At 40.2% G+C, this 89,515-nt stretch carries 86 protein-coding genes, 4 pseudogenes and 2 riboswitches (1 of these 92 running past the window's edge); of the genes and pseudogenes, 21 read left to right on the top strand and 69 right to left on the bottom strand.

Going from position 1 to position 89,515, the window contains the following annotated elements; translation table 11 throughout:
• Window positions 1-266 (top strand): hypothetical protein (locus B0I26_RS02420; protein ID WP_111643878.1); only part of this gene is annotated, 266 nt, incomplete at its 5' end.
• A gap of 198 nt (window positions 267-464) precedes the next feature.
• Here the strand turns inward: B0I26_RS02420 and B0I26_RS02415 are convergent.
• The 3 genes from B0I26_RS02415 to hyi form a co-directional block, all read right to left on the bottom strand.
• Window positions 465-737, bottom strand: coding sequence for a DUF3986 family protein (locus B0I26_RS02415; RefSeq protein ID WP_111643877.1), 273 nt, complete (start codon window positions 735-737; stop codon window positions 465-467).
• A gap of 362 nt (window positions 738-1,099) precedes the next feature.
• Window positions 1,100-2,032 carry an NAD(P)-dependent oxidoreductase gene (locus B0I26_RS02410; protein WP_111643876.1) on the bottom strand — a complete coding sequence of 311 codons (933 nt, stop codon included), beginning with the start codon at window positions 2,030-2,032 and terminating at the stop codon, window positions 1,100-1,102.
• Window positions 2,033-2,038: 6 nt separating this feature from the next.
• Window positions 2,039-2,821: a hydroxypyruvate isomerase gene (hyi, locus tag B0I26_RS02405; protein WP_111643875.1), complete on the bottom strand. Its 783-nt coding sequence runs from the start codon at window positions 2,819-2,821 to the stop codon at window positions 2,039-2,041.
• A 361-nt stretch (window positions 2,822-3,182) separates the two neighbouring features.
• Here hyi and B0I26_RS02400 point away from each other — a divergent pair, with 361 nt between their 5' ends.
• On the top strand, window positions 3,183-3,446 hold the full coding sequence (locus B0I26_RS02400) for an AbrB family transcriptional regulator (RefSeq protein WP_245934691.1): 264 nt from the start codon (window positions 3,183-3,185) through the stop codon (window positions 3,444-3,446).
• A gap of 321 nt (window positions 3,447-3,767) precedes the next feature.
• Here B0I26_RS02400 and B0I26_RS02395 read toward each other — a convergent pair whose 3' ends face one another.
• From B0I26_RS02395 to folE, 10 genes are all read right to left on the bottom strand, one after another.
• Window positions 3,768-4,604, bottom strand: coding sequence for a PP2C family protein-serine/threonine phosphatase (locus B0I26_RS02395; RefSeq protein ID WP_111643873.1), 837 nt, complete (start codon window positions 4,602-4,604; stop codon window positions 3,768-3,770).
• Window positions 4,594-4,920, bottom strand: coding sequence for an STAS domain-containing protein (locus B0I26_RS02390; RefSeq protein WP_181502668.1), 327 nt, complete (start codon window positions 4,918-4,920; stop codon window positions 4,594-4,596). The genes B0I26_RS02395 and B0I26_RS02390 overlap by 11 nt, the downstream gene beginning before the upstream one ends.
• Before the next feature lie 418 nt (window positions 4,921-5,338).
• Window positions 5,339-6,301 carry an ATP-binding protein gene (locus B0I26_RS02385; RefSeq protein ID WP_111643871.1) on the bottom strand — a complete coding sequence of 321 codons (963 nt, stop codon included), beginning with the start codon at window positions 6,299-6,301 and terminating at the stop codon, window positions 5,339-5,341.
• Window positions 6,302-6,657: 356 nt separating this feature from the next.
• Complete coding sequence (locus tag B0I26_RS02380) at window positions 6,658-8,223, bottom strand: methyl-accepting chemotaxis protein (RefSeq protein WP_111643870.1); 1,566 nt, start codon at window positions 8,221-8,223, stop codon at window positions 6,658-6,660.
• A 2-nt stretch (window positions 8,224-8,225) separates the two neighbouring features.
• Entirely contained in the window at window positions 8,226-9,719 is a 1,494-nt protein-coding gene (locus tag B0I26_RS02375; protein WP_111643869.1) for a class I adenylate-forming enzyme family protein, read from the bottom strand.
• Entirely contained in the window at window positions 9,712-9,951 is a 240-nt protein-coding gene (locus tag B0I26_RS02370; protein WP_111643868.1) for an acyl carrier protein, read from the bottom strand. Before B0I26_RS02370 ends, B0I26_RS02375 begins: the two co-directional genes overlap by 8 nt.
• Window positions 9,932-10,999: an alpha/beta hydrolase gene (locus B0I26_RS02365; protein ID WP_111643867.1), complete on the bottom strand. Its 1,068-nt coding sequence runs from the start codon at window positions 10,997-10,999 to the stop codon at window positions 9,932-9,934. The genes B0I26_RS02370 and B0I26_RS02365 overlap by 20 nt, the downstream gene beginning before the upstream one ends.
• 109 nt (window positions 11,000-11,108) lie before the next feature.
• A complete protein-coding gene (locus B0I26_RS02360) occupies window positions 11,109-11,819 on the bottom strand; it encodes an SDR family oxidoreductase (protein WP_111643866.1) in 711 nt (236 codons plus the stop codon).
• Window positions 11,820-11,829: 10 nt separating this feature from the next.
• Window positions 11,830-12,642: a 6-carboxytetrahydropterin synthase gene (locus B0I26_RS02355; RefSeq protein WP_245934690.1), complete on the bottom strand. Its 813-nt coding sequence runs from the start codon at window positions 12,640-12,642 to the stop codon at window positions 11,830-11,832.
• A 15-nt stretch (window positions 12,643-12,657) separates the two neighbouring features.
• Complete coding sequence (gene folE / locus B0I26_RS02350) at window positions 12,658-13,230, bottom strand: GTP cyclohydrolase I FolE (RefSeq protein WP_111643864.1); 573 nt, start codon at window positions 13,228-13,230, stop codon at window positions 12,658-12,660.
• A gap of 232 nt (window positions 13,231-13,462) precedes the next feature.
• A riboswitch (cyclic di-GMP riboswitch) is annotated at window positions 13,463-13,549 on the bottom strand.
• Window positions 13,550-14,186: 637 nt separating this feature from the next.
• On the opposite strand from folE, the gene B0I26_RS02345 reads away from it, so the two are divergent.
• Window positions 14,187-16,730 carry an EAL domain-containing protein gene (locus B0I26_RS02345; protein ID WP_111643863.1) on the top strand — a complete coding sequence of 848 codons (2,544 nt, stop codon included), beginning with the start codon at window positions 14,187-14,189 and terminating at the stop codon, window positions 16,728-16,730.
• A 180-nt stretch (window positions 16,731-16,910) separates the two neighbouring features.
• Here B0I26_RS02345 and glpK read toward each other — a convergent pair whose 3' ends face one another.
• The 3 genes from glpK to B0I26_RS02330 all read right to left on the bottom strand — a co-directional run bounded on the left by glpK (window position 16,911) and on the right by B0I26_RS02330 (window position 19,616).
• Window positions 16,911-18,401 carry a glycerol kinase GlpK gene (gene glpK / locus B0I26_RS02340; protein WP_111643862.1) on the bottom strand — a complete coding sequence of 497 codons (1,491 nt, stop codon included), beginning with the start codon at window positions 18,399-18,401 and terminating at the stop codon, window positions 16,911-16,913.
• 355 nt (window positions 18,402-18,756) lie between these two features.
• Complete coding sequence (locus B0I26_RS02335; protein WP_111643861.1) at window positions 18,757-19,320, bottom strand: glycerol-3-phosphate responsive antiterminator; 564 nt, start codon at window positions 19,318-19,320, stop codon at window positions 18,757-18,759.
• A 74-nt stretch (window positions 19,321-19,394) separates the two neighbouring features.
• Window positions 19,395-19,616 (bottom strand): hypothetical protein, encoded by a 222-nt coding sequence (locus tag B0I26_RS02330; RefSeq protein ID WP_111643860.1) that lies wholly within the window; start codon window positions 19,614-19,616, stop codon window positions 19,395-19,397.
• A 120-nt stretch (window positions 19,617-19,736) separates the two neighbouring features.
• Here B0I26_RS02330 and B0I26_RS02325 point away from each other — a divergent pair, with 120 nt between their 5' ends.
• Entirely contained in the window at window positions 19,737-20,177 is a 441-nt protein-coding gene (locus B0I26_RS02325; protein ID WP_111643859.1) for an Hsp20/alpha crystallin family protein, read from the top strand.
• 454 nt (window positions 20,178-20,631) lie between these two features.
• Here the strand turns inward: B0I26_RS02325 and B0I26_RS02320 are convergent, their stop codons facing one another.
• Window positions 20,632-21,033 (bottom strand): sporulation protein, encoded by a 402-nt coding sequence (locus B0I26_RS02320; RefSeq protein WP_111643858.1) that lies wholly within the window; start codon window positions 21,031-21,033, stop codon window positions 20,632-20,634.
• Between the two features lie 254 nt (window positions 21,034-21,287).
• Window positions 21,288-21,384, bottom strand: a riboswitch (yybP-ykoY riboswitch).
• A gap of 103 nt (window positions 21,385-21,487) precedes the next feature.
• Complete coding sequence (locus B0I26_RS02315; protein WP_111643857.1) at window positions 21,488-21,739, bottom strand: hypothetical protein; 252 nt, start codon at window positions 21,737-21,739, stop codon at window positions 21,488-21,490.
• A 351-nt stretch (window positions 21,740-22,090) separates the two neighbouring features.
• Between B0I26_RS02315 and cspD the strand changes: the two genes are divergently transcribed.
• Both cspD and B0I26_RS02305 read left to right on the top strand, forming a co-directional pair.
• Entirely contained in the window at window positions 22,091-22,291 is a 201-nt protein-coding gene (gene cspD, locus B0I26_RS02310) for a cold-shock protein CspD (protein WP_003398931.1), read from the top strand.
• 122 nt (window positions 22,292-22,413) lie between these two features.
• Window positions 22,414-22,674 (top strand): DUF2564 family protein, encoded by a 261-nt coding sequence (locus tag B0I26_RS02305; protein WP_111643856.1) that lies wholly within the window; start codon window positions 22,414-22,416, stop codon window positions 22,672-22,674.
• 197 nt (window positions 22,675-22,871) lie between these two features.
• On the opposite strand, the gene B0I26_RS02300 is transcribed toward B0I26_RS02305, so the two are convergent.
• Together B0I26_RS02300 and B0I26_RS02295 are read right to left on the bottom strand one after the other, a co-directional pair.
• Window positions 22,872-23,084: a zinc-finger domain-containing protein gene (locus tag B0I26_RS02300; protein ID WP_111643855.1), complete on the bottom strand. Its 213-nt coding sequence runs from the start codon at window positions 23,082-23,084 to the stop codon at window positions 22,872-22,874.
• Between the two features lie 10 nt (window positions 23,085-23,094).
• Window positions 23,095-23,760 (bottom strand): ribonuclease H family protein, encoded by a 666-nt coding sequence (locus B0I26_RS02295; RefSeq protein ID WP_111643854.1) that lies wholly within the window; start codon window positions 23,758-23,760, stop codon window positions 23,095-23,097.
• A gap of 396 nt (window positions 23,761-24,156) precedes the next feature.
• Between B0I26_RS02295 and B0I26_RS02290 the strand changes: the two genes are divergently transcribed.
• Together B0I26_RS02290 and B0I26_RS02285 are read left to right on the top strand one after the other, a co-directional pair.
• Window positions 24,157-24,546 (top strand): reverse transcriptase-like protein, encoded by a 390-nt coding sequence (locus tag B0I26_RS02290; protein ID WP_111643853.1) that lies wholly within the window; start codon window positions 24,157-24,159, stop codon window positions 24,544-24,546.
• Window positions 24,547-24,561: 15 nt separating this feature from the next.
• Window positions 24,562-25,479 (top strand): DMT family transporter, encoded by a 918-nt coding sequence (locus tag B0I26_RS02285; protein ID WP_111643852.1) that lies wholly within the window; start codon window positions 24,562-24,564, stop codon window positions 25,477-25,479.
• 77 nt (window positions 25,480-25,556) lie between these two features.
• Here the strand turns inward: B0I26_RS02285 and B0I26_RS02280 are convergent, their stop codons facing one another.
• From B0I26_RS02280 to acnA, 3 genes are all read right to left on the bottom strand, one after another.
• Window positions 25,557-25,832, bottom strand: a complete 276-nt coding sequence (locus tag B0I26_RS02280) for a DUF6123 family protein (RefSeq protein WP_111643851.1) — start codon at window positions 25,830-25,832, stop codon at window positions 25,557-25,559.
• 276 nt (window positions 25,833-26,108) lie between these two features.
• Complete coding sequence (locus tag B0I26_RS02275) at window positions 26,109-26,309, bottom strand: hypothetical protein (RefSeq protein WP_111643850.1); 201 nt, start codon at window positions 26,307-26,309, stop codon at window positions 26,109-26,111.
• Window positions 26,310-27,019: 710 nt separating this feature from the next.
• Window positions 27,020-29,734 (bottom strand): aconitate hydratase AcnA, encoded by a 2,715-nt coding sequence (gene acnA / locus B0I26_RS02270; protein WP_111643849.1) that lies wholly within the window; start codon window positions 29,732-29,734, stop codon window positions 27,020-27,022.
• Window positions 29,735-29,957: 223 nt separating this feature from the next.
• Between acnA and sspO the strand changes: the two genes are divergently transcribed.
• On the top strand, window positions 29,958-30,107 hold the full coding sequence (gene sspO / locus B0I26_RS02265) for a small acid-soluble spore protein O (protein ID WP_111643848.1): 150 nt from the start codon (window positions 29,958-29,960) through the stop codon (window positions 30,105-30,107).
• A gap of 49 nt (window positions 30,108-30,156) precedes the next feature.
• On the opposite strand, the gene B0I26_RS02260 is transcribed toward sspO, so the two are convergent.
• Window positions 30,157-30,417: a hypothetical protein gene (locus B0I26_RS02260; RefSeq protein WP_111643847.1), complete on the bottom strand. Its 261-nt coding sequence runs from the start codon at window positions 30,415-30,417 to the stop codon at window positions 30,157-30,159.
• Between the two features lie 121 nt (window positions 30,418-30,538).
• Between B0I26_RS02260 and B0I26_RS02255 the strand changes: the two genes are divergently transcribed.
• A complete protein-coding gene (locus B0I26_RS02255; protein ID WP_111643846.1) occupies window positions 30,539-30,685 on the top strand; it encodes a small acid-soluble spore protein P in 147 nt (48 codons plus the stop codon).
• A gap of 89 nt (window positions 30,686-30,774) precedes the next feature.
• The gene (locus B0I26_RS02250; RefSeq protein WP_111643845.1) at window positions 30,775-31,158 is read left to right on the top strand and encodes an Hsp20/alpha crystallin family protein; all 384 of its coding nucleotides are present in this window, start codon (window positions 30,775-30,777) and stop codon (window positions 31,156-31,158) included.
• 382 nt (window positions 31,159-31,540) lie between these two features.
• Here the strand turns inward: B0I26_RS02250 and B0I26_RS02245 are convergent, their stop codons facing one another.
• On the bottom strand, window positions 31,541-32,179 hold the full coding sequence (locus B0I26_RS02245) for a cell wall hydrolase (protein WP_111643844.1): 639 nt from the start codon (window positions 32,177-32,179) through the stop codon (window positions 31,541-31,543).
• Between the two features lie 471 nt (window positions 32,180-32,650).
• Between B0I26_RS02245 and B0I26_RS02235 the strand changes: the two genes are divergently transcribed.
• Window positions 32,651-33,085 carry a DUF2621 domain-containing protein gene (locus B0I26_RS02235; RefSeq protein WP_111643842.1) on the top strand — a complete coding sequence of 145 codons (435 nt, stop codon included), beginning with the start codon at window positions 32,651-32,653 and terminating at the stop codon, window positions 33,083-33,085.
• A 63-nt stretch (window positions 33,086-33,148) separates the two neighbouring features.
• On the opposite strand, the gene B0I26_RS02230 is transcribed toward B0I26_RS02235, so the two are convergent.
• The 3 genes from B0I26_RS02230 to B0I26_RS02220 all read right to left on the bottom strand — a co-directional run bounded on the left by B0I26_RS02230 (window position 33,149) and on the right by B0I26_RS02220 (window position 34,857).
• Window positions 33,149-33,610, bottom strand: coding sequence for a CcdC family protein (locus tag B0I26_RS02230; protein WP_111643841.1), 462 nt, complete (start codon window positions 33,608-33,610; stop codon window positions 33,149-33,151).
• 44 nt (window positions 33,611-33,654) lie between these two features.
• The gene (locus tag B0I26_RS02225; RefSeq protein WP_111643840.1) at window positions 33,655-34,017 is read right to left on the bottom strand and encodes a response regulator; all 363 of its coding nucleotides are present in this window, start codon (window positions 34,015-34,017) and stop codon (window positions 33,655-33,657) included.
• 132 nt (window positions 34,018-34,149) lie between these two features.
• Complete coding sequence (locus tag B0I26_RS02220) at window positions 34,150-34,857, bottom strand: cytochrome c biogenesis protein CcdA (RefSeq protein ID WP_111643839.1); 708 nt, start codon at window positions 34,855-34,857, stop codon at window positions 34,150-34,152.
• Between the two features lie 244 nt (window positions 34,858-35,101).
• Here B0I26_RS02220 and B0I26_RS02215 point away from each other — a divergent pair, with 244 nt between their 5' ends.
• Complete coding sequence (locus B0I26_RS02215; protein WP_111643838.1) at window positions 35,102-35,281, top strand: aspartyl-phosphate phosphatase Spo0E family protein; 180 nt, start codon at window positions 35,102-35,104, stop codon at window positions 35,279-35,281.
• On the opposite strand, the gene B0I26_RS02210 is transcribed toward B0I26_RS02215, so the two are convergent.
• The 9 genes from B0I26_RS02210 to yneA all read right to left on the bottom strand — a co-directional run bounded on the left by B0I26_RS02210 (window position 35,278) and on the right by yneA (window position 44,337).
• Entirely contained in the window at window positions 35,278-37,107 is a 1,830-nt protein-coding gene (locus tag B0I26_RS02210; protein ID WP_111643837.1) for an ABC transporter ATP-binding protein, read from the bottom strand. The genes B0I26_RS02215 and B0I26_RS02210 overlap by 4 nt on opposite strands.
• Before the next feature lie 3 nt (window positions 37,108-37,110).
• Complete coding sequence (locus tag B0I26_RS02205) at window positions 37,111-38,859, bottom strand: ABC transporter transmembrane domain-containing protein (RefSeq protein WP_111643836.1); 1,749 nt, start codon at window positions 38,857-38,859, stop codon at window positions 37,111-37,113.
• Window positions 38,860-39,503: 644 nt separating this feature from the next.
• Window positions 39,504-39,692 (bottom strand): transcription initiation factor TFIIIB, encoded by a 189-nt coding sequence (locus B0I26_RS02195; RefSeq protein ID WP_181502667.1) that lies wholly within the window; start codon window positions 39,690-39,692, stop codon window positions 39,504-39,506.
• A 176-nt stretch (window positions 39,693-39,868) separates the two neighbouring features.
• Entirely contained in the window at window positions 39,869-40,081 is a 213-nt protein-coding gene (locus B0I26_RS02190; protein WP_111643833.1) for a YneF family protein, read from the bottom strand.
• An 84-nt stretch (window positions 40,082-40,165) separates the two neighbouring features.
• On the bottom strand, window positions 40,166-40,612 hold the full coding sequence (gene sirA, locus B0I26_RS02185; protein WP_111643832.1) for a sporulation inhibitor of replication protein SirA: 447 nt from the start codon (window positions 40,610-40,612) through the stop codon (window positions 40,166-40,168).
• A 245-nt stretch (window positions 40,613-40,857) separates the two neighbouring features.
• A complete protein-coding gene (tkt, locus tag B0I26_RS02180; RefSeq protein WP_111643831.1) occupies window positions 40,858-42,867 on the bottom strand; it encodes a transketolase in 2,010 nt (669 codons plus the stop codon).
• A gap of 201 nt (window positions 42,868-43,068) precedes the next feature.
• Window positions 43,069-43,299: a DUF896 domain-containing protein gene (locus tag B0I26_RS02175; RefSeq protein ID WP_111643830.1), complete on the bottom strand. Its 231-nt coding sequence runs from the start codon at window positions 43,297-43,299 to the stop codon at window positions 43,069-43,071.
• A 43-nt stretch (window positions 43,300-43,342) separates the two neighbouring features.
• Window positions 43,343-44,017 (bottom strand): YneB family resolvase-like protein, encoded by a 675-nt coding sequence (locus B0I26_RS02170; RefSeq protein ID WP_111643829.1) that lies wholly within the window; start codon window positions 44,015-44,017, stop codon window positions 43,343-43,345.
• Between the two features lie 14 nt (window positions 44,018-44,031).
• Window positions 44,032-44,337, bottom strand: a complete 306-nt coding sequence (gene yneA, locus B0I26_RS02165; protein WP_111643828.1) for a cell division suppressor protein YneA — start codon at window positions 44,335-44,337, stop codon at window positions 44,032-44,034.
• A 152-nt stretch (window positions 44,338-44,489) separates the two neighbouring features.
• Here yneA and lexA point away from each other — a divergent pair, with 152 nt between their 5' ends.
• Window positions 44,490-45,113, top strand: a complete 624-nt coding sequence (lexA, locus tag B0I26_RS02160) for a transcriptional repressor LexA (protein WP_111643827.1) — start codon at window positions 44,490-44,492, stop codon at window positions 45,111-45,113.
• 49 nt (window positions 45,114-45,162) lie between these two features.
• Here lexA and glnA read toward each other — a convergent pair whose 3' ends face one another.
• The 4 genes from glnA to hflX form a co-directional block, all read right to left on the bottom strand.
• Window positions 45,163-46,497 carry a type I glutamate--ammonia ligase gene (gene glnA, locus B0I26_RS02155; protein WP_111643826.1) on the bottom strand — a complete coding sequence of 445 codons (1,335 nt, stop codon included), beginning with the start codon at window positions 46,495-46,497 and terminating at the stop codon, window positions 45,163-45,165.
• 61 nt (window positions 46,498-46,558) lie between these two features.
• Window positions 46,559-46,960: a MerR family transcriptional regulator gene (locus B0I26_RS02150; RefSeq protein ID WP_111643825.1), complete on the bottom strand. Its 402-nt coding sequence runs from the start codon at window positions 46,958-46,960 to the stop codon at window positions 46,559-46,561.
• A 198-nt stretch (window positions 46,961-47,158) separates the two neighbouring features.
• Window positions 47,159-48,427 carry a methionine gamma-lyase family protein gene (locus B0I26_RS02145; protein ID WP_111643824.1) on the bottom strand — a complete coding sequence of 423 codons (1,269 nt, stop codon included), beginning with the start codon at window positions 48,425-48,427 and terminating at the stop codon, window positions 47,159-47,161.
• A 13-nt stretch (window positions 48,428-48,440) separates the two neighbouring features.
• Complete coding sequence (hflX, locus tag B0I26_RS02140) at window positions 48,441-49,706, bottom strand: GTPase HflX (RefSeq protein WP_181502666.1); 1,266 nt, start codon at window positions 49,704-49,706, stop codon at window positions 48,441-48,443.
• A 175-nt stretch (window positions 49,707-49,881) separates the two neighbouring features.
• On the opposite strand from hflX, the gene B0I26_RS02135 reads away from it, so the two are divergent.
• The gene (locus B0I26_RS02135; RefSeq protein ID WP_111643823.1) at window positions 49,882-50,496 is read left to right on the top strand and encodes a trimeric intracellular cation channel family protein; all 615 of its coding nucleotides are present in this window, start codon (window positions 49,882-49,884) and stop codon (window positions 50,494-50,496) included.
• Window positions 50,497-50,644: 148 nt separating this feature from the next.
• Here the strand turns inward: B0I26_RS02135 and B0I26_RS02130 are convergent.
• The 11 genes and pseudogenes from B0I26_RS02130 to B0I26_RS02080 form a co-directional block, all read right to left on the bottom strand.
• Window positions 50,645-51,295 (bottom strand): annotated as a pseudogene (locus B0I26_RS02130) (thiolase family protein).
• A gap of 73 nt (window positions 51,296-51,368) precedes the next feature.
• The gene (locus B0I26_RS02125; RefSeq protein ID WP_281268668.1) at window positions 51,369-52,217 is read right to left on the bottom strand and encodes a 3-hydroxyacyl-CoA dehydrogenase family protein; all 849 of its coding nucleotides are present in this window, start codon (window positions 52,215-52,217) and stop codon (window positions 51,369-51,371) included.
• Window positions 52,218-52,252: 35 nt separating this feature from the next.
• Window positions 52,253-53,850, bottom strand: a pseudogene (locus B0I26_RS02120) (long-chain fatty acid--CoA ligase).
• A gap of 19 nt (window positions 53,851-53,869) precedes the next feature.
• On the bottom strand, window positions 53,870-54,955 hold the full coding sequence (locus B0I26_RS02115) for a CaiB/BaiF CoA transferase family protein (protein ID WP_111643894.1): 1,086 nt from the start codon (window positions 54,953-54,955) through the stop codon (window positions 53,870-53,872).
• An 18-nt stretch (window positions 54,956-54,973) separates the two neighbouring features.
• Complete coding sequence (locus B0I26_RS02110) at window positions 54,974-56,119, bottom strand: acyl-CoA dehydrogenase family protein (RefSeq protein ID WP_111643822.1); 1,146 nt, start codon at window positions 56,117-56,119, stop codon at window positions 54,974-54,976.
• Window positions 56,116-56,962, bottom strand: a pseudogene (locus B0I26_RS02105) (AMP-binding protein). Before B0I26_RS02105 ends, B0I26_RS02110 begins: the two are co-directional and overlap by 4 nt.
• Window positions 56,963-57,240: 278 nt before the next feature.
• Window positions 57,241-58,170 carry a stage V sporulation protein K gene (gene spoVK / locus B0I26_RS02100; protein ID WP_111643821.1) on the bottom strand — a complete coding sequence of 310 codons (930 nt, stop codon included), beginning with the start codon at window positions 58,168-58,170 and terminating at the stop codon, window positions 57,241-57,243.
• A gap of 359 nt (window positions 58,171-58,529) precedes the next feature.
• On the bottom strand, window positions 58,530-58,754 hold the full coding sequence (gene hfq / locus B0I26_RS02095) for an RNA chaperone Hfq (RefSeq protein WP_111643820.1): 225 nt from the start codon (window positions 58,752-58,754) through the stop codon (window positions 58,530-58,532).
• A 32-nt stretch (window positions 58,755-58,786) separates the two neighbouring features.
• Window positions 58,787-59,734 carry a tRNA (adenosine(37)-N6)-dimethylallyltransferase MiaA gene (gene miaA, locus B0I26_RS02090; protein ID WP_111643819.1) on the bottom strand — a complete coding sequence of 316 codons (948 nt, stop codon included), beginning with the start codon at window positions 59,732-59,734 and terminating at the stop codon, window positions 58,787-58,789.
• A gap of 346 nt (window positions 59,735-60,080) precedes the next feature.
• A complete protein-coding gene (locus tag B0I26_RS02085) occupies window positions 60,081-61,772 on the bottom strand; it encodes a methyl-accepting chemotaxis protein (protein WP_111643818.1) in 1,692 nt (563 codons plus the stop codon).
• A gap of 199 nt (window positions 61,773-61,971) precedes the next feature.
• The gene (locus B0I26_RS02080) at window positions 61,972-62,856 is read right to left on the bottom strand and encodes a DMT family transporter (RefSeq protein WP_181502665.1); all 885 of its coding nucleotides are present in this window, start codon (window positions 62,854-62,856) and stop codon (window positions 61,972-61,974) included.
• Between the two features lie 124 nt (window positions 62,857-62,980).
• Here B0I26_RS02080 and pdxR point away from each other — a divergent pair, with 124 nt between their 5' ends.
• A complete protein-coding gene (pdxR, locus tag B0I26_RS02075; RefSeq protein WP_111643816.1) occupies window positions 62,981-64,462 on the top strand; it encodes a MocR-like pyridoxine biosynthesis transcription factor PdxR in 1,482 nt (493 codons plus the stop codon).
• 287 nt (window positions 64,463-64,749) lie between these two features.
• On the opposite strand, the gene B0I26_RS02070 is transcribed toward pdxR, so the two are convergent.
• The gene (locus tag B0I26_RS02070) at window positions 64,750-66,090 is read right to left on the bottom strand and encodes an MDR family MFS transporter (RefSeq protein WP_111643815.1); all 1,341 of its coding nucleotides are present in this window, start codon (window positions 66,088-66,090) and stop codon (window positions 64,750-64,752) included.
• Window positions 66,091-66,434: 344 nt separating this feature from the next.
• Here B0I26_RS02070 and B0I26_RS18500 point away from each other — a divergent pair, with 344 nt between their 5' ends.
• Together B0I26_RS18500 and B0I26_RS02060 are read left to right on the top strand one after the other, a co-directional pair.
• Window positions 66,435-66,770 (top strand): DUF3990 domain-containing protein, encoded by a 336-nt coding sequence (locus tag B0I26_RS18500; protein ID WP_245934689.1) that lies wholly within the window; start codon window positions 66,435-66,437, stop codon window positions 66,768-66,770.
• A gap of 761 nt (window positions 66,771-67,531) precedes the next feature.
• Window positions 67,532-68,236, top strand: a complete 705-nt coding sequence (locus B0I26_RS02060; protein ID WP_111643814.1) for a DUF421 domain-containing protein — start codon at window positions 67,532-67,534, stop codon at window positions 68,234-68,236.
• Between the two features lie 513 nt (window positions 68,237-68,749).
• Here B0I26_RS02060 and B0I26_RS02055 read toward each other — a convergent pair.
• Together B0I26_RS02055 and B0I26_RS02050 are read right to left on the bottom strand one after the other, a co-directional pair.
• The gene (locus B0I26_RS02055) at window positions 68,750-69,634 is read right to left on the bottom strand and encodes a YitT family protein (protein ID WP_111643813.1); all 885 of its coding nucleotides are present in this window, start codon (window positions 69,632-69,634) and stop codon (window positions 68,750-68,752) included.
• Between the two features lie 292 nt (window positions 69,635-69,926).
• A complete protein-coding gene (locus B0I26_RS02050; RefSeq protein ID WP_111643812.1) occupies window positions 69,927-70,997 on the bottom strand; it encodes an S-layer homology domain-containing protein in 1,071 nt (356 codons plus the stop codon).
• Between the two features lie 375 nt (window positions 70,998-71,372).
• Here B0I26_RS02050 and B0I26_RS02045 point away from each other — a divergent pair, with 375 nt between their 5' ends.
• Window positions 71,373-71,456 carry a YjcZ family sporulation protein gene (locus B0I26_RS02045; RefSeq protein WP_111643811.1) on the top strand — a complete coding sequence of 28 codons (84 nt, stop codon included), beginning with the start codon at window positions 71,373-71,375 and terminating at the stop codon, window positions 71,454-71,456.
• Between the two features lie 11 nt (window positions 71,457-71,467).
• On the opposite strand, the pseudogene B0I26_RS02040 reads toward B0I26_RS02045, so the two are convergent.
• Both B0I26_RS02040 and B0I26_RS02035 read right to left on the bottom strand, forming a co-directional pair.
• Window positions 71,468-71,818: pseudogene (locus B0I26_RS02040) on the bottom strand (glycoside hydrolase family 73 protein); the annotation flags it as partial.
• Window positions 71,819-71,912: 94 nt separating this feature from the next.
• Window positions 71,913-72,287: a YmaF family protein gene (locus tag B0I26_RS02035; RefSeq protein ID WP_111643809.1), complete on the bottom strand. Its 375-nt coding sequence runs from the start codon at window positions 72,285-72,287 to the stop codon at window positions 71,913-71,915.
• Window positions 72,288-72,879: 592 nt separating this feature from the next.
• Between B0I26_RS02035 and B0I26_RS02030 the strand changes: the two genes are divergently transcribed.
• Both B0I26_RS02030 and B0I26_RS02025 read left to right on the top strand, forming a co-directional pair.
• Window positions 72,880-73,059, top strand: coding sequence for a hypothetical protein (locus B0I26_RS02030; RefSeq protein ID WP_111643808.1), 180 nt, complete (start codon window positions 72,880-72,882; stop codon window positions 73,057-73,059).
• A gap of 301 nt (window positions 73,060-73,360) precedes the next feature.
• Window positions 73,361-73,696, top strand: coding sequence for a tyrosine-type recombinase/integrase (locus B0I26_RS02025; protein ID WP_111643807.1), 336 nt, complete (start codon window positions 73,361-73,363; stop codon window positions 73,694-73,696).
• Window positions 73,697-73,762: 66 nt separating this feature from the next.
• On the opposite strand, the gene mutL is transcribed toward B0I26_RS02025, so the two are convergent.
• The 12 genes from mutL to recA form a co-directional block, all read right to left on the bottom strand.
• Complete coding sequence (gene mutL / locus B0I26_RS02020) at window positions 73,763-75,631, bottom strand: DNA mismatch repair endonuclease MutL (RefSeq protein ID WP_111643806.1); 1,869 nt, start codon at window positions 75,629-75,631, stop codon at window positions 73,763-73,765.
• A gap of 19 nt (window positions 75,632-75,650) precedes the next feature.
• Window positions 75,651-78,242, bottom strand: coding sequence for a DNA mismatch repair protein MutS (gene mutS / locus B0I26_RS02015; protein WP_111643805.1), 2,592 nt, complete (start codon window positions 78,240-78,242; stop codon window positions 75,651-75,653).
• A gap of 222 nt (window positions 78,243-78,464) precedes the next feature.
• Window positions 78,465-79,019 carry an outer spore coat protein CotE gene (locus B0I26_RS02010; protein WP_111643804.1) on the bottom strand — a complete coding sequence of 185 codons (555 nt, stop codon included), beginning with the start codon at window positions 79,017-79,019 and terminating at the stop codon, window positions 78,465-78,467.
• A gap of 330 nt (window positions 79,020-79,349) precedes the next feature.
• Complete coding sequence (locus B0I26_RS02005; RefSeq protein ID WP_111643803.1) at window positions 79,350-79,781, bottom strand: RicAFT regulatory complex protein RicA family protein; 432 nt, start codon at window positions 79,779-79,781, stop codon at window positions 79,350-79,352.
• A gap of 1 nt (window position 79,782) precedes the next feature.
• Entirely contained in the window at window positions 79,783-81,372 is a 1,590-nt protein-coding gene (miaB, locus tag B0I26_RS02000) for a tRNA (N6-isopentenyl adenosine(37)-C2)-methylthiotransferase MiaB (protein WP_111643802.1), read from the bottom strand.
• A gap of 220 nt (window positions 81,373-81,592) precedes the next feature.
• Window positions 81,593-82,459, bottom strand: a complete 867-nt coding sequence (locus B0I26_RS01995) for a 2-oxoacid:ferredoxin oxidoreductase subunit beta (protein ID WP_111643801.1) — start codon at window positions 82,457-82,459, stop codon at window positions 81,593-81,595.
• A gap of 2 nt (window positions 82,460-82,461) precedes the next feature.
• The gene (locus tag B0I26_RS01990) at window positions 82,462-84,198 is read right to left on the bottom strand and encodes a 2-oxoacid:acceptor oxidoreductase subunit alpha (protein WP_111643800.1); all 1,737 of its coding nucleotides are present in this window, start codon (window positions 84,196-84,198) and stop codon (window positions 82,462-82,464) included.
• A 221-nt stretch (window positions 84,199-84,419) separates the two neighbouring features.
• Window positions 84,420-85,346: a dipeptidase gene (locus B0I26_RS01985; protein WP_111643799.1), complete on the bottom strand. Its 927-nt coding sequence runs from the start codon at window positions 85,344-85,346 to the stop codon at window positions 84,420-84,422.
• Window positions 85,347-85,506: 160 nt separating this feature from the next.
• Entirely contained in the window at window positions 85,507-85,767 is a 261-nt protein-coding gene (gene spoVS / locus B0I26_RS01980; RefSeq protein WP_003181955.1) for a stage V sporulation protein SpoVS, read from the bottom strand.
• Between the two features lie 120 nt (window positions 85,768-85,887).
• Window positions 85,888-86,682, bottom strand: coding sequence for a TIGR00282 family metallophosphoesterase (locus B0I26_RS01975; protein WP_111643798.1), 795 nt, complete (start codon window positions 86,680-86,682; stop codon window positions 85,888-85,890).
• A gap of 108 nt (window positions 86,683-86,790) precedes the next feature.
• Window positions 86,791-88,350, bottom strand: coding sequence for a ribonuclease Y (gene rny, locus B0I26_RS01970; protein ID WP_111643797.1), 1,560 nt, complete (start codon window positions 88,348-88,350; stop codon window positions 86,791-86,793).
• Window positions 88,351-88,867: 517 nt separating this feature from the next.
• On the bottom strand, window positions 88,868-89,515 hold the 3' portion of the coding sequence (recA, locus tag B0I26_RS01965; RefSeq protein ID WP_111643796.1) for a recombinase RecA. 399 nt of this gene lie beyond the right edge of the window; only the last 648 of its 1,047 coding nucleotides appear in the window; its start codon lies beyond the right edge, outside the window; the stop codon is at window positions 88,868-88,870.

The raw sequence follows: 89,515 nt of genomic DNA, 5'->3' as shown, positions 1-89,515 counted from the left end.
CAATAGACAAAAAAGTCGAAGCAATGAATGATGAATTTAAAAGCAAGTTTGCGGAAATGGATAAACGGATACAAGAGATGGACGACCGGTTGGAAAGCAGAATCGATCGGCTGGAAAATGAAATGAACGAACGATTTAACCGATTAGAAACAAAAATTGACAGCTTGCGCATTGAACTTATCGAAACACAAGAAACTGTCGATTTCCATTCATCTAAAATCGCCCAACATGACCGAAAAATCCGCAAACTCGCCCAGCAGCAATAACCTCTCCTGGCACAATTTCCGTATCCCTGCCGCGATGAACTTACCCCCATCACCGACAGATGGGGGTGTTTGTTTCCACAATCGGTCTAAACATACGTGCAGCATCATCCGCGTTTATTATAACCGTTGAGACGACAAACCTTTAAATCTGGATGCAGAAAAGAAACTTGCACATCTAGTTCCCCAAATACTTATTTCTTATATTATGTTATTTGTTTTTAACCACGCTTCAAACAACTTATTTCCGGCTTCATAAGATAAATCATCTGCATCAATAGTAAAAATCTTGTAACCATATTTTTCATGGTAATCATACTTATTTAATATTTTTTGAACTAATGTAGTATCTTGTTCATGATCTAAAAAAACGACCCATTTATTTTCATTCTGAATTTTATATGCGACTGCTTCTAAGTCAACATTGTTCTCATAATATCCTAAATGAAGATGCTGATTTGAATCGAATTTCACGTTTATCCACTTCCTACAATGATTATTTAATGCACCAACCAAATTTTCGATTATGCATCTCTACACTCCTTGATCATCAACCGATTGTATAATATGCTCCCCGCCAATTTGAATAACTTGCTGCTTTATATAGGAAAGTTTAACAGCTTATGGAACATAACAAAGAGAGAGCAGCGCGGCATTCCTAATCATATTCAAGGGAATAGCCGGAGAAAATTAATAAAGCAGAACTTCTTGATGATGACAAAAAAGAGAACCGCATCATGTTCGTTTTTTCAGATTGCTTCAACTCTTCTCCACTTTGTTTCTCCAAAAAACATAATGACGTCAGGCACGAATCATTTCTAATACAACCACGTCCGCTAGCTCCGTTTTTTCACGGTAACCCTGCACACTCTTTCAAGCGGCTGAATGACAGCAGACATGTCCAAATCGGCTAACCCTTGTTCCAGCGCAGAAGCAAACGCTTGTTCAGCCACTTGGCCCGTAAATTGTGTGATACCAGCCGTCTCTAACAGTTTGTTCGCCAGCCGGACATCTTTGTGCACGTATTTCACGGCTCCTCCTGGCGCAAACTGGCGGTTCAAGACAAATTGTTCCATATGTCGGCGCAGCATCCGGCTATCTCCGTAGCTCACTTTCAAAAGACGATAAAGCTGTTCTGCATCCAAGCCAAGCGCTGCACCTGTTACCATTGCTTCCGAGGCAGCAACAGAATGAACGGCAACAAGGTATTGATTCAATAGCTTCGCGATGCTCCCCGAACCGCTTGGACCCAAATATTCGACCGTTTCCCCAAGAACGCGGAGCAAAGGCAAAACGCGTTCCCATGCTGATCGTTTTCCTCCTACCATCACGGTTAACGTTCCCTGTTCTGCTCCTTCAGGTCCCCCGCTTACCGGAGCATCCAAATAGCTTATGCCCTTTTCTTCCGCTTTTGCTGACACCGCCTTGCTTGTGTCAGGTCCTACTGTCGTAAAATCGAGACAAATCGTACCCGGACCGGCATGGTTGACCACACCGTCTTCACGCAAATAAACATCCATCACATCTTCCGGCATCGATAAACAAGTGCAAATGACATCAGAACGGCTTGCCAGTTCGGCAATGGTTTCCTCCCTTACCGCTCCTAATTGCACGAGCGGCTCCGTTTTCTCAACAGAACGATTATATACCGCTACTTTGTAACCGGCATTAAGCAGCCGCCTTGCCATTCTTGCTCCCATCACACCGACACCAATAAATCCGATCTTCATTTGTTCACTCCCCCTTGACCTATTTGCTGCTTCCTTCATCACTCATCACTCAAGCACGTAAGAAGAGCGCCATGCAAAGCTGGCTTCACTCGTTGTCTTCGGTATGTACTCCAGCCCAATCGCACCTGTATAGCCGCATGACTGTAAAAAATGAAATATGCGTTCATAATGAATTTCTCCCGTCCCTGGTTCATGACGCCCCGGAACATCGGCAATTTGAACATGGCCGATCATCGGGAAATACGTTTGAAACGTTGTCATTAAGTTGCCTTGCATTCGCTGCATATGGTAAAAATCGTATTGCAGCTTCACGTTCGGCATCGCGATTTCCTTAATGATTTCGGCGGCCTCGCGGATGTCCGTCAAAAAATAACCCGGCATATCAAACGGATTAATCGGTTCAATCAGCAGCGTAAGATCGTGTTTCGCCAGCTCTTTCGCCGCATATTGGAGGTTGTCGATATACACTTCTTTTGCACGCTGCTTATCTAACTCCGGCGGAAGTACTCCGGCCATGCAATGGATATAGGAAACTTCCAGCGCCGTCGCATAACGGATTCCTTCATCTACTGACTCTTTGAACTGTCCGATTCTATCGGGAAAAATAGCCAAACCGCGGTCCCCTTTCTCCCAATTGCCCGCCGGTAAATTGATCAAAACGAGAGAAAGACGATATTTGTCAAGCTCTTCCCGGATTCGTTCGGCCGATTCCACGTACGGAAACTGACATTCAACAAGGGAAAAGCCAAACTCCTTTGCCTTTTGAAACCGTTGTAAAAACGGCACTTCCGTAAAAATAGTCGATACATTTACCGCAAACCGATACATCGATTCATCCCCCATTATGTTTCTCACAATATACTCTTTATTTTCTAGCAAAGGGCGAAAATTTCCTGCTTGCTTTAAGAGCTGTCTCAGATTGCGGCAGTAAGTACTTGAAAAGTTAAATAGCGGATCTTATCAAGTTCTTTGCTGTTTCCTTCTTTAATCTTTATAGTCCATTTCCGCTTTTACATCTGTTCATTTATGAAAACCACTTAAGCAAATCCCAAGCAAGCATTTTCCTTTTCATTTCCAGTTCCTTTTTCTAGAATATAAATGAGAGAGAACAGAGAGGATTACAGAGCATGAAAGTGTTAGAGACGTATTTGATTGCCGGATTAAGCGGGGATTGGGCTGGATTTATTTCTTGCTGGCATTAATTTTAATTACCGTTTCGTTCGGATGCGGTTACCTGTTTGCGAAAATGACTCATCTTTCATTGCCAACCGCGATTTTAAGCATGGCGCCGGGCGGGCTTGTCGAAATGGTATTGACAGCCGAATCTGTCGGCGGTGACCCGGCCATTGCCAGCTCCTTGCAATTTGTCCGATTGCTTTTTATTATTCTTGTCGTTCCTAACGTATTAAAATGGTTTTTTCACAAAGAGAAAAAGCATATACAAAACAGCTGAAAAGGCTGACCAGTTGTTAAACCGCACTTTTAGGTCAGCCTTCTTTAAGACTCCCGTTTTTATTGTATCAACTCCGAATAACCCACGATGTGATATGTGTCACATTTATGATATGAAAATGAATAATAGTGACACAAAAAAGTGCCCTTGTTATAGCTAGGACACTTCGTGAACTCCCCTTCCACATAGTGGGGGTTTTTAAGCGACTTGCATGTCTAGCCGAACGATAAACAACATACAAGAACCCCTTTAACTTAAAGCCGCTTTTCTCTTTCGTTTACTTTTCTATACAATTGAATTCCGCAAATAACTATTTGTGGACTAAGAGTAAATCATCGGGGCGTTGTAACCTCGTAAATTCATTTCTTTTTCCAGTATCTTCAGAATCACTAATGTAATATCATCTTTTTGTGGGACACCTTCTGTAAAATTTTGAATTGTTTTAATGATTTTTTCTTCGATTTTCTCAGCAGGCAAGTCACTTAATGGTTCAATTGCCCGGATTAAACGCTCCCGTTGAAATTGCTCACCGGAGGCGTTCTCTGCCTCGATGATGCCGTCTGTGTATAATAAAACAAAATCATTTATATCCAGCTGAATCATTTGTTCTTCATACGTCTGGTTTGGCAAGGCACCTAACATAATCCCTTTTGCTTTTGGCAGTTCTAAAATTTCTCCGTTCCGGCAAACAATCGGTAAATGATGTCCTGCATTGGCATATGTCAGTGTGCGTTCCTTTGGATCCCAATCGGCACATAAAACAGTAACGAATGACTTTAAAGCCCGCAAATCGCCAATCAATGCATTGTTCATTGCTGTGAGCGTTTTTCCCGGCCCGTCTGTTGCTTGGGAAGCGCTGCGAAAGGCTCCTCTCGTTAAAATCATCAGCATCGCAGCAGGAATTCCTTTTCCCATTACATCGCCAATGACGATACGGATTTTACCGTTTAACAACGGATAAAAATCATAGTAATCGCCGCCAATTAATCGTGCAGGAATCGAGGTTCCACACACTTCACCCCCATCAATAACCGGTTTTTTTCCATTTAGCAATGTCGTCTGAATATTTCGTGCTAATTTAATCTCCCTTTGCAATCCTTCTTCCAATTCTTCAACACTTTGATTATACATAAATGAAAATTCATTATTAAAATTCATCGGAAATCACCGTTCCTTGAAGAGCACGAAGAATCTCAAACAGACCAACTGTATCAAAAATCTCTGTAAAATGATTATAGTTAGCAAGTGCAAACTGATATTGATATGTTTGTGAGTGATAGATAAATTCCATAATCGCCCCAATTCCTGTTGAGTCGATGAACTCTACATTTTCTAAATCCATCACAAGCTCTTTCACATTCCCAACAGAGTTCAACTGGTCAATTAGAGATTTGGCTGTTGAAAGATCAAGAACGCCGGATAATTTTAATATCAGCTTCCGATCTTCGGCAATTTTTTTTATTTGTAAATGCATAATCATCCTCCGCATATTTAAGTCTGAAACTCTTGATTTCGTTGCCAGCTGTTTTACAGAACTTATATAAAAGGATTGTCAACCGCAGATCTCCAACGGAATTTTGGCTTGAATTTCTGTCCGACTGCTTATCATCCCTCTCATTTTTTAAACCACACTTTTGCTTAATGCTGAATCATTGGCTGATAAAGCTTTTATCAATAAAAATCAGGAAATTTTCTTGTTTCTGATCCATAAGTGTCTGACCTCACATGCATTTCATCATATATCGTTCATTGAGCCACTGTTATATTTTCCTCGATATCATGTTGTAGGGTCTGACACTTTGCTTTTGAGTCCGTGTCATCATTTAATTAAAAATCCTTTCCCTATATTTACTATAACATGATTTTTGCGCCGCTTTTATAGGATTTCCTACCTAATTCGCTTGTTTTAGGAATGATTCATTATGGTGTTGCTTTAAAACTAGTATTAAAGTCGTCCCGAATTTTGATGTCGACAAAATGATTTTTGAAGCGATTTTCAGCATGATCGTAAATCCTTGCCCTAATGACTTTTTTGTCGAGTAGCCTTCCACAAAAACAGCATTTGGTAAATCCTTTAAATTAATTCCCGGTCCTTTATCTTCGACAATCGCTATTACTTCTTTATTGTTATTGTCATACAATAAGATGAGCTTTCCTTTTTCTGCATGCTTAATTGAATTTGTGATCGCCTCTGAAATAACAAGAAGCCAGCTAGTAATAGTTGAAGCCGGGAAATTCATAGACTCTAAAATACTTTTTACTTTATTTCGACATTGAGGAATATGGACCCGCTCTTCTATGTCATACTCTAATAAGATGGAATTTTGTTTATATCGTTCCACTTCATTCGGCAATATTAATTTTACTTTCTGTTTACTTGCGGCATAAATCACATCACGGTAAATTTCCCACTCCCTCTTTTGCATTTCTTTTAAATGATCAAGCATTTCATCTGAAACTTGCGCATGTATTTCTGTTTGCTGGCTTTGAAACGTGGCAAATGCCTTTATTGCCGCATTGTGCAGATCTATATCCAAGTTCAATGTTTTCAAGTTCTCATTAATATTTTGATTATTCTCAAACCAAAGCAGAATTTTCTCGCTAATAAAATTCAAGAAATGTTTTATATCATGGCTGTTCTTTTCATCAAAGCTCTCTTTCGTTAACGAATAGTAAAAAACATGTGTCGCTTTCTCTTCATTAAAATGCAAATATATAGCCGTTTTCCAAGCTAAATATCCTCTGATAAACATTTTCTTTAATGTTTTATACGTACAATTGCCAGGGAAAGGCGAAAAAATAAACGGAGCCGTTTGTTTATGATTCGATATAAATTTTGTAAGAAAATTTTTCATATATGTTCCATCCTTACCTAGTTCTTCACCTTAAAACCATTGGTTACTAATAAAGAAACCGAATGAATACAACAATCGTTTTAAAAATTAATAACACATAACATAAGAGCTGTTTTTTACGAAAGCCGCATAGACATTTTATAAAAAACGTTTATGAATGGATTACGTCATTCATAGGGTATATTATTGTTATAAAATAATAGGTAAAAAGAACTATAAAAATGAAGTGGAGAGGCTGACCCGTAATGTCCGACCTCACGTACACCTCACAATATATAGTTCGTTTATCCAATTTGATGTTCTATATATTGTGTTGCGGGATCTGACACTTTGCTTTTGGGTCAGCCTCCATAAACCTAAAGTTTAAATCTTTCCAGCGACTTTAATAGAGTTTCCGAAATATCGGTTAGCTGTTCTGATTGACGATGTAAAGATTGCATTAAATCGGAAAGCGTAATCGTCATTTCCGTTGTTGAAGAAGTGCGGACGTGAGCAATTTTTCTAACCATCTCCAGCTTTTCAAACAGTTCCTCTTTATTACTTAACGAGCTGTTGGATATTTCTTTTTCCACAGCGTCAAGTATAGCTAAAGCCTCTTCTAATAGTTCTCTTGACTCGATTGTTTTTTCCGTTGACATACTATACATTTGCTCGACGGATTTGGAAGCCTCTTCTTCTAACATATACGCTAATCGCTGCGTTTTTACCGCGAGTTGATTTGCGTTGCCAATTGTTTTATGAAGTGTATCTACCATTCGGTTAGCGCTTTCTGACAATATTTGCAATTCTGTATTGTCATGAACATCACTTTTCGCTGTTAAATCGCCATCTTCCAATGAGTGAATTTGCTTTTTAATTTTTTGAATATTTTCGTAAATTTTATTAAAAAAGCCGGCTGTGAAGAAGAATAACGCCATTAACGACACTAATCCAGAAATAATTAAAATAATGGAATGACGGATCATCGGGCCGGTGATTGCATTATAATCTAAAGCTAAGTAAATAACTTGACCATTTTTCATTGGTGCAAAAACTTTTATATATTTTTTACCGTTAATTTTTTCTACTTTTCGAACCTTTTCTTGATTCTTTATAAATTTTTTAATTAAGCCAATATCGGCATCTGAACGATATTGAAATGTTCCATAAACCACTTTCTTTCTAGGCGGATAGAGCTGATTCTCCAGATTTGGATGAACAAATACTTCAGGATCTAAAATGGCAATTTCCTTTACGTCTTTATTTTCTTCCAACATTTTGTTGATCCAAGATTGCGGACCTACTTTTTCCGTAAACTTGTCAACTTCATTGGCTTCAACAAATGGATCAATAATAAAATCTGCTCCCGGCGGATGGTAATAAGCGTATTTAAAAAATCGTTTTTCTTCATTGTGTGCTCCTGACTGAACAATCGGTGTCGAATAAAAATTATTCTTTTCTACAGCAGACAGTTCTGTAGAAAATTGATCATGAAAAAGAAGTTGTAACCCCTTGTATAGTTCTTCAAATGATTTTGCACTCATTCCCAAATCTTTTTTATCTGTGGAGAGTACAGCAACAAAATCATCATCTTTTTTTGTAAAAATAGTGATTCCTGCTAACTCCAATTCCTCTTTTAATGATTCTAAAGTCTTAATATCGATATCATTAACAGAAGCAGTATTCAACAAATTACTGATATATTTTGATACGTGGTACATTTTTAAATCTATTTGTTTCTCGATTTCTTTTGAAGCTAATTCCGTTTCATTAATTCCTTGTTTAATGCCTTCCTCAATAATACTTGTTTTGTTTTCAATTTCATAATTTAATTGATTGCGAATAAAATATAATTGAATAACGCTTGAAAATACGGAAATCATTAAAATGATAAAGGCAATTTTGTTAAAAAAACTCCTTCTTAATGAATAACGTTTATTCATTTTTAAGACCATCCTTGTTTGTTCATTTCAAGTTGCTGCATGGCGATTTTTCGTAATGTAATTTTATCGACCTTTCCTTGTATAATAGGAAATTCTTCAATAAATAATATTTCATCTGGAACTTTAAAGCGCGCCAATTTATCTGTTAGATAATTATAAATATCTTGTTTATTTAAAGACGGGTCTCCCTGCACAAAAGCGATCACTTGCTCCCCGTAAACTTGATGCGGAATGCCAACAACAACTGCTTTCATTACTTGTGGATGGCTAGCAATCACTTTCTCGACTTCACCAGGAATAATTTGTTGTCCGCCTTTTTTAATCATATCTTTTTTCCGGCCGACAAGTTCCAGTTTTTTGTCTTCGTTGATTCTTCCTAAATCACCTGATAAAAACCAGCCTTCATTATATACCTCTTTCGTTAAATCAGGTCTTTTATAGTAACCTCCAAATTGAAAATCCGGCTTAAAAACGATTTCACCAATCCCTTCATCATTTGGATCTTTTAACTTATACTCAACTCCTGGTATTGTATTCCATTCAATTCCCTCACGGACATCAAGCGGAGAATATAATAATCCGCCTGCTTCTGACATTCCAAATATCGTAATTATTTTACAATTTAAATCTTGAGTCTCTTTGATAAAGTCGTCCGTGACTGGCTCACCTACTAACATCACTAAAGCCAGATGTTCAAAAATGGAGGCATCGGCATTTTTGGCAAATAGGTAAATGGCTCTAAATAATGAAGGACTGGTGAATATTTTATTAACTTTATGATTCTTCATCAGTCTTAAAACATCCGGGATACTATATGATTCTGTGGCAAGTACATGAATATTCTGATTCATTAACCCCACTATAGAACAAAAACCCGCAACACTCGTCATTGGAGGCATTATTAAAACATGGTCCTCTTTATGGAATTTCATACCTGTATCGATAGAGTTAAACGCTTTTTCAAGATGCTCCAAATGTACAACAATACCTTTCGGAACACCTGTACTTCCCGATGTACAAACAATCAGTGTCATTGGTTCTTCTTCCAATGGAATGGTTTCCCCCGTAAACGAATGTAAACTCCAGTTTGTGCAGTCTGATGATAAAAACAAGGAAACTTGTTTATTTTCCGCCCACTTCAGCAATATAGATTTAAACGAGAATTGATTCACTTCATCGACCGAAAAGATGATATGCGGCTGAATTAAATCTAATAAACTTGTTAAATCTTCAGAGCGCAGCATCGGGCTGATAGGAACAAAGATACCGCCGCGTTTGTTTACGGCAAAACTAATGGATAAGAAGGCAGAAAATTTAGGAACGATCATCGCAACGCGTTTGCCTTTTATATCTCCCAATTGCTTTAATAAAGCTTCATATTTATTGATTTCTGCCAACAAATCCTTATAAGAATAATCTCCCGATTGTGAAGAGACAATCACTTTATTTTCATCTTCCACCTGATCGAATACCCAGTTAAATAACGTTTTAGACATTTGCCTTAACCCCTTTCAATGCTCTGTAAAGGCTTCCTACTGTCTGAAGTACTTCAGCATCTTGTACAACAGCAAAGTCAAAAGGAATACGGTTGTTTAACTCAATGAGTAAATTCACCATATGAAGCGAATCAATATTTAAATCGTCACGAAAGGAAGCATCCTCATGAATCATTTCAAGCGGCACCTTTCCCACTTTTGCAATAAATTCCTTAAATTCCTCCAATGTCATCTTGATCCCCCTCTTTAAACCACTTGGAAGCGATCATACGGATTTCTCCCAACTTAAAGTTGCAGCAATGCCCTTCTTCTTCATATTCAATCCAGCGCTTTCCGTTTGGCAGCTGATTATATAAAAATCTCATGTTTTCATCTGATACTAAGACATCTTGTTTTCCATGAACAAGCATGACTGGAGCTGCTACGTTCACTTCTTTTATATTCGGAATAAAATTCGAACCAGCTGTAACGGCTTTAAAACGATTGACAAAATAAGGCGGAAGTGGTTTATTCTCATCAGCAAACGCCGGTGAAACTGAAACCGCTTTCTTAATTGAACTTTCCTGGCTTACATAAACGGTCCATGCCGCCCCTGAGCTCGTTCCGAATACAAAAACTGGAAGGTCAGCAAATTGGGTTTTCGCTAAGTTCATTAAAGCAGCAACATACATTTCCCAGTTCGCCCGGGAAGCAAACTGTCCTTCAAACAACAATGTCTCCCCTTGTCCTGGACCGTCAAAGTTCAAAACAACAAAGCCTTGCGAAACGAAATCATGCTCATACGAATATAATTCTTCTTTCGCTGAGTCGATCGGGTTCAACATGATTACAACTCCCAAAGGAGTGGCGATAGGAAAAAGAATTCTTCCCCGACAATACGAATCCCCAAGCAATAACTTTTCATATTGGATCCGATAGTCGGCTAAACGATCCGCTTTTTGCAGCAATTGGACACTTTTTTGCAAGTAATCTTTTTTGCGTGGATCGGCAACACTATAAATCCATTGTGCCAGCTGATAATATAATGCAGCCGTTTTATACGCCTCTATCGCTTTTGGAAACTGACCGTTCTTTTCCAATAAATCAGCTTCCCGCTGCTTATTTTCGGCTTGTTCAGTCCAACCGCTTGTCCATCCATCGATACTAACAAATCGGGAGCGTATTTGCTGAAGATCTTCTTTTCTGACGCCATGAGCAATCCAGCGATCCCAAAATCCATCAAATAACAAAGCTGTCATAAGAGCTTCTTTGATTGTCTTATTTTCAACAGTTGAATTCATGCTCACTTGCTCCCTTTCTTTTCTTTCAGCTGCATAAAATACAAGTCCTTGTTATTTTTATTTGTCCATTTCCTCATCATTCAAAGTAAAGGCTCTTTATAGATAACAATTAAAGAATCCCTAATGGCGGCATAATGGTGATTTCATCAATCGATGCTTCCTTCGGTTGTGCCGCTAAATAGACAATATGCTGTGCCAAAACCTCGACTGGAATCATTTTTGAGACATCCGGTGTTTGTTCCATTCCATCCCAAAACGTACTGCGAACGGCGCCTGGCAATAAGGCTGTTACTTGAATCCCTTCTGTTCTTAATTCAGCTTGCAATACTTTCGTTAGTCCAAGCACACCAAACTTTGAAGCAGAATAGCCCGCACATCCCGGAATCGCTTCCTTACCGGCAATGGAAACGATATTGATCATTTGCCCGCTTTGTTTCGTTAGCATTTTCTTTGCAAAATATTTGCAGCAATAAAACGTTCCTTTTAAATTCACATCAATCATTTCATTAAAATCTTTAGATTCAAGATCTAAAGCGTTCGAAAAGGTTCCAACTCCCGCGGCATTAATTAAAATATCGGGAACACCGGCAGCCTCTACCGTTTCCTCAACAAAACGAATCACATCCTCTTCATTGGCAACGTCGACGTTCATCGCATAAACACGTTCACCAATTAATGGCGGATGTTGCTTTATCGAACGACTACCAAGAATAATTGTTGCTCCTAACTCATGAAACAGCTTTGCACTTGCTAAACCAATTCCTCTGCTTCCGCCAGTAATGACAATTACTTTTTCTTTCAAAGTATCAAGACGAAACATAGGTCACCTCTTAACGATTTGGTCCGTAATATTCAAAATAATTTTTTTGTGTTTCCCATAGACCGATTTTATAAAGATTTGGAATCTTATCCTGCAACAACTTCCAAATGACGATAACTAAATTTTCCGATGTCGGATTTAAATGTTTAAATTCTTCCGTATCTAAATTTAAATGTTTATGATCAAATTTCTGGAGCACTTCTCGTTCTACATGTTGATCTAGTTCAGAAAGGTTGACAATCATCCCTGTTACAGGATCTGGTTCACCGAAAACGGTAACCTCTAAGTAGTAGTTATGACCGTGACCGTGCACATTGTTGCACTTGCCAAAAAGGCGAAGATTTTCTTCCTCACTGAGCTGTTCACTATGTAAGCGGTGTGCGGAGCTAAAATGATACTTTCTCGTTAATGTAACCATATTGTCCCTTCCTTTCTCGGCATAAAGGAAATCATTTTCATGCAATGTTAATTTATGAAGCCGACACCCTTGAAAACGCTCTTCGAGGCGATTCCACATATACGATACAATCCCCTCTGTCGTAGGCATGTACTTTTGGAAGTGTGGATGCTCCAGATTGAGGAACTTTCCATCAAACTCTTCCTGTATAAAGGATTTTACGACCTTATCGACATCGTTAATATTTACAACGATCCCTGAATCTTGCTGAAAAGCGCCAGTTACCATCACATCAAGCACATAATCATGACCGTGGCCATGTATAGAACTGCATGGACCAAATACTTTTTTGTTTTGTTCTTCACTCCAGCTTGACACTCGGTAGTAATGCGCGGCAGAAAAAAATATTTTTCTTAATAAATACATGATTCATACACCACCTTACAGCGCTCGGTAAATCGCTCGTTCAAACTCCTGTACTAACAAGTCCTTCTCTGCAAAAACACCTTTTTTCACAGAAGTAATCGTTTTCGCACCGGGCTTCTTAACCCCTCTTGCACACATACATAAATGGGTTCCCTCAATATTAACGATGACCCCTTTTGGATTTAAAACGTCCATGATGGCATCGGCAATTTCTTGCGTCATTCTTTCCTGTACTTGAGGTTTCTTGGAAACAAGCTCAACCAATCTCGCAAATTTACTTAATCCAACGACACGACCGCTCGGAATATAGCCAATATGGGCTTTTCCGTAAAACGGAATTAAGTGATGTTCACAAAATGTATAATAGGAAATATCTTTTACTGTTACGATTCCTTCATAAGCTTCTTCAAAGGTTGTCGTTAAGGCTGTTTTCGGATCCACTCCTATTCCAGCGAATACCTCTCTGTACATTTTTGCGACTCGTTTTGGTGTATCTTTTAACCCTTCTCTTTCAGGGTCTTCACCAATTTGTTCTAACAAAGTGCGAATCGTTTCTTCCATTGCATCTAATCGGATATCTTGTGCCATATCTTCCACCTCAACTAAAGATTAACAATCGCAGATTCATTCAAAATAAATAAAAAGCCCCCATTTTTGTAAAATGAGGACTTGAAAGAATAATAGCTCCACTTCATTCAGATTGATTTGTCGACATATGGCATATATAAAACGTCCCAACAGCTCTTTTGTCTAACTTAAACGCTTACTTATACCAAATTTTTCCCAACCTGAACTCTGAATTTATATAAGCTAATATTCTTTCGGCAACCCGGCTGCCATAGAGAAACTCTCCTTAGGCCCGTGGCTTTGCGTCCTCATCTTTCGAATGAGTTTGCCTTTATCGAGAATATTTAAAACAACTTTTATTTGTTTGTTTATTCAGATGTTATAGAAGTCGTCGAATTTTGTCAAATTAGATTGATGTTGCAATAAATACATTTCAAGTTATTTTGCTCACTTTTTGATAACAAAATAGGACATTTCGCAGTCAGTATCCATGTTTTTTCTCACCTAATCATTTATTTCTTTCTAATCTCTTTCTACAATTTGAAAATTGAAGTCGTTCCGATGATTCTTGTATTAATCAAATATAAAAGATAACACCTGTGGACAAAAATGCACTGCTTCGATTATTTAATAAATGAGTCCCCTCATTTCAATGAATGACTATGTTCATGCTCGCCACTGCAATAACAGCGAAGAATGATGGCACGAGCAAAAAGACCTTCTTCAGCAAAAATCATGTAATTAGCTAAAAGTCGACGAATAGGAAACAAATTTTACATTTTTCAAAAAAACTTTCTTAACATCATGCATCGTTGCGTACTAAATTTTTCAACATTTCGACAATTGTTTTCAAATTTTTTTAACAAAAATCAAAAATGATGGTAAAATAGTCATACCTACATTTGCATAATCTGCAAAATTTTAATCTGTTCGTCTACAGCTAAAACATAGTTTTGGCTAGAGTGGGGTTGTATGTAATGAAGCACTCAATCCATACGGACTACCATTTTTTCATGCCTGCGATGCAGTTTGTTTTAGATTGTGAAGGTATTATCATAGATGTGAATGACTTTACTTTAGATTGTCTCGGCTATGAACGTGAGGAATTAATCGGTTTTTCGATTCTTAAGATTGTGCATGAAGAAGATCAAGATGATGTGCATAAACAGTTGCAATATCTTTCACAAACCAAACCGAATGACGTGCATACACTAGAGCTTCGCAAAGTAGCGAAAAATGGACTTTCACTGTTTATGAAAGACTTTGTCCGCGTTATGCAAACAGGAGAAGGAAAAAGCGTCCTTCTTATTACTTGTTATAACATTACCAAGCATAAGAGGGCTGAGCAAATGTTAGCTGCGCAGAAGAAAATTCTTGAAAAAATCACTCAAGGCATCCCCGTAGCGATCATCTTGCATGAACTTGCACGCACCGTTGAAACGATTGATCCAGATGCCATTTGTTCGATTTTATTATTGGATGAAGATGGGAAACGCCTTTATCATAAAACGGCGCCAAGTTTGCCGAAAGAATATATCGATGCAATGAACGGTTTTTACATTGGGCCAAATGCCGGCTCATGCGGAACAGCCGCTTTTTACCAAGAGACGGTGATTGTTTCTAATATTGAAACCGATCCGCGCTGGCACGATTTTAAACATCTTGCGTTGCCGCACGGGTTGCGCGCCTGTTGGGCGGTACCGATTTTTTCGTCGACAAAACAAGTGCTCGGTACTTTGGCGATTTATCATCGCCAAGTACGCGAACCGACAGAAGAAGATTTGGAAGTCATTCGCACCTTCTCTCTTTTAGCAGGACTTGCGCTTGAACAAGCACAAATGAAAAATGAATTGCTTGAAAGTAAACAACGCTATCAATCATTGTTTGAACATAACCAAGATGCTGTTTTTTCATTGCGGTTAGACGGCTCTGTTTCTTCCGTCAACCAAGCAGCTGTCAACATTTCCGGGTACAGCCGAGACGAGTTATTAACCATGAATTTTCAGCCGTTAGTCGTTCCGGAAGATTTAGATAAATCGATCGAATTGTTTGAGAAGGCAGCAAAAGGTGATTCACAAAATTACGACATCCGCATTCGCACAAAAAATAACGATTTGTTATATTTGACTGTCACTTCTGTTCCAATTGTTGTGAATAATCAAATCACCGGCGTTTTCAGCATTGCCAAAAACATTACAGAGCGTGTCGAACATGGTGAACGTATCCGGGAAATGGCCTATTTTGATGCGTTAACCGGATTGCCAAACCGCCGAATGTTTCAAGAACATATTTTTAAAGCCATTTCAGAAGCGAAACGAACATCAAGCATGTTCGCTTTATTGTATATGGATTTAGATCGCTTCAAACATGTGAATGATTCGCTTGGACACACAGTCGGGGACATCGTACTTCAGCAAGTAGCGGCCATTTTACAAGAAGAAATGCAACACAAAGGAATCGTTTCAAGAATGGGGGGAGATGAGTTTGCGATTCTTTTGGCACCGATTCAGACAAAGGAGGAAGCCATCGATACTGCCAATCGGATTTTACGTGTATTTGAGGAACCGATTCAAATTAACGACATTGATTTATTAATTACTCCAAGCATTGGAATCGCTTTTTATCCAGATGACGGAGTCGATGCAGAAACATTGCTGAAGCACGCAGATGTAGCAATGTATGAAGCAAAACGAAACGGGAAAAACGGCTACTACGTCCATTCCAATGAAGTAGCCCGTCCAACCGTTGAACATATCGTTTTACTGAGCGATTTGCGCAAAGCGATTAAAAACGATGAACTTACGATTGTTTTTCAACCGATTATCAATGTATTAACAAAGAAGATTGTTGCGATGGAAGCGCTCGTCCGCTGGTATCATCCTGAACAAGGCATTATCCCGCCAAATCTGTTCATTCCGCTTGCTGAAGAAAGCGGTTTGATCGTTCCAATTGGCGAGTCCATTGTGCGAAAAGCACTAAAGCAGCAGCAAGCGTGGGTTGAGGAAGGATTGGAGCCGATTCGCATCGCTGTCAACGTCTCCGTCAAAGAGTTGCAAGATCAATATTTTACAAGAAGAATTGAGGCGGCATTACAAGACATAAAAGCAGCTCCAGAATGGTTGGAGCTTGAGATTACCGAAAATATGATGATTTATAACGAAGCAACTATTTTAAATAATTTGCGCCGCATCAAAGAACTAGGTGTTCGGCTGTCCATCGATGATTTTGGCACCGGATATTCGTCACTTGGCTATTTAAAACGGTTGGATGTCGATACATTAAAAATTGACCAATCGTTTATCCGCGATTGTCCGCATTCTCACGATGGCCGGGCCATTACCGAGACGATTATTGCGCTGGCGCATCATCTTCATATGAACGTCATCGCTGAAGGTGTTGAAAATCATGAACAGCTGCAATATTTAGCTGATAAAGGCTGCCATGAAGCGCAAGGCTACTTCATCAGCCCGCCGTTAGAAAGCAAGCAAGCAAAGCTTTTGTTACAAAAGGGGATCAACTAGAATCGTATTGTAAAAGAAGGCTGTCTCAAAAGAAAGACTAGCGCACGAATGATTCGCCTGTGTTAAGTTTGATTATCGAAACATTACCGCTGTTATAATTGTATTTCGAAGTTTTTATTTTCTGTAAAAAAATGTGCACTTGGTGATAGAAATGACTATCACCTAGTGCACAATATCGGTTTATTTAAACGCCATTGCCGCTTTTACAGCTTTTTTCCAACCTTCATATAGTTTCGTTTGCGTTTCTGTTTCCATTTTCGGTTCGAATGGACGATCTAAATTCCATTGTGCCGCAATTTCCTTTCTGTCTTTCCAATAGCCGACTGCTAAACCTGCTAAGTATGCGGCACCTAACGCCGTCGTTTCATTCACAACAGGGCGTTCAACAGGTACACCTAATATGTCACTTTGGAATTGCATAAGGAAATTATTTTTCACCGCACCACCATCGACGCGCAATGTTTTTAAAGCAATGCCTGAGTCAGCTTCCATTGCAGTTAAGACGTCTTTCGTTTGATAGGCTAGAGATTCTAATGTAGCCCGAATGAAATGCTCTTTTGTTGTTCCACGCGTTAAACCAAACACAGCGCCGCGGACATCGCTGTCCCAGTATGGAGTTCCTAAGCCGACAAAGGCCGGAACAACATAGACACCATCAGTGGATTGTACTTTTTCCGCATAGGCTTCGCTATCTTTCGCTTCCTTAATCATCCGCAATCCGTCACGAAGCCATTGAATCGCCGAGCCCGCCACGAAAATACTTCCTTCAAGAGCATATTCCACTTGTCCGTCAATTCCCCAGGCAATCGTTGTAAGCAGCCCATGTTGCGATTGTACCGCCTGTTTTCCTGTGTTCATTAACATAAAGCAGCCTGTGCCATATGTATTTTTCGCCATACCTTCATCAAAGCATGCTTGCCCGAACAAAGCTGCCTGCTGGTCACCGGCCGCTCCGGCAATTGGAATTTCTTGTCCAAAGAAATGGTATGGAACCGTTTTCGCGTATACTTCCGAAGATGGGCGAACTTCAGGAAGCATTGCTTTTGGCACGCCAAGAATATCAAGCAATTCATCATCCCATTTTAACTCATGAATATTAAACATTAATGTTCTTGATGCATTGGAGTAATCGGTCACATGAGCCCGTCCGCCTGATAGCTTCCAAATCAGCCAAGTGTCGATCGTCCCGAACAACAAATCTCCTTTTTCTGCTTTTTCACGGGCACCTTCGACATGATCTAAAATCCATTTCACTTTTGTTCCTGAGAAGTATGCATCGATCAGCAAACCGGTTTTTGCACGAAACAACTCATCGTAGCCTTGTTCCTTTAACTGTTCGCAAATGTCCGCTGTTTGCCGTGACTGCCAAACAATCGCGTTATAAACCGGCTGGCCGGTATGTTTATCCCAAACAACGGTCGTTTCGCGCTGGTTTGTGATACCGATTGCCGCGACTTGCTCAGGCTTAATCGCTGCTTCTGATAAAACCGTAGCAATGACCGCAAGAATAGAACCCCAAATTTCATTGGCATTATGCTCTACCCAGCCTGATTTTGGAAAATATTGTGTAAATTCTTTTTGGGCGATATGAACGATTTCCCCGTTTTTATTAAACAAAATCGCGCGTGAACTTGTCGTACCTTGATCTAACGCAAGGATGTACCGTTCCATCAATGATTCCTCCTTTAAGTTTATATTAGTAGCTAAAGTGCTACATTGCTACTCGTTTCATAATTTTACGCAAACGATTTTTTCGTTTACTCCCGCACAGACTCCGGCACCTAAAACAATTAACATAACCGTGCCGATAAGCTCCGCAATAAACGGTGTCATTTTTTCTTTCCCCTTTTGTTTTTCGGACGATGAAACAAAAAAGACTCACACATATCCCAATAAAAGGAAAATGCATGAGTCTCCCGTTCTCCGTTCCCAATCATATTAACTTGATTAAAAGAATAATAGAAAATGAAAGCGTTGTCAATATTTTTTTGAATTTTATATCATTTTTTCACCTCATCAAAAAGATTTATTGCTCTGGCTCAAAATATTTCCATAGTTCCACATTCGATGTTGTAATGGCTGCTGCTCCGGCTGCAATTGCCTCTTCCACTTCCTCCGGTGTTTCAATTAAACCGCCGGCAAAAATCGGTTTTCCTGTTTTCTTGTGCAGCTGATGAATGACTTTCGGCACAACGCCTGGGAGTACTTCAATATAATCGGGATTCGCTTTTTCCACTAATTTAATGCTTGTTTCCATCGCGCTTGAGTCAATGATAAACGTGCGCTGAATGGCCAAAGCTCCTTTTTGTTTTGCTTTTGTGATGACATTGGTCTTTGTTGAAACTAAACCGTACGGCTTTATCTCTTGGCATATATATTCTGCAGCATATTCATCGCTTTTCAAACCATGGATTAAATCAACATGAAGAAACATGTTCTTTTTATGTTGTTTGGCATACTGATAGACGCTTTTTAGCATGCCGATATGTATATCCAAAAAGACGCCATAACGATAATTCATGTTTAACAATTTATCAAAATCTTTCATCGAACGAACGGCGGGCAATATTTTTTGGCCATGAAAACTCATCGGTATCTCCTCTCATTTGGCAATATGTGCTATATTTTCTTATTTAACAAACATACAAAATCATTTTCTAGTTTTCAACCTTTTATTTTAATAAAATGAATGGCTTCCATCAAAAGCTTATGGAACTGTCTTGGAAACATATGCCCCTCTTGCTCATCCACATATAACTCATATTGGATGCGATGATGAGCAAACAAGCGGCACAGCTTTTCTATGTTATCATAAAACTTGTCTTTCCTTCCTGCAATAATGCAGCCAGGGACATTGCGAATTTTTCTTGTTGCAAAAAGTTGCATAAATTCGTCTACGTCCTTTATGGCCGGAACGACAGCAATAAATCCTGTTACGTTGATAAATGGAAAAAGAAAATGATATAATATTTTGTGGAATAAAGTTGTAAAAGGGGGATGAGGAAAATGGGATTAATTCCTTACGATCCTTTTCAACAATTACAAAACTTTCGAAGAGAATTAGATCGACTCTTTTTCGATTTTTCTTCCACACTCAAGGGAGTCGATACAGCTATCGCAATGCCGAGAATTGATATTCATGAAACAGATACAGAAGTGATTGCAACATGTGATCTTCCAGGGTTAGAAAAAAAAGAAGATGTAAACATCGAAATTGAAAACAATACCCTTTCTTTAAGCGGAACCATTCAACGAACAAGTGAAAAGAAAGAAGAACGTGTTCATTTGCAAGAACGAATGACAGGTCATTTCCGCAGAACAATTACACTTCCTTCTAAAGTGTCTACTGAGGGAGTGAAAGCGACTTATAAGAATGGCGTACTTGAAATTCGTATGCCAAAATTGAGCAATGAAACCAAAAAGAAAATTGACATCGATTTTATTTAAGATAAATATTAAAACGAGAGCTTCTTCGTATGATTTGAAGAAAGCTCTCGTTTATTTTTTAACATGTTCACTGAGAAGTCTCCCACCTCTAAGCGAAGTGTAGGTGCTCATTAAACAAAAGCTCAAACATCATTCAACCATTTTGCGAACACAATCTTCCTCTCATTGATTATAGTCGATGTGAGACAAAATCAATGGGAGGAATTTTTTCTTATGACAAACAAAATATCAAGAAGACAATAAGAATGGTTTGAATTACATAAATTTTTTCGGAAGCTGCAGCCGTCTGCCGATATGAAAAAGTTGTTTGTTCAAGCCAAATCAAGATAATCGAATCATTTATATAGCGATAAAATGCAAAAAGGGCTGATCCTATAAGTGTCAGACCCCACACATAACTCACAGAGCCATATTATGATAGTTGCGGGGTCTGACACTTGCTTTTGGATCAGCCTCATGATTCAGTTACGATTTGAATATAATCAAAGTCCAGCGTATCTACGCCGTCTTCAATATCAAGACGTGTCACGAAGCGGTAGGAAATTCCCGTTTGTGATGGAACGATGTTTTCCGGCAATTGATAGCGAAAAGGTAATACTTTTTTTTCGTTTTCTTGAATGATAAACTCACCGCTAACGGGAATGGTGGCTATTATATCCGTTTCTTCTTTGCCGTTGAAAATCGTTTTTCGAATCAAATCTACATCAAGCTTATTTATTTTTTGTTCCACGGTTCCGCCATGAATATGCACTTGCCCTTCGATGAAATCCCCCGCTTTATACACATGCTGGTTCAAAATTAAATCGACATGCGCCGAGCCGACTCCTAATTTTGACATCATTCTCCGCAAAAGCATATTCTCACTCCTCTCCTTGCCCTTTTATCCCGTTCGAATCGTCCGTAAGAGCGGATGCGGCTGACCCCACGATTTCACGATATATATTATTTCCTATCTATTGGGTTGTGGGGTCTGACTTTTGGGTCAGCCCCATAACGGACGCCGGAAGTGCGATAAGTTCAACGAACATCCATGGAAGCCCTTGCTGATAAAGTTTCACTTTACTTTATCGAACAAAAAAGACCTATGCCCTCATAGGCAAAGGTCTTGCTAGACATGTTTCATGCCAACAAAGCCGATGGCCGAAGCCATGAATTGACGACTTTGTTTCGGGACCATTTCCCGACGCTACTCCCCTTTGACATTAAAAAATATATTTACCTGCTTCATAATCTATTCAATTTAAGAAGATTTGTCAATAAACAAAAAACCTAGTGCAAAAAGTTTTTTCGCAAAAGCTCTTCTGTTGTCATCATTCATACACATTTTCACATTGAATTAAGTAATCAACACGAATAACAGGAATATCATGTTGTTCCACTTCGGCAACAATGACACCGAGTTTATCATTATAAATACAAAATGATTCTTTTCCTTTTTCAAAAACGGCCTCACCGTAAGAAAGCACCATTTGGTATATTTTTTTGTGATCCAAACCGCTCTTAGAAACTCTCTTCCCTAAAAGAATAATGACTTCTTTTCCCCCGATTTCTCCACGGTACATACAGTCTCCCCCTTTTTCTTCCTACTTATTTAATGTATGGTCATTTCTGTTTATGAATACGTACTTCTATCCTAAATTAAGAAATTAGACAATATACTAAGAGAATCCTGCCATGATCTTCATACGATTGTTACAGAGTGTCATGAATGTTTTTATTTTTTTGTAAAAACTTGCCGCTTTTACTTGACGTCAACGCTTCATTAGTGTATAGTAAAGACATCATTTAACAGAATATATCTTGCAACTCATCATGTTTGATTCACCTGAGATTGTTGTGAAATATATTCCGTTATTTGGTAAAAATTTCAAATTAGCAATAAGGTGCTAAAGGTATTAGGAGGATTCAGTATTATGCAAAACGGTAAAGTAAAATGGTTTAACAATGAAAAAGGTTACGGTTTCATTGAAGTGGAAGGCGGAGACGATGTATTCGTGCACTTCACAGCAATCCAAGGTGAAGGCTACAAAACATTAGAAGAAGGTCAAGCTGTTTCTTTTGAAATCGTTCAAGGAAATCGTGGACCTCAAGCTGCTAACGTTGTAAAATTATAATCAAACATTCATATATACTTGGTAGCTTTAAAAGAGGCTGGCATTTCGCTGGTCTCTTTTTGTATTTTTAGCATATTCCTGTATAGGCTGACAAACACTATTTGTCAGGAGGTGGAAATGTGATGGAACGTGACATTCATTCAGGCTATAACGATCTTATGCAAGTGGAAATGTCAGTAAAAACAGCGCAGAAAATGGTTGGCTCAGCCACAATGAGTTTGGACAAAGAAATGTTAGAAGGAGCGAAGCAAGCAGTTGCCGATGCTCATGTACGTCTTACTGAAGCACGGCATCAAGCAACCGGGGTTGATGAACCATTTTTACGCCGCTGCGAACAGGAGCTGCAGCAGGCAGAGCAGCAATTAAATGAAGCGCTTAAATAAACTCCCTTGCTGAAACAATGAGGCTGATCCTGAAAATGGTCAGAAATGTGCGTGAGAGCAGACATTGATGGACAAGCCCGCTGTTTATCCCGTTTTTAACGAGACTGTCTCATAAACCAAGGACCAGCCCCACATCACAATGTATAAATGAAACGGGCGCGAGGTCAGACCCTTATGAGACAGCCTCAAGTTTCACATTATGTCCGCGAAACTCCTGTCAGCTTCTCCCCATATTGCTTAATCATTTCCCCTACCGTACATTGATTGATACAAAATGACTGCGCATATGTTTTGCCAAATTCTTTTCGAAATGTCGCTTTCAAAAAACATCCTTCACAGTACAGATCATGGATTTCGTTTAATTTCGCTAATATTTCTTTTCGTTCATTTGCTTTATGTCTTTTATCCATCAACCGTGCTCTATCCTTTCTCATTCAGCTCAAGTGTACTTGTAATCAAAATTTTTTCTAATGCTTGAGTTGCCAGTTTATCCGCTTCACTGTTTTGTTTGCGCGAAATCAATTCAAAAATGGCATTGATGCCTAACTCGGCAAGTTTTGCTTCAATTCGGTCCAACCATGCGTTGAAATTGTCTTCAAAACAAGGCCATTCACCGGACAGCTGGTTAAGTACAACTTGGGAGTCACCGCGAAACGTGACAGGCAAATGATGTACGCCCAGCTCTTCTAATTTTTGAACAGTAAACCAAAACGCTGCAAATTCGGCTTCATTATTCGATTCGATTTCATCAAGCATCCGATTAGCACGCAACCGGTAGCGCTGATGATTTTGCTTATAGTAAATAACCGTGCCGACTCCGGCTTTTTGCGTCTGTTTATCAAAACCGCCGTCAAAATAAGCAACAATATCATGCGGCTCTGTTTCTAATTCTTTTAGCAGCTTTGTTAATTCTTTTTTCGTCCAGCTCGTCTTCTGTTCATCGATAAACAGCAATTCCTTCACGCGCCCGGTTTTTTCAAAATCTTCGGCAATCATCAATGCTTTTTCTGCCGGCAGCCAATCGGATGTCAGCACAATTTCTTGTTTTTTCAGGCTTACATATTTCCATTGAATAACAACATTCACAATCGGTTCATCCTTCCGCACTAGTCTCAAATTTTACTTGCCATGTTTGGAAAGCAATGAAGGCTTATCCTCATTGTTCCTTGTTTCTTATTCGTTATTCGTACAGTTTACAACGAACGCGGTATAATGGCATTCATTCCAGTTTATTTTTAATTATACTACACAAATTGAAAATAGATGTTTAACGATTCGCAACAACCCAAGCATAATGACAAGTCAGTGTGCTGCTGCGTCCATTTTTACATCATTTATAATTTGTAAACGTTTTTTGGAAAGATTTTTTAGTTTAAATACATATTTATTACCAAAAGCTTTCCAAAAAGAGAAATATCAATTTTTCTACAAATATGTTAAACTATCATTAACGGAAATATTATCTATTGGGGGAATCGCTTTTTGATTGAGGTATATATTGACGGTGCAAGCGCAGGAGACCCAGGTCCATCCGGTGCCGGTGTTTTTATAAAAGCAAACGGAACGGTAGAGCGTTATTCGATTCCGCTCGGCACGATGTCCAACCATGAAGCAGAACTATATTCCCTTATTAAAGGGTTAGAAATTTGCTTAAAAAAAGGGTATCGAACGGTTTCATTCCGCACGGACTCGCAATTGGTTGACCGCGCAGTAGAAAAAGAGTATATGAAAAATGAAAAATATGCCCCTCTCCTTGATGAAGCGTTAGCATTGGCAAAACAGCTTGATTTATTTTTTCTTAAGTGGATTCCAAGCAAACAAAACCATGTTGCGGATGAATTGGCGCGCAAAGCAATACAACTAAATCAATAGATAAGGGGATGAATGATGAAAAAACAATGGGCCGCGGATATGTGTCTTTTGTTTGTTACCTTTATATGGGGAGCAACATTCGTCCTTGTTCAAAACGCTATCTCGTTTCTTGAACCTCTTTCGTTTAACGGCGTGCGCTTTTTGCTCGCCGGTTTGTTTTTGCTGATATGGCTTTTCATTTTTCATCGCCCGCAATTAAAAATGTGGAACGGTTCATTGCTGCTTTCCGGTGCCTTTATGGGCTTTTGGCTTTTTAGCGGCTATGCCTTTCAAACGATTGGCTTATTGTACACCACTTCAGCAAAAGCAGGTTTTATCACCGGGCTGAGTGTTGTTTTAGTTCCTTTGTTTGCTTTTTTCCTATTAAAACAAAAGCCGAAAGCCAATGCGATACTCGGTGTGCTTATTGCCGCCACCGGGCTGTATTTATTGACAATGAACGGCGAGTTGTCGGTGAATAAAGGGGATGTACTTGTTTTTTTATGTGCGGTTTCGTTCGGCATGCACATTGTGATCACAGGAAAATATTCTTCTCAGTTTCCGACCTTATTATTAACGATCACGCAAATTTTTACCGTTGCTATATTATGCGTCACTTCTGCCTTTTTCTTTGAGGATTGGACACAAATGTTGAATGGAGCCGTATTACAAAAAACGGAAGTATGGTCGGCCTTATTGATTACTTCATTGCTCGCGACGGCGTTTGCCTTTTTAGTCCAAACCAATTTTCAAAAGTATACAACAGCAACGCGCGTTGCCCTTATTTTCGCGATGGAACCGGTATTTGCGGCGTTTACCGCTTATATATGGGCAGGTGAGCGCTTGACGATATCGGCTTTTGCCGGCTGCTTATTGATTTTGCTTGGCATGATTTTAGCGGAATTACCAATTTCTTTTTCGCTCCGAAAAAATTTTCTTTCAACCGGCAAATGACACAATAAAAGGCTGACCGATAAGCGTTGATCCCATATTGTGGGTCTCATACTTTGCTTTTCCGGTCAGCCTTTTTCTTATAATAATCCTTTTTCTTTCATAAATGCCATTGCTTGTTTCCGTGTTGTGATATTTTGCTGCTTCAGTTGCTCTAATAACGATATATAAAAACTGCCATCGAATTGCTTTTGCACCTTTAACGTCATTTCCAACGCCATGACAGCAAGACGATCTTCCGCCCCCGTATACTGTTTCCCGAATTGTATAAAGCCAAGAACATCCTCACGAAAATGAAATCCTTTACTTGCTAAAAAAGCGATGTATTCATCAAGAGTCTGTCGCTTTTGTTCCACTAGTCATTCCCCGCTCTTCCAGTGTCTTCTCTTCCTTTCTCATCTTAACGCATTTTCGCTGTTACCGCTATATACACTTAACATTTTCGGCCGAGAAAATAAGCGATAGCTCCAATAAATGTCCCTAACAGCGCGCCGCCAACGACTTCAATCGGCTGATGACCGAGCCGTTCACGAATTCGCTCTTTCTTTCGCTCATAGACATACTGTTTCGGATCAGTTTGGCCTCAAGCTTTCAATTTTAACCTCACTATTCCATTTAACGCACCCGTTAGTTCAATTATTTTTTAGTTCTTTTTTGTCAGGCAGTCTCTTATAAATATCAAATAAATCTATTATAGTTTTTTTAATAAATTCATCTCCACCATTTCCATTTATTGCAGTATCAAGCCTTGCATATATAATCATTAACAGGCTTTTCGCTTCCGACTCATCTAATTGAGTAATCTTCTCTTTTACTTTTTCAATTTCTAACAACAAAAACCCCTCCTATTCAACAGTATAGCACTTTCACTATTCTGCCCCGTTAGTTCAATAACTTCCTATACCCAAGATTTAATATAAATTCCATTATTATGTCTCTTCATCAAAAGATGTATTTGACTTTTTAACAGAAGTGCGCTAAATAATTACTTATACCCAAATGGTAATAAAAGTAAAATTAATAACAAGTCGTAACACATTTCACAAAATGGATTGTTTGTCAAGTACATTTTGTGGCGATAAATCCTTATTATCTTGTAATCCCTATAAAAAATGATTTTCAACACTCTTTTTAAATTAAAAACTAAAATCGCACACTAAATTGATGAGTGATAACAGAGATTGTCAATATGTGAATAAGGATGCTCATTCTTATGATGAACCTCTCCCACCTACACTTCGATTAGAGGCGGGAAACTTCTCGGTGAACATGTTAAAACGTGAGAAACCTTTGCTTTAATAATAAAAAATCGAGTGTAAAACCTATGCGATCTTACACTCGATTGCCTATATTATTTGTATTGTTTCTCGTCGGAAGAACATTTTCCTACGGCGCTAAACGCTCGGCTCCGCTTTTCGCTTTGTCTAGTTTCGTCGCCTAGCTCTCTTCTGCCAAATAACCTTCTCCCTTGAGGTGACAAGCACCTCTTCGGGCGAAGAACATTTGGCTTTGAGAGCTAATCGCGGCGACTACACTTTTCTTGTTACCCTTTTAGTTTTTCGCGCAATACCATTTGTAAAATACCGCCGTGGCGATAGTAGTCAATTTCGACTTCGCTGTCGAAGCGAACTAATACTTCAAACTCTTTCACTTCACCTGTGTCTGGATTTGTAGCCGTTACTTTTACATAATCGCGCGGTTTTACATTTTCGTCAATGTGTACCTCAAATACTTCTTTGCCTGTTAAACCAAGCGTTTCTGCGTTTTCGCCTTCTTTAAACTGCAGCGGCAATACGCCCATGAGCACAAGGTTCGAACGGTGGATACGCTCGAAGCTTTCAGCGATGACCGTCTTAATGCCAAGCAGGAACGTACCTTTGGCAGCCCAGTCACGTGAGCTTCCCATTCCGTAGTCTTTTCCTGCAATGACAACAAGACCTGTGCCATCTTGTTTATACTTCATGCATGCATCGTAAATAGACATGACTTCGCCTGTTGGCCAGTATGTTGTATAGCCGCCTTCTGTTCCCGGCGCAATTTGGTTGCGGATACGGATGTTTGCGAATGTACCGCGCATCATCACTTCATGGTTACCGCGGCGAGAACCGTAAGAGTTGAAATCTTTTGGATCAACGCCTTTAGAGATGAGATATTGGCCAGCCGGCGTGTTCACACCGATAGAACCTGCTGGTGAAATGTGGTCTGTTGTTACAGAATCACCGAATTTTCCAACTACGCGCAAGCCCTTAAGCGGCTTAACTTCGCCCGCTTCTGCAGATAAACCTTCAAAGAACGGCGGGTTTTGAATGTATGTGGAGTCTTCGTCCCACTGATAGAGCGGTTCATCTGTCGTTTCGATTTCATTCCAGCGAGGGTTGTCATCAAAGACACGCTCATATTCTTTACGGAATAATTCAGGTGTTACTGTTTGTTTTACCACTTCTTTTATTTCGTCCATTGACGGCCAAATATCATTGAAATATACGTCATTGCCGTCTTTGTCCTTACCGATTGGCTCATTTAATAAGTCAATGTCAACTGTACCAGCTAAAGCGTATGCCACAACAAGCGGTGGTGATGCTAAGTAATTTCCTTTTACGAGCGGATGAATGCGTCCCTCAAAGTTGCGGTTACCTGAAAGCACACTTGTCACAAGCAGGTCATTTTCTGCGATTGCTTTTTCAATTTCGGGAGCCAATGGTCCTGAGTTACCGATACATGTCGTACAGCCGTAACCGACAATATTAAAGCCAATTTTCTCCAAGTATGGAAGCAGGCCTGAATCTTTTAAGTAGCCTGTAACGACTTTTGAACCAGGAGCAAGTGATGTTTTTACATATTTCGGTACTTGAAGACCTTTTTCAACCGCTTTTTTCGCCACTAAACCAGCGCCGATTAGCACATATGGGTTTGATGTATTTGTACAGCTTGTAATTGCAGCGATGGCGATGGCTCCTGTTTTCATTGTGACTTCTTCACCGCTGGCAAGCTTCACCGTCACTTGTTTATCAAGGTCCGCTTCCGTTAAACCGAAGCCTTGGTTTCCTTGGGGAGCTTTCACTGCTTCACGGAACGCTTCTTTCATTTTAGAAAGCGGAATTAAGTCTTGCGGACGTTTTGGTCCGGAAAGGTTTGCTTCGATTTCAGAAAGATTGATTTCCACAACGTCTGTGAAAATTGGCTCCTCCGCATCCGGCGTATAGAACAAGCCGTTTGCTTTGCAGTATGCTTCAACAACTTGAACATGATGCTCATCACGACCTGTCAAACGTAAATATTCAAGCGCTTCTTCATCAACCGGGAAGAAACCGCATGTCGCACCATACTCTGGAGCCATGTTGGCAACCGTTGCGCGATCTGCAAGCGGCAATGTTGCTACACCAGGACCAAAGAATTCAACGAACTTGCCGACAACACCTTTTTTGCGAAGCACTTGCGTTACTTTTAGCGCAAGGTCAGTTGCTGTCGTACCGTTTGGCAATTTACCCGTTAATTTGACGCCGATGACTTCAGGTACCGGGAAGTACGAAGGTTGTCCAAGCATTCCCGCTTCTGCTTCAATACCGCCGACACCCCATCCAAGCACGCCGATACCGTTAATCATTGTTGTATGTGAGTCTGTACCAACAAGCGTATCAGGGAATGCTTCATACTCACCGTTTTCGCCTTCAACAGCATGTACAACGTTTGCCAAGTATTCCAAGTTTACTTGGTGAACGATACCTGTTGCAGGAGGTACAGCGCGATAGTTGTTAAACGCTTTCTGCGCCCAGTTTAAAAACTTGTAGCGCTCTGCGTTGCGCTCAAATTCTAAGTTCATGTTGTACTCAAGCGCATCGTCTGTTCCCGCTTTATCAACTTGAACAGAGTGGTCAATAACAAGATCGACAGGAATTTCTGGGTTGATTTTATACGGATCTCCGCCCATATCTGCCATTGCTTTGCGCATAGATGCTAAGTCGACGACAGCCGGAACTCCGGTAAAGTCTTGTAAAATAACGCGAGATGGTTTGAAAGGAACATCGATGTCTTTTAATTCATCTGTTCCCCACTTTGCTAGATTTTCAACATGCTCTTTTGTAATGACGCGGCCGTCTACTTGTCTCAACACAGACTCTAGCAATACTTTAATAGAATATGGTAGACGTGAAATTTTCCCAATGCCAGCCTCTTCAAGAGCCTGTAAACGGTAATAGTTATACTTTTTACCGTTTACCTCAAAAGAAGCCCGCGCGTTAAAAACATCTTGTTTTGCCATATGTATTACCCCCTCATTTCAATACTATACTATTTTTTCACAAAAATGTCGAAAAAATAGCTTGAATTCTCCCAAAACCCACAAAATTCCTACGTTTTTATCTTATTACAATGCTTTATATATGTAAATAATTATCATGGAGTTTCTTACCTCATAAATTTCTTATGAAAGGTGATAATTTTTTCTTATAAAAGCGCAAAATACAAACGGAGGTGATGATAACATGGCAAAAAGAAAAGCAAACCATGTCATTCCAGGAATGAATGCAGCAAGCGCACAAGGAATCGGCGCCGGGTATAATGAAGAATTGGCAAATGAACCGCTAACAGAAGAACAACGGCAAAACAATAAAAAAAGAAAAAAGAACCAATAAATAGGGGGTCTGACCCCCATCGTTTTAAAGCTTTAATGCAACAGGGGGGTCAGACCCCTTTATTTACTTCATCTACAATCGTTTGTAAGTCATTGATAAATTTTTCCAGCTGAACTCTCTGTGTTTCCGAAGCGACTTCTAAGGCATTATTAATTTGTTCAAATGCTTCGTTCACTTCTTGCTTTAAATGCTTCAATTGGCTTCCATAATCAGCGCGATCACGAACAAGATTCTCATACCATTCTTTCGCTTCCATTGTTCCCTGTTGCGCCGCTTGAAACGCCTGTTGTTTGTCTTTGTGATATGGCACAGTTGTTCACTCCTTCATCGTGGCATGCTGCATTTATATCGTTTCAAATCAAAAGCGGATTTATACACGAATAATTCCTTATAAAATACATCATTCTAATAAATGAAGGAGGGAGCGTTTCATGACAAACAAAAATACCGGCAAGGATATGCGGAAAAATGCGCCAAAAGGCAATAATCCGGGACAGCCTGAGCCGTTAAGCGGTTCAAAAAAAGTGAAGAACCATAACCACACCCGGCAAAAACACAATTCCAGCCACGATATGTAATAATAAACTCCCACCGCGAACAATGCTTCCTAAGTTTGCATATGATATCACAGCAAAGCTTTTTCATTCATGCGGGGGGAGTTTTTACAATGGGAAGTAAAAAGGAATTAAATGAATTCGATAAATGGCTGCAAATTTTGCTTGCTGATCCTTTTACTGATTATTTAGATGAAACAATGTTTCGAGTGGATGTTTTTGAAACAGGAGATGATTATATCATTGAAGCGGAACTCCCTCTTTATGCCATTCATCAAATTCAAGTAAAATGCTATGATAACGTGGCTATTATTCAAGTATATGAACAAAAAGAGGCATGTAAGGAAAGAACCGTGCGCCTGCCTTTTTCTTTAGTGGATAGAAATGTCCAGGCCTATTTTGAGAAAGGAATACTAGAAGTTCGCATCAGCAAGATAACAATCGGTGAATGCCAGGAGAATTCTAGAAACATTCAGATCAGCGATGGAGGGTTCTAAAACATAATATTCCCTGCAGAATGGCATAATTAGTGCATAAAAAGCACTGTTTTTATTTTTGTTAACATAACATTTTTATAGTTTATACTTTATTTTTTATAAAGATTCTTCCCTTTCTTCCTGAAAAATTCCCATGGTGTATACTTCTTAACCGACTCTGGTTGCTAAAATTTATAAAAAAGCAACACATCCGTGGTTAAACCTACAAAAAAGGGCTGACCCCATAAGTGTCTGACCTCACGCACATCTTACCATATATAGCTTATTGGACCAATAGACATGCTATATATATGTGTTGTGGGGTCTGACGATTTGCTTTTGGGTCAGCCTCTTTTGAATTTTTGCCATGTTATTCCCTTTCTGATATACACAAAACCTTTTATTATTTGGCAAAAACATGGTTACCAATCCGAATGGTTACCGGTCTTGATAACATCCATTTGTTTTTTGTAATTTTCGGGTTGTAAAAATACAACGAGCCACGCTTATCGTTGGAATGTAATGCAACCGCTTGATCTACAGCTGCATAATCTTGTTTCGTCGGTTGAATCTTTGTTAGCTTTCCTGTTCTCACTGGTACAAATGCATAGCCAGATTTCGTTTTTTGGTAAATGACACCTTTAATGGATTTTGGAAATGATGGATGTTTGACGCGATTGAGAATGACTAGCGCTACTTCCACCTTTCCGGCGAACGGCTCACTATAACCTGTTTCGGCGTGAACAAGCTGAGCCATCAATTTCCGTTCCTCAGCGGTTACAGATTTCTTTACAGCCGATGTAGCTGCCCGTCCTTGGGGAACTTTTAATTTTTCGCCTACAATAATTATGTCGTTGCGTTTATGATTCATTGCTTTTAAATTAGACACAGTCGTTTTATGTTTTTTCGCTATGGAATACAATGTGTCTCCTTTTTGAACTTTGTAATATGTATACGCCGCCGCATGCCCTTCTGATGGTGATGTAAACGCTACGACCATACAGCAAACTACTGTGAGTGTGAGCAAAATTCGCTTAAACATGATGTCCTCCTCATAGTTGCTTTTTGGCTTCGTCGTTTAACATGGCAACTACAAGATAACATGTTTACTAGAGGATATCACTGGTCCGATTTTCCATTCATCATGTCAACAACGTGTAAATCCCTTGATAAACAAGGGATGAGCACACTTATTTACAGTTGTATTACATTTCTATAACAATATTAACATTATAAAAAATGTGCTCGAATAAAGCAGAAATAAACAAATCTCGTCTTATCTGCCAGGCGATTTTGATTCCTGCCTTACATTCTACTAAAACGTTTATAGTAGGGAAATGCTGTACCAAACATTTAGAGCAACCCTCCGTCTTCTGAAGGTGCAGGGTTCCCCCATGAAAGTGAGAGTAGTTCAATCCAAAACATACATTGGCAAATAACATCATTTGTTGCGAAAAAAAATCGTTTCCTCCATAATGATAGTTATGGAAGTTTTCGCAGAGGTGGAGTCAAAATGTTAACTGGTTGGTTTCTTTGGTTTATTTTGTTTTGGGTCGTTTTTTTGCTCGTTATGATGTCGATTGGCGGATTTTTTATGTTTCGTAAATTTTTAAAGCGGCTGCCAAAAGAAGACGGAAAGTCAGAACTTGATTGGCAGGATTATTATATTGAACAGACACGGCATTTATGGCATGACAAAGAAAAGGCGCTTCTTGAAGATTTAGTAAAACCAGTGCCTGAATTGTTCCGTGATGTCGCGAGACAAAAAATTGCCGGAAAAATCGGCGAACTTGCACTTAAAGAAAAAGCCGAACGCATCACGGAGGATTTAGTGATTCGCGGCTATATTATCGCCACACCAAAACGCGACCATAAATTTTTATTAAAAGCATTAAAAGAAAAGAATATTGATATTACACCATATGAACATCTATTGCAAAAAAAATGACAGCTTTCCCTCATAACGAAAGGCAGAGTCAATAAATATGACTCTGCCCTTTACTTTTCTTCCTCAACGATGCAATTGCTTTTTCAATTTTCTATAAGAGCGATACATGGCGATTCTCCACGGAACAATCATCCCAAACGCTAAGAGCCAAAACATACCGCTTAGTTCACCGTAGTCAATCTTGTTGCTTAAATATGATTTCAAAGCAAGCCGAATCACAAGCAGCCCGATCAGAATCAACATAAATGCCTTAGAACGCTTTAAATAAATCTGATTATTGATGATTTCAAAGCGCGACGTTTTAATGAGAAAGATCGAAAAAATGCCACCAAGAACCAATGCTTCTATCAGCTCGGTTATCGTAACACGAAACATTGGATGTAAAAACATAAGTGCCCCTGTGCTCATAAAAATAGGTGGTAAAATAATTTTTTTGGCGTTTGTCGGTTTTTCTGCCGCTTTCATCCTAATAAATATGACAACAAACGCCATCACGACAGCGATAATCGATGTTGCTATAACCAAGCGAATCCATCCTTTTCATCAAATTAGCTTATGTTTTTTAATGTTTAATATGAAAGCACACGGTTCACTGCATCAATCACACGCGGTTCGTCAAACGGCTTCACAATAAAATCCAACGCTCCTGCTTCAATCGCCTCAACAACCATTTTTTGCTGCCCCATCGCTGAACAAATAATGATTTTTGCAGTTGGATCTTCTTGTTTAATCGCTTTTACTGCTTCCAATCCATTCATAACCGGCATTGTAATATCTAACGTAACAACATCTGGACGAAGCGTCCGGTACAATTCCACTGCTTCTTTACCGTTCTCCCCCTCACCGACAATCTCATGATTTGCCTTTTTCAAAATATTAGATAATGTCATTCTCATAAATTTTGCATCATCAACAATCAATATTTTGGCCATTCATTCTTCCCCCTACTTGTTCCGATGAAATCTAATTCACCCAAAGGCCCGGGATTCATTCAAAAAAAATGTAGCGAATTATCGGAACGTTTTCAATATAAACATAATGACAAATATACTATTTTTTCGACGTTAAAATCCTGTAAACCCTCCAAAAAGATTAGAAGTATAAACAATCACTTTTGTCATCCAATCAAAAAATAAAACAATTCCCATGACAATCATTACATAACCGCCGGCTTTCATTATTTTAACATTATACTTGCGGATCCATTGCATTCTTCCAATGAAAAACGACAAGATAAAAAATGGGATAGCAAAACCTAACGAATAGGCGGTCATATATAAAACCCCTGAGCTTGGATTCGTAGCCGCCAAGGCAATGACCGACACTAAAATCGGTCCCGTACACGGTGTCCATCCTGCGGCAAAAGCCATGCCAATTAAGCTCGAGCCTATGTAACCAGCAGGGCGGCTTTGAAATGATAAGCGGTGATCTTTCATTAAAAAGTCCGGTTTAAACACGCCGATGATGACAAAACCAAAAAAGATAATCAAAATAGCACCGACTTGGCGTATGAAATCCTGATAGTCATTAAAAAACTTCCCAATAAACGATGTGCCGAATCCGATCGAAATAAAAATAAGCGAAAATCCAAGCAAGAAAAAGAGTGTATGAAGTAAACTCCGTCTTTGGAGCATCACATTTTCCGATTTTAACTCGCCAACGGATACCCCTGTAATATATGACAAAAATGCCGGATACAAAGGCAAACAACATGGAGAAATAAACGACAAAAACCCAGCGCCAAATGCAAGAAAAATATTAATATCCGTCATTCACTGTTCACTCCTCTCCACTTTATTCTAGCAAAAAAAAGCAGAAGTGAATAATAGTTCACAATTTGTTCATAATTATCTCTCGTTTTAAATTCAGATTTTTCTATAATTAAAATTAAATCCCAATTATTTAATATATGCTTGGCGTGCACATACTAATACAATTATCGCACATTTATATTTGAATTTATTACCAAATTAGTATATAATAGCAATATAATTTCAAGAGAAAGGATTTACTCACGTGTCAAGACAAGAAATTTTGCTGCTCATCGAACAAAAACGTAGCGAGCTAATTAAAATGGTTGCAAAAAACGGCTTAAATTCAGCTCTTACCATTCAGCTAAGCCAAGAATTAGACTCTCTGCTCAATCAATATAATGAATATATATACAAAGACAAAAAACGCCTCCCACTATACTAACCGCATCCAAAAGAGGCGTTTTCTTTTTTTGTGAATTCCTGTACGCCCACACCTTCTACTTCGTCCACTAAGCCGTTTTGCAGTAAATACATTTTATAGTACAGCCCTTTTTTCGCGAGCAGCTCCTGATGGTTTCCTCTCTCAACAATCTCACCGCGGTGAAGCACCAAAATTTGGTCCGCATCTTGAATCGTGGACAAACGATGCGCAACAGCAATTGTCGTCCGCCCTTTTCGCATTCTCGATAACGCCTCTTGAATCGCTTCTTCCGTTTCCGTATCAATGTTGGCTGTCGCTTCGTCTAATACTAATATTTTTGGGTTAAGGGCAATCGTGCGGGCAAAGGCAATTAATTGCCGCTGTCCGCTTGAAAATGTCGCTCCCCGTTCGACAACTTGTGCATCATATTTTTCCGGCAGCTTTTCGATAAACGAATCTGCTTGCACGAATTTGGCTGCTTCGATCACATCGTCATCCGTTAAGTTGTCATTATACATTTTAATATTGTCTTTAATTGTTCCGTAAAATAAGAACGGGTCTTGCAGCACAAGTCCAATGTTTCGGCGCAGTTCTTCGTTTTGATAGCAGCGAATCGAGATGCCGTCGATGAAAATATCTCCGCGATCAAACTCATAAAAACGCATCAATAAATTGATAATCGAACTTTTTCCGCTGCCTGTATGACCGACAAGGGCCACCGTTTCCCCGCGTTTTGCCGTAAATGAGATATTTTTTAATACATCGCGTTTCCCATCATAAGAAAAACTGACATTTCTAAATTCAATCTTACCTTCGGAAATAATCGGATTTTCATTTCCAATCGCTGCCGGAGCAAGCTCTTCATGATCAAGGAGAGCAAAAACGCGCGATCCTGCAACAATTGCCTGCTGATACATCGAAAGGCGCATCATCATTTGATTGACAGGCTCAAAAAATCGATCTAAATAGTTGACAAATGCGTACAAAACACCAATTTCGATCGGGCTTTCCATCGCATGAATGCCAAAGAAACTTAATACAACAATAATCGATAAAATATAAACCACATCAATGGCAGGGCGCAGCAGCAATCCATCGATTTTAATATTTTTCATACCTGCCTGATAATGTTGTTCATTAATATGAGCAAATTCTTGGCGCAAGCGCTTTTCTTGACGAAACACTTGAATAATCGCCATTCCTTGAAGCGATTCGTTTAATTTAGCGTTCAGTTGGCTCAAACGCTCACGCATATCTTTATAAAAAATCGAGCTGTAATGGCGATACGTTTTCATAATGAGGAGTAAAACCGGAAGAATAAATAAACAAAAAACGGCTAATTTCACATTTAATAAAAACATCGCAATAAAAATCCCGATAATCAACACTCCATTTTGGATGAAGCTTGCAAGCACATTGACAAACATGTCTTTAATCGCTTCTGTATCATTTGTCACGCGGGAAACGATGCTTCCACCCGGTGTTTGATCAAAGTAGCGCATGCCAAGCTGCTGCACTTTTGTAAAAACATCAATTCGTAATGCTTGAATAATTTTTAACGCCAGCTCTTGAAATTTGACAAGCTGAAAATAAGTGATAAACGTTTTAGCCGCTAATATTCCAAGATAAATGGCCGCCAGCCAAATTAACGGCCGGGCCTCTAAATTCCCTGGCGTTAAATAATCATCGATAAATACTTTAACTAAATATGGACCGACAAGCTCAGCTGCTGTCGCTAAAACGAGTAAAATGAAAGCAATGGCTGCTTCTTTTTTATAAGATTCAATATACGACAACAATCTCCATAATATTTGCCGCTGTTCCTTTGGACTTAATGATTTTGTCATCTTTTATCCTCCATGTTCCACTAATGATTCTAGCTGCTGCCTGCGATACATGTCGCGGTACCAGCCTTTTTCGTTTACTAGTTGGTCATGTTTGCCCTTTTGCACGATTTTACCATTTTCAACAACGATAATGAAATCAGCATGTTGAATCGCGCTTAAACGATGCGATGTAATAATAGTGGTTTTGCCGGCGCGATTTTCCCTTAAAGCGGTAAGAATTCGCTCTTCCGTTTTCGCATCTACCGCTGACAATGAATCATCAAGAATAAGCACCTCTGGATTCATTAATAACGCCCGGGCAATGGAAATGCGCTGCTTCTGTCCGCCGGAAAGCGAGACTCCCCTTTCACCGACAATCGTCTTATAGCCGTCGGTAAACTGGCAAATATCTTCATGAATGTTGGCAATTTCAGCTGCTTTCATAATGTCTTCATCCGAGGCATTCGAACAAGCGAAAGCAATATTTTCTTTTACTGTCGCAGAAAAGAGAAAATGATCTTGAGGAACATAGCCAATCGAAGAACGGAGCGCCTGCAAGGAATACTCACTTATTTCATGTCCACCAAATATAATTTTTCCGTCATATTGAGCAAATTCGCGTATCAGCAATTTTAACAATGTTGTTTTGCCGGCACCTGTTTTTCCGACAATTCCAAGCGTTTCTCCACGTTTCAATGTAAAATGAATATTTTTCAGAACTGGTGTTGTTTCGTTTGGATATGTAAATGCGCGCAAGTCGTACGTAATATCCCCAGTCGGCGGAGTTTGAATCGCATCTATCTTTTCGGTAATATCTTCTTTTTCAGCAAGCAAGCTGCGAATCCGGTCATAAGAAGCTCTTCCCCGCTCAACGATATTAAAGAGCCAGCCAAATGCAAGCATCGGCCATATTAATATTCCTAAATAGGTGGTAAACGAAACGAGCTGACCAAGTGTCAACGCTCCATCCAGCACCATTTGCGAGCCAAAAACAACAGCTAAGAAAAACGATAAACCGACAATAAGCGAAATGGTTGGGTCAAATAACGCGTCGATTCGAGCGACTGCCATATTTTCTTTTACTACTTCATCAGACTGTTTGCGGAATGATTCAATATCATCGCGCTCATAACCGAACGTTTTAATGACTTTAATGCCGCTGATGCTTTCTTGGACTTTATCATTTAATGAGGAAAACGCCTCCTGCGCTTTTAAAAATCGTTTATGCAGCAGTGTTCCATAATGTTTCGTGGCGATGGCCATAAACGGCATCGGAATTAAACTAATGAACGTTAATTTCCAGCTAATCGTAAACGCCATCGCTGCAAGGACAAAGGTTCCTAATGCAAGCGAATCAATAAGCGTCAAAACACCCAAACCAGCTGTTTGCTGAACCGCCTGCAAATCGTTTGTCGCATGTGCCATTAAATCACCGATTCGCTTTCGCTGATAAAACGCCGATGACATTTTTGTAAAGTGGGTATACAACTCATCGCGCAGCTGCCTTGCCAGTTTGACGGAAGAACCGAAAATTAAGATCCGCCATACATATCGTAAAATATATAATATTACAGCAACGGCAAGCAAAAGCAAAAGCCATTTCCAAAGAATTTCGGTTGTCAGCGTCTCGGCTTTAATCTGGTCTATGACAATCCCGATCACTTTCGGAGGAACAAGTTCTAACAATGCGACAAGAATAAGCAGCAATATTCCTGTTACATATGCTTTTTTCTCCTGCTTAAAAAACCACATTAAATCTTTAAATATGCTCATAAACTTTCCTCCAGTATCTAAGCATGGGCGAAATGTGCTTCTCTATTGTAGCAAAAATAGGAAAATTAAAAAAGTTTTATTTATGGTTATCCTATCAAAGGTCTTATATTTAATCCGCTGAAAATAAGCGGTATACAAAGATATGAACCCAATAGTACGGACAATACAACTTATGTAAATGCGTCGTTGCGCAAAAAATTAGCATGAGTATCTCTACAATGAAATAATCACGTTTTCTGTTATTTTATTCATCGACGTGCCAATTATTATTGGCATGGATGTCTGTTAAAGTTTATTGTTGGTTATCAAACAAATGAAAGACCACCTTTTTTTCGAAAGGATGGTCTTTTTATTTAGCCACTGTACTTATTGAACTATCAATTCCCATTAGTGAGTTAACTTGGCTAAATTTATTAATTGATTTTACTAGTCTAAATAGATTAGAGCATCTTTCCCAAAAATGATTGACAATTAGCAGATAGAAAAACATTTCCGTCCAGATTTTGTTGAATATAGTCCAGTAATCCAGCCTTCGTACATATGGAACACCATCTATTTTCTCCATTGCTTGAAACAACTGTAATTTTATTATGCTCTTATGGTTTTTCACTCGAATCATGGATCACATCGTCAAATTGCAAGCCTTATTTAAATTTCTCAGGCTTGTCCACTCTTAAAGTAATTATCAAACCACAATTAGTACAAAGATCTACGAGGACATCCGAACAGCTTGTGAAAAATTTCCCTTTCCCGATAGGTTTAGCTTCATACATAAATTTTCCTTTGCCAATATTTTTACTACCACATTCAGGACACTTTTTTTCTTCTACCAAAACCATTTCCCCTCCTTTGTTAATTTCATTTTTTATTATTCATCGTTTACATCAGATTTCCTCTTTTTATTCTTGAGCTAAACTGCCAGTTAGTTCAACATTGATAATCAGATTGAAATTACCTTTAACGGAGCAAACAAAATAAAAAGACACTCAATCGAGTGCCTGTCCAATGTTTATTTGAATTGGTTGTTCATCGCTTTCATCATTTGATTAATTTTCTTTTGTGATGGGGTCATTCCCATTTGCATCATCATCATGCGAATCATTTGCTCATTGATCGGCGGATTTTTCTTTAAGTAATTCATCATCGTTTTACGAGCGATGAAAAATCCTAGCGCCGTTCCAGCAAGAAGAGCTAGAATGCCAACTAGAATCGTTGTCCACATACTTTTTCCTCCTTCATGTTGTCTCCCTAACAGTGTACTAAACAATGAGCTATTATACAATATTTCGTCCAGAAAATCTCTTATTTACGCAAATTTTCTTTTTTCGTTTTTTTGCGCAATCCATTGCGCCCCGTTGAAGCGAAAATCGACCGCTAAAAAGTGGGGCGTAATGGTTGACAGCACTTTAAACATTTGCGAAACAACCGCTTCGTCATTATTTTCGACCATTAACATAAGGCGGCGGTTTTGAATAATTAAAGTCGCTTCATCTTCCGCTTTTTTCGTTTGAATGATGTATATACTTTTTTCCGAGCGATAGTCGAGCCGTCTCCCAAATTGTTTATGCAGCGCTTCGTCAATCAACACGCTTGGAATCGGCTCTGTTATATAACGGATTTGCCTTGCAATTAACTCTTTTTGTGGCGCCTTTGCATCGCGATATTCCCGAAACAACTGTACAATTTTTTCCGTGCGGTTTGCATAATGCGCAGCGATTTCATCATTCATCCAATAAATCCAGTATCCAATCATAGTTCGTCCCCCATTCTTTTCCTTGTTATATGTATTATAGGAAAAGTAGAGGGAAGATATTTGTCTTTTAACGGAAAAGATATCGACTAGTTTTGTCGATTTATCACATATATAAAAGGAAAAGGGCAGACCTAAAAGCCAAGTGTCAGACCCCACAACATAATCATTAGATAAACTGAACGATATACGATGAATGCATGCGAGGTCAGACACTTATCGATCTGCCACTTCATCCTTCTCCATTATTATGCGTTGTTTAGCAATGCTTTTACACGCGCGACAACATTTTCAACGGTAAATCCGTATTCTTCCATAATTTTCTCTCCCGGAGCCGAAGCACCAAAACGGTCAATCGCTAAAATATCTCCTTCATCTCCTGTATAGCGCTCCCATCCGAGTGAAGCAGCCATTTCGATAGCGAGGCGTTTCTTTACCGCTTTTGGAAGAACGCTTTCCTTATATTCCTGCGGTTGTTTTTCAAAGCGATCCCATGAAGGCATACTTACGACAGAAACGTGAATTCCTTCTTCCGCTAACGCTTTTTGCGCTTTTACAGCTAAGCTCACTTCAGAACCGGACGCCAGCAACAACGCTTGCGGGGCGCCGTTTGCAGCCTCAGATACGACATAAGCTCCTCTTTTCACACCTTCATACGCACGTTCTGCTGTATGCGGCAATGTCGGAACATTTTGTCTTGTGAGTACAAGCGCTGTCGGTTGATCCGTTGATTCTACCGCCAAGCGCCATGCTGCGGCCGTTTCATTGCCATCAGCCGGACGAATGACAGAAAGGTTCGGCATTGCGCGAAGCGACGGCAATTGCTCAATCGGCTCATGTGTCGGGCCGTCTTCACCAACAGCGATACTATCATGCGTCAGTACATAAGTCACCGGCAGTCCCATTAATGCCGCAAGACGAATCGCCGGACGCAAATAGTCAGAGAAGACAAAGAATGTTCCGCCAAATACTTTGACACCGCCATGAAGCGCCATTCCATTCATTGCCGCCCCCATCGCAAATTCGCGCACACCAAACCAAATGTTGCGGCCGTTGTAGCTTTCCGGCAGGAAGTTTCCGCCGCCTTTAATTAACGTTTTGTTGGAGCCCGCAAGGTCAGCAGAGCCGCCGATGAATTGTGGAACAACTTTGGCAATCGCATTTAACACTTCTCCAGAAGAAGCGCGGGTAGCTAAACTTTTTCCTTCTTCGTATACAGGCAAACTCGCTTCCCATCCTTCCGGCAGCTTGCCTTCAATCGCCAACTCCAACTGCTGCGCTAATTCCGGGTAGGCTTGTTTATACGCTGCGAATAATTCATTCCACTCTTGTTCTTTTTTCTCGCCCGCTTCTTTAACGACGTGGCGGAAATGTTCATACACTTCTTCCGGTACATAAAAATCTTCTTCAAATGTCCATTGATACGCTTCTTTCGTCAGTTTCAACTCGTCCGCTCCAAGCGGTGCGCCATGCACATCGGAAGTGCCTGCTTTGTTTGGTGAACCATAACCGATGGTTGTTTTTACTTCAATCAGCGTTGGACGAGATGTATCTGCTTTCGCTTCTTTTAACGCGTTAGCAATTTCTTCGATATTATTGCCGTCTTCCACACGCAAATACTGCCATCCATACGCTTTAAAGCGTTCCGCGACATTTTCCGAGAACGACAGGCTCAATTCACCATCAAGGGAAATATCATTTGAATCATAAAGGACAATTAAGCGGCCAAGCTTTAAGTGACCAGCAAGCGAAGCTGCCTCAGACGCTACACCTTCCATTAAATCGCCGTCACCGCAGATGGAGTATGTGTAATGGTCAATAATATCAAAATTGTCTCTATTATATGTAGCGGCTAAATGTCTTTCTGCCATCGCCATTCCGACCGCCATGGCAATTCCTTGTCCAAGCGGTCCTGTTGTTGCTTCTACGCCCGGTGTATGTCCGTATTCCGGATGCCCAGGTGTTTTGCTTCCCCATTGACGGAAGTTTTTAATGTCTTCCATTGAAACATCATAGCCGCTTAAATGAAGCAAGCTGTATAGCAGCATCGAACCATGTCCGGCAGATAAAATAAAGCGATCACGATTAAACCACTTTGGATTGCTCGGATTATGGTTCATAAACTTCGTCCAAAGCGTATATGCCATTGGTGCTGCCCCCATCGGCATTCCCGGATGCCCAGAATTGGCTTTTTCAATTGCATCAATCGAAAGTGTACGGATCGTTGTAATCGACAGCTGTTCAATCGAATGTGACATTAGCTTCATCCTTTCACAAAAACATTGTATTTTACATTATCATCATTATCATATAGAAAAGCTAGCATCATGCACAAGCATTCATCACAAAAAATTAAAAATTCGCTGTAAAAAAGGCTGATAAAAAAACAAAGCGTCCGCCCAACAACACAATATATTTGTAAAATATGCGTGAGGGCAGACACTTACAGCTCAGCCTTATTAATGAATTCGTTTTGCTTGACTTTCTTTTAATTTTTTCGGTGTGACATCGTTTCCGTTAGGGTCGATAATTTTCACGGAATGAAGCGTGTTCGTAAGCGACTCGCGCAACGCTTTTAAGTATTCTTGCCGAAGACGCTTTTGCTCTTCTGCTTCTTTCGCTGTCAATCCGCTTGTCTTCGCCTTTTTTGCCAATTCATTAATTCTAACCATTTTTTCTTGTGATAACATCGCCATATAACTCCTTTGTTGAATAGCTGCCATGTACATATTACTAGAGTCCCTTCGGCTTGACAAGCGTTTCGCTCATGTTTGTTTCAACATATTCTTGGTAACGCCTATGTACCGTCGCTTTGGAAGCTTGATAGCCAAATCCGCGCAGCGTAGCGGCAATTTCCGCAAAAGTCAAGCCGTTGTTTCGCAAGCGTGCAATCTCTTCGATCGGCAATTCAAGCCGTTCTCTGCCCGCATTGTCTCCGACGTTTTTCAAGTTGCGCTCCGGGCGATACCCTTTTTCTACCGCCCTTTGCATTCCGCGCTTAATTTTTAAATTATGAATTTTCCGCTGATATTCCTCAACAATACTTATAATCTCTAGTACCATGGAATCCGCTTCGGATAATTGCATTTCACCGTGGTGGCTGACGGTATATATTTTCACTCCTTCTTTTTGAATGCAGTGCAGAAGGGCAATTCTTGCGTTTCCGCGGCCTAATCGTGTTTCATCTTGAATGAGCAGCGCTTCAACGCGCTCTTCTTTTATTAATGTCAACAATTCCAAAATCCCATCGCGTTCGATATCGTATCCGCTCGCCTGCTCTTCAATGACTTTGATAATTTCAAATCCGTATTGTTGTGCAAGACGCTCCAGTTCTTCCCTCTGACGTTCTAAAGACGTTTCTTGTGCTTCTTTTTTCGTGCTGACACGGCAATAAATGATCGCCTTCACCATCATCCCCCATTTTATTGATTGCTTGCTACTAGTTCTTCTCCCTCTGATTTTAACACTGGAATGACAATTTTTTCACCTGCAATAATCCGTTCGTTCGTTAAGCGATTAACATCCATGACCCATTCAATGAACTCATGTGTTGATAAATTGTGTGAGCCTCTGTATTTTTCAGCCAGTTCCCAAAGCGTATCGCCCGCTGACACCGTTATTTCCATATAGTCGTCTTTATCGACGGGTTTTGTCGCATATAAAAACGCTCCTATTAACATAAGTGAAAGAATCGAGAATGCAACGTAATGCCCCAACTTTTGTTTCATAGACTTCCCTCCTAGAGAATATTTGTTCGTTTTTATGCTTTTATCATAGCTAGAACACTTGTTTGTGTCAATAGTTTTTTCGAACTTACGTTTGTGTTTGTTGTTAAATCATGATATAATTAAAACAAAAGTTGTGATGCGAGGTGCAGAGAATGATAAAGCTATCCAAACGGCAACAAGAAATTTTAGACTTTATTAAAAAAGAAGTGCAAACGAAAGGATATCCACCATCTGTTCGGGAAATTGGCGAAGCGGTAGGACTTGCATCCAGCTCAACGGTACATGGACATCTCGCAAGGCTGGAAAGCAAAGGCTTAATTCGCCGCGATCCAACGAAGCCACGCGCGATTGAGATACTTGATCCGGATTTTGCTCCTTCTGCTCCAAAAAGCAATGTCGTCAATGTTCCCATCATCGGTAAAGTGACAGCCGGGCAGCCAATCACAGCGGTGGAAAATGTAGAAGAATATTTTCCGCTCCCAGACCGGCTCGTTTCTCCAGACGATCAAGTATTTATGTTAGAAATTATGGGCGACAGCATGATTGAGGCAGGCATTTTAGATGGAGACTACGTTATTGTCCGCCAGCAGCAAACAGCGAACAACGGGGATATTGTCGTGGCAATGACAGATGAGAACGAAGCAACCGTCAAGCGTTTCTTTAAGGAAAAAGATTATATCCGCCTTCAGCCGGAAAACTCAAACATGGAGCCAATTATTTTACGCAACGTAACGATACTTGGCAAAGTAATCGGCGTATATCGGATGATTCCTTAATTTCCTAATAAACAAAAAAGCTAACCAAAACGGTTAGCTTTTTTGTTTATTAGTACAATGTCATATATTGCTCGCGTTCCCATTGATGAACGGCTGTCCGGAACATATCCCATTCAATTTCTTTCGCTTCTACAAAATGTTCAAATAAATGTTTGCCTAACGCGCTGACAATGACTTCGTCAGATTTTAAGTTTTCAAGCGCTTGAGCCAACGTTGCCGGCAAATCAACAATTCCCTCGGCAAGACGCTCTTCTTTTGTCATTACATAAATGTTGCGATCAACCGGGGCCGGAGGAGTCAGCTTATTCTTAATTCCGTCCAATCCAGCCGCTAAAAGCACAGCCATCGCCAAATATGGATTCGCAGCCGGATCAACGCTGCGCACTTCGATACGCGTACTCATACCGCGAGATGCCGGAATGCGAATGAGCGGACTGCGGTTGCGTGCAGACCATGCTACATAGCAAGGTGCTTCATATCCAGGAACAAGACGTTTGTATGAGTTCACTGTCGGGTTTGTTACAGCGGTAAAGTTAGGTGCATGCTTCAGCACACCGGCAATAAAATGTCTTGCTGTATCGCTTAATTGCAGCTCACCATTTGGATCAAAGAATGCATTTTCGCCGTTTTTAAATAATGATAGATTGCAGTGCATGCCTGAACCGTTAACACCAAATAAAGGCTTTGGCATAAATGTTGCATGCAAGCCGTGTTTACGGGCAACCGTTTTAACGACGAGCTTAAATGTTTGAATATCGTCGCACGCTTTGATTGCATTTGCATATTTAAAATCGATTTCGTGCTGTCCTGGTGCTACTTCATGGTGAGATGCCTCAATTTCGAAACCCATCTCTTCAAGCTCCAATACGATGTCACGACGGCAGTTTTCCCCTAAATCGGTTGGAGCCAAGTCGAAATAGCCGCCTTTATCATTTAATTCAAGCGTAGGTTCGCCTTTTTCATCAAGCTTAAACAGGAAAAACTCCGGCTCTGGACCGAGATTGAAATCTGTAAAACCAAGCGCCTCCATTTCTTTTAATACACGTTTTAAGTTATAGCGCGGACAACCTTCAAACGGTGTTCCGTCCGCATTATAAACATCGCAAATGAAACGGGCTACTTTTCCTTTTTCCGCAGTCCATGGGAAAATGACGAATGTATCTAAATCCGGATACAAGTACATATCCGATTCTTCAATGCGCACAAATCCTTCGATTGAAGAACCGTCAAACATCATTTTGTTATCTAATGCTTTCTCTAATTGACTGATTGGGATTTCCACGTTTTTAATCGTGCCAAGAATATCGGTAAATTGCAGGCGGATATACTTGACATTTTCTTCTTCGACAATTCGCAAAATATCTTCTCTTGTATACTTTGCCATGTTAACTCCTCCCCCGGTATAAAAAAGATTTTATATGATAAAAAATATAAAAAACGATGAATTAATGGAAAAATCTCGCCATGTCTCCTTGACGCAGTGACGCACGATTAAAACGTCCTGCCTGTATTAATTCAGCTCTTAACAATTTCCGCAATTCTTCGTCCGTTAAATCCGGTTTCTTCACTTTTTCGGCAACCGGCTCATCCGGCGGCGTCGTTGGCTGCCGCGCAGCAAAAATTTGTTTAATCCCCGCTAAATTAACTCCTTGCTCAATTAATTCTTTAATTTCGAGAAGGCGATCGACATCATTAAATGAAAAGAGCCGCCGATTTCCTTCCGTTCTTGCAGGAGAAATGAGTCCATGCTCCTCATAATAGCGGATTTGACGAGCAGACAACTCAGTTAGCTGCATCACAATGCCTATCGGGAATAATGGCATTGAACGACGAATGTTGCTACTCATGTCAAATTCCTCCTTTGCTCTTATTTCTTATTTTATTTCATGTAATATTCTTTGTCAATAATATGTTATATTTTCTTACACAAAAAATAGTTAACCTAAAAACAAAGTGTCTAACCCCACCACCATAATTATATATAGATCAAAACACTATACGCTGGATTGCATGTGAGGTCAGACACTTATGAGCCAGTACAGTACCTATATCGTAATAAGTTTTTTCTCTATCAGCTGATCGAGAGCGGTGCAAATCGCAATTTTGACATGAGAATACGTCAATCCACCTTGCACATAAGCGACATATGGCGGACGAATCGGACCATCTGCTGTCAATTCAATGCTGGCTCCTTGTATAAAAGTGCCGGCTGCCATGATGACATCATCCTCATAACCCGGCATGTAATTTGGATATGGAACAAAATGAGCATTAACCGGAGAGGCGTATTGAATCGCTTGACAAAATGCAATCATTTGTTCCGGGGCATCGAATTGGACAGATTGAATTAAGTCGGTGCGCTTGGCGTTCCATTTCGGATGCGTATTCATTCCGAGTTTTTCAAGCATCGCCGCGGTAAATACAGCTCCCTTTAAAGCTTGGCCAACGACATGCGGCGCTAAGAAAAACCCTTGATACATTTCCTGCAGACTATAAAGTGATGCGCCTGCTTCGGCACCAATTCCCGGTGAAGTCATCCGATAGGAGCACGCTTCGACATACTCTTTTTTCCCGACGATGTAGCCGCCCGTTTTCGCAAGACCGCCACCCGGATTTTTAATGAGCGAGCCGGCAATTAAGTCCGCTCCAACATGGCACGGCTCCTGGTCCTCAACAAATTCCCCGTAACAATTGTCGACAAACACAACAACATCCGGTTTTATCGATTTAACAAAATCAATCATTTCTTTGATTTCAGCAATCGTGAAAGAGGGACGGGTGGCATACCCTTTTGAACGTTGAATGCCAATCATTTTTGTCCGCTCAGAAATCGCATTTTTCACCGCAGTAAAATCGACACGGCCTTCAGGAGTTAAAGGGACGCTATTATAACTGATGTGAAATTCTTTTAGCGAACCAATCCCGCTCCCGCGAATTCCGACAATTTCCTCTAATGTATCGTACGGTTTCCCTGTAATATAAAGAAGTTCGTCATTTGGACGCAAAATCCCAAATAAAGCAATCGAAATCGCATGTGTTCCAGAAATAATTTGCGGGCGGACAAGCCCTGCTTCCCCTCCAAACACATCAGCATATATCATTTCTAATGTGTCGCGCCCCGCATCATCGTATCCATATCCTGTCGATGGAATAAAATGAGCATCACTTACTTTATGATGGCGAAAGCTTTGCAGTACGCGATATTGATTATAATCGATTCGCTCCTCGATTTCTTTATGAATCGGAGCAATTTGCGCTTCTACTTCTGCTACTAGTTGTGCAATTTTTTCTCCGTTTCTCAAATGCTGAAACATGTGACTACCCTTTCTATTTTTGATATCGTTTTAGTTGTCCGTTTAATGCATGATTAGCCAGTATATATCCATGGCATTCATACATGCCGGTTTGTTCATCATAACGCAATTTGCGCAAAATCGTATCGGATTTTAATTGAGCAAGCAGTTTTCCTTCATCACTCGGAATCAGTGCGTAATACGGCTTCATTAATTTAACGACGGTTTCTTCAATCTTTTGACGAAGGCGCATCAAATCTTCTTCGCGAAAAGCGCTAATCATAATACTCTCCGTTTTCGAACTTGGCACGAAGTTAGAGTGTACCATATCTTGTTTGTTGTAGACCGTAATGATTGGAATGCCTGTCACGTTTAGTTCGTCAAGCAGTTCATAGACGGTCTGTTCATGGTTAAAATAATCCGGATTTGAAGAATCGACCACATGTAAGATTAAATTCGCTTCCTTTACTTCTTCAAGCGTGGAGCGGAAAGCGGCAACAAGAGTGGTCGGCAAATCTTGTATAAACCCGACCGTATCAGTAAGCAGCACCGTATAGCCGCCTGGTAATGTTAATTTTTTTGTTAACGGATCTAAAGTGGCAAATAATAAATTTTCCTCAAATGAGTCGGCATCTGTGAGACGATTGAACAATGTCGATTTTCCTGCGTTCGTATAGCCGACAAGCGCCACCTGAAATACTTGATTTTTTTTGCGTCGCTCACGGTAGCGTTCACGGTGTTCTGCAATGATTTTGAGCTGTTCTTTAATTTCATCGATACGGCGATGAATATGACGGCGGTCTGTCTCAAGCTTCGTTTCCCCCGGCCCTCGTGTACCAATACCGCCGCCAAGACGGGAAAGTTCTGTTCCCTGACCGGTTAAACGCGGCAGTAAGTATTCAAGCTGTGCCAGCTCAACCTGTAATTTTCCTTCTTTCGAACGGGCACGCTGCGCAAAAATGTCTAAAATCAGCTGCGTACGGTCAATGACTCTTGCTTCTAAAAGCTTTGAAAGGTTGCGGTTTTGGCTTGGTGATAATTCATCATTGAAAATGACAACGTCTGCTTCCAACTCTTTCGCAAGATTTGCCAGTTCTTCAACTTTTCCTTTTCCAATATATGTCGCCGAATGAATTTTTTCGCGTTTTTGCGTCAGCGTCATGACGACTTCTCCGCTTGCCGTCTTTGTCAGCGATTTCAGCTCTTCCATCGAATAAGAAAAACGCTCATCATCGACATAGGGGAGCTGACAGCCGACTAAAATCGCTTTTTCCCGCTCATTCGTTTGAATTTCTTTCAAGCGTTGTACCTTCTTTCTTGCGAGTTTTAACAACCATTATCATATCAAAGTTTACACTCATACGCTATACGAACCTCTTCCCTGCCTTTTCTTGATAAAAAACAGATTGATTTTCTAAAGAATAATGAATACAATCGTTACGGTATTATTAGTTCAGTTAGAAAGGGTTCGTGCTATGACATGGGAAGTGTTAAGCATTATCGGTACAATTGCCTTTGCCGTTAGCGGGGCCATTGTCGCGATGGAAGAAGAATATGACATACTTGGCGTCTATATTCTCGGAATTGTGACCGCTTTCGGCGGCGGTGCCATTCGCAACTTGTTGATCGGTGTTCCGGTATCTGCTCTTTGGGAGCAAGGAATATTGTTCTATATTGCGCTTTTAGCGATGACGATTGTTTATTTATTCCCTCATAAAACACTGCCTCACTGGAAACGCTGGGGAAATTTTTTTGACGCGATCGGACTTTCGGCATTCGCGATTCAAGGCGCACTTTATGCAGTGAAGATGAATCATCCGTTAAGCGCTGTTATTGTCGCTGCTGTATTAACAGGAAGCGGCGGCGGCATTATTCGCGATTTGCTTGCCGGCAGAAAGCCGCTTGTGCTTCGCGCAGAAATTTATGCCGTCTGGGCGATTATGGCCGGCTTGGCTGTTGGCTTAGAAATCGCCAAGTCACCTGTTGAGCTTTATGTACTATTTATCATTGTTACTGTACTGCGCATTTTATCTTATACATACAAATGGAAACTGCCGAATAAATCATTAAAAACTTATCGTGTTGAATAAGCGAAAGAGGCTGATCCAAAGCGAAGTGTCCGCCCCATACCCGAATATATCGCACATACCATTGGATCAATAAGCGATATATCGTGGAATGTGCGTGAGGCCAGACACTTATGGGTCAGCCCCTTTTTCTTCAGTCAGCAAAATGAGCTCACAAGCGCTCGACAATCGTTGCGGTTGCCATGCCATGTCCGATGCAAATCGTCAATAACCCGTATTTTCCTTCTCTTCGTTCCAATTCATGAACGAGAGATGTCCATTAACTTTGCTCCGGTTGCTCCTAACGGATGACCTAAAGCAATCGCTCCGCCGTTTACATTGACTTTTGCCAAATCAGCCCCCATTTCCTTTTGCCATGCGAGCACAACAGAAGCAAACGCTTCATTAATCTCTACTATATCCATGTCATCCATCGTCAGTTTCGCTTTTTGTAATGCTTTTTTCGTTGCCGGAATCACACCGTCAAGCATATACGTCGGGTCGGAACCGACAACCACCTGGGAAACAATTCTCGCTTTTGGTTTTAAACCTAATTCCATCGCCTTTTGCCGCTCCATTAACAGCACGGCAGCCGCACCGTCGCTCATTTGGCTCGCATGCCCGCGGTAATGACTCCATCCGGTTTAAATACCGGTTTTAATGCAGCGAGCGCCTCAAGTGATAGATGTTTTTCAATCCCGGCTCGTTTTACGACCTCGTCAAGTACAACTGAGGCAAGATGAACGGGATGTTTTTCCCGAAAAACGCCATTTCGTTTCCCGACAGGGGTACGTACTGCTTCAACAATAACCACTTCTCTCAAAGCCAACACCTCTTTATCCAGTTCTAACCGTCCGCGATATTACCGCCAGCATTCCCATCATAACTACTGCTCTTTATTTATCATAAGTGTAAAATCCTTTTCCTGTTTTTCTGCCTAAATGCCCCGCTTCGACGAGCTTTCTTAACAGCTGCGGCGGACGAAAACGGTCACCGTACGCCTCCACCATATTTTCGCTGACAAATAACATCGTATCCAATCCGACTAAATCAGCGAGTTCCAGCGGTCCCATCGGGTAATTTAACCCAAGGCGTATCGCTTTATCGATATCTTCCGCTGAGGCAATTCCTTCTTCGTATATACGCATGCATTCAATCATATGTGCGGCCAATGCTCTTGTTGTTACAAATCCTTGTGCATCTTTTACGAGAACCGTTTCCTTGCCGATTTCCTCAGAAACTTGTTTAATGACTTCAATCGTTTCTTCCGAAGTCGCCATTCCACTCACAATTTCAATTAATTTCATTATCGGTGCCGGATTAAACCAGTGCATTCCAACGACTTTTTCCGGACGCGTTGTCGCTGCGGCGATCGCCGTCACGCTTAGTTCGGATGTATTCGTTGCTAGAATCGCATCTTTCTTGGAAAACTCATCTAGTTGTTTAAAAATCTTCTTTTTCAACTCTAAATTTTCCGGAACGGCTTCAATCACAAGCTCCGCATCGCGTACCGCTTCTTGTAAATCAAGTGTTGTATGAATACGATCCAGGACATGTTGTGATTCTTCCTCGCTGACATGTCCTGCTTTTACAAATCTGGACAGACTTTTTTCAATCGACTTGATTCCTTTATTAAGCGCTTCTTGAGAAATATCATATAAATATACATTTTTCTTTCCCATCGCCATCGCTTGGGCAATTCCGCTTCCCATCAGCCCCGCACCGATGACGGCTACTATTTTTATTTCCACGTGAAACCCTCCAATCATTTGCATAAATTCTACTCAACGTTTAAAAAATAATCTTTCAACTGTTCACGCAACTTCATTTTTAAAAATTTTCCGACACTTGTTTTTGGAATTTCGTTCATAAAGACGATATCGTCAGGAAGCCACCATTTGGCAAACTGCGGCCGTAAAAAGTCATACAGCTCTTCTTTCGTCACATGCTTCCCTTCTTTAAGAACAACACAAGCGATTGGACGCTCCTGCCACTCGGCATGCGGTACCGCCACGACAGCTGCTTCAAACACGGCCTCATGTGCCATGAGCGCGTTTTCCAAATCAACAGAAGAAATCCACTCCCCGCCGCTTTTAATTAAATCCTTCGTTCGGTCGACAATTTTGATAAATCCTTCTTCATCGACTGTGACAACATCTCCAGTATGAAGCCAGCCATCGCGGAATGCTTCTTTGCTCCGTTCATCTTGATAATACTCATCAGCAATCCACGGACCGCGCAAGCATAATTCTCCCATCTCAACGCCGTCCCATTTCACCTCTCCGTCTTTGCCGATTACTTTCATTTCCACACCGGGAACGAGAAATCCTTGCTTCGCGCGAATTTCCAACCGTTCTTCGTCCGATAAATTTTGCTGATAGCTTTTCAGTCTTGACAAAACAACAAGCGGGCTTGTCTCCGTCATACCGTAAGCGTGGATAAACGGTATTTTGTGTTTTTCCTCAAATGCTTGAATCATTCCTTTCGGCGCCGCTGCACCACCGCAAAGAATTCTTGTTACGCTGCTTAAATCGTATTGCCCTTTTTCCAATTCATTTAATAATCCAAGCCAAATGGTCGGCACTCCGGCGGCAATTGTTACCTTTTCTGCTTCCATTAACTCGGCAATCAATTTTGGTGTAAAAGCCGGTCCCGGCATCACAAGCGTCGTGCCGAACCAAACAGCAGCAAACGGCAGACCCCATGCGTTTGCATGAAACATTGGCACAACCGGCATCGCCACATCTTGTTCAGACAGTGCAGCGCTATCGGCTAAGCCAAGCGCCATGCTATGGAGAACAATGCCGCGATGCGAATAAACAACCCCTTTTGGATATCCTGTTGTCGCCGATGTATAGCACATCCCTGCCGGACTGTTCTCGTCTATATTTTTCATAAATTGGAAGCTAGCATCTCCTTCTTGAAGCAGTTTTTCATAATGATAGACAGGCTCAAGGGACGTCTCTGGAATGGCTTCGTTATCTGTCATAATGACAAACGCTTGAACAGTCGGAATTTCATCTTTCACTTTTTCAATGAAAGGCAGTAAATCTTCGTCAATCAATAATACTTTATCTTCCGCATGGTTGATGATATACGAAATATGCTGGGGCGAAAGGCGGATGTTGATCGTATGCAAAACGGCCCCTATTCCCGGAATGGCAAAATATGCTTCAAGGTGGCGATGATGATTCCAAGCAAATGTACCAACGCGGTCACCTGCTTCCACACCGAGCGATTTTATCTTGTTCTCTCGCCAATTTCTTTGTATGTGTGGCGCACAATCCCGCTTTGCGAACGAGAAACGACTTGTTTTTTCGGAAAAAATCTTTCTGCCCGTTCAAGCATCGTTGAAATATTTAATGGAATGTTCATCATACAAATTCCCCCTCTTCTTTTATGCGTTCGTCCATTTTTCGATAATTTCTTGGCGATGCTCATCCAGTTTCGGGGCTTGTGCCCTTTTATGAAAGATTTGCGGATCATATCTTGTGGCAATATGAATACCGCCATTATGAATATCGACCATTTTTCGGTTATGTTCCTTTGAAAACCATTCTTTCGCTTCATGTACTTCCAACACTGGAGTTAAGCAACAATCGACCTTTCGGCCAAACTCGATCCATTCTGCCAATGTTTTGCTTTTAAACCATTGACATATATCTACAAAAATAGGGTTGTTTTCATTTGCTGGAGACTGATGAAAATGAAGCCATTCTCGTTTCTGTGACGCGATACAAAAATGCTCCCAAAATTTTCGTTCCAGCGCCGCAAGACTGACAAAGCGACCGTCTTTTGTTTCGTAAATACAATAGGAAACGATTGTGCCGGCTAACTGTTCAACACCTTTTGGATAGCCGCTGTAATGTTCAATGATAAAGTGGTTGTTCATCATAGCGAGCAAACCGTCTAATAACGAAATATCAATATACATTCCTTTTCCGGTTCTCTCCCGCGCATAAAGCGCTGCCAATATTTGTTCCACAGCCGCCATGCTCCCAATCATGTCAGCCAGCGTAATCGATGGGTGAATCGGTCTGCCTGTTCGATCTTTTAATTGTGCCAGCACACCGCTCAGCGACACATAATTAATGTCATGGCTTCCGAGTGCGGCAAGCTCGCCTTGTTGGCCATATCCTGTTATCGAGCAGTAAATAATTTTTTCATTGATTTTCTTGACGTCGTCATAGGCAAGACCTAATCGTTTCATAACGCCAGGGCGGAATCCTTCAATGAGTATGTCCGCTTTCCTTATCAGTTTTTCCACCATTTCTAAATCATGTTGGTCTTTTAAGTTAAGTAAAATACTTTTCTTATTTGCATTGTTTGCTTGAAAAACATAATCAAACTCTTCCGAACGGGCTAAATCTCCACTCGGCGGCTCGATTTTCACCACTTCCGCTCCAAAATCAGCGAGGCGGAGGCTTGCAAATGGCCCGGGGATATAGTGTGAGAAATCTAGTACTTTAATTCCGTCCAACAGCATTCTTTGTCTCCCCCGTTATAGTTCAAGATTTTTGGCAATAATCATTTTCATCACTTCATTTGTCCCGGCATAAATCGCACTTACCGGAATATCACGGTAGCGTCTGGCAATTTCGTATTCTTCCATATAACCGTAGCCGCCGTGGAGCTGCATGCTTTCTGCTGCCACCCTTTTTGCCATTTCCGTAATCCACCATTTTGCCATCGATACTTTTGTAACGATATTTTCTCCTTTCATATGAAGCTCAATGAGATCATCAAGGAACGTTCTTCCCAGCTCGATTTCCGTCGCCATCTCCGCTAAACGAAACTGCACGGTTTGGAATTGACTTACTTTCTTACCAAATGCTGTTCGTTCTTTCACATAGTTTTTCGTTAAGCGAAACATCACTTCAGCTGCCGTTTGCGCAGCGATGGCGACAATCAAGCGCTCCTGCTGAAGCTTTTCCATCAAGTAATAAAATCCTTTTCCTTCCTCACCAAGCAAATTTTCCGCCGGCACTTTTGCATCCGTAAAAAATAATTCCGCTGTATCTTGTGCATGCAAGCCAACTTTCTCTAATTTTCGTCCTCTCGTAAAACCCGGGGTGTCCCGCTCAACAACAAGCAAACTGATGCCTTTATGCGGTGGAGTGGCTTTAGGATCTGTTTTGCAGACGACGATGATTAAATCGGCATGGATTCCGTTTGTGATAAATGTTTTCTGGCCGTTTACAATATAATGATCGCCATCTCTCACAGCTGTCGTCGCTACGCTTGCTAAATCGGAGCCTGCTCCCGGCTCTGTCATAGCAATTGCGGTAATGATTTCTCCGGAAATACATTTAGGCAGCCACTTTCTTTTTTGCTCCTCTGTTCCGTATTGTGAGAGATAAGGAACAACGATATCGTTATGCAAGCTGATGCCGACCATGCTTGATCCGACTTTTTCTAATTCTTCATTAATGACAACAGAGTAGGCAAAATCGGCATTGAATCCGCCATATTGTTCATCTACCCAAGGACATAAAAAACCCTGCTCTCCCATTTTGCTCCAAAACTCCCGCGGAATCATGCCTTGTTTTTCCCATTCGTGATAATATGGATATGCTTCCTTTTCTAAAAACTTGCGAAAAGCATCACGAAAAATGTGATGCTCTTCGCGAATATACCTTGCTGTCATCGCAACTCTCCTTCCATCATGTTTGCTGCTTCTTTCACCTTTTGCCGCAGCAAAAATTTTTGAATTTTTCCGCTTGCATTTCGCGGCAAGCTATCGACAAAATAATAAGCACGCGGACGCTTGTAAGCAGCCAGCTTATCGCTGTTTCTGCAAAATTCTTCAAGCTCTTCCGCCGTTAAATCCGGAGCTTTCTTCACGACAAAAGCAATGACTTTTTCTCCCCATTTTTCATCAGGCTCACCAATGTATCCTCATGACAGAATGACAAATTAGGCTTTGTTCCACCATATCGCGATGGCGGTGCATGACGCCTTTTGGTTTACCGGTTGTACCGCTCGTATACATAATGGCGTATATATCATTCTCTGAAACTTGTATTTGCGGAGATATCGATGGAGCTGCTTTTACACGTTCGTGGTAATTTACTGCATATGCTGGGGTGTCTTCATCGATGTACCAAAAAGAGATGTGCGGAAAATCTTTATGAATACTAGCTATATGAGGTTCGGTCATTTTTTCAAACAGAAGGATTTTTGGAGTAGCATCTTCCAATATATAGGCAACTTCCTGTGCTTTCAAACGGAAATTGATCGGGTTAAAGATCGCCCCGATTTTCGCACAGGCGAAAAGCACAGTTGCCAGCTCACTTGTATTAAATAAAAATGTAGATACACGGTCACCTTTTTGCACTCCTGATGCCAAAAGTGCATTTGCAAGTTTATTCACTTCAGTATCCCACTGTTCATATGTGAGACGCAAATTTCTTCTAATATCAACGAGTGCTTCCTTCTTTGGAAACTTTCGAACCGCTTGTCCGAACAACTCACCCAACGTTACATACAAATTGTGATTCCCCCTTCCTTATTAAGTAAACGCTTACATTTAAGAATACCGCTTATTGACTGTATTAAAATATTTCGCCCTCAACACAAATATTCCTTCTTCTTATTCTGAATTTTTTTAATAAAAAAGACAGGAAGTCCCTGTCTAAACGAATGGAAATATGTTTTTTGAAGCGGGAGAATTCTTTCAGGATTTGATTAAAAAAATATTGCTTTCACTTCTCAAGTAAGTTTTCTTGTAAAAAATAAAACACCCTTTACAAGATGTATTATTTCGCTTTAGCCGCTTATTAAATCCCTGTCCCGGATAAGCATTAACTCTTTTTTATTATATCTTCCTTCATGCAACAGGCGCACTGCCTGTTTCCGTATCGCTTTTTCAATCAAATTGCGGATGTAACGACCATTGCTGAATTTTCCGCCCGCTCGACCTTCCAGCAATTCTTCAATATGATGGTATAGTTTGTGTTCAGCTTCGCTCGTAAACTCATAGTCTCTCTCGTGAAGCATTTGCTTTGCGATTTTCACTAATTCATCCACTGTATAATCAGGAAATTCAATCATAAGCGGAAATCGCGATGGCAAACCTGGATTTAAGGAAAGAAAATAGTCCATTTCTGCCGGATACCCCGCAAGAATGACAACTAAGTCTTCGCAATAATCTTCCATTCCTTTTACTAATGTATCGATCGCCTCTTTTCCAAAATCTTTCTCACCGCCGCGCGCGAGCGAGTACGCTTCGTCGATAAATAAAATGCCGCCGCGCGCTTTTTTAATTAAATCTCTTGTCTTATTAGCGGTATGACCAATGTATTCGCCAACTAAGTCAGCCCGCTCTGCTTCAATGAAGTGGCCTTTTGACAATACGTTCATCTCAAAAAATAATTTTCCTAATAAACGGGCTACCGTCGTTTTACCTGTGCCGGGATTGCCTTTAAAAATCATGTGAAGCGCTTGTTTATTCACTTTTAATCCTTTCTCTTTCCGCTCCTTGTTAATATACAGCCAAGCGTAAATTTCTTTGATTAATTTTTTTACGTTATCCAACCCGATAAGCTGGTCAAACTCCTTTTGAATCTCCTTTAATATCTTGTGCTGATCATAATCGATTCGCTCGATTTTCTCATCTTTTACTAAATGATTAATATTTTTTGAATTTAAAACAATATTAATCTGCCCTTTTGTTTTATTCATCGTTAGTTCCGACAAGGCTTTGTCACCTCTCTTTAACTTCTTAAAGCGGCAGCTTTATTAAGCACCATTTCCTTCTCACCTCTTAGTCAATATACGTAGCATGATTTTGATTTGTGACATCTGCCTAGAAAAGGCGCATCACAATGATTTGCATACTTCGACAATCGTTGTCTAGTTCTGCGCTTTCCCGAGAAATATGATTTATATATTCTATTCGTGTCCGCTCACTTTTACGAATAAAAAATGAGGCTGACCCCAAAAGCAAAGTGTCAGCCCCCACAACATCATCTATAGGACACATTGACTAAATAAACGATTTATTGTGAATGCACGTGAGGTCAGACACTTATGAGCCAGCCCCGTTTCTGTTTCCTTTATTCCATTTCAAACTGGATATTTTTTAGCGGAGCAAACGTAGAAATGGCATGTTTATAAATCAGCTGCTGCTTGCCATCTACTTCTAAAAGAACCGTAAAATTGTCAAATCCTTTAATAAAGCCTCGCAATTGATAGCCGTTTAATAAGAATACCGTTACTTGTGTGCCATCTTTGCGCAATTGATTTAAAAATTGATCTTGAATATTAATTGTGTTTTTCATGATTCGGCCTCCTCTTTTCTCTCTACCTATATTTATATATTCGTTTTCAATTGAAGCTTTCCTGCAATATAGTATAAAATTTCCTCCACTTTCCTTGAAAAGTCCGATATATCGGTCATGTCAAACCACTGAACAGGCATTTTGTTGCGAAACCATGTCAATTGGCGCTTCGCATAACGGCGTGAATTTTGTTTCAGCTGTTCGACCGCTTCCGCCAATGAAATGCGGCCGTCTAAATACTCATAAATTTCTTTATAGCCAATTGCTTGAATCGATTGACAATCGCGAACACCGCTTTCATATAACGTTTTTACTTCATCAAGAAGCCCTTCAGCCATCATTTGATCGACCCGTTCATTAATGCGGCGGTACAGCTGCTCCCGCTCCATCGTGAGCCCGACTAACGCCACATCATATAACAAATCTGGAGTCTGTTGTTTCTGCCACTCCGTCATCGTTTGACCGGTACAATGGAAAATTTCCAGCGCGCGAATGACCCGACGCACATTATTCGGATGAATCCGTTCAGCGCTGTGCGGATCTATTTCTTTTAGTTTTTCATAAAGTGCAATAGCGCCCCGTTCCTGAGCGAATGTTTCTAACTTGCGGCGATAGCTGTCATCAGACGGAGCAGCGGAAAACCGGTAGTCGTAAATGACAGATTGAATATATAACCCTGTTCCTCCAACAATTATTGGCAGCTTACCGCGCTTTGTTATTTCACTGATGAGCGGACGTGCCATCTGCTGAAATTCCGCAACAGAAAAAGGCTCGGTCGGTTCTTTAATATCAATAAGATGGTGGGGAATCCCTTCCATTTCTTCCGGCTTAATTTTCGCTGTACCTATATCCATCCCTTTATATACTTGCATCGAGTCACCGCTAATAATTTCTCCGTTTAACCGTTTGGCGAGCTCAATGCTCAATTTCGTTTTCCCCACCGCTGTCGGTCCAATAATAACAACAAGCTTCTCTCCCATGAATGAACCTCTACTTTCTACGATAAATATGCCCGCACTAAGCTATCAAAAGTTTATCATAAAAGACGATGATTGTCTTTTTTAGTTCATTCAAAAACCAGCCTGTTAATGCACTATGCAGGCCAAATCTTAAACCGAAGCTTCCGAAAAATGTAATTATTTTTATGTCATTTGTTTCATCACCTTACCACCTTCATAGTCTATCACCTTTATTGACAATTTTTTATCATGTTATACAAAATAAGAAACGTTGAAAGTCAAAATTCGTAAAAACAACATACAAAAATGACAAAGAGGCTGACTTCCGATCATTGTTATAAACCAGCCCCTGTCAATATTCAATTTGTTATATCTTGAATTTTCCAATTAACGCTTGCAATTCTTCCGCCATATGAGAAAGCGATTCAGCAGAAGAAGAAATTTCTTCCATTACCGCTAATTGTTCTTCTGTTACAGAAGATGCTTCTTGTGTTCCTGCCGCAGAAGTTTCTGCTACTTTCGCAATCTGCTGCATCGATTGCACCATTTGCTCTGTACCCGCAGCCATTTGTTGAATCGCAGACGAAATTTCTTGAATGTGTGAAGTAACCTCATTAATCGAGCTTTGAATTTGATTGAATGATTCACCTGCCGTATTCACAACTCCAATGCCTGAAACTACTTCCTTCGTTGCAGCTTCCATCGATTGAACTGCTTTATTTGTTTCTTCCTGAATCGCAGAAATTAATCGAGAAATTTGTTGCGCCGATTGAGCTGATTGCTCCGCTAATTTCCGTACCTCATCGGCTACGACGGCAAACCCGCGGCCTTGCTCTCCTGCCCTTGCTGCTTCAATGGCTGCGTTTAAGGCAAGAAGATTCGTTTGCTCAGCGATTCCTGTAATTACGTCCGTAATTTGACCGATTTCCTTCGAACGTTCTCCCAAATTTTTGATGACTGCTGCTAACCCATTCACTGTTTCATTAATCGAGCTCATTTGCTTAATAGCGACATCGATCGTTTTTCCGCCGTGAGTTGCTTTTTCTACCGCATCCATAGCAATAGAGGAAACGCTTTGCGCATTGCTCGCAATCTGCTGTGCACCGAAAGATATTTCGTTCGCTGTTTGCGATGTTTCTTGGAAGCTTTGTACTTGTTTTTCAGCACCAGCCGCCACGTCTTGCATAGTAGCTGCAATTTGTTCAGCTGCCTTACTTGTTTGTTCCGCACTCGCTGTTAACTCCTCTGCCGATGCTGCCACTTGTTCGGCACTGGAAGCCACTTGATGAATCAGCTCACGAAGATTTTTGCTCATTTGATTAAATGATTTTGCTAAATCGCCGATTTCATCTCTATTTTTTACTTTGATTTCATCTGCTGTCAAATCGCCGGAGGCAATTTTTTGAGCAGCCCCTGCAATCGCCATAACCGGACGGGAAATCATGCGGCTGATATACCAGGAAATGATGCTGCCTACCAAAACAGAAATAATACCTAATGATAAAACGATCACTTTCTCAAATTCCGCTTTGGCGGATGTTGTTTTAATACTTGTTTGTATTTTTTCTTTCTGATAGTCTTCCAGTTCCATTGCTTTTTCTTCGACTTGCTTTAATATTTCCCGACCCGTTGTCAGAATTAAACGATTATATACATCTGTGTTATTTTGTTTCTTTAATCCAAAAAGTTCATTGCTAAATTGATAAAATTCCTCTTCTAAATGATTTAACTCTTGAAGAAGTTGTTTTTCTTTAGCATCATCATAGGAATCCATCAGTTTTTTACTTAATGATTCGTATTCCTCATGAGCAATCGAGTAGTTTCGTAAAGCTGTTTCATCACCAGTCAGCAAATAGCCGCGCTGACTGGATTGCGCCTTTCTTATAATATTTAATAAATCTTTTGTTGCGATTAACCTTTCTATATCTTTTTCTATGAGCTCACTATATGTACGATCAACTTTAGTAATTTCATATAAACCGATAGCTACGACTGTTGCCAAAATCGCTAAAACAGCAAAAAAACCAGCAAATAACTTTTTCCTTATTGTAAGTTTCATCATTCATTCCTCCAATCTTTCACCTTTTTATGTAGAAAACAACAATGATTGGAAATCAAATAACAATTTTATTTTATCATAATCCTTTAAAATAACACTTAAAAAAACACGCCAACTAATAAATTGACGTGCTTTCCCGTTGTCTTTTGAGCAAATTTTTAAAAAATGTAATGTTATGGAAATTTCACTGGTTCGTTATTTACGATGAAACACTTTTTGTTTTTTTCGTAAATGATTCACGTAATATGTGACTGTTCATCAAATACACCCCTGCCAAAATAACGAAGCCGCCGATTATCGATACGGGATGAAACGTTTCTTTTTTTATCCACAAATCGAGCATGAGCGAAATAAAAGGAGAGACGTAGAGCCATGTAGAAGGAAAAGCTGGATTTGTCTTTTTGATTAGCCAATAATATAAACCGTGTCCTAAAACAGAACCAATCACAATCAAGTATAAAAGAGAAATCCAGCCGCTATAGCTAATTCCTGAAAAACTAGGACGTTCAAATGCAAAGGAAAGGATGATTAATAACAGACCGCCGAATAACATTTGATATCCGTTTAACATCAACGGGGATATTCCTTGTTTTAGCACCATTTTTGAATAAATCGTTCCAAATGCATAAAAGCTTTCACCGATGATAATGACGAAACAAGCAATAAACCAAAGCAAATGAAATTGGACTGAAAGCGATGGTCCCGTTATCAATCCGATTCCAAGGAACCCTAGCACTAACCCGACAAACTGTGCTTTTGTAATTTTTACCTTCTCCATGATGGAATGGAACAATGAGACAAAAAGCGGTCCGGTAGCTGATAAAAGAGCCGCAAAACTGGAAGGGATATGCTGTTCCGCCCAATAAAGTGTTCCAAATGTTATACCTGTCATACATGCCCCCGTAATAAGAAATTCAACGATATTCTTCTTTGTCGGAATTCGAAATTGTTTTGTAACAGTACCATATAATACAACAAGCAATCCGGCGATAAAGAAACGGAATCCTGCGGAAAAATAAGGGGCCCATCCTGCTTCTAAACCGATTTTAATGGCTAAAAACGTTGTTCCAAAGATAAGACACATTATTAGATATCCTACTAAAACCATACTTATTCATCACCTTTTCATGTTATTTTTATGTATAGAATGATACAATGGATGTATAACAGTAAAACTCTTACTATAACAGTTAAAGGATGTTTGGGTGATGAATATTCATTTGAAACGACACTCCAATCTCCCGATTCATGAGCAAATATGCCAGTATTTTATCGATCGTATTGCCTCAAAAATGATGAAAGATGGTGAAAAGCTTCCGTCTGTCCGACAGCTTTCTAAAGAGTTAGGTGTCTCTTTAGTGACCGTGCAGAAAGCATATCAACAATTGCAGCAACGAGGATATGTCGAAAGCTTTCAAGGAAAAGGAATATTCGTGAAATCCACTCATTTAAAGGAAGACATTGAAGATACACACACGAATTGGCATATGGTGATCCCTGATTATGTACCGCGCGCCCAATCATTATCCATCTCACAACCGCTGCGAAATATCCGCTATCATTTAGGAACTGCCTGTATTAACGGAAATCTCTTGCATACAGAGTGGATTAAAAAAGTGACCATGCAAGTGATAGAAGAAAATCCGCACATGTTAGGACATTACAGCAGTGCCAACGGTGACATGGAATTCCGAAAAGCGGTAAGCGATTATCTGCGAACGAAACAGCTTTCGGTTGCACCGGAACATATTTTAGCGGTCAGCGGAGCGCAACAAGGTATTGAACTTGTGGCGAAAACATTTATCGGACCTAATGATGTTGTATTTATGGAAGCTCCTACTTATCCGGGAAGTATCGATATTTTTAAATCAAGAGGAGCACAGATTATCCCTATCCCTGTCGAGCATGATGGAATTGATACAAAAACACTGATAAAGCTTTGTGAGCGATATCATCCGAAGCTTCTCTACATCAACCCAACCTTTCAAAATCCAACAGGCACTACGTTAAGCGTGAAAAAACGAAAAGAACTTGTCGATATTGCCGAAAGCTATCATTTTCTCATTATAGAAGATGATCCTTGGAGTGAACTGTACTTTAAAGAAAAACCTCCTGCTCCGATTAAAAGTTTTGATACGTCCGGTCATGTCATTTACTTAAAAGGATTCAGCAAATTTTTATCGCCTGCTTGCCGAATCGGCGCGTTAGTCACAACGGAAGGACCTTTATTAGAAAAGCTTATCGCGGCTAAAAGCATTTCTGATTTAGGCTCGCCGCTATTAACGCAAAAAATTATCGCTGGATTGCTGCAATCAAAAAAATTAAACAATGTTCTGCAAAACTTGCGGACAGATCTAAAGAATCGCGCAAAACAATGCATCCAATTATTGCATCAGCACTCCTCATTGCTTACTTTCCGCGCACCTAATGGCGGAAATACGATTTGGGTGAAACTGCCTCAACATGTTCATGCTGAGCTTCTTTTGGAATATTGTCATATGAAACAACTTTCTTTTTTACCTGGGAATTCCTGTTTCCCGACACATGTGCCGAACCAATATATCCGCTTGAGCTTTGCCGGAGTTTCCCAAGAGGAGCTAAAACAGGCGATTGAAGTTTTATGCCATACAATCAACAGCCTGTACACTACTCATAACCATTATCCGATAGAAAATTATCCTAGTTTTTAACATGTTCACCGAGAAGTCTCCCACCTCTAAGCGAAGTGTAGGTGGGAGAGGTTCATTGACAGTTCCTGATAAATAGAGAAAGAGGCTGCCCCAAAAACAAAGTGTCAGACCCCACAACCCATATATAGGACATAACATAAGATAAATGGACGAGATGATACAGACACTTATGGATCAGCCTCTTTATTTAATTAGTGAACCATATAATAAGTAACACGCCGAAAATAATGAAAAATTTTTATAAGACAACTTTCTAACCATCCATTAACTCTTAACAACGGAAACATTTACACCCCTTGTTTCTGTACTCTTATATTCTCCTCTGCCTCTTTGATGAGGAACGATGTCAGTAAAGCGATGATACTTCCAACAAAGCCAAACAGGAAGAGGTGATGAATTCCCGTCATAAAATTTGGCGCCTTCGTTAAAAATGCCCCCATAATCGTTACCCCAATCGCTGTACCGATGTTGCGGCTAAACATAAAGAAGGAAGTAGAAATCCCCTTTTGATGGGGTTCAACCATTTGTTGCGAACCGATTACGCCTACCGTTGACAGTAAACCGAATGCAAGCCCCTGCACAAACATCGTTATAAATACATACCAAAAACCATGACCTTGATTTAACATCACTAACAAGGCACCTGAGCCGACCAGCAACACATTGCCGATGATGAGTAAAAAACGATAGCCATATTTTAAAATCCATTTTCCGGCTGGAACAGACACCATCATCCAACCAACCGCCATGCCAAGCAGAGCCACTCCGCTTGTAAATAACGATTGATGAGCAACATGTTGTAAAAATAGCGGAATGTAGCTCGATGTGCCAAATAATGCAGCACAACCTAAAAAGCCGTTCATGTTCATCCATTTAATTGTTTTATTACTAACGAGCGAAAGCGGAACAAGCGGTGAAGACTGTTTTCTTTCAAAAAAATAAAAAATGACAATAAATAAGATTCCTAGAACAGCATAAAACAGCTGATTTTTCTCAACAACCGTATCGAGCAGAAGAAAGCTGACACCGCCAGCAAACAAAATCGCACCGATGTAATCGACACTTGCCTTTTTCGGCTCATACACTTCTTGATATGGAAGAAGCGTTAATAATGAAAGCAAGCAAATTGGCAAATTGACATAAAAAATCCAGCGCCATGACATGTACTCTACAAAAAATGCCCCAAGCAAAGGTGCCAGTAAAGCCGAGAGCCCCCACATCGCTGTAAAGAATGCTTGAATTTTCCCGCGTTTTTCGATTGGAAAAAGATCTCCAGCAATAATCGCTGGAAACGGCATCATAAATCCGGCTCCGATTCCCTGCACCGCACGGAAAATAACTAGTTGTAACATGCTCTGTGACATTCCGCAAAGAAGCGAACCAATGAAAAACAAAATAATTCCGAATCCAAATACTTTTTTCCTTCCAAAAATGTCAGATAGTCTTCCTGCAATCGGCGAAAGAACAGTCGTTGTAATCATGTATGAGGCAAACGCCCAGGCATACAGCTCAAATCCACCCAGTTCTTTTGCAATCATCGGCATCGTTGTGTTCATGATCGTCGTGTCTATCGATGCCACTAACATCGCAAGAACGATGCTGATCATCACTGTTGTTCTACTTTTCAATATTGTCCCCCCCTCTATATGTATTAATAAAGAATTATACACCACATTTCCAAAGTTTCACAATGAAAACATCTTATCCTTTCTAGAAAAAAGATACAAATATAAAGTTAGATAATGCTTGTACAGAACATTTCGTTAGCCAATTGAATGGGCATACCTTCGGAAATGGAAGCTTCAAACACATATAAGAGAAATCTGTCATTATTCCCTGAATCATTTTCATATAATGGTAAAAGAATTAAGAAACCGGTGCTATCCTTCTAATGATGAAACACATGAACATACTACTTCATAATATATAACAATCTCATCTTGTCATCCTAAAAAGAGAGGAAAAGTCCCATATGCTCCCTGCTACAGATAGTACAGTTTATCATGGAACAAATTTATTTGCTGCAAAAATCATTCAATATAACGGAATATGGTTAAACGTGCAAAGGCAGCTTACAGATTTAGGAATGGGATTTTATGTTACATTAAACCTATATCAGGCAAGAAGTTGGGCACAGATTAGAGCTACACATCCACAGATTTCTCCCAAGGTATTAGAACGATTAAATATCAGTAAAGATCAATACTTTAATCACCCGGATACAAAAATTCCAGCTTATTTGGTATATGAGCTCGATTTAAAACAACTAAATCAATTAAAGGGAAAAATATTTCCTTGTATCTCATGATCCTGAATGGCTACATTATCGACGGTCTTGGGAAATCTTTGTTCAAGAGTGTCGTACAGGAAAGAAGCATGATTACGAATACGTCTGCGGGCCAGTAGGAGGAGGTTATCTAATCAATCCTAATGAAATAAAAGTTTCCAGTAATAAAGATCAACTGTCTTTAAATAGTATGAATGCCATAAGATGTCTATCAAAATTAGAAATATAGTAAAAAACCTATAATCAAACAAATCTTTAATCATGTAAGAAGTCTAAAAATAAGAAGCTTAACGATAACGCTTTTTTATTTGAAATACATGACAAATTGATGACCATCGGCAACTTAACGAGCCAATAAATTGATTCAAAAATCTTCGATAGCTTCGAATTTTGATCCAATTATCATGCATGAACCAGCAGCCTATTGGGCGTTTTCTATTTTGTATGGAACACATAAGTTATGGTACAAGGATTATGAAACATATATGAGAAAGGAAAATCAATTCAGCGAATAAAAGGGAAAATAAACATGGTCAGGCATCATGTGAAGTGTATTTATTGCTCAAAAATTTTTCGACAAATCCCCTTATTTCATTTCACCTTTTTTTAAAAATTCATCATATAATTTAGGTTCCGTATAATGATTAGAAGCAATAAGCATCAATTTATGTCTATTGTCATATATGTGATGATCTTTCTTCTTACTCATAAGCAATGATTTACAGGTAATAATAATAACGATTAAATTCCTAATATAATCAAAACTGGGGACGTGAATGTAGATGAGTTTTTTTCATGGCCAGGAATCACTTACTGCCATTCAGTGGATCTTAAGGGCAATTGTTGCTTTTTTCTTTTTGCTCTTTGCGGCTAAAATCATGGGGCAGCGATCCATTTCTCAGCTAAGATTGCTTGATTTTATAATGGCTTTATCACTTGGAAATATTATTGCCCATCCTTTGTCTGACGAACAATTAGGACTGAAGGGATCGATGATAACGATAACGGTATTGGTTCTTTTATATACTGTTGGCGTATTTTTGAGTCTAAAATGGCACAAATTTAGAAATTGGCTTGAGCCTTCTCCCTTTCCCGTTATAAAAAATGGGCAAATCATTTATAAAAACTTAGCCAAAGCAAGAATATCCATTGATTTTCTATTATCAGAATTAAGAAAAGAAAAAATCGAAGATGTTCAAAAGGTTGCTCTTGCCTTATGGGAGCCAGATGGTACCATTTCGTTCTTTTTAAATCCGCAGCATCAAACGCTGACTCCAGCGGTTATGCAATTGGCGACAAAACCATTTGTTTTTCCGAGAACGATTATTAAAGAAGGGAAGATTCAGTTCAATGAATTAAAGCAAATTGGAAAGGATGAAAAGTGGCTGAAAAACAAAGTTAAAACAACATACCATGCGGATGTTAACGACATTTTGTTAGCAACTATTGATGATAACGATCACTTAAAAATCTTTTTGTGCAAATAAACTGGAATGACGGTAAAAGCGGATTTTATGCACTAGTATATAAAAAATATTGTTTAGAAAACATCGTACATATATTTTATCGTCTGATAAACATATTTCGTTCGTTGAAAAAGAGGCTGTTCCAAAAGCCAAGTGTCAGACCCCGCAACATAATATATATCCATTGGATATTGGATAAATGAGCTATATATCGTGAAATACGCATGAAGTCAGACACTTATGGGACAGCCTCTTCTTTGCTGCGCAGTTTCATTTTAGTGAGCTTGTATTATTTTAAGCGATTTATATAAATCCAACTTAAACTCTCAACATGTGAATCAAGCATAAAAATCAACCAGTATTCTGTTCGCCTTTTAAATAGGTTGAAAAATCAAGTTTGATTTATTATAGAACGCAGATACTCGGATGAAAAGAGTTTGAAGGGCCTTCAAGATTTCTATATAGGCGCATACAACATGTATAAACCACGAATATCAAGACGTTTTATTGGCGTTTTTACTAGTAAAAGACATATCAATGAATATCTCTTTTCTTAAAGCGTCCACCACGCACTTCAGCCATATCGGCTATCGCTAAAAAAGCATTTGGGTCATTTTCTTCGACAATTTCTTTCAGTTTTGCTTCCTCAAGCCGAGTAATCACACAAAATATCACTTTTTTATCATCACCGGAGAATGCTCCTTCTCCGCTCAAATATGTAACACCGCGCCCTAATCGGTTCATAATCGCATTTCCAATGCTTTCAGAGTTATCACTAATAATCCATGCCGACTTCGATTCATCTAATCCTTTAATGACAACATCAATCGTTTTAAAAGCAATCACATAAGCCAAAATTGAATACATCGCTCGATCCCAAGAGTAAACAAACCCGGCAGTACCGAGAATAAAAATATTAAAAAACATGATGATCTCGCCAACGGAGAAAGGGAGCTTTTTATTCATGAGTATAGCGAGTATTTCAGTGCCATCCAAAGCGCCGCCATAACGAATGACAAGACCTACTCCTGTACCGAGAATCATTCCGCCAAAAATAGTAGCTAATAAAATGTCTTCTGTGAAGGCGGGAATAGGATGAAACAGAGAGGTAAAAATGGATAAAACGGTAATCCCAAACAATGTGGAAATAGCAAACGTTTTGCCAATTTGCTTATAACCCATAAAAAAAAACGGAAGGTTTAAAAGAAAAATAAAAATTCCAAGACGAAAGCCCGTAATATGCGAAAGCATAATTGAAATCCCTGTTATGCCTCCATCAATAACGTTATTCGGAACTAAAAAAATTTCAAGTCCTACTGCCATTAGAACAGCCCCGATAAAAATAGCTGTTGCTCTTTTAATAATTTTAGCTTTAGATAACCGTTGATGTTGAACCTGCACATTGCCTAATTCCGTCAATTGTGTTCCTCCTTTTTTATAAAATCATTCTATGTATGTATTTTATTATAGCAAAAACGCATTAATAATGGTGAAAATGGTACGCTTTTGATACTCTTGATGTTTTTCTTGAGCAGTGTAAAACTCTTATGATCAGTACACGTTTACAAAGCAGGGTATATTTTTTCTAAAAAACTCAAAAATACATGATTATAATATGTTGATTGTTATCATTATGATTCCCCCTGACTGATTGTGAATTATAGATAATTTATACAAAAAAGAACCTACTCAAAGCGAGTAGGCCCATTTGCTATTCTAAACTAAACCAGAGTTCATCATCCTGTTCACGTTGCCATACAATTAATGGTGTATCATCTTCGTCTACTAAGAAGGCTACCCATCCTTCAACTTCTCCACCTTCATACAATTCTGTTGACAAACTTGGCTCCGGTTCAACAATGATGGGACTATCGTAAACAACACCATTACTACTTACCGCCTCGAACTTAGATGAGTTTATGTCATATGAAGAAAAAGCTGTTCCATCAAAGTCTAACAACTTAAATCTAAATTTAGCTAATATATATTTTTGCCCAAAAGACGGTTCTTCATTAAACATATTAGCCTCTCTAATTATATCCCAAGCTAATTCACCATCAGTTATCACATCGGTTAATTCAATTTCATACTTATGATGCCCATATAACCAGTCATCAGTTTCTACAACCCAGGTTTCTCCAAGTTTAGCTGGGTTTTCTCTCGAGTTAACTGGACCTATTCTAAATGACGGTTCTAAAACACGTGCAAAAAACACAGCAAATTGAGCCCGTGTTACTCCTTTATTCGGTTTGAACGTGCCATCGTCATAAATTTGGGTAATTCCATTTGCAGCTAATGCACTGACGTAAGTAAGAAGCTCTTCTGAAACATCGATAATTTCACCATTATATATTCCTTCTAAATTATAGGCCTTAACCAAAGCAACAGCCATATCACCACGCGATAATACCTCGTTCGGTCTAAATGTTTGTCCTTTCGAAAAAATTCCTTCGTCAACAACAGCAGCGATTGCATTGTAAGCTTCTTTATCTAAATTTTTTATGTCCTTAAATCCCGGGTTTGGTCTATTAGACGTATCTAATCCTAATGCTCTTGTAATCATTATCGCCGCCTGAACACGTTTAACAGGTTGATTGGGCTTAAATGTACCATCATTATATCCTTTGATAATACCTGCACTACTTAAAAATTCAATCTCTTCTTTTGCCCAAAAATCTTCTGGAATATCCTTAAATTTCGATTTAGCTTCCGTTACAAGCCCCGGAAAAAACATTGAGATTAGCAAGGAGAAAACAAGAACAAAACTATAAAACGTCCTCACAACAAATCCCCCTTATGTACTTTTTACATTTACAAAATATCACAATTAAATTAAGAATTTTGTCGAATTACGTATAAAAATAAAAAAAATCCACCCTCAAAACGGCAGGGTTATAGCTTGTCGATAAAATTGACAAACTAAACTAGGAAAACTAGGATCAGATCTGATTTAAATCTCAGCTCTTTTAATGTAATATACCATTTTACATAAATTAGGATTACTTAGTAATGCAATTAAATAGTATCTAGTTAGATAAATATGGAATTTTCCTATCAGTTGATATATTTGGCCAATCCAACTCTTTCTTAAGAGCATATCTTTAAAGTAGGGATCGCATATTAGCCATCCTCCAATACTTAATAGGAGGTGTTATATATGAACACTTTTACCTTAGTTGTTGTCTTATTCATCTTACTGATCATTGTAGGATGTTCTTGTACAGGTCTAGGCGGTTATTAATTCCTCATTTAATTTTTGTCCCAAGAAACGCCGTTCGTATAGAGTTTGGCCAAGTCCTCCAAACTCTCATACCAGGAAGGATATTTGCGAAACGAAGCATCAACCCATACCTTTTTTCCTCTCTCATATTCATGAGTCCGCATGGTAACGGATTGACCGTTGTAACTTCCTTTTATTCCGAAAATATTTTTTCCCTTTTGAGCTAGTCCGCTTAGACCAAAGTTTGACTCGAGGCAAGCTTGTGCGATAATCAAAGAAGATAAGATATGATACTTCTCTTGGATTCTCTGAGCATGTGGAGCAATAGCTTTAATAAAATCCATTCTAGAAAGTGTTTTTATTCGTTCTTTTAATAAATTCATTCGCTCCTCACCTTTTATAATCTTGGCTCCTCAGCATCCAATCTTCGAATAAGCTTTTTCAAATCCTCAACAGGTGATTAACATCAGGTTTTATTCATCCACTTGTTCTTCCCTTGTATCGATGCAAGTGAGGAATTTGTCCGTTGGTTGTTGTAACTCCAGAGAATTCGTGATAATGTCCCCCTCTAGGAAGTGGAATAGCTGGTCCAGTAACCCCCCTTATCTCATGCCTATGCCCATCATCGAAGGATGTAAATGTAAAATAACGGTGTGTATGTTGAACACCGCTTGGCGCAGGCTCTGTCTCTCCAACATATCTATGGCTATGACCTACGTCATATGAAGTAACCCCAGAGAACCGATGAACATGCACAGGCCTGCCATCCCAAGTAGTAATATATAGGTTATGTGAGTGATATGAGTCTGAATCATCCGAATGAACCAAATATCCGCTAACAGGTATCTCCATCACTTTTCTCCTTTCATTCATTTTCCATGTATCATATGATGATGGGCGTGTTGATGTGTGGACTAGTATCAGAGATTACCTCCTATATTTGCCTGCTAAACAAAAGGAGAAAGCGCCTAACATAAATTTATAGTAATCGGAACAACTTTCAAAAAATGGTCAGTGGAACAAGGTCAAATCCAATTCACTTGAAGAAGTACGTGATCCTCCTACATGAGACCTTGTTCCTCCACTAAAACACTTTTCATTTTTATTCTTCGGTAATGAATTGAATTATAAAGAATCTCACTATCCATAATCATCCATTTCGTGTTATGTTTTTTTTGGAGGAGATAAAATGATTGTAATATTATATATTTTTTCAATAGCCATATCTTACTTTTTCGTTGGCTTCTATGCTCCAATCGTAGGTCTTGTTATTGGTTTACTTTCTCATATGATAATTTTACTTCTACAAATACATGATTTATTAAAAGAGTTGATTTCTCAAAAAGACTCAATAAAATAATGGGTCTTTTTTATGAAGCTTATTGGTTAAAACTGTTTAACAACTATGTGGTATAATTGCCCAAAAACACTTTGGAGGTCTAACATGGATACTGCTGGAAGCTTTTTTGCGTTATTTGCTTTTATTCCGTTTATTATTTATCTTGTTCTGATGGTCTTTTTTGTGTGGTTCGCAGTAAGTTTAATAAAAACATTAAAAGAGAAAAACCAAATTCTAAAAGAGATTGCTAGAAACTTGGAGAATAGGAGCAAGGAAGAAATATAAAATTTCTTCTTACTTTTAATTAACTAAATTGCTATTTTGTTTCTTAAAATCTCCGAGCTACGCATTAAATAAACACGTGTAGTAGTTCTTTTCGGTTTAATACCATTTTGTTTTAGCTGATTCTCTAATTCTTTGATTCTCAATCTTAAATTTTTATTCTCATTCTCTGTCGCAAAAGGAGAAAATTCATCTAGAGTTCCAATTGGTACTAGGGTTTTTATTCATAAATGACGCTGTTAATCTCGTCCCCTTTACTGCATAGTGTGTGTCTGCTGCGCAACACAATGCTCGTGTTTGGCAAATGGAAAGACAATTACAATTTGGAATCCCTTATTCGGAAACTGGATACATTACATCAAATCTAAAAGGAGAGCCACTGAATCCGAATTATGTTTATAATCACTTCTCCCAGATGATTAAAAAATCCGGAGTAAGAAGAATTCGATTTCATGATTTGCGCCACACTCACGCAACGATTATGCTTCAACTCGGGGAACATCCGAAAGTCGTTTCTGAACGTCTTGGTCATTCGTCCATCGAAATGACGATGAACACCTATTCTCATGTTACTCCTGACATGCAGCAAGAATCATCTAATCGTTTCGAAAGAGCAATGAGGACTTCACTTCATCAATGAATGTGGTCAAATCACAAAAAATAAAGCGCAAACCCTTGATGCAACAAGGGTTTTGCGCTTCTATGTTTACATCACCCGCTTAAACATTTTCTCGAGCTCATACGTGGAAAAATGAATGATAATCGGCCGGCCGTGCGGGCATGTAAATGGATCGGACGTCTTCCGAAGTGATTCCAACAGGGCAAAGATTTCGTCATTGCGCAAATGCTGGTTTGCTTTTATTGACTGCTTGCAGCTCATTAAAATCGCGGCCTGTTCGCGCAATTGTTTGAGATCGACCTTTTTCATTGTTAATACTTGTTCAATCATCTCTTCAATAATCGCGGCTTCCTCACCTTTCGGGAACCATTGCGGATGCGAGCGGACAATAAAGCTGTTATGCCCGAACGGTTCTAAGAACACACCGCATTTCGCTAATTCTTCCCGATGCGCATCAATGAGCAAATATTCATTAGTTGGGTATTGGAACGTGAGCGGTACAAGCAGCTCTTGCACCTCGCTCGTCACTTCGCCCACCTTTTCGCGAAAATATTCGTATTTAATCCGCTCTTGGGCGGCATGTTGGTCAATGATGTATAACCCGTTCTCATTTTGTGCCAAAATGTAAGTGCCGTGCATTTGTCCAATCGGGTACAATGGCGGGATTCGTTCAGCGCTTTCTTCCGTTTCTTCCTCACGTTCTTCCATTTCGCTATATTCCGGTTCGATGTTCTCTTCGATGCTCTCAATGTTCTCATCATGATCAGACTCTTCCTGCGCCTTGACATCCTCTTCTAATGGTGTTACCTCTTTTTCATCTAAAGCCGCCAGCGCATACTCATTCTTTTCTACTAATGTGACAGGAGCCGCTTTAGACACTGCCGGCTCGTTGACGACATGTTCAAATGTAAACGTCTGTTGTTCTGATTTTCGTTTCTCCGGGCGCTTCAGCGGCATTTCCGGTATTAATGTTTTCGCCTGAAACGCCTGGCGTATCGCTGTTTCGACAAGCTTGTTTAATTCCGCTTCCTTGCTGAAACGAACTTCAAGCTTCGCGGGATGAACATTGACATCAACAAGAACCGGGTCCATCTGTATATTTAAAAAGGCAATCGGATAGCGGCCAATCGGCAGCAATGTATGGTAGCCCGCTTCAATCGCCTTCATCAGTGGAAAGTTTTTTATAAACCGTCCGTTTACAATCGTTGAGATATAATTTCGCGACGCCCGCGTCACTTCCGGTAGCGAAATATAGCCATCAATGACAAAATCAAGGGATTCGGCATGAAGCGGAATCATTTTTTTCGCTATTTCTACCCCGTAAATCGCCGCTAATACTTGCCGCACGTCACCGTTTCCGTTTGTATATAACAGCTGCTTGCCGTTATGTTTTAAACGAAAGGAAATATTCGGGTGGGCAAGAGCAAGACGGTTCAATAAATCTGTCACATGTCCAAGCTCGGTATGCACCGTTTTCATATATTTTAAGCGCGCCGGCGTGTTAAAAAATAAGTTCGAAACGGTAACATCTGTTCCTTTTCGGCTGTTTGTCCGTTCGTGCTTGACAAGTTGACCGCCTTTCAGCACGACAAGCGTTCCCGGTCCATTGCCTGTGCCCGTTTTCATTTCCAGTTCAGAAACGGAAGCAATACTCGGAAGCGCCTCGCCGCGAAAGCCGAGCGTGCGAATGCGAAACAAATCCGCTTCGTCTTTAATTTTGCTCGTTGCGTGCCGTTCAAATGCTGTTAAACAGTCATCTTCCTCGATTCCTTCACCGTTATCAATGACGCGCACTTTTGAAAGCCCTGCTTCTTCCAGCTCCACTTCGATAACAGTACTTCCGGCGTCAATCGCATTTTCGACAAGCTCTTTAACGACAGAAGCGGGGCGCTCGACAACCTCCCCGGCTGCGATTTTATTCGATAGATGATCGTCGAGCTTGCGGATTTTCCCCATTGTTCCACCACCTTGCTCATCACTTTAACATTTTTTGAATTTCATACAGCTTATTCATTGCTTCAAGCGGAGTCATATCAAGTAAGTCGAGCGACTGGATCAGCTTTATCGTTTCTTTTTCTTTTTTCGAAAGCGGCTTTTCCTTTTCTTGTTCTTTCGGCTGCTCCTCTTCGAACATGCTTAATTGCTCGAATTGTTGGGTTTCTTCACGAACGATTGGCTGTGTCGGTTTTTCACCGTTTCGCTCTAAATCCGCTAAAATCTCCTGCGCGCGAATGATTAACTCACGCGGTAATTCCGCTAACTCCGCGACATGAATGCCGTAGCTTTTATCCGCCGGTCCTTCTTTAATTTTATGAAGAAAGACGACCTTTCCGTTTTCCTCCATCGCGCTTACATGCACATTCTTTAACTTATTGAGGAATTGTTCTAATACCGTCAATTCATGGTAATGTGTACTGAACAGCGTTTTGGCGCCAATGTTATGATGAATATACTCAATGATCGCCTGTGCTAATGCCATTCCATCATAGGTCGACGTACCGCGGCCAATTTCATCAAACAAAATAAGACTGTTTTGCGTCGCATGAACAATAGCATTACGCGCTTCTAACATTTCAACCATGAACGTACTTTGCCCAGAAACTAAGTCATCCGCCGCACCAATCCGCGTAAATACTTGGTCAAAAATCGGCAATACGGCTTCACTTGCCGGAACAAAACAACCGATTTGCGCCATGATGGCGGTAAGGGCAATTTGCCGCATATATGTGCTTTTTCCAGACATGTTCGGTCCCGTAATGAGCAGCATTTCACGTTCTTCATTCATATAACAATCATTTGGCACATAAGTTTGGGAAGAAAGCACTTTTTCAACGACAGGATGACGGCCGTCTTTTATGAACAATTCCCTGTTTTCAGAGAAACTCGGTTTTACGTAGTGACGTTCTTCGCTTACGGTCGCAAAGCATTGCAAGACATCGAGCTGGCTAACGATTTTTGCTAATTTTTGCAGGCGCGGAATAAATTGTTTCACCTGCTCGCGAATTTCTACAAACAGCTGATATTCAAGTTCAACGCTTTTTTCTTCCGCCTCTAAAATGAGCGCTTCCTTTTCTTTTAATTCTTGTGTAATGAAACGCTCCGCATTGGCCAGCGTCTGTTTTCGTTCATATCGTCCCTCCGGCAATAAGTGAAGATTCGCTTTTGTTACTTCAATGTAGTAGCCGAACACACGGTTATAGCCGATTTTTAATGATTTAATTCCTGTCAGTTCCCTTTCTTTACTTTCGAGTTGAGCTATCCACGTTTTGCCGTTTCGGCTCGCATCACGGTATTCATCGAGCGTTTTATTGTAACCATCTTTAATAATATCGCCTTCTTTAACAGATAGCGGCGGGTTGTCTTGAATCGATTTTTCTAACAAATCAACAAGCTCTGCGCATGGATCAATTTGTTGTGCCAACGCTTGTGCATCTTCGTTTTCCATCCTTTTTATTACCGATTGTATAGCCGGTATTTGCTGGAGCGATTTTTTTAATTGAATGAGGTCGCGTGCATTCACATTTCCATAGGCAACCCGCCCTGCTAAACGTTCTAAATCATACACTTCACGAAGCAATTCCCGCAATTCTTGACGTTCAAAATAATGCTGCATGAACGTCTCAACCATGTTGAGACGGCGTTCGATCTTTTTGCGGTCTAAAAGCGGGCGGTCAATCCATTGTTTCAGCAAGCGTCCGCCCATCGCCGTGATCGTTTCATCTAAGAGCCATAAAAGCGAACCTTTTCTCCCTTTTGTGCGAATCGTTTCTGTCAGTTCAAGGTTCCGTTTTGAATATAAATCGATTTTCATATATTGATTGACTTGATAAACTTGCACGGCTTGCAAATGATCAAGGCTTCGCTTTTGCGTCTTTACTAAGTAGTTTAATAAGCGGGCGAACGTTATTTTTAATTTGTCCTGCTCAAGCGAACGAATCACTGTTTGAAATGCTTCGGCAACCGTTGTTTCCTCCTCATAGGAAATGGTTACCTCGTAACGTTCTTTTATTTTCTGGCGTGCTTCTTCGGAAAACTGCGAAGAAACAACAATTTCTTTTGTTCCAATCGAGTAAATTTCATTGAGGACCTCTTCAAATGAGGAAAGCATCGTAATCCGGTTTTCCCCTGTCGATAAGTCTGTATAAGCAAAGCCGTAAGTGCCATCGGCAAATTCTGTAATCGTTGCTAAATAGTTATTCTCCTTTTCTTCCAAGCCTCTTCCTTCCATAACCGTTCCAGGAGTGATAAGCTGCACGACTTCGCGGCGGACCACTCCTTTCGCTGCCTTTGGGTCCTCTACTTGTTCACAAATGGCAACCTTGTATCCTTTAGAAATCAATTGTTCAATATACCCTTGAGCAGAATGATACGGAACACCGCACATCGGAATGCGTTCTCCTGCTCCGCCATCCCGGCTTGTTAACGTAATTTCAAGCTCCTGTGCTGCTTTCACAGCATCTTCAAAAAACATTTCATAAAAATCTCCAAGTCGAAAAAATAAAAAGGCATCCTGATATTGTGCCTTAATCTGTAAATATTGCTGTATCATTGGCGTATATGCAGCCATATTACTCCTCCAACATTTTAAATCTTTCATTTAGCCCCTTTATTATAACATACTTCAACAAAATTCTACTGAATGTTGTATGAAGAAAAAATCAATCATCGTTATGTAGACAAAAGAAAAAGACTGTCTCAAAAACAAAGTGCCGGACTCCACAATCACGATAGATCACAATCGATATTGTGTAAATGATGCGTGAGGTCAGGCACTTATGAGACAGCCTCTTTATTCTTCATCACCAAGCAGCAAATCTGAAGTTAAATCTTCAAATTCCTCATCGTCAACCTCGTAATCAAAGTCATGATCATCATCACCACTTGCATGTGGATTGACAGTAACCCATACTTTTGTTTCACCAATGACTTCGGCAACAAACTCTCTTTCTACTTGAACAACAATTTTGTTGCCATTTGGCGATATGGTGCATTCTAAACAATTCGGCTGCTGAATGACGCGGGCAATGACTTCTTGATCGTCACTAATAATATTATCATCGCGATATTTTAATCTCACCACATCTGTATAAGCAACCGTTTCCGTTACAACTTCTGTTTTTGTGTTGTCGCTATACGAATACCAAACATTAATATCGTATTGACCATGAATTTCTACAGTGCGATCATGTTTCTTTGCATCATAACGATGATTAATAATCCAACAGCCTAAAATGCTCGTTGGCCGATGCTGCGCAGAAACGGTATGCGTTGACTGCGTAAATTTGCGTCCTTTAGCAACAACCGCCTTTGTAATAATTTCTCTGTATTCTCTCTGTTCAGACATATGAGCAAACCCTCCTCAAATGAATCTTCATTTCATCGTATGCTGGTTATCCGCCTAATGTGCACATAAATTTATGAATAATTCCGTATAGTTCATTGTATGCGGGTTTGCCTAAATATGTGACTATTTTTTAATATAACTCGCAACTAAGTGCCATCATTGAATAATATCAGAAGTCTTCCTTGGAAGCAGCTTTCTCTATTTTTATATCTATTCTTCTTCCATAAATTTATTCGTCTACTTCTGGACTGTTCCATGTTAGGCTAAACTGACTCATTATATGCACAAAAAAAAGACGCCTCTTTGCAAGAGACGTCTTTCTCTTCCCCTTTAATGGCAGCTATTGCAATGGCCGTTTTTCATCTGTGAGCCTGTTTCCCCGCGCAATAAGTCGCCGCCTGTGGAAGTAATAATTTCATCCGTTACGGTTTTCGAAATGGTAGAAGCGACTAATTGCAGTAAATCGTTCACTTCGATTTGTGATTGCTTAAATTCTTCCACAATCGGGATTTGCGAAAGTTCTTCGTAAATTTCATCAATTTCTGCTTCTACTTTCTTTAATGCTTCATGTTTGCCGTAATGCTGGAGGTTCACAGCCTGCTTTTGCAAAGATTTAATTTTGTTAATCATGCTGCGTACTTTTTCGTTTTGATTAATTTTTTCTTCCGCTTTTTTAAAAAAGTCAACTTCTTCTGTTTCCGCAATCATTTTTGCCAATTCTTTCGCGCGAGCAACAATATCGTCTTTTGTATATTTCGCCATCCTATTTCACCTCAATCGCTTCTTCTACCATTTCTCCGTTTAATGTCCATGTTTTTGCTTCGGTGATGCGTACCTTTACAAGCTTGCCAATCGCTGATTTTGGACCTGTAAAGTTAACAAGTTTATTTTTACGAGTGTAGCCGGCAAGTACGTCTGGGTTGTTTTTGCTTTCGCCTTCTACTAATACTTCGACAATCTTACCTTCATATTCCTTCAATTTTTTCGCAGAAATTTCGTTTACAAGCGCGTTTAAGCGCTGCAGACGCTCTTTTTTCACTTCCATCGGCACATTGTCCACCATTTTCGCCGCTGGTGTACCTTCACGCGGTGAGTAGATGAACGTGTACGCAGAATCAAACTCAACTTCACGATACAATGATAACGTTTCTTCAAATTGTTCCTCTGTTTCGTTCGGGAAGCCGACAATAATGTCCGTTGTTAAGGCAACATCCGGAATCGCTGCTTTAATTTTGCGGACAAGTTCTAAATATTGCTCACGCGTATATTTGCGAGCCATTAATTTTAAAATTTCTGTGCTTCCAGATTGTACTGGCAAGTGAATGTGCTCCACAAGATTTCCGCGTTTTGCCAACACTTCGATTAAACGGTCGTCAAAGTCGCGCGGATGGCTTGTCGTGAAGCGAATGCGCGGAATGTCAATTTTGCGAAGTTCATCCATTAAGTCGCCAAGTCCGTATTTCATGTCGGTAAAGTCTTTACCGTAGGCGTTTACGTTTTGACCAAGAAGGGTAATTTCTTTATAGCCTTGCGCTGCTAAATGGCGCACTTCTTGAATAATATCTTCCGGACGGCGGCTGCGTTCTTTCCCGCGCGTATAAGGGACGATACAGTACGTACAGAATTTGTCACAGCCGTACATAATGTTGACCCATGCTTTAATGTTGCCTTTGCGTACTTTCGGAAGGTTTTCGATAACGTCCCCTTCTTTGGACCATACTTCAACAACCATTTCTTTGGACATGTACGCTTCTTTTAAAATGTAAGGTAAGCGGTGAATGTTATGCGTACCAAAAATCATGTCGACATATTGGAACTGTTTTAAAATTTTGTTGACGACTGATTCTTCTTGGGACATACAGCCGCAAACGCCAAGTAAAAGGTCAGGATTTTTTTGCTTAAGCGGCTTTAAGTGACCGATTTCGCCAAACACTTTGTTTTCGGCGTTTTCGCGAATCGCACATGTGTTCAAAAGAATGACATTCGCATCTTCAGGACGGTCTGTCGGCTCATAACCTAACGCCATGAAAATACCTGCCATGACTTCCGTATCATGCTCGTTCATTTGACAGCCGTACGTGCGGATGTAGAACTTGCGGCCGATTCCCATCCCTTTCAACTCTTCCGGAATCGAGAAATCTTTATGATATTTCACTTCTTCTTTTCCGCGTTTTTTGGCTTCCTTTAAATTCGGCGGGATAAAGACCGTTGAAAAATATTTCTCATAATCTTTGCTTGTTTTTTGTTTGAGACGATTTAAATTTTCCTGTGCATCCAGAACGGATTTTTTGTCCGCTGGATAATCTGCCGTTTTAATTTGACCTGTTTGTTCTAGACGTTGTTTTTCGTTCATAAAGATCTCCTTTCTTTCAAAACGTAAAAGTGCATATTCATATACACATTATCATAGTATATAATTATAGGCCATTTTAAACAATAGAAATGGCCATCTTCACTAATTTTTCATAACTGTACAATGATATGCTCATGCGGAATTTATTTTTCCGCAACTTTTTATATTAACAAAACAACTCTCAAACAGGCAAGTCCTGTCTGAGAGTTGTTTTTTTCCATTACATGAATTCAGCGATAAGCTCGTCAAATTTCTCTTTGCTTAATTGAAGCTCGGCATGAGCAAGCGGCGTTTCGCTGTATCCATGGATAAGGTCTTGATAAGATTTTTGCTCTTTGTTTTGATAAATAAGTCCTGTGACAAGACCTTTATGTTTCATTAATGTTTGCATCGCCATCATGCGGTCTGATGGATCATAGCCTTCAATCGTGCTGAGGCTAGTGAGGTTTTCTTTAAACCAGTCATACGTGTTCACTTTGTTATATGTGACGCACGGGCTGAATACGTTAATTAAAGAGAATCCTTTATGCTTGATTCCTTCTTCAATTAAATATGTCAATTCTTTCAAGTCGCTTGAGAAGCTCTGTGCCACAAATGTTGCACCCGCGCTTAGTACCATTTCCATAATCGATAATGCAGGCTCTACTGAACCTTGAGGCGTGCTTTTTGTTTTAAAGCCAACGTCACTGCGCGGGGATGTTTGTCCTTTTGTTAAGCCGTAAATTTGATTGTCCATGACAATATAAGTAATATCAATGTTACGGCGAATCGCATGAATCGTATGGCCCATACCGATCGCAAAACCGTCACCGTCACCGCCTGCAGCAATAACGGTTAAATCGCGGTTGGCCATCTTCACCCCTTGCGCAATTGGTAAAGCGCGACCGTGAATGCCGTGAAAACCGTACGAATGAACGTAACCAGAAATACGGCCGGAACAGCCGATACCTGAAATGATCGCCAATTGATGCGGCTCTAAACCAACGTTAGCCGCTGCGCGCTGAATCGCTGCTTGTACAGAGAAGTCACCGCAACCTGGACACCAGTTCGGTTTAACGTCATTACGGAAATCTTTAAATGTCGCCATTTTTATAACAACTCCTTGCATTTTGTATAAACTTCGTGTGGCAAGAACGGATTACCGTCATATTTTAAGACGCTCGAAATTTTATCGGCATGTCCAACATTCATCTTAATAATGTTAGCAAGCTGGCCTGTTGCGTTTTGTTCAACAACGATCACTTTCTTCGCTGATTGCACTAACGGCAACATCTCGTCCGTTGGGAACGGATGAATGAGACGAACATGCGCGTGATTTACTTTTAAGCCGTCCAACTCTAAACGTTCCATTGCTTCTTCAATGGCACCGCGCGTAGAGATAAAGCCCACGATTAATACATCGGCTTCTTCGTGTTTTACGTTTTTATGAACTGGTGTGTTGAATTGAATATTTTTCAATTTACGCAAACGTTTATCCATTTGCGCTTTGCGGTTTGACGCCACTTCAGACGGTCTTCCCGTTTCCGCATGCTCTACACCTGTTACGTGATGGATACCGTTTGGCGTACCCGGCAGAACACGCGGAGAAATGCCGTCTTCTGTTACTTCATAACGTTTGAAGTTTTCTTTATTTTCAAGCGGCGGTAATTCACCTGTCACTAATTTACCGCGGCGAATCTCAATTTTATCATATTCAAGCGGCTCTACCGTTTGCTTTCCTAAGGAGAGCTGTAAGTCAGATAGAACAATAACAGGACATTGGTATTCCTCGGCAAGGTTGAACGCTTCGACCATGTCATAGAACGCTTCTTGCACTGTACTTGGCGCCATAACAATTTTCGGAATTTCGCCATGCGTTCCGTAAATCATGGCCATTAAGTCAGATTGCTCTTGTTTTGTTGGCAATCCCGTACTTGGACCGCCGCGTTGTGTATCGACAATGACAATCGGAGTTTCAGTAATACCGGCAAGGCCGATCGCTTCCATCATTAATGAAAGACCTGGTCCGGCAGATGCGGTTAGTGCGCGCACACCGGCATAATTCGCACCGATCGCCATCGTACAAGCCGCGATTTCGTCTTCTGTTTGAATGACCGCGCCGCCTAATGCCGGAAGCTTTTTAATTAAGTATTCCATGATTTCAGATGCCGGAGTAATTGGATATGCAGCCATAAAGCGGGCACCACCGGCAATGGCTCCTAAAGCGATCGCATCATTCCCAATCATGAACATGCGCTTTTTGCCATCCGCTTTTTCAAGTTTCATTGTTTGTATGTTATCGCCAAGCTGTTCTTTCATAAACTCAGCGCCAGCGCGAATCGCTTCCATGTTTTTCTCAACCACTTGCTGCCCTTTGCGACCGAAAATTTCCTGTACCACTTCTTGATATACGTTGATATCAAGGCCAAGCACCGCGCTCGAAGCTCCGACAGCCACCATGTTTTTCATTAATGCTGTTCCTAAGTTTGTAGCAATATCTGTAAATGGAACCGCATACAAAGTCACATTTGTACCTTCCGGAATAGTCGGATTAAACTTCGCATCGGCAATGACAATACCTCCATCGCGCAACTCATGGAAGTTAAAATCAATCGTCTCTTGGTCAAAAGCTACCAATATATCAAGATCGTCGGCAATGGAACGAACTTGCGTTGTACTTACACGAATTTTATTGTTTGTATGTCCGCCTTTAATACGGGAAGAGAAATGGCGGTATCCGTATAAGTAATAACCTAACCGGTTTAACGCAATGGAGAATATTTCACCGGTACTTTCAATGCCTTCCCCTTGTTGTCCTCCAACTTTCCATGAAAGTTGACTAATCATTTCTTACACCCCTTTAAAATCCATCAGTAGTAGCAAATATTGTTTGTTTATAAGTTTAGCACTTTTCCGATGAAATCACTAGAATTTAAACTTGTGATTTTATTCTAAAAATTTTAGCATATTGGAATATACTAAACGCTTTAATTCTAGACCTATCGAAAAAAAAATGCAACCCTTTATCTAAAAATATTAAACATTTTTTTGCAATAAGTGTTTTTTCATCAGCGCGGCAAACGTTCATAAAAATTATCGAACAGAAAACGTTGGACATCTGCTTCCGAATAATGTTTTTGCAGTTCATTAATCAGATTTGCATAGCATTGAAAATTTTCTAATCCGACAACTGTTTCATCGATACCGTCAAAATCAGAGCCGAATCCAACGTGACGCGAACCACCGAGCGAGCAAATGTAATCAAGATGCCGCAGCACATCTGCAATCGTAGCAGGATGATGATCTTGTCTTACGAATGATGGCACAAACGTAATGCCTATGACACCATTTTTTTTAATCAAGGCGCAAATTTGCTCAGCGCGCAAATTACGTGGATGGGCACAGAGTGCATACGCATTAGAGTGGGAAGCAATCGGATAATCAGCTATTTCGATCGCATCCCAAAAACCTTTTTTAGACAAATGGGATACATCAACCCAACATTTTGCTTCGTTTAATGTATGAACAACTTGTTTTCCAAAATCGCTTAACCCTGCTCCACGTTCTTCCCATGCTCCATCTGCTACCGAATTAGCGTGATTCCATGTCAAACCGACAGAAGATACGCCAAGACGAAGCAGTGTTTTTAGTTTGACAAGGCTTTCTCCAATTGCGTCACATCCTTCCAATGTTAGCATAGCGCCAATTTCATTTGCACCTAATGAGGATATATCGCTTTTTGAACGAACAAATTTCATATTTGAAAATTTGCCAATGATTTCTTCAAAAAAAAGATCAACCATTTCCAGCGCAACGGTAAAACGCGATTCTGGATAGACACTTTCCGGTATGTATATCGCAAAACATTGCACTTTTCCTTTTGCCTGCTGCAGTGATTTCCAAGTAACATGAAGCGATGGATCATCATAAAACGATAAAGAACGATCAAGCCAAAGCTTCAGCAATACATCACAATGCGCATCAAACAGCTTCATTGTACTCTCTCCCTCATAATAAAAAAGAAGGGGCTGACCCTAAGCGTCTGACCTCACACACAACACACAATACATCATACATTTCCCAAGCATGATAATTGCGGCTGCGGGGTCTGACTTGCCACAGGTCAGCCTCTTAGTTCCCCATATCATTGTTCGATTAGCGCGGCTCAACGATTAATTTAATCGCTGTACGCTCTTCGCCATCAATTTGAATGTCCGTAAACGCAGGAATACAGATGAGGTCAACTCCACTAGGTGCCACAAATCCTCGTGCAATCGCTACTGCCTTAACGGCTTGATTTAATGCACCTGCGCCGATTGCCTGGATTTCGGCTGCGCCTCTTTCGCGCAATACTCCGGCAAGTGCACCTGCTACAGAATTAGGATTAGACTTTGCTGAAACTTTTAATATTTCCATTCCTAGTTCCTCCTTATGTTCTACAATGGTTGATTTCCATTGTTACTATATTCCCCGTTTTTTGCTAATATTCCTGCTTGAACGTAAAATATTTTTTAAAAATTCTTAATAGGAGGAAAATTACTCGAAATATGGATGATCATCATTAATCATGATTCGTTCAATCGCTTTTGCCCGGCCGCTTTTCGAGTCAACATCTATAATGACACCATTGAGTTGGCTTCTTCCTGCTGTCACTTCAAAACGAACGGGAAGAGCCGTTAAAAATTTCTTCAAAACGGCTTCACGTTCCACCCCAAGTATTCCATCATACGGTCCTGTCATCCCAACATCTGTAATATACGCCGTTCCTTTTGGCAATATTCGGTTATCTGCTGTCTGTACATGCGTATGCGTGCCCACAACGGCCGAAACACGCCCATCTAAATACCAACCCATCGCTTGCTTTTCACTCGTTGCTTCCGCATGAAAATCGACGAAAATAACCGGTGTGCGCTGCGAAGCTTCGGCAATGAGAGCATCTGCTTTCTTAAACGGACAGTCAATGGCCGGCAAAAACGTTCTTCCTTGCAAGTTAATAACGGCGACTTCAACACCGTCCACTTGAACGTAAACGATTCCTTTTCCAGGTGTTTCAACCGGAAGATTAGCGGGACGAACCAATACTTTTGCATCCTCAATAAATTCAAAAATTTCGCGATTGTCCCATGCGTGATTCCCAAGTGTGACAGCATGTGCTCCAAGTTCAATAAAACCGCGATAAATCTTCTCTGTAATTCCTTTGCCTCCTGCCGCATTTTCTCCATTAATAATAATGACATTCGGCTTATGTTTTGCTTTTAATTTCGGGAGATATTGCTCGATCATTTTCCTTCCCGGTGAGCCAACTACATCGCCAATAAACAACAGTTTCATCCTATGACCCTTTCTAATCACAAATTTCCGCTTATGTATCTCAGTTTGGCACAAAACGCCGTATTTGACAATGCTTCAGCAAAAAAATAAAGTGGCAGCATCGCCACTTTATTTCGCATACTCAACCGCTCGCGTTTCACGGATAACAGTAATTTTAATATGTCCAGGATAATCGAGTTCTTCTTCAATGCGCTTACGAATATCTCGTGCCAGACGATGCGCCTCTAAATCATCGATCGCATCAGGTTTCACCATAATGCGCACTTCACGTCCCGCTTGAATCGCATAAGATTTTTCGACCCCTTCATATGATTCAGCAATTTCTTCAAGCTTTTCAAGCCGGCGAATATAGTTCTCTAACGTTTCGCTCCGTGCTCCCGGCCGTGCCGCTGATAGTGCATCAGCCGCCGCAACTAATACAGCAATAACCGACGTTGGTTCCGTATCGCCATGATGTGAAGCGATACTATTAATCACAACCGGATGCTCTTTATATTTTGTTGCCAATTCGACTCCGATTTCAACGTGACTTCCTTCTACTTCATGGTCAATCGCCTTTCCAATATCATGAAGCAAGCCGGCACGTCTTGCCAACATTTCGTCCTCGCCTAACTCGGCAGCCATTAATCCTGCTAAAAACGCAACTTCCATGGAATGCTTTAAAACATTTTGTCCGTAGCTTGTCCGAAATTTTAAACGGCCTAAAATTTTTATGAGGTCCGGATGAAGCCCGTGAACACCAACTTCAAATGTCGTTTGCTCCCCGACTTCACGGATATGCTCATCCACTTCACGTCTTGCTTTTTCGACCATCTCTTCAATTCGAGCCGGATGAATACGTCCATCTTGAACAAGTTTATCTAAAGCAAGTCTAGCTGTTTCGCGGCGAATCGGATCAAAACCAGACAAAATGACCGCTTCAGGGGTATCATCAATAATGAGATCGATTCCTGTTAACGTTTCGAGCGTGCGGATGTTGCGGCCTTCACGTCCAATGATGCGGCCTTTCATCTCATCGTTCGGCAAGTTGACAACTGAAACGGTTGTTTCAGCTACATGATCAGCAGCACAACGTTGTATCGCGAGAGATAAAATCTCTTTCGCCTTCTTATCTGCTTCTTCTTTCGCGCGCGTTTCTGCTTCCTTAATCATTAAAGCAATTTCGTGTGAAAGCTCTTTTTCAACACGCTCTAAAATAATTTGTCTTGCTTCTTCGCGCGATAAGCTAGAAATGCGCTCCAGTTCTGCTTGCTCCTTCTCAACAAGTTCTTCCACTTTGCTTTCCATCTGTTCAATATGCTGTTGTCTTTCGTTAAGAGAATCCTCTTTCTTCTCTAAAAGTGCTTCACGCTTATTAAGAGCCTCTTCCTTTCTATCAAGATTCTCTTCTTTTTGTAATAAACGGTTTTCTTGTTTTTGCAGCTCACTTCTTCGATCACGAATTTCTTGTTCTGCCTCTGTACGAAGTTTGTGAATTTCATCCTTTGCTTCAAGCAGCGCTTCTTTTTTCAGCGCATCAGCTTCACGTTTCGCTTCTTCAATAATTTGGTTTGCAGCCGCTTGCGCGCCGCCAATTTTTGCTTCGGCAATGGATTTACGAACAAAAAAGCCAACAACTGCACCGACGATTAAGGCAAGCAAAGCGGAGATGATTGTACCAATGCTCATCCATTTCACCTCCTCTTGCTATGAACTTGTTAGTTGCTAAATCAATGTCGGCATGTACATTGTTACAACGGTTTCAACATACAGCACAAAGGCGTTTCACATTGTTAATAACAATAAAAATTTGAACCTCTGCACGACTAAAACCGGCAGGTTCTTGTGTACTAAAGAGCTTCTTCTATACCTTATAGACATCTACTCTTATTCCACAAGACTTTCATCGACAAGCAGCCTAACACCACATTCCCGTCTGTCGGCCTGGTTCAAAGCCGCTTAAAAATTAGTAAAATATACATGTTAATTTTAAAGGTGGTAAAATTTATTGTCAAGCTCTGTCCTTATGATGCAGTTAAATATGACAGAATCTTTGTGAAATATGAGAAGATGCTCAGTTAGCAAAAAGAGGCTGACCAATTGTCTGCCCCTCAACACAACATATAGTCATCTTAGCTGAATAAGCTTTCATGATGTGCTGCGCGTGAGGTCAGACGCTTATGAGTCAGCCTCTTCATGACAAATTTTATTCTTCGAAAAAGTCAAGTTCTTCTTGCTGCTGTCCCGCATCGACAGTAGACACGGGCGCATTTACACCATATCTTTTTCGAATTTCTTGAGCGATTTCCTCCATAATTTCCGGGTTTTCTTTTAGGAATTGTTTCGCGTTCTCGCGTCCCTGACCAAGGCGCTCGTCCTTATAAGAATACCAAGAACCGCTCTTTTGAATGATATCTAACTCTGAGCCCATATCGATAATTTCGCCTTCACGGGAAATTCCTTCCCCGTACATAATATCGACATCCGCTGTTCTAAATGGCGGTGCCACTTTGTTTTTGACCACTTTAATTTTTGTTTTGTTTCCTACCATGTCGTTGCCTTGTTTAATTTGCTCAGCACGACGCACCTCAAGTCGGACAGAAGCATAGAATTTTAACGCGCGGCCACCAGGTGTTGTCTCTGGGTTTCCAAACATAACCCCAACTTTTTCACGAATTTGGTTAATAAAGATCGCAATTGTTTTCGATTTATTAATGGCACCGGATAACTTACGCAATGCCTGCGACATGAGGCGCGCCTGCAATCCGACATGGGAGTCTCCCATTTCGCCTTCAATTTCCGCCTTCGGTACAAGTGCAGCAACAGAGTCGATAACGATAATGTCAACAGCACC

This window comes from Paranoxybacillus vitaminiphilus, from assembly GCF_003259935.1.
Classification (GTDB): Bacteria; Bacillota; Bacilli; order Bacillales; family Anoxybacillaceae; genus Paranoxybacillus; species Paranoxybacillus vitaminiphilus.
This window is presented reverse-complemented; position numbering and strand designations above follow the sequence as displayed.

Coding starts and splice junctions, on each gene's coding strand:
- B0I26_RS02410 (WP_111643876.1), bottom strand. CDS start 2,032: ATGAAGGAAGCAGCAAATAGGTCAAGGGGGAGTGAACAAATGAAGATC.
- hyi (WP_111643875.1), bottom strand. CDS start 2,821: ATGTATCGGTTTGCGGTAAATGTATCGACTATTTTTACGGAAGTGCCG.
- B0I26_RS02395 (WP_111643873.1), bottom strand. CDS start 4,604: ATGAATTTTAATAATGAATTTTCATTTATGTATAATCAAAGTGTTGAA.
- B0I26_RS02390 (WP_181502668.1), bottom strand. CDS start 4,920: ATGCATTTACAAATAAAAAAAATTGCCGAAGATCGGAAGCTGATATTA.
- B0I26_RS02385 (WP_111643871.1), bottom strand. CDS start 6,301: ATGAAAAATTTTCTTACAAAATTTATATCGAATCATAAACAAACGGCT.
- B0I26_RS02380 (WP_111643870.1), bottom strand. CDS start 8,223: ATGAATAAACGTTATTCATTAAGAAGGAGTTTTTTTAACAAAATTGCC.
- B0I26_RS02375 (WP_111643869.1), bottom strand. CDS start 9,719: ATGTCTAAAACGTTATTTAACTGGGTATTCGATCAGGTGGAAGATGAA.
- B0I26_RS02370 (WP_111643868.1), bottom strand. CDS start 9,951: ATGACATTGGAGGAATTTAAGGAATTTATTGCAAAAGTGGGAAAGGTG.
- B0I26_RS02365 (WP_111643867.1), bottom strand. CDS start 10,999: ATGAATTCAACTGTTGAAAATAAGACAATCAAAGAAGCTCTTATGACA.
- B0I26_RS02360 (WP_111643866.1), bottom strand. CDS start 11,819: ATGTTTCGTCTTGATACTTTGAAAGAAAAAGTAATTGTCATTACTGGC.
- B0I26_RS02355 (WP_245934690.1), bottom strand. CDS start 12,642: ATGTATTTATTAAGAAAAATATTTTTTTCTGCCGCGCATTACTACCGA.
- folE (WP_111643864.1), bottom strand. CDS start 13,230: ATGGCACAAGATATCCGATTAGATGCAATGGAAGAAACGATTCGCACT.
- B0I26_RS02345 (WP_111643863.1), top strand. CDS start 14,187: ATGAAGCACTCAATCCATACGGACTACCATTTTTTCATGCCTGCGATG.
- glpK (WP_111643862.1), bottom strand. CDS start 18,401: ATGGAACGGTACATCCTTGCGTTAGATCAAGGTACGACAAGTTCACGC.
- B0I26_RS02335 (WP_111643861.1), bottom strand. CDS start 19,320: ATGAGTTTTCATGGCCAAAAAATATTGCCCGCCGTTCGTTCGATGAAA.
- B0I26_RS02330 (WP_111643860.1), bottom strand. CDS start 19,616: ATGCAACTTTTTGCAACAAGAAAAATTCGCAATGTCCCTGGCTGCATT.
- B0I26_RS02325 (WP_111643859.1), top strand. CDS start 19,737: ATGGGATTAATTCCTTACGATCCTTTTCAACAATTACAAAACTTTCGA.
- B0I26_RS02320 (WP_111643858.1), bottom strand. CDS start 21,033: ATGCTTTTGCGGAGAATGATGTCAAAATTAGGAGTCGGCTCGGCGCAT.
- B0I26_RS02315 (WP_111643857.1), bottom strand. CDS start 21,739: ATGTACCGTGGAGAAATCGGGGGAAAAGAAGTCATTATTCTTTTAGGG.
- cspD (WP_003398931.1), top strand. CDS start 22,091: ATGCAAAACGGTAAAGTAAAATGGTTTAACAATGAAAAAGGTTACGGT.
- B0I26_RS02305 (WP_111643856.1), top strand. CDS start 22,414: ATGGAACGTGACATTCATTCAGGCTATAACGATCTTATGCAAGTGGAA.
- B0I26_RS02300 (WP_111643855.1), bottom strand. CDS start 23,084: ATGGATAAAAGACATAAAGCAAATGAACGAAAAGAAATATTAGCGAAA.
- B0I26_RS02285 (WP_111643852.1), top strand. CDS start 24,562: ATGAAAAAACAATGGGCCGCGGATATGTGTCTTTTGTTTGTTACCTTT.
- acnA (WP_111643849.1), bottom strand. CDS start 29,734: ATGGCAAAACAAGATGTTTTTAACGCGCGGGCTTCTTTTGAGGTAAAC.
- sspO (WP_111643848.1), top strand. CDS start 29,958: ATGGCAAAAAGAAAAGCAAACCATGTCATTCCAGGAATGAATGCAGCA.
- B0I26_RS02255 (WP_111643846.1), top strand. CDS start 30,539: ATGACAAACAAAAATACCGGCAAGGATATGCGGAAAAATGCGCCAAAA.
- B0I26_RS02250 (WP_111643845.1), top strand. CDS start 30,775: ATGGGAAGTAAAAAGGAATTAAATGAATTCGATAAATGGCTGCAAATT.
- B0I26_RS02245 (WP_111643844.1), bottom strand. CDS start 32,179: ATGTTTAAGCGAATTTTGCTCACACTCACAGTAGTTTGCTGTATGGTC.
- B0I26_RS02235 (WP_111643842.1), top strand. CDS start 32,651: ATGTTAACTGGTTGGTTTCTTTGGTTTATTTTGTTTTGGGTCGTTTTT.
- B0I26_RS02225 (WP_111643840.1), bottom strand. CDS start 34,017: ATGGCCAAAATATTGATTGTTGATGATGCAAAATTTATGAGAATGACA.
- B0I26_RS02220 (WP_111643839.1), bottom strand. CDS start 34,857: ATGACGGATATTAATATTTTTCTTGCATTTGGCGCTGGGTTTTTGTCG.
- B0I26_RS02210 (WP_111643837.1), bottom strand. CDS start 37,107: ATGACAAAATCATTAAGTCCAAAGGAACAGCGGCAAATATTATGGAGA.
- B0I26_RS02205 (WP_111643836.1), bottom strand. CDS start 38,859: ATGAGCATATTTAAAGATTTAATGTGGTTTTTTAAGCAGGAGAAAAAA.
- B0I26_RS02190 (WP_111643833.1), bottom strand. CDS start 40,081: ATGTGGACAACGATTCTAGTTGGCATTCTAGCTCTTCTTGCTGGAACG.
- sirA (WP_111643832.1), bottom strand. CDS start 40,612: ATGATTGGATACTGGATTTATTGGATGAATGATGAAATCGCTGCGCAT.
- tkt (WP_111643831.1), bottom strand. CDS start 42,867: ATGTCACATTCGATTGAACAGCTGTCGATTACAACGATCCGTACACTT.
- B0I26_RS02175 (WP_111643830.1), bottom strand. CDS start 43,299: ATGTTATCACAAGAAAAAATGGTTAGAATTAATGAATTGGCAAAAAAG.
- yneA (WP_111643828.1), bottom strand. CDS start 44,337: ATGAAACAAAAGTTGGGGCATTACGTTGCATTCTCGATTCTTTCACTT.
- lexA (WP_111643827.1), top strand. CDS start 44,490: ATGATAAAGCTATCCAAACGGCAACAAGAAATTTTAGACTTTATTAAA.
- glnA (WP_111643826.1), bottom strand. CDS start 46,497: ATGGCAAAGTATACAAGAGAAGATATTTTGCGAATTGTCGAAGAAGAA.
- B0I26_RS02150 (WP_111643825.1), bottom strand. CDS start 46,960: ATGAGTAGCAACATTCGTCGTTCAATGCCATTATTCCCGATAGGCATT.
- B0I26_RS02145 (WP_111643824.1), bottom strand. CDS start 48,427: ATGTTTCAGCATTTGAGAAACGGAGAAAAAATTGCACAACTAGTAGCA.
- B0I26_RS02135 (WP_111643823.1), top strand. CDS start 49,882: ATGACATGGGAAGTGTTAAGCATTATCGGTACAATTGCCTTTGCCGTT.
- B0I26_RS02110 (WP_111643822.1), bottom strand. CDS start 56,119: ATGACAGCAAGGTATATTCGCGAAGAGCATCACATTTTTCGTGATGCT.
- hfq (WP_111643820.1), bottom strand. CDS start 58,754: ATGAAAAACACAATTAATATTCAAGATCAATTTTTAAATCAATTGCGC.
- miaA (WP_111643819.1), bottom strand. CDS start 59,734: ATGGGAGAGAAGCTTGTTGTTATTATTGGACCGACAGCGGTGGGGAAA.
- B0I26_RS02085 (WP_111643818.1), bottom strand. CDS start 61,772: ATGAAACTTACAATAAGGAAAAAGTTATTTGCTGGTTTTTTTGCTGTT.
- B0I26_RS02080 (WP_181502665.1), bottom strand. CDS start 62,856: ATGTGTCTTATCTTTGGAACAACGTTTTTAGCCATTAAAATCGGTTTA.
- pdxR (WP_111643816.1), top strand. CDS start 62,981: ATGAATATTCATTTGAAACGACACTCCAATCTCCCGATTCATGAGCAA.
- B0I26_RS18500 (WP_245934689.1), top strand. CDS start 66,435: ATGCTCCCTGCTACAGATAGTACAGTTTATCATGGAACAAATTTATTT.
- B0I26_RS02060 (WP_111643814.1), top strand. CDS start 67,532: ATGAGTTTTTTTCATGGCCAGGAATCACTTACTGCCATTCAGTGGATC.
- B0I26_RS02045 (WP_111643811.1), top strand. CDS start 71,373: ATGAACACTTTTACCTTAGTTGTTGTCTTATTCATCTTACTGATCATT.
- B0I26_RS02035 (WP_111643809.1), bottom strand. CDS start 72,287: ATGGAGATACCTGTTAGCGGATATTTGGTTCATTCGGATGATTCAGAC.
- B0I26_RS02030 (WP_111643808.1), top strand. CDS start 72,880: ATGGATACTGCTGGAAGCTTTTTTGCGTTATTTGCTTTTATTCCGTTT.
- B0I26_RS02025 (WP_111643807.1), top strand. CDS start 73,361: ATGGAAAGACAATTACAATTTGGAATCCCTTATTCGGAAACTGGATAC.
- mutL (WP_111643806.1), bottom strand. CDS start 75,631: ATGGGGAAAATCCGCAAGCTCGACGATCATCTATCGAATAAAATCGCA.
- mutS (WP_111643805.1), bottom strand. CDS start 78,242: ATGGCTGCATATACGCCAATGATACAGCAATATTTACAGATTAAGGCA.
- B0I26_RS02010 (WP_111643804.1), bottom strand. CDS start 79,019: ATGTCTGAACAGAGAGAATACAGAGAAATTATTACAAAGGCGGTTGTT.
- B0I26_RS02005 (WP_111643803.1), bottom strand. CDS start 79,781: ATGGCGAAATATACAAAAGACGATATTGTTGCTCGCGCGAAAGAATTG.
- miaB (WP_111643802.1), bottom strand. CDS start 81,372: ATGAACGAAAAACAACGTCTAGAACAAACAGGTCAAATTAAAACGGCA.
- B0I26_RS01995 (WP_111643801.1), bottom strand. CDS start 82,459: ATGGCGACATTTAAAGATTTCCGTAATGACGTTAAACCGAACTGGTGT.
- B0I26_RS01990 (WP_111643800.1), bottom strand. CDS start 84,198: ATGATTAGTCAACTTTCATGGAAAGTTGGAGGACAACAAGGGGAAGGC.
- B0I26_RS01985 (WP_111643799.1), bottom strand. CDS start 85,346: ATGAAGCTGTTTGATGCGCATTGTGATGTATTGCTGAAGCTTTGGCTT.
- spoVS (WP_003181955.1), bottom strand. CDS start 85,767: ATGGAAATATTAAAAGTTTCAGCAAAGTCTAATCCTAATTCTGTAGCA.
- B0I26_RS01975 (WP_111643798.1), bottom strand. CDS start 86,682: ATGAAACTGTTGTTTATTGGCGATGTAGTTGGCTCACCGGGAAGGAAA.
- rny (WP_111643797.1), bottom strand. CDS start 88,350: ATGAGCATTGGTACAATCATCTCCGCTTTGCTTGCCTTAATCGTCGGT.